Origin of the sequence: Accumulibacter sp. (assembly GCF_029255125.1) — a bacterium.
In the GTDB taxonomy this organism is placed as follows: Bacteria; Pseudomonadota; Gammaproteobacteria; order Burkholderiales; family Rhodocyclaceae; genus Accumulibacter.
In genome coordinates this window covers 57672-139734 of record NZ_JAPUVR010000076.1, presented here as the reverse complement: position 1 = coordinate 139734, position 82063 = coordinate 57672, and the positions used below count along the sequence as shown (strand labels likewise).

Annotated in this window: 65 protein-coding genes and 1 pseudogene (1 of these 66 running past the window's edge); 43 read left to right on the top strand and 23 right to left on the bottom strand. The window is 63.2% G+C overall.

Annotated features, from left to right (window positions below):
• The 5 genes from Q1L59_RS04295 to Q1L59_RS04275 all read left to right on the top strand — a co-directional run.
• The coding region (locus Q1L59_RS04295) for a hypothetical protein (RefSeq protein WP_300328498.1) at positions 1-2162 on the top strand (2162 nt) is incomplete at its 5' end.
• Entirely contained in the window at positions 2155-2445 is a 291-nt protein-coding gene (locus tag Q1L59_RS04290) for a J domain-containing protein (RefSeq protein ID WP_300328495.1), read from the top strand. The genes Q1L59_RS04295 and Q1L59_RS04290, both read left to right, overlap by 8 nt.
• Positions 2442-3155: a nucleotide exchange factor GrpE gene (gene grpE / locus Q1L59_RS04285; protein WP_300328492.1), complete on the top strand. Its 714-nt coding sequence runs from the start codon at positions 2442-2444 to the stop codon at positions 3153-3155. Before Q1L59_RS04290 ends, grpE begins: the two co-directional genes overlap by 4 nt.
• Positions 3155-4939 carry an Hsp70 family protein gene (locus Q1L59_RS04280; RefSeq protein ID WP_300328489.1) on the top strand — a complete coding sequence of 595 codons (1785 nt, stop codon included), beginning with the start codon at positions 3155-3157 and terminating at the stop codon, positions 4937-4939. Before grpE ends, Q1L59_RS04280 begins: the two co-directional genes overlap by 1 nt.
• Complete coding sequence (locus Q1L59_RS04275) at positions 4932-5237, top strand: hypothetical protein (RefSeq protein WP_300328486.1); 306 nt, start codon at positions 4932-4934, stop codon at positions 5235-5237. Before Q1L59_RS04280 ends, Q1L59_RS04275 begins: the two co-directional genes overlap by 8 nt.
• Here Q1L59_RS04275 and Q1L59_RS04270 read toward each other — a convergent pair.
• From Q1L59_RS04270 to Q1L59_RS04240, 7 genes are all read right to left on the bottom strand, one after another.
• Complete coding sequence (locus Q1L59_RS04270; protein WP_300328483.1) at positions 5190-5627, bottom strand: hypothetical protein; 438 nt, start codon at positions 5625-5627, stop codon at positions 5190-5192. The two genes, Q1L59_RS04275 and Q1L59_RS04270, sit on opposite strands and share 48 nt — an antisense overlap.
• Positions 5628-5638: 11 nt before the next feature.
• Positions 5639-6034: a CBS domain-containing protein gene (locus Q1L59_RS04265; RefSeq protein ID WP_300328480.1), complete on the bottom strand. Its 396-nt coding sequence runs from the start codon at positions 6032-6034 to the stop codon at positions 5639-5641.
• Positions 6035-6098: 64 nt separating this feature from the next.
• Positions 6099-6446: a transcriptional regulator gene (locus tag Q1L59_RS04260; RefSeq protein WP_300328478.1), complete on the bottom strand. Its 348-nt coding sequence runs from the start codon at positions 6444-6446 to the stop codon at positions 6099-6101.
• Positions 6443-7957: a DUF1538 domain-containing protein gene (locus Q1L59_RS04255; protein WP_300328475.1), complete on the bottom strand. Its 1515-nt coding sequence runs from the start codon at positions 7955-7957 to the stop codon at positions 6443-6445. The genes Q1L59_RS04260 and Q1L59_RS04255 overlap by 4 nt, the downstream gene beginning before the upstream one ends.
• A 242-nt stretch (positions 7958-8199) precedes the next feature.
• Positions 8200-8721, bottom strand: a complete 522-nt coding sequence (locus Q1L59_RS04250) for a YbaK/EbsC family protein (RefSeq protein WP_300328473.1) — start codon at positions 8719-8721, stop codon at positions 8200-8202.
• A gap of 39 nt (positions 8722-8760) precedes the next feature.
• On the bottom strand, positions 8761-9396 hold the full coding sequence (locus Q1L59_RS04245) for a response regulator (RefSeq protein WP_300328470.1): 636 nt from the start codon (positions 9394-9396) through the stop codon (positions 8761-8763).
• A complete protein-coding gene (locus Q1L59_RS04240; protein ID WP_300328467.1) occupies positions 9393-10853 on the bottom strand; it encodes an ATP-binding protein in 1461 nt (486 codons plus the stop codon). Before Q1L59_RS04240 ends, Q1L59_RS04245 begins: the two co-directional genes overlap by 4 nt.
• 267 nt (positions 10854-11120) lie before the next feature.
• Here Q1L59_RS04240 and Q1L59_RS04235 point away from each other — a divergent pair, with 267 nt between their 5' ends.
• The 6 genes and pseudogenes from Q1L59_RS04235 to Q1L59_RS04210 all read left to right on the top strand — a co-directional run.
• Positions 11121-12293, top strand: a complete 1173-nt coding sequence (locus Q1L59_RS04235; RefSeq protein WP_300328464.1) for a sodium ion-translocating decarboxylase subunit beta — start codon at positions 11121-11123, stop codon at positions 12291-12293.
• 90 nt (positions 12294-12383) lie between these two features.
• A complete protein-coding gene (locus Q1L59_RS04230) occupies positions 12384-12746 on the top strand; it encodes a hypothetical protein (protein WP_300328461.1) in 363 nt (120 codons plus the stop codon).
• 144 nt (positions 12747-12890) lie between these two features.
• Positions 12891-14234, top strand: a complete 1344-nt coding sequence (locus Q1L59_RS04225; protein ID WP_300328458.1) for a fused MFS/spermidine synthase — start codon at positions 12891-12893, stop codon at positions 14232-14234.
• Between the two features lie 81 nt (positions 14235-14315).
• Entirely contained in the window at positions 14316-16139 is a 1824-nt protein-coding gene (gene msbA, locus Q1L59_RS04220; protein ID WP_300328455.1) for a lipid A export permease/ATP-binding protein MsbA, read from the top strand.
• A 15-nt stretch (positions 16140-16154) separates the two neighbouring features.
• A complete protein-coding gene (locus Q1L59_RS04215) occupies positions 16155-19211 on the top strand; it encodes a bifunctional diguanylate cyclase/phosphodiesterase (protein WP_300328452.1) in 3057 nt (1018 codons plus the stop codon).
• 246 nt (positions 19212-19457) lie between these two features.
• Positions 19458-19820: pseudogene (locus Q1L59_RS04210) on the top strand (hypothetical protein); the annotation flags it as partial.
• A gap of 117 nt (positions 19821-19937) precedes the next feature.
• On the opposite strand, the gene Q1L59_RS04205 reads toward Q1L59_RS04210, so the two are convergent.
• Entirely contained in the window at positions 19938-20327 is a 390-nt protein-coding gene (locus Q1L59_RS04205) for a DUF2784 domain-containing protein (RefSeq protein ID WP_300328449.1), read from the bottom strand.
• Between the two features lie 352 nt (positions 20328-20679).
• On the opposite strand from Q1L59_RS04205, the gene Q1L59_RS04200 reads away from it, so the two are divergent.
• From Q1L59_RS04200 to Q1L59_RS04180, 5 genes are all read left to right on the top strand, one after another.
• Positions 20680-22101, top strand: coding sequence for a hypothetical protein (locus Q1L59_RS04200; RefSeq protein ID WP_300328446.1), 1422 nt, complete (start codon positions 20680-20682; stop codon positions 22099-22101).
• Positions 22098-23978, top strand: a complete 1881-nt coding sequence (locus Q1L59_RS04195; protein WP_300328443.1) for a hypothetical protein — start codon at positions 22098-22100, stop codon at positions 23976-23978. The genes Q1L59_RS04200 and Q1L59_RS04195 overlap by 4 nt, the downstream gene beginning before the upstream one ends.
• Before the next feature lie 441 nt (positions 23979-24419).
• On the top strand, positions 24420-24956 hold the full coding sequence (locus tag Q1L59_RS04190; RefSeq protein ID WP_300328440.1) for a hypothetical protein: 537 nt from the start codon (positions 24420-24422) through the stop codon (positions 24954-24956).
• A 47-nt stretch (positions 24957-25003) separates the two neighbouring features.
• Complete coding sequence (locus Q1L59_RS04185; protein WP_300328437.1) at positions 25004-25810, top strand: hypothetical protein; 807 nt, start codon at positions 25004-25006, stop codon at positions 25808-25810.
• Between the two features lie 284 nt (positions 25811-26094).
• Positions 26095-28362: a radical SAM protein gene (locus Q1L59_RS04180; protein WP_300328435.1), complete on the top strand. Its 2268-nt coding sequence runs from the start codon at positions 26095-26097 to the stop codon at positions 28360-28362.
• Between the two features lie 31 nt (positions 28363-28393).
• On the opposite strand, the gene Q1L59_RS04175 is transcribed toward Q1L59_RS04180, so the two are convergent.
• The 10 genes from Q1L59_RS04175 to Q1L59_RS04130 form a co-directional block, all read right to left on the bottom strand.
• Positions 28394-28756 (bottom strand): cytochrome b5-like heme/steroid binding domain-containing protein, encoded by a 363-nt coding sequence (locus Q1L59_RS04175; protein ID WP_366145623.1) that lies wholly within the window; start codon positions 28754-28756, stop codon positions 28394-28396.
• Entirely contained in the window at positions 28756-30012 is a 1257-nt protein-coding gene (locus Q1L59_RS04170; RefSeq protein ID WP_300328432.1) for a ferric reductase-like transmembrane domain-containing protein, read from the bottom strand. The genes Q1L59_RS04175 and Q1L59_RS04170 overlap by 1 nt, the downstream gene beginning before the upstream one ends.
• A gap of 24 nt (positions 30013-30036) precedes the next feature.
• Positions 30037-30330 carry a hypothetical protein gene (locus tag Q1L59_RS04165; RefSeq protein ID WP_300328430.1) on the bottom strand — a complete coding sequence of 98 codons (294 nt, stop codon included), beginning with the start codon at positions 30328-30330 and terminating at the stop codon, positions 30037-30039.
• Complete coding sequence (locus Q1L59_RS04160) at positions 30330-31223, bottom strand: hypothetical protein (RefSeq protein ID WP_300328427.1); 894 nt, start codon at positions 31221-31223, stop codon at positions 30330-30332. The genes Q1L59_RS04165 and Q1L59_RS04160 overlap by 1 nt, the downstream gene beginning before the upstream one ends.
• A 93-nt stretch (positions 31224-31316) precedes the next feature.
• Positions 31317-32225, bottom strand: coding sequence for an SPFH domain-containing protein (locus tag Q1L59_RS04155; protein ID WP_300328424.1), 909 nt, complete (start codon positions 32223-32225; stop codon positions 31317-31319).
• Entirely contained in the window at positions 32222-33205 is a 984-nt protein-coding gene (locus Q1L59_RS04150; protein ID WP_300328421.1) for an SPFH domain-containing protein, read from the bottom strand. Before Q1L59_RS04150 ends, Q1L59_RS04155 begins: the two co-directional genes overlap by 4 nt.
• Positions 33206-33372: 167 nt before the next feature.
• A complete protein-coding gene (locus tag Q1L59_RS04145) occupies positions 33373-34452 on the bottom strand; it encodes a 3-deoxy-7-phosphoheptulonate synthase (protein ID WP_300328419.1) in 1080 nt (359 codons plus the stop codon).
• A gap of 9 nt (positions 34453-34461) precedes the next feature.
• Positions 34462-37866, bottom strand: coding sequence for a transcription-repair coupling factor (mfd, locus tag Q1L59_RS04140; protein ID WP_300328416.1), 3405 nt, complete (start codon positions 37864-37866; stop codon positions 34462-34464).
• A gap of 134 nt (positions 37867-38000) precedes the next feature.
• Positions 38001-38783 carry an NAD-dependent deacylase gene (locus tag Q1L59_RS04135; RefSeq protein ID WP_300328413.1) on the bottom strand — a complete coding sequence of 261 codons (783 nt, stop codon included), beginning with the start codon at positions 38781-38783 and terminating at the stop codon, positions 38001-38003.
• 12 nt (positions 38784-38795) lie between these two features.
• Positions 38796-41090, bottom strand: coding sequence for a penicillin-binding protein 1A (locus Q1L59_RS04130; protein ID WP_300328410.1), 2295 nt, complete (start codon positions 41088-41090; stop codon positions 38796-38798).
• 158 nt (positions 41091-41248) lie between these two features.
• Here Q1L59_RS04130 and Q1L59_RS04125 point away from each other — a divergent pair, with 158 nt between their 5' ends.
• From Q1L59_RS04125 to Q1L59_RS04090, 8 genes are all read left to right on the top strand, one after another.
• On the top strand, positions 41249-42328 hold the full coding sequence (locus Q1L59_RS04125) for a pilus assembly protein PilM (RefSeq protein ID WP_300328407.1): 1080 nt from the start codon (positions 41249-41251) through the stop codon (positions 42326-42328).
• Entirely contained in the window at positions 42325-42894 is a 570-nt protein-coding gene (locus tag Q1L59_RS04120) for a PilN domain-containing protein (protein ID WP_300328404.1), read from the top strand. The genes Q1L59_RS04125 and Q1L59_RS04120 overlap by 4 nt, the downstream gene beginning before the upstream one ends.
• Positions 42891-43595 (top strand): type 4a pilus biogenesis protein PilO, encoded by a 705-nt coding sequence (locus tag Q1L59_RS04115; protein ID WP_300328401.1) that lies wholly within the window; start codon positions 42891-42893, stop codon positions 43593-43595. The genes Q1L59_RS04120 and Q1L59_RS04115 overlap by 4 nt, the downstream gene beginning before the upstream one ends.
• Positions 43592-44110, top strand: coding sequence for a pilus assembly protein PilP (locus Q1L59_RS04110; RefSeq protein WP_300328398.1), 519 nt, complete (start codon positions 43592-43594; stop codon positions 44108-44110). The genes Q1L59_RS04115 and Q1L59_RS04110 overlap by 4 nt, the downstream gene beginning before the upstream one ends.
• On the top strand, positions 44111-46168 hold the full coding sequence (gene pilQ, locus Q1L59_RS04105) for a type IV pilus secretin PilQ (RefSeq protein ID WP_300328396.1): 2058 nt from the start codon (positions 44111-44113) through the stop codon (positions 46166-46168).
• A gap of 108 nt (positions 46169-46276) precedes the next feature.
• On the top strand, positions 46277-46801 hold the full coding sequence (locus Q1L59_RS04100; RefSeq protein WP_324588601.1) for a shikimate kinase: 525 nt from the start codon (positions 46277-46279) through the stop codon (positions 46799-46801).
• 3 nt (positions 46802-46804) lie between these two features.
• Complete coding sequence (gene aroB, locus Q1L59_RS04095) at positions 46805-47893, top strand: 3-dehydroquinate synthase (RefSeq protein ID WP_300328393.1); 1089 nt, start codon at positions 46805-46807, stop codon at positions 47891-47893.
• Entirely contained in the window at positions 47886-49010 is a 1125-nt protein-coding gene (locus Q1L59_RS04090; protein WP_300328392.1) for a deoxyguanosinetriphosphate triphosphohydrolase, read from the top strand. The genes aroB and Q1L59_RS04090 overlap by 8 nt, the downstream gene beginning before the upstream one ends.
• Positions 49011-49071: 61 nt before the next feature.
• On the opposite strand, the gene Q1L59_RS04085 is transcribed toward Q1L59_RS04090, so the two are convergent.
• The 3 genes from Q1L59_RS04085 to Q1L59_RS04075 all read right to left on the bottom strand — a co-directional run bounded on the left by Q1L59_RS04085 (position 49072) and on the right by Q1L59_RS04075 (position 52688).
• A complete protein-coding gene (locus Q1L59_RS04085; RefSeq protein WP_300328389.1) occupies positions 49072-49533 on the bottom strand; it encodes a CBS domain-containing protein in 462 nt (153 codons plus the stop codon).
• Between the two features lie 140 nt (positions 49534-49673).
• A complete protein-coding gene (gene pntB, locus Q1L59_RS04080) occupies positions 49674-51089 on the bottom strand; it encodes a Re/Si-specific NAD(P)(+) transhydrogenase subunit beta (RefSeq protein WP_300328387.1) in 1416 nt (471 codons plus the stop codon).
• Positions 51090-51101: 12 nt separating this feature from the next.
• A complete protein-coding gene (locus tag Q1L59_RS04075) occupies positions 51102-52688 on the bottom strand; it encodes a Re/Si-specific NAD(P)(+) transhydrogenase subunit alpha (protein ID WP_300328383.1) in 1587 nt (528 codons plus the stop codon).
• Positions 52689-53314: 626 nt separating this feature from the next.
• Here Q1L59_RS04075 and Q1L59_RS04070 point away from each other — a divergent pair.
• The 4 genes from Q1L59_RS04070 (at position 53315) to glmS (ending at position 62870) form a co-directional block, all read left to right on the top strand.
• Positions 53315-57997: a glutamate synthase-related protein gene (locus Q1L59_RS04070; protein WP_300328380.1), complete on the top strand. Its 4683-nt coding sequence runs from the start codon at positions 53315-53317 to the stop codon at positions 57995-57997.
• Positions 57998-57999: 2 nt separating this feature from the next.
• Complete coding sequence (locus Q1L59_RS04065; RefSeq protein ID WP_300328377.1) at positions 58000-59442, top strand: glutamate synthase subunit beta; 1443 nt, start codon at positions 58000-58002, stop codon at positions 59440-59442.
• A gap of 232 nt (positions 59443-59674) precedes the next feature.
• Positions 59675-61033, top strand: coding sequence for a bifunctional UDP-N-acetylglucosamine diphosphorylase/glucosamine-1-phosphate N-acetyltransferase GlmU (gene glmU / locus Q1L59_RS04060; RefSeq protein ID WP_300328374.1), 1359 nt, complete (start codon positions 59675-59677; stop codon positions 61031-61033).
• Between the two features lie 7 nt (positions 61034-61040).
• Positions 61041-62870, top strand: coding sequence for a glutamine--fructose-6-phosphate transaminase (isomerizing) (gene glmS / locus Q1L59_RS04055; RefSeq protein ID WP_300328372.1), 1830 nt, complete (start codon positions 61041-61043; stop codon positions 62868-62870).
• A gap of 239 nt (positions 62871-63109) precedes the next feature.
• On the opposite strand, the gene Q1L59_RS04050 is transcribed toward glmS, so the two are convergent.
• Entirely contained in the window at positions 63110-64798 is a 1689-nt protein-coding gene (locus Q1L59_RS04050; protein ID WP_300328370.1) for a cation acetate symporter, read from the bottom strand.
• The gene (locus Q1L59_RS04045; protein WP_300328367.1) at positions 64795-65109 is read right to left on the bottom strand and encodes a DUF485 domain-containing protein; all 315 of its coding nucleotides are present in this window, start codon (positions 65107-65109) and stop codon (positions 64795-64797) included. The genes Q1L59_RS04050 and Q1L59_RS04045 overlap by 4 nt, the downstream gene beginning before the upstream one ends.
• Positions 65110-65404: 295 nt before the next feature.
• Here Q1L59_RS04045 and aroC point away from each other — a divergent pair, with 295 nt between their 5' ends.
• The 15 genes from aroC to Q1L59_RS03970 all read left to right on the top strand — a co-directional run.
• Positions 65405-66520: a chorismate synthase gene (gene aroC / locus Q1L59_RS04040; protein WP_300328364.1), complete on the top strand. Its 1116-nt coding sequence runs from the start codon at positions 65405-65407 to the stop codon at positions 66518-66520.
• A gap of 72 nt (positions 66521-66592) precedes the next feature.
• Positions 66593-66850, top strand: coding sequence for a DUF465 domain-containing protein (locus Q1L59_RS04035; protein ID WP_324588397.1), 258 nt, complete (start codon positions 66593-66595; stop codon positions 66848-66850).
• A gap of 46 nt (positions 66851-66896) precedes the next feature.
• Positions 66897-68087, top strand: coding sequence for an MFS transporter (locus tag Q1L59_RS04030; RefSeq protein ID WP_300328361.1), 1191 nt, complete (start codon positions 66897-66899; stop codon positions 68085-68087).
• Between the two features lie 22 nt (positions 68088-68109).
• Positions 68110-68949 (top strand): M48 family metallopeptidase, encoded by an 840-nt coding sequence (locus Q1L59_RS04025; RefSeq protein WP_300328358.1) that lies wholly within the window; start codon positions 68110-68112, stop codon positions 68947-68949.
• Positions 68950-69033: 84 nt separating this feature from the next.
• Positions 69034-70098, top strand: a complete 1065-nt coding sequence (leuB, locus tag Q1L59_RS04020; RefSeq protein WP_300328356.1) for a 3-isopropylmalate dehydrogenase — start codon at positions 69034-69036, stop codon at positions 70096-70098.
• 35 nt (positions 70099-70133) lie between these two features.
• The gene (asd, locus tag Q1L59_RS04015; RefSeq protein WP_300328353.1) at positions 70134-71264 is read left to right on the top strand and encodes an aspartate-semialdehyde dehydrogenase; all 1131 of its coding nucleotides are present in this window, start codon (positions 70134-70136) and stop codon (positions 71262-71264) included.
• Between the two features lie 139 nt (positions 71265-71403).
• The gene (locus tag Q1L59_RS04010) at positions 71404-74577 is read left to right on the top strand and encodes a FimV/HubP family polar landmark protein (protein WP_300328350.1); all 3174 of its coding nucleotides are present in this window, start codon (positions 71404-71406) and stop codon (positions 74575-74577) included.
• A gap of 71 nt (positions 74578-74648) precedes the next feature.
• Positions 74649-75335, top strand: a complete 687-nt coding sequence (locus Q1L59_RS04005; RefSeq protein WP_300328348.1) for a CbiQ family ECF transporter T component — start codon at positions 74649-74651, stop codon at positions 75333-75335.
• Positions 75336-75338: 3 nt separating this feature from the next.
• Positions 75339-76160 (top strand): tRNA pseudouridine(38-40) synthase TruA, encoded by an 822-nt coding sequence (gene truA, locus Q1L59_RS04000; protein ID WP_300328345.1) that lies wholly within the window; start codon positions 75339-75341, stop codon positions 76158-76160.
• A complete protein-coding gene (locus Q1L59_RS03995; protein ID WP_300328343.1) occupies positions 76157-76786 on the top strand; it encodes a phosphoribosylanthranilate isomerase in 630 nt (209 codons plus the stop codon). Before truA ends, Q1L59_RS03995 begins: the two co-directional genes overlap by 4 nt.
• 122 nt (positions 76787-76908) lie before the next feature.
• Entirely contained in the window at positions 76909-78114 is a 1206-nt protein-coding gene (gene trpB, locus Q1L59_RS03990; RefSeq protein ID WP_300328506.1) for a tryptophan synthase subunit beta, read from the top strand.
• Between the two features lie 2 nt (positions 78115-78116).
• Positions 78117-78941 (top strand): tryptophan synthase subunit alpha, encoded by an 825-nt coding sequence (gene trpA / locus Q1L59_RS03985; RefSeq protein WP_300328341.1) that lies wholly within the window; start codon positions 78117-78119, stop codon positions 78939-78941.
• Entirely contained in the window at positions 78938-79810 is an 873-nt protein-coding gene (gene accD / locus Q1L59_RS03980; RefSeq protein ID WP_300328338.1) for an acetyl-CoA carboxylase, carboxyltransferase subunit beta, read from the top strand. The genes trpA and accD overlap by 4 nt, the downstream gene beginning before the upstream one ends.
• A gap of 157 nt (positions 79811-79967) precedes the next feature.
• The gene (gene folC / locus Q1L59_RS03975) at positions 79968-81299 is read left to right on the top strand and encodes a bifunctional tetrahydrofolate synthase/dihydrofolate synthase (RefSeq protein WP_300328335.1); all 1332 of its coding nucleotides are present in this window, start codon (positions 79968-79970) and stop codon (positions 81297-81299) included.
• 54 nt (positions 81300-81353) lie between these two features.
• Positions 81354-82063, top strand: the 5' portion of a protein-coding gene (locus Q1L59_RS03970) for an SPOR domain-containing protein (protein WP_300328333.1). The gene runs 103 nt beyond the window's last position; the window shows 710 of its 813 coding nt (coding positions 1-710); it begins with the start codon at positions 81354-81356; its stop codon lies beyond the right edge, outside the window.

Sequence of the window (82063 nt, the reverse complement as noted above, 5' to 3'; positions counted from 1 at the left end):
AGGGCGACGAGGCGGCGGGCAGCACGGCGAGCGAGCGCGAGGCCCGCCTGGCCGCCTTCGCGCTCGTCGCCTCGCCGGGTGCACTGGCCACGCTGTCCGCCGATTCCCTGCTCTGCCGGCACCGCGCGGCGGCGCTCGCCGCGCTCGCCGCCTGCGGTCGGGGCGATCTGGCCGAGCTCGAGGTACACCTGCGGGCGATCCCTTACCGCTCGCCGTATCGCGACCTGCGCTTTGTCTTCAAGGCGCTGCTCCTGGTCCAGCGCGATCCCGCGCAGGCCGGCGAACTGCTCGCCCGCATCGCTCCCGACAGTCCGTTCGAGAAGCTGGCGGCGGTCGCACGCGCAGCGATTCTGCCGGGCAATCGCTGGTTGGTCGCCTTGCTCGACCTGGATGCCGAGGGCCGGCAATTGCTCTTCGCGCTCAAGGGTTGCCCGGAAAACCGGCGCGCGCTGATGCTCGAAGTTGCGCAGATCGTGCGTCGCGGAACTTTGCCGAAACCGGGCGAGATTCTCGATCTGCTGCTGCCGAAGTGGCGCGGCGTGCCGAGCGTCGCTTTCTTGTGCCGCCGGCTGCTGCCGCATGCCATGCAGCGCGTGCGCGCCTACGAGGCGGCCTACGGCCGACTGAGCGAGGCCGAGCTCGCCTCGACGCAGGCACTCGCCGACGCCATCGATGGATACCATGGCTCGGCCAGGAAGCACTGGCTGGCCGCGGTTACCGCCTTCACCAAGGAACAACAGCCGCTGCCGGCGGCGCTGATTCTGCGCCATCTGTCAAGCTGGCGGCTCAACGCGAGCGCCGAAGAACCCTTCGATGCGCAGCGTGCGGCCTGGTTGCAGCATAGTCTCGAACTCGATCCGGATGACCGCGCAACGCATGTGCGTCTGATCCGTCTGCTGCGCCAGAAGAAGGATCTCAAAGAAGCGCGCGCCGCGGTCGAGGCGGCCTTGGCGCGCTTTGTCAACGATTCCGAGATCCTGCTCGAAGCGGTGGAAACGGCGCTGGCCGGAAACGCCTTCAAGAAGGCGGTGTCGTTGGCGACCCGCCTGCTCGAACTCGACCCGATCAACTCGCAGGTGCGGGCGGCGATCGGGCAGGCGCACCTGGCGCACGCGCGCAAGCAGTTCAAGGCGAAGCGGCTTGAGGCGATGAGCAAGGAGATCGACCTCGCCGAAAAGTGGCTGCTTACTCCGGCCGAGCGTGGCCGCGCCAGGCTGCTGCGCGGATTGAGCGACAACACGCCGGAGGCAACGCTGCTCCTGCGTACGGCGGTCAGCGAACTGGGCGGCGAGTTGCCGGCGACGCTGCACTTGCTGCTGGAGAACGCGAGACTCGGTGGAGAGCCCGCCGCCGCCTTGCGACGAGCGGCAATCAGCACCGCGCGAACGCCGACAGCGCGCGAAGTGGTCGCTGCACTGCATGTCATCGGGACGACCAGCAAGGCCGACAACCGACATCTGGTGAGCGCCTTGCGCGTGCTGCAGGCGCCGCTCAAGCGTGCTGCCCAGGGCGAGTTCACCTCGGCAGAACTGGTCGCCGTTTGTGAGACCTGGTTGCGGCGCGGCGAGGACGTGCTGCTGCGCATTTACGCGGAAGCCGGTTTGCGCCAATGGCCGGGAATGCCGGCGCTCGTTTACCTGCGCGCGCGCGCTCTGTATGGCCGGAATGCGTACTTCCATCTGCCGGAAGCCGAGGAACGTGCGCTCGACCGCGCCAGTGAACGCGCGGAAAAGGACGGTGATCAGCGTACCGTGCAGAGGATTCGCGAACTCCTGGCGCCGCCAGTGTCGTACAACGACGCTTTCGACGACGACGAGTTCGACGACGACCCGGGCGAGAAGGGCGAGGGCGATGGTCGCGCCGGGGGGCTGCCGTCGATGCCCGAATTGAACCGCATGCTGAAGTCGATGCTCGAGATGGCCGACCCGGCGGACGTCATCAACTTGGCACGCGCCTTCGTTCCCGATGCCGATTTTCGCCGTCTGCAGCGCACGGCCGGGAGCAATGCGCAAAAGTTTGCCCGCTTGCTGATCGATTACCTGTCTCCCGGGGTGGACAATGCCAGCGGCCCGGCTCCGGCGCCACCTCCCACGCATGCGCCGAACGCGGGAAGCCGTCCGCCGGAGGTAGATGACCGCCAGGGACGTTTGTTTGATGATTGATCCTTACCGAGTTCTCGATGTCGATCCCGCCGCCACCGACGATGCGATTCGGGCGGCCTATCTGGCGGCAATTCGTGCCTCGCCGCCCGAGCGCGACCGTGAGCGCTTCGAGCAGGTGCGCAGCGCCTACGAAGCAATCGCCGACAGCCGCCGCCGGGTGGCACACCACCTGTTCGACGGTTCTCCGGCGACGATCGACGACCTCGTGCGTGCGGTCAGTGCCGATTTTGCACCTTCGGCACCGGGTGAACGGAATCTTTTGCGCGTCCTGGGAGCGAAATGAACGCCTGGTCAATAAAAGCTGACGAGGCGCAGCGCGAAGTCCTGGTCGAGGAGTTTCGGAATCGTCTTGCACAGGCGTTGGCGACAACCGAGGACGGTCAGGAGGCGGCGGCGGGCGATCAGTCGGCGGGTGCGTCGCGCGAAGTCGATCTGGCCACGCTGCTGGGCGAGATCGCCATGCTGCGCAACGAACTGCGCCTGCAATCCCGCCAGTTCAAGCAGACGCTCGAAGAGTTGCGTCGCTTCGGTGACGATTTGCGCACGAACAACGAGCGCCTGCAGCGTGACCTCGAACGGGCGCACGAACAGACCTCGCTCGTTGCACAGCAGACCGCGCGCCCGCTGCTGCTTGCCCTGCTCGACCTGCGCGACCGTCTGCAGGCGGGTGTCGACGCTGCCGGACGGATGCCTTCGTCGATCATGACGCGCCTCGTTCCCGGTCCGCAGCGGTTCGCCGCCAGCCTGGCCGAGGGCCAGCGGCTGAGCCTGCAGCGGCTCGACGAATTGCTTGCCGGGCAGCGCGTGCGCGCGATGCGCGTTGAGGGAGAAGCTTTCGATCCGCAACGGATGCGCGTTGTCGGCGTCGAGTCTGGCACGGCGGCGGCCGTCGCCGAAGGTACCGTGCTGCGCGAAGTGCGGCGCGGCTTTTATCACGACGACGGCCTGTTGCGTCTCGCCGAAGTCATCGTCAGCAAGAAGGCAAACCCGTAATGAGTGAGTGGATTGTTGGAATCGACCTGGGAACGACCAACTCGGAAGTGGCCGTTGTACGCGCCGGACAAGTCGAGGTCATCCCGGTTACGGCCGGGGTAAGGATCCTGCCGTCAGTCGTCGGCCTCGGCGATGATGGCAGTCTGCTGGTCGGCGAAGCGGCGCGCAATCAGTACGCGTTGCATCCCGAGCGCAGCGTGCGCTCGATCAAACGCCGGATGGGCGAATCGACGACCGTCCAGATGGGTAGCCAGGAATTCGCCCCGCAGGAGATTTCGGCGATGATTCTGCGTCGCCTGCGCGAAATCGCCGAAGCCCACCTTGGCGAAGCGGTCAGCAAGGCGGTGATCACCGTGCCGGCCTACTTTTCCGACGCGCAGCGCCAGGCAACGCGTGAGGCCGGCGAGATCGCCGGGCTGGATGTCGTGCGCATCCTCAATGAACCCACCGCGGCCGCGCTGGCCTATGAAAGCTCGCGGCGTGGCGCGCGTAAGGCCATCGTCTATGACCTGGGGGGTGGCACCTTCGACGTTTCGGTCGTCAACCTCGAAGGTGATGTCGTCGAGGTGCTCGCCAGCCACGGCAACAACCACCTGGGCGGCGACGATTTTGATCAGAAACTGGTCGAGCACGCCATCGAGCATCTTGCCCAGACGCAGCAGCTCGACGTACGCCAGCAGCCCCTCGTCCTGGCACGCCTGCAGCGCGCGGCGGAAGCAGCGAAAATTGCCTTGTCCGCGCAACCCTTCGCAACGCTCAGCGAAGAATATCTGTGCGAGAAGGACGGTCTGCCGGTGCATTTGTCGTTGGAAATCTCGCGTCGCGCTTATGAGGAGATGATCGCAGACTACATTGGCGAAACGATCGAGGCGGTGCACATCGCCTTGCGCGACGCTGGCCTGGCAGTTGCCGACATCAGCGAGGTTCTGCTCGTTGGCGGGGCAACGCGTACGCCGTTCGTCCAGCGGCGGCTGGAAGAGGAACTTCGCCTGCAGCCGCGCGCCGAGCTTGATCCGGATCTTTGCGTGGCGATGGGCGCCGCCATCCAGGCGGCGGTGATCAGTGGCGCCCAGGCGCCAAGCGTGCTCGTCGACGTGACGCCCTACACCTTTGGTACGAGCGCGCTCGGCGAGTACGAAGGCGAAATGTACCCGTACTGCTACGTGCCCTTGATCCGCAAGAACACGCCGATTCCGGTTTCGCGCAGTGAAGTCTTCCATACGGTCCACGACGGTCAGACGAAAGTCGAGGTCAACGTCTACCAGGGCGAAGACCCGGACGCCCTGAACAATATCTCGATCGGTCGATTTCTCGTCGAAGGCCTGCGCGACGCGCCGGCCGGCAATCCGGTGGTCACCACCTTCTCGCTCGACCTGAACGGCATCCTGCACGTCAGCGCGCGCGAGAAGGAAACCGGTTTGCAGCATTCGATCACCATCGACCGCGCGATCAGCCGTTTCACCAGCGACAAGCTGGACGCAGCGCGCGAGCGCATTGCCGCGATCTTTGCCGATCAGGAAGACGACGCGGCGCCGGCAGCTTCCACCGCATTGCCGGTCGAAGCGGCAAGCGGCGATGCGGATGAAACGGCGCGCCGACTGCGCGTTGAAGCGCGCGCGCTGATCGAAAAGGGCGAGCGCCTGCTCGCCACGGCGAGCAGCGAAGACGCCGATGATCTGGTGAATGGCATCGAGTCCGTCAAGGAAGCGATCACCGGCAGCAGCAGCGAGCTGAAAGCGGCAATCGATGTGTTTGCCGATCTGCTCTATTACCTCGATGCCTGAGGGACTAGAGCGCTGTCCAGCGTGCCGGGCGCATCTCGCCGGGAGCGCCGTCTGCCGGCGTTGCGGTTGCGATTTCTCGCTCGTGCGGCTGGCCGAGGAACAGGCCGAGCGGCGTTTGACGCAGGCGCTGTGCGCTTACGCCGGCGGCGACCTGGCCGGCGCACGTGCGCAAGTCGGCGCGTCCTTGGCCAGCCATCGTCTTCCGCTGGCGCAGGCGTTGGCCGTCGTCATCGACGCCGGGCGCCGCGGCTTACACGCTGACGATCACTGGGAGCGGCGCCATCTCCTTGTAGAGTAGCGCCAGCGGCGCTTTGCGCGAAGCGGTGATGATCCGCGTTCCCGGCGGATAGATCAGATGATAGGTCAGGAAGAGATGGAGCTCGTCGTCGCCGAGCAACAGCGTGCGCAGCGCGGCGTAGCCGGGGTGCGCGAGGACGCCGGCTTCGGAGAACTCGTGGCGGTTCAGCCTGACCGCGTGCGTGGCGAACTCCAGGTGCGGCTCGCTCGTGCCGAGCAGTTCGTGTTGCAGAATACGGCGGACTTCGGGTAGAACGACCAGGCCGACCGAGTCTTCACTGACCAGCCACTCGACCGCACGCCCTTCACCGCCAGGATCTGGCGTGTGATCACCGAAGGCCTGGCACCAGCGCGGAAAGTAAGCCGAATAGCGATGAACGTTCTTCTGCATGGGCGGCTTTTCTAGGTGTCGCGCAGCGCACGATCGATCAGATTACCGACCACGTCGGTATCCGACACGAAACCCTGCAGCTCGTTGTTGTCGATGACCAGCACGCCCTTGACCGCGTACTGGATCATCAGCCGTGCCAGGTAGCGGATTTCGAGGTGCTGCGAGACCTGCAGGGCGGGTTTCTGAGCGATGTCGTAAACGTTCAGCAGGTCGATATCGCCGTCTTCGGCAATGACCGATCGAGCGACATCGCGGTAGGCGATCAGGCCGTAGGCGTCACCCGCGTGACGCTTCTCGACGACCAGTGATCTGACACCGTGTTCCTTCATCACGGCCAGGGCTTCGCGCACGGTAGCGAGCGGGCTGATCGTGATCACGTCCTTCTTCATAATTCCGGCAACCAACATGGCAAGACTCCTTCTGCTCGATCATCGTGTCCTTGACCTGGCCGTGCGGACGCACCGGCGCCGACTACAAATCGTCCGCCACCTCGCGCTGGAAGGCCTGAATCTGCGCCAGGCCAATGCCGACCACGCTATCCAGTGGCAACGAAAAGGCGAGCCCGCCGCCGGGCAGGTCCATTTTCAGTTCGTTTTTGACGGTGCGCAGGATGCGCATGGCAAGCTGCTTTTCGACCACGCACAGGAGCAGTGATTCCTTACGTTCCAGGCCGAGGCCGAGGAAGGTCTTGCGATCGTTATGCCGCAGACCCTTGCCCTTCAGGATGGTAATCCCGGTGGCCCCGGCCCGCTTGACGATGTCGACCGCCCTGTTTTCGTCATCCTCGGGGACGATCAGGAGCACGGCAGAGAACTTCATCGGTTTTTCTCCTTCACTCGGGTTCGCGCGCGCGCCCACCAGGTGGCCAGCATGCCGTAGGACATGACGATCAGCATCGGCAGCAGCGAGGCGAAGGCGATCAGACCGAAACCGTCGATCATCGGGTCTCGGCCAGGGGTTTTTTCAGCCAGGCCGACGCCCAGCGCGGTGACCAGCGGAACGGTCACCGTCGAAGTGGTAACGCCGCCGCAGTCGTAGGCGATTGGCACGATGAAGCGCGGCGCTACCCGGGTCAGTGCGATGACCAGCAAATAGCCGGGAATCAGCCAGTAAGCGATATTCGTCCCGTCAACGATGCGCGCGCAACCGATGACGATGCCGATTCCGACGCCGATCGAAACCAGCGAACGCAGCCACAAACCACGCAACTGCCCGAGGCTGACTTCATCTGCCTTGATCGACAGTGCGATCAGCGCCGGCTCGGCCATCGTCGTCGCGAAACCGATCAGGAAACCATAGAGGTAGAGCACCCAGAGCGCTACGCCATCGCGCAGCAGGCCGCCGGTCATCTCGTCGCCGAGCGGGAAAAGCCCCACCTGCAGGCCTTCGTCGAACATGAACAGGCCGAGCGCGACGAGCGTCATGCCGACCGCCAGACCTTTCGGATCGGCCAGCGGCCGGCGCAGGATGATGAAGCTCGAGAAAAGGACGACGGCGATGATCGGCAGCAGATTGCGCACCATGATCAGAAAATCGACCAGCAGGGCGGCCGCGGCGTACTGGTGCTGGTCATCGCTCGGCAGCAGGACGACGGCCGTTCCGCTCGCCGCCGGCACGAAAAAGAAGATGCCGTAGATCTGGATGATGATCATCGGTGCGAGCGCGCCAAAGGCGATCAGCCCGAAGCCGTCGAGCAGCGGATTGCGTCCGCGGATCGTCGTTGCCAGGCCGACGCCGAGGGCGGTGAGCAGCGGCGCGGTGACCGTCGAGGCGACGACGCCGCCGGAGTCGAAAGCCAGCCCGACGAGTTGCGGCGGTGCGACGGCGGTCAGTCCGACGACGATCAGGTAGCCGGGGACCAGATAGCTGCCGATCGAGTGCCCGAGAACGATGCGCCAGACGCCGACGACGACCGCCAGGCCGACACCGAGCGCGGCGACCATGCGCAGCGTCAGCGCGCGCATGCTGCCGCCGGAAACGGCTTCGGCCTTGTAGGCGACCGCCATCAGCGCCGGTTCGGCGGCGACCGAAGCAAAGCTGATGCAGAAAGCAAAGAGCATCAGCCAGAAGAACGAGCCACGGCGTGCGAAGTCGAAGGCCATCGTTTCGCCGGCCGGAAAGATTGCCGCTTCGAGCCCCTTGACGAAGAGCGCCAGGCCGAGCAGCACGACAGCGAAGCCGCCGACCAGCGCCAGCGGGCTGTCCGGCATGCGCTGGATGAAGAAAACCTGGAAGATGACGACGACGACCAGCGTTGGTGCCAAGTCACGCGCGGCTTCGCGCAGCAATTCGCGAGCGATGCGCAGGACGGAATGCACCGGCCAGGTCATGCGCTAGTTCAGGAGGCGAAATGCCCGGCGGGCGCCGCAGCGTCGCCGGCGGGGGGCGGGAAAGCGGCGAGGCGTCATTCGCTGCAGAGAAACCTGATTGGTGAGAGACGATTCGCGCATGGGCTTGCATCTTGCGGCAAGTCGTTTAGCAACGCAAGTCGCAACGCGATGCGCTGTACCGTCGACGGCGGGAACGCATCAGCGCCGAAAGTGAACCGGCGGGTTGTGCAGCAGCCCGCTGCTCAGCCCTCGGCGATCGACGCGGCGGCGACCGGTGGGTGCGCTGCCACCTCGGCGGTGCGCCCGCCGGTCATCGCCAGCAGTTCCTGCGGCGTCAACTTGAAAACGGCGTGCGGGTGTCCGGCGGCGGCCCATACGGCGGCAAAACGGAACAGATCCTGATCGATCAGAATCGTCGTCTTCGTCAGGTGACCGATCGGGCAGACGCCGCCGATGGCGTAACCTGTGTGCGCCCGCACGAAAGCGGCGTCGGCCTTGCCGAGCGCGCCGACGAGCGCGGCCACCTTGTTTTCGTCGACGCGGTTGGCGCCGCTGGTGATCACCAGCACCGCCGAGTCGTCGTCGAGGCAGCGGAAGACGATCGACTTGGCGATTTCGGCAACGCTGCAGCCGAGTGCGGCCGCCGCCTCGGCGGAAGTTCTGCCGCTGGCCGGCAGAATGACCACCGGGTGCGCGTGCTGGCGGCTGCGCAGCAGGTCGGCAACCCGTTGGGCGCTGGCGGGAAGTTCTGAGGGTCGGTTCATGGGCGGATTCTCCTGTCTTGCTGGGCAAAGCCGGCGCTCTCAGGCGCGCCGCTCGGATGGAATGAACAGGCCGAACAATTGTGCGAGCGACGCGACACCCAGCTTTTCCCGGATGCGCGCCCGGTGGAATTCGACCGTCTTGACGCTGATGCACAACTGCGCCGAAATTTCGCGCGTCGGCAAACCGGCGAGAACGCGGTCGAGAACCTGGCGTTCGCGTCGCGACAAACTGGCCAGCCGGTCGGCCAAGTCGGTTGGCGCAGCAGCCTGTGCTCGGCTTGCCTGGCGTCGTTCGGCGTCGGCGCGCAAGGCGTGTGCGACGGCGAGAATCAGCCGTTCGTCGTCGTGCGGCTTTTCGATAAAGTCGAGCGCTCCCTTCTTCAGCGCGTGCACGGCGATCGATACGTCGCCGTGTCCGGTGAGAAAGACGATCGGCAGATGAATCCGCCGCTTGTGCAGTTCGTCCTGCAGCTCGAGTCCGCTTATTCCCGGCATGCGGATGTCGAGAACCAGGCAGCCGGGTCGCTCGGGGCGCAGTCGTTTGAGAAAGGCTGCGGCCGAACGGAAGATTTCGACGCGCATTCCAGCGGCACGCAGCACCATGCCGAGCGCATCGCAGACGGCCGCGTCGTCGTCCACGACGAAGACCGTCGGTTCGCGTTCGCGCGCGTTCATCTGGGCGTCTCCGGCGGCAGCGTGAAATGGAAAGTGCTGCCGCGGCCAGGGTTTGCCTCGTGCCAGATGCGCCCGCCGTGCGCCTCGATGACCGAGCGGCAGATCGACAGGCCGAGGCCAAGGCCGGTGCTGCGCGTCGTGAAGAATGGCGTGTAGAGCTTTTCACTCGCCGCCTCGGCCAGTCCAGCGCCTTGGTCGGCGACCGAAACGACGATGGCTCCGTCGCTGTTGCGCGCGGTCGACAGACGCAGGCGGCGACATTCCGGCGCCGTGTCGGCCATCGCGTCGATCGCGTTCTGCACCAGGTTGACGACGACCTGAAGGAGCAGTGTGCGGTCGGCGCGCGTCGTCGGCAAATCTTCCGACAAGGTCAGCGCGGTGGCGATCGCGTGGTCGTCGAGCCGCGCCTCGAGCAGCTCGAGCGCCTCGCAGACCAGCGCGTTGATATCGCACTCGGTTGGCGTCGGGTGCCGGCTACGGACGAAGTCGCGCACGCGGCCGATGATCCGACCGGCGCGCAGGCTCTGCGCGCGCGCGCGCTGCAGCGCCGCGACGAGTTCCCGGCGGTCGTGGCGCGGCGCCTGCAGCATGCGCAGACAGGCTCCGCTATAGTTGGCGATGGCGGTCAGCGGCTGATTCAGTTCGTGCGCCAAGGTCGAGGCGATCTCGCCCAGCGCCGCCAGACGGGCCGTCTGATGCAGCATTTCCTGATGCTGGCGGTGGACGAGTTGCGCCTGTTTTTGTTCGGAGATGTCGGTAATCACCTGCAGGCTGACGCGGCGCGCCGAGTTCCAGGGGATCGGGCCGCGCTGCACCAGGTACCAGCGCCCGTTCGTCGCATCGCGCACCTCGCGCGCGACGAAGCCGCCGCCGTGGGCCAAGCTCTCCGCCGCCGGCGTTTCGCCATGGTCGGGCGGCAGACCGAAGCGCCGGGCCAGTTCGTCGGCCTGCAGTGTGCGCGGGTCTACCGCGAGCAGGCGGGCCAGGCTGCGGTTGGCGTAAAGCAAGGCTCCGCTGGCCTGATCGGCGACATAGACGGCGGCGTGCAGCTCATCCAGAACGCGGAAGAAGCGCTGGTCGGCCCGGCTCAGCGCGACGCGGAGGCGGGCGAGCAGAAGAACGAAGGTCATGTACACGGTGATCATCACGATGCCTTCCCAGTAGAAGAAGATCTCGCCCGAGTACGGATGCGTCGAGCGAAAGCTGACCAGCCAGAAGAGCGACGAGACGCCGACGACGCTCATTCCGGCGGTCGTTCCGCCGGCCCAGGTGGCCAGCGCGATCGGCAGCAGGTAGAGAATCGCCATGCGCAACTCGTAGCCGGTGGCATAGTCGAGCGCGGCGACCGCGGTCGCCAGCAGCAGTGCGAGGCCGAGCGCGGCCGCCCGGCTGGCGGCGATGCGGCGCAGCCAGAAGACGATGCCTGCTGCCTGGCAGCGCTGCAGGGCGAGCTGCATCAGCGCGCTCCGCTCGCTGCGGCGCGAGCGCTGCCGCAGGTCGCGGGCACACAAGTCATGTCAGTTTCCATCGCGTCGTGAGTTCCGGATCAGTCCGTACCTTAGCATGGTCGTGTGCGCGCCAGCGCAAAACTAGGGCCAACCCTAGTTCTTTCCGACGCCGCCCGGCCTACACTGCCCGCGCTCGATCACGCGTCGATCGGGCCAACAGATCAACCGGGTGGATGCCGACGACGGGCTGTCGGCAAAGACCGCGAAAGGTGCAACGTGGCAGACCAGATACTGATTTTCCTGCAGGCGCTGCTCGATCAGACCGGAGCGGCGCACTTTTCCTTCGGCAACCTGGTCATGATCGTCATCGGCGCGCTGATGATCTATCTCGCCATCGCCAAGCACTACGAACCCTTGCTGCTCGTCGGCATCGGCTTTTCCTGCATCGTCGCCAACGTCCCGGGTCCGCCGGATGATGTGCCCGGCGGGCAGGCGATTTCGGCGCTGCTCTATGCGGTCAAGGACGGCGGGTTGTTCCACTATGCCTACATGGGCGTCGAGAAGCTGATCATTCCGCCGCTGATCTTCCTCGGCGTCGGCGCGATGACCGACTTCGGCCCGATGATCGCCAATCCGCGCCTGGTCATCCTCGGCGCGGGCGCGCACCTGGGCATCTTCGTTGCCCTGATTCTCGCCAAACTGCTCGGCTTCACGCTCTCCGAGGCGGGCGCCATCGGCATCATCGGTGGTGCCGACGGGCCGATGGCCATCTTCGTCGCGGTCAAGCTGGCGCCGCACCTGCTCGGACCGATTTCCGTCGCGGCGTATTCCTACATGGCACTGATGCCGATGATCCAGCCACCGGTGATGCGCCTGCTGACGACCAAGGCGGAGCGTCAGATCGCCATGGCGCAGGTCCGCAAGGTCAGCAAGCTGGAGAAGATCGCCTTTCCACTGGTCATGGCGATCATCGTCAATCTCTTCTTTCCCCCGGTTGCGCCGCTGATCACGATGCTGATGCTCGGCAACCTGCTGAAGGAAGTAGGCGTCACCGACCGCTTGTCGAAAACCGCCGCCGGCGGACTGATGAACGTGATCATCATCATCCTGACCGTCGCCATCGGTTCGACGATGGCCGCCGACAAGTTTCTCACCGTGCAGACGCTCGAAATCGTCGTCCTCGGTCTGCTTGCCTTTCTCTTCGGCACCGCGTCCGGCGTCGTCACCGCCAAGATCATGAACCTGTTCATGCGCACCAAGATCAATCCGCTGATCGGTTCGGCCGGAATTGCTTCGGTGCCGATCGCCGCGCGCGTTTCGCACATCGTCGCGCACCAGGAGAACCCGAACAATTTCCTCATCTACCACGCCATGGGACCGAACCTCGCCGGCGTTTTCGGTACTGCCATCTCGGGCGGCATCCTGCTCGCCCTGCTTGGCGTGACCTGAGGTGGCGACAACCCGTCTGGTCGTCGTGCGCGCAAGGCGCTCGGCGACTGCGTGCAACCCTCCCGCTTCCAGCCCGCCATGACCGCGATCGTGCCAGATACTCTCCAGGGAGCGCTGATTCTCAGCGTGATCGATTTTTTCCTCAGTTTCGTCATCATCAGCGGGATAGGGGTCGTCCTGGCGCTCTTTCCCTTGCTCAATCGCTGGCATCGGACCTTGCCGAGCGCTGCCGCGACGCCAAAGACTGCCGCGCGCGAAAAGGCAGGCGGAGCGGGCGCCGCAGCGCCGGCGCCGGGTGACGACGACATCGCGGCGATCGCGGCCGCCGTCCTCGTTGCCATGGACGGTGCGCCGCATCGCATCCTGCAGATCGACCCCAGTCAGCGCAGCGCCGGTTGGGTCAACGAAGGCCGTGTCGCGCACCACGCCTCGCACGCTCCGAAGAACGCCTGAGCCACGCCACCAGCCGGCGGCGGCTGGTGGCGCCTGCGGGCCGCCCGGCCCGGCGTGCGCCAGGCGGCGCAGCGACCAACTGCGGCAAACACCGGCGGCCGGCGTATAGTGCCGGCACTCCTCAGTCGCGCGCAAAGTCTGCCCATGCCACCCGCCCTGCTCTTTCTGATCGTCTTCATCGAGGGATTTTGTTCGCTTGGCGCCGAGGTCATCGCGCTGCGCCAGATCATTCCGCACCAAGGCAGTTCGATCGTCGTCACCGCACCGACGATCGGTTTCTTTCTGCTCGCGCTGGCCCTCGGCTACCACGCCGGGGCGCAGGTCGCGACCGATTACCTGAAAATCGTCGCGCGCAACTTTCTGCTTGCCGCCTGCCTGATCGGCGGCGGTCTGTCGGGTGTGGCGGTCGACCTGATCTTCACGCTGCTCCAGCCTGCGCTGCTCGCCTACCTGATCTTCGTCGCCGGCGTCGTCTGTCCGGCGGCCTGGCTGCTCGGCCAGACCGTGCCGATCCTGAGCAACCTGCTGCAGCATCAGCGCGTCGGCGAGGCGAGCGGGCGGGCGCTGTTCTATTCGACGCTCGGTTCGTTTCTCGGTTCGCTCGTCCTTTCTCTGGTCGTCATGCAGTGGCTGGGTGTTTCGGCGGCGGTTGCCCTGTGCGCGCTGTTGCTCCTCACCGGTTTCCTCGTCTTGCGCGGCGGCGCGCGCTCAGCGCTGGCCGCCGCGCTGGCCGGTGCACTGCTCACCGGCACCGCCAATCTCTGGCTGCGCCCGGAAATCGAGACCGCCTACGCCAGCTATCTGGTCAAACCGGTGGCCTACGCCGACGCCTTGAACGGTCGGGCATTCATCAACAACAGCTCGGTCGCTTCGCTGATCGACGACGCCGATCCGCCGCAGTACGCGCGTTACATCCGGCACATCCGCAGCATTCTGCTCGAAGAACTCGGCTTGCGCGAGCGGCAGATACTCGTCCTCGGCGCCGGCGGTTTCACGCTCTCGCACCGCGAACCGCTCAATCACTATACCTACGTCGATATCGATCCGGCGGTGCGCGCCATCGCCGAGAAGCATTTCCTGCGCGAGAAGGCGCGTGGCGACTTCATCGCGGACGACGCGCGTCGCTTCGTCGCGCGCAGCGAGCAGCGCTTCGCTGCCGTCGTGGTCGACGTCTATTCCTCGCACGTCGCGATTCCCGGCCATCTGGTGACGCGCGAGTTCTGGCTGGCGACGCGCCGGGTGATCGAACCGGATGGCCTGCTGATCGCCAATCTGATCCTCGACAGCGCGCTGGCAACGCCCTATGCGCGCAACCTGCTGGCGACCATCGAGCAGGCGTATGGACGCTGCGCGGTTGAGGTGCTGCAGAAGAAGCAGGCCTTGGCGAATGTCGTCGTCACCTGCCGTAACGGGCAACCAGCGGCGGCGGCGCAGGTCTTCATCGACGAGCTGAACACGGCTGATCTTGACCTCGCGCGCTCGCGCTGAGGGCGTTGCCCGTTCGTCGCGCGAGTGGCATGCTAGACTCGCCATTCCGTTTGCCGGACGTGCGCGCCGCCGATCCACACCATGCCCTCAGCCAGTCAGCTCCCGGTATCTTCGCTGCGCGTCTACTTGCGCCTGCTGGGTTATCTGCGCCCGCTGATCGGCTGGTTTGCGGTCAGTCTGCTCGGCTATCTGATCTTCGCCTCGTCGCAACCGATGATGGCGGGCATCCTGAAGTATTTCGTCGACGGGTTGAACGCGGGTCCAGGTGTGACTCGCCAAGTGCTTCCGGTGTTCGGCGAACTGGACCTGATCCATGCTGTTCCGCTCCTCCTGGTGCTGGCCATTACCTGGCAGGGGCTCGGCTCGTTTCTCGGCAACTACTACCTCGCGCGCGTTTCGCTGGGTCTGATCGACGATCTGCGACGCGCGCTGTTCGCCAGTCTGTTGCGCTTGCCGAACGCCTATTTCGACCAGAACAACTCGGGACACCTGATTTCGCGCATCACCTACGACGTGACGATGGTGACTGGAGCGGCGACCGAGGCGATCAAGGTGGTCATTCGCGAAGGTCTGACGGTGATCTTCCTTTTCGCCTATCTGCTCTGGATGAACTGGCAACTGACGCTGGTGATGCTGGCCATCCTGCCGATCATCGGCCTGATGGTGACCCGCGCAAGCCGCAAGTTCCGCCGGCAGAGCCGCAAGATACAGGTCGCCATGGGCGATCTGACGCACGTTGCCGCGGAGGCGATCCAGGGCTATCGCGTCGTGCGCAGCTTCGGCGGCGAGGACTACGAAACGGCGCGCTTTCACCGGGCGAGCGCCGAGAATACCGCCAAGCAGTTGCGCATGGTGCGCACGGCGGCGAGCTATACGCCGGCCTTGCAGTTCGTCACGTTCAGTGCGATGGCCGGTCTGCTCGTTCTCGTCCTGCTCTTGCGCGGCGACGCTTCAGTAGGTGGTCTGGTTGCGTACATCACCGCCGCGGGAATGCTGCCCAAGCCTATCCGCCAGCTTTCGGAAGTCAGCGCGACGATTCAGAAGGGCCTGGCGGGAGCCGAGAGCATCTTCGCGCAGATCGACGAGGTGCCCGAGCCCGACCACGGTCGCGTTGAACGTGCGCGGGTGAGCGGACGACTTGAGGTGCGCGGGCTCTCGTTTACCTATCCGGGCAGTGAGCGACGAGTGCTCAGCGAAGTCAGCTTCTCGGCCCAACCCGGGCAGATGATTGCTCTTGTCGGACGCTCGGGCAGCGGCAAATCGACGTTGGTCAGCCTGATTCCGCGCTTCTACCAGCACGACAGCGGCCAGATCATGATTGACGGAGTCGCGGTCGAGGACTATACCTTGCGCAATCTGCGCCGACACATCGCTCTGGTCACGCAACAGGTCGTCCTTTTCAACGACACGGTGGCGAGCAACATCGCCTACGGCGATCTCGCCAGCGCACCGCGTGCCGCAATCGAACAGGCAGCAGCCATGGCCAACGCGGCGCAGTTCATCGATCGCCTGCCGCAGCGTTACGACACGCCGGTGGGCGAGAACGGCGTGTTGCTCTCCGGCGGCCAGCGCCAGCGCCTGGCGATCGCGCGCGCCATCCTCAAGGATGCGCCGATCCTGATTCTCGACGAAGCGACCTCGGCGCTCGACAGCGAGTCGGAGCGCCATATTCAGAGCGCGCTCGACCAGGTGATGGCGGGCCGGACGACGCTGGTGATAGCGCATCGACTGTCGACGATCGAGAAAGCCGACCTGATTCTTGTCATGGACGAGGGGCGAATCGTCGAACGTGGCACGCATGCCGAACTGCTTGCCGTCGACGGCCATTACGCGCGGCTGCACGCGCGGCAGTTCAGTGAGGCTTCGCCGATTGCGCCAACTGCGCTGGCGGGCGAGCAGGCGTAGCCAGGGGGGATCACCATGCACGAACGGTCATCGCCGCATCCGCGGAAGAACGAACCGCCGTCGTTCTGGGCGCCGCCGCTGGAATTTCTCCGCTATGCCGCATGGTTGATTCTGCTTGCCGCCTTGGGTGGCCTGGCGGCGATTGTCCTGCTCATTCCGGAGCAGCCGCTGCGCGCTTGCGGGCCGGCAACGATGGCCACGGTCGCGCTGCTCGCCTTGCGCCTGTTCTCGGTCGGTCGCCTGCACGCAGCGTTGAGCGTGTTCGTTTGGGGAAGCTGGGTCACGATCACCGGTACCGGGCTGCTCTTCGGCGGTGCGCATGCGCCGCTCACTGCGAGCTACCCGCTGCTCATCCTGATGGGCGGCTGGCTGCTCGGCACGCGCGTGGCCGTCGTCCTGGCCGCGGCGACGATGAGCGCGATCGCCGGTTTCGCCTTGAGTGATGCACTGAAGCTGCTGCCCAGACCGCCGACGCCGGACGCGCTGCACAGCGTCGTACACCTGGCGAATGCCGCGGTCGCCTTGCTCCTGATCATTTTCCTCATCCGCACGTATCAGGGTCGACTTGAGGAGGTTCGCCGCCTGAGTCGCGATCTTGAACAGCGCAGCGTCGAGCTGCAGGTGCGCGAAGCAAGCCTGAATCGCGCGCAGGAGGTGGCACATGTGGGTAGTTGGGTGCTCGATCTGGCCAGCGGTCGCGTCGAATTGTCGGCCGAAGCCTGCCGGATCTACGGTTTCGGCAGCGGGACAGCGCGCGATCTGCACGAGTTCATGCAGCGCATCCATCCGGATGATCGCCGAGCCCTCGAGCACGCCAGCGCAGCCGCGCTGCGCGGCGAAGCGCTCGATATCGAAGTGCGCATCGTCATCGGCGACACGACGCGCTGGGTCGCGCAGCGTGCCGAAGTCGAGTTCGACGAGGCGGGGCGCCCCTTGCGCAGCGTCGGGACGACGCAGGACATCACCGCACGAAAAATGCTCGAAAGCAGCCTGCGCGAGCAGAAGGAGTTCTTTCGCCTGATTTCGGAAAGCATCGGCGAACATATCGCGGTGCTCGACCTGGAGGGGCGGCGGCTCTACAACAGCCCGTCGTACCGCCAGTTTTTTGGCGACGAGCGTCAATTGACCGGCAGCAACTCGTTCGCCGACGTGCATCCGGAAGACCGCGAGCGTGTACAGGCCGTATTTCGCCAGACGGTCGAAAACGGCGTTGGCCAGGCGATCGAGTATCGGCTCCTGCGCCACGACGGCAGCGTCAGCCATATCGCGTCGGCCGGCAAGGTCATCACCAACAAGGAGGGTCGACCGGCGCGCATCGTCATCGTCTCGCACGACGTGACGCAGCGCAAGCAGGCAGAACAATGGGAGCGCATTGCGGCGACGGCCTTCGAGTCGCAGCAGGGAATGTTCATCACTTCGGCCGACGGCGTCATTCTGCGCATCAACCAGGCGTTTACCGACATCACCGGGTACTCGGCCGAGGAGTGCCTCGGGCGCTCGCCGAGCCTGCTCCGCTCGGGGCGGCACGACGAAGCGTTCTACGCTGCCATGCGCGAGTCGCTGGCCCAGAGCGGCGCCTGGCAGGGCGAAATCTGGAACCGGCGTCGCAACGGCGAGATTTATCCCGAGTGGTTGACCATTTCGTCGGTGCGTGATGCCGAAGGACACGTGACGCACTACGTCTGCACGCTTGCCGACATCACGGCGCACAAGAAGGCGCAGGAAGAAATTCAGCAACTCGCCTTCTACGACGCGCTGACCGGCCTGCCCAACCGCCGCCTGCTGCACGAGCGGCTGCGCCTGGCGCTCTCGGCGAGCAAGCGCAATCGTCAGCAGGGCGCCCTGCTCTTCATCGATCTGGACAACTTCAAGACGCTCAACGATACGCTAGGGCACGACATGGGTGACCGCCTTTTGCAGGAAGTGGCGCGTCGCCTGCTCGCCTGTGTGCGCGAGCGCGACACGGTTGCCCGCCTCGGTGGTGACGAGTTCGTCGTCATGTTGGAAAACCTCGGCGAGCGCATCGATGACGCGGCGGCGCAGTGTCGCACGATCGGCGAGAAGATTCTCGCGGTGCTCAATCGTTCATACGATCTGGTGGGCTACGAATACCACAACACGCCAAGCATCGGCGTGGCGCTCTTCGGCGGAGCAAGAGTCAGCACCGACGACCTGATGAAACGCGCCGATCTCGCGATGTATGAAGCCAAAGCTGGTGGACGCAATACGCTGCGCTTCTTCGACCCGCAGATGCAGGCCGTGGTCACCGCCCGCGTGGCACTCGAGAAGGACCTGCGCGAGGCACTGGAGCGGCAAAGCTTCTTTCTCGCCTATCAACCACAGGTCGATGATCGCGGTCGGGTGATCGGGGCCGAGGCGCTCGTCCGCTGGCAACACGCAAAGCGCGGAATGATCTCGCCGAGCGAGTTCATCCCGCTCGCCGAGGAAACCGGGCTGATTCTGCCGCTCGGCCTATGGGTGCTCGAAACGGCGTGTGCGCAGGCGGCCGTCTGGGCCGCACTGCCCGGACGTGAGCAGTTCACCGTATCGGTCAACGTCAGCGCCCGGCAGTTTCGCCAACCGAACTTCGTCGACCAAGTGCTCGCCGTGCTCGCCGCCTCAGCCACTTCGCCGTGCAACCTGAAGCTCGAATTGACCGAGAGTCTTCTCCTCGACAACATGCAGGACGCCATCGGCAAGATGGCCGCGCTCAAGAAGCGCGGCGTTGGTTTCTCGCTGGACGATTTCGGCACCGGCTATTCATCGCTCTCCTACCTGAAACGCTTGCCTTTCGACCAGTTGAAGATCGACCAGTCGTTCGTGCGCGACCTGTTGACCGACGCCAACGACAAAGTGATCGCCGACACGATCATCGCGCTCGCACACAGTCTGGGCCTGGCGGTGATTGCCGAAGGTGTGGAGAGTGACGAGCAGCGCGATGCGCTCGCGGCGCGCGGCTGCAACGCGTATCAAGGCTACCTGTTCAGCCGGCCTTTGCAGGTTGCGGATTTCAACCGCTTCCTGCAGCAACACTCCGCCGATCCTCCTGGCCCGACTGTGCAGCCGGACTGACCGCGAGCGGCTCACCCGCCAATGCGCGGGGCCGATGACCAACTCGACGCTTTCTCCGTATTGACCCAGTGTTGCATTGAGTGTATTAGTGAAAACGGAGCGTCGAAGCGTCGATACTCCGCACATTCCGATCAAGAGAGGAGACACCGAGTGACGAAGAAGGACAAGAAAGACAAGAAGGCTTCGGCAAAAGTGAGGGAAGCGAAGGCGCAACCGGCCGCGGCCGTCGACCCGGGCGCGCTCCAGGCGCTGCAGGATCGCATTACAGCGCTCGAGGAGACCCTGGCCCAGCTCCAACTGAAGGAAGGCCCGCCCGGCCCACCCGGTGCACCTGGCCCGAGCGGAGCCAAGGGCGAACGCGGAGCGACTGGTGCCACAGGATCTGCCGGGCCGGCGGGACCAACGGGGCCGGCTGGTCCGCAGGGGCCGGCTGGCCCGGCCGGCCCGGCCGGCCCGGCCGGCCCGGCCGGCAAGAGCGGTGCCGCTGGTCCGACGGGCCCGCAAGGTCCGGTTGGACCGCCAGGCCCAACGGGCGCCAAAGGACCGGCGGGCCCGAAAGGTCCGCCGGGAGAACCGGCCAGCAAGACGCAGGCTGAGCCGGCCGCCTGACGACCTGCAAGTGTAGTTACCGGCGACGAGCGGAGCGCAGGCGAACCGCCTGCCCGCTCGGTTTGCCATGCTGAAGGCTGAAGACTCGTCGGCGCGGCGGTGAGGGCAGCGCCCGGTCTAGTCTGCTGGATTGCGACGATGTCGCTCGCTACAGCGGTTGAGGAGCAGCCACGCGTAAAGGCCCAGATTGACCACGATGACGACGCCGGCCAAGGCGAACTGGATGTCGTGCGTCAGCCCGACCGGGTAAATCACCGGCAGCAGATAGTGCTCGACGAAGCTTTCCGTGTAGCCTGCCTGCCCCGCGGCTTGCCGCAGGCGGTTCTCGATCGGTGTCAGCGGACAGGTCGAGCCACTCAGCTCGACGAAAGCACCCCAGCCCGCGGCCGGCAGATGAACGACCGCGAGCTTTGGCCAACGCTGGACCAAGAGGCCGCCAGCAACGGCAAAGCAGATGAACAACAGGTGAATGACCACCAGACAGTCGGCGAATACGCGTGCAAGCATTTCCCGTACCTCGGCCCTGTTCCTTTGACCTGTCGAAGCTTAACCCCGAATACCTCTCGTCTGGCTGTCAATGGCAGCCAAAAACCGCCGAAATCTGGCGCGGCCGAAAATTCGGGCACGAAAATTGCCGGCCCGGAGCCGGGTCAAGGGCGGGCGCCAGCCCGGCGCAGCAACCCCTTGACGGGGCGGAGGGACGGGTACGCTGGAGCATGGCTGTAAGCGCGGCAGTTCCGCGCTGGCAGCCATGCTGACCTGCGCTTTTCTGCGCCAGATTGCCGCGGTTTCTCACCGCCATTAACAAGAGCGCTTCCAACATCCCGGTCGTGGCGCAAAATTCCTGGATAAACCATGGATGAAGGCACCGTTGCGCGGTGCGACAAGGGCCGGCGCAGGGTTCGGCGCGAAGCCTGCGCAGATGCTCGCTTCTCAAGACGGGGTGATCGCTGGATGTGCCTTGCTGCCCGTCATCCAACTACGCGACCCCACAATGGCCATAGCCACACTCTCTTGCTCAAACTTGGAATTGATGTATACATACAACTTATACATCGACCAAGTGTCGCCGGAAAGGGCCAAACTGGTTGACTTTAGATGTATACATGCTACATTGAAGTCGCTCTCCAACGTACTCCGAGGAGGAATGAAGATGGCGGCGGGTGGAATCAGCAGGGTAATCCTTCCTTCGAAGGAGGTATTCCAAGGAAGCGCGGGGGACTTCTTCAAGCAGTTGAGCCAGTCGGTGCCCGCGGACGTGGACACGAGTGCCTGGGTCACCGCCAACGCCAGCCGGCGCTGGGTGCAGGACTTTCTGCTCCAGCGGGTCCGCCAGCGATTGGGGCGCTCGATGCAGCGGCTTGGCCACTTCCTTTGCCCGGAGTATGACTATGCTGCGGACATGCTGCGGCCAGATGTCGAGCTGCCTAAGGGAAAGGGACACACATCCTGGGCCTACCTGAGCTATCTCGCCGTTCTGCACAGCCATGACGCCTGGCACCAGCCATGGCACCACGACTTTTTCTCTGCCAACGCCGCGTGGCATGTGCTGAAGTCGACACTGGGAAACGATGTGGCACGTCTGGTCTGTGCGATGATTGCCTTCCAGAATTCGCTTCGCGCCACCCTGTGGAGTCATGGAAAGCCTTCTGAGGTGCTGACCTATCCACATTGTGGGGCGCCTTGTGATGACGAGGAGTCTTCCAAGTGCAAGCTCCAGGCCGACCTCAAGGCGGTCATCTTGGACGCCGTCGGTGGGCAGGTATCAAAACCCTTCTGGCGCTCCTGCGCGTATGCGGCGCTGGCGCTCGACGCCATTCATGGCTTAGCTTCGCCCGGTGCGGGCTCGTGCGATGCCATCGACGAATTTGCCGAACGGTCACCAGCAGCCCCTGGCCAGGTAGAAAAGCGTGTCCTCATTTCCATTGAGTACGGCAACTACCATTTTGGTGAAGCGCCGGAGCTATGCGATAGCATTATCGAGGGGATCAAACCGCAGCTTCTCGACCCCGACACGCTGGGTTTTTGTTCGATCAGCCTAGGCCGTCAGTGGTGCAATTCCGACGTAAAGAGGTTGTCCAAAGCGATTCTTGACCGACATTCTACAATGCCGGAAGACTCTGTCGAACGCGATTGGTACGGCGGTTCTTCGGATGGGCATCGTTTTTTCCACGTTAGTCTGGGCTCGTTTGATTCTTGGCTCGAGACCAGAATGCGCGATGTCAAGACCACTGGTCATGTTTCGCCGAGGTCCGTGCAGGCGGGAGGAGCGACGCGATGAGCATGATTGCTGATTTTGATCCGTGGCCCGACATTCGGAAAGCTATCGAGAGGTATAGAAACTGGGAGCCTCGGTCTTGGAAGTTCGGCGGCCACGATTTTCTGCCAGTTCCGTATGTGAATCGAGTGCTGCGGGAACTGCATCGCGAGCGACCAGAAGGCTTTTGCCTGATGCTCCTCAAGTGGTCGGCAGAGGTGCCCGACAGCATCGCGGTCAGAACTTTCGCGCTACCGCTGCCCTTGCACGCCCCAGAGGAAGACAGCCTGAAGAGTGCTCTGGACCTAGCGCGGGAATCAGATGCTTCTCCCGATGATGGCTGGTGGAATGAACGCTTGGTAGTCGCTCGTTGTGCGGCCGCAGCTTGGGTCAATCTTCGCATGCTGCTTGGACCAGGACGGCTTGAAATCGAGTTCCGCAACGCAAAGTCCGGCGAGCAAATCGATTCGCCGTGGAAACAATGGATCGAAGCGATCAAGTGGGTACAGCAGCAAGACAATCACGACACGCTACGTGCCTTCTTGCTTCAGGTTGGCTGCGCTCGGTATCTCGATCTGGCTGACCAAGGTTCGCACGACGCGATTCCACATCGGGCGGCTGAGAAGTCTCCGCGTGTCCTTGGTATCGATATTGGCGGCACGTCGATCAAATGGGGCTTGTTCGGACCATCGGTCTCGGGCGGCTACCCTTGGCCGCCAATCAGGCAGGGTGCGTTGCGCACTCAAAGAGAGTTCAAGTTCAAGGACGGACAGGATTTTTGTCAGTATGTGTTCAGTCAGATCAAACCGGTCCTCGACGAGGAAGGTCTAAATCCAAAGAGTCTGTGTGTCGGGATAACGTGGCCCGGTCCGGTGCGCGGCAAAGCTGGGCGTGAGTACGTCGCTGGCCCGAGTGGAATCATGGGCAACTTCGAAAGACTCAGCTCGACGATCACGGCCAATTCGCCGGACGCCATTCATGCTCTGAAAATCCGCGAGGGTTTCGTAGGTCTTTTTGGGGATTGTGTTCGACTGATCAATGACGGTGACGGCCACGTCATCTTCGCTCGATCGCTACTCAAGGCGTCCACGGTGTTGTCCGACAAACGCTTGATGGTCATGGTGGCCGGAACGGGAACGGCGCTTGGGCTTATCGAAGACGGCGCTATCGCTCCGTTTCTCAGCGAGGTCGGGAAGACGATCATCAATCTGGTTGAACCGTTTCTTGCCTGCCAGAAGGATAGAGGTGGCAACTTTCCCGCTGGGGTTGCCAATCAGCTCTTCTCGGAAAAAACCAATCCGCGCATCGCAAAGGATCTTGTCGGTTCGGCTGTGAGTAACAGGGAAGTGAGCTGGCTGTACAAACGTTGGAACCAAGAGGAGTGTCCATCAGAGGAGGCCCAGTGCGCGGAGGAACTCTTCGCCAGGCTACCTGAGCAGCTCGAATGGATTGGAAACGATCAGCAGCGCAAGACGATTCTTTGGCAAGCGCGCCGGGACTACCTTGACGAGAAATACCTGACGGTGAGCGATATCTCCGGTACCTGCACGCTGGGCTGCCTGTTGGAAAGAGCGTCATGGCTGGCAGCGGATCTTATTGCAATGTGTGCCGATGTCCTCAAGGCAAATGCCGTGTACTTGTCTGGCGGCCCCATCACCGCCATCGGCGCAGAACTGAGCCGGAGAGCGAAGGAGCACTTGAAGACGCTTTACGGCTTCGACACCGATGGTCCGGACGCGCCTCACGCGATCAATGGCTTGGAATTCCTAGCCGACAAGCCACAGGCAAGCATGGCGGCCATGGGCGCTGCCAAGGCGGCATGGGAGATCTTTGCTTCGCCCAGGTCTGAACTCGGGGGCGACACATCCGTCCGAGAGATTGACCCCGTGTTTCTGGCTTGAGCCCGCAAGGATTGCTTCATGAGCTGTTTCGCACACTTTGCACTTCTCGATATCCCGGCGGGAACACCGGCTCGCGCGCACTTTCCTGGGGCTGAGGCTGCGACGACCTCAAGCTACGGGTACGTGCGATCGTCTGCCCGTTCCGAGCGCATAGCCGCGGCTCGGAACGAAGAGCCGCGCGTTGAACTTCCCTGGCGCGATTATGGCTCCGGTGTTCGGTACGCCGCTGATCTGCTGGCGCGCGGGGAAGGTCGCCGGCATTCAATCTTCGTCGGTGCGCGGAATGTGTTGAACGAGTTCGGTTTCCGGCTGCGGTTTCACGGTTTGTGGTTTGGTCGAGCCGGCGATCCGCCGCTTGATCCCGGTTGGCCGGTTGCCGCGCTGGGGGAAGGTGGCGTCTCGTTCCACAGCTTGGGCCGTCTTCCTGAGGAACTGGACGCCTTGACTGGACTTCCGCTGGTCATCGACGGCAGACCGGTGCCGCGATCGTTTGTTGTTGCCAACTGCTCCGACCCCGCGCACGCCTACGAGGTGCATCCAAAGGGTCTGATTGGACCGTCGGCGCAGGCTTGGCACGACTTGGCCAACGCGTGGGAGGTTGGCAAGCAGGATGGTGTTGATGACGAAACCCTATACCGGCGGCTAGACGCAGTCGCCCAATGCCACGGTGCGAAGCCAAGCCGCAATCTCCTGCACTGTGTGTTGGGCGGACGTTCCGACGGCTCCGTCCTGTGTGCGGCAATCACCGGCGCGCTGACCGGCATCGCCAGCACTCTGGCGGCTTTGGGCGTCGAACAGGCGATTGTCCTTGATAACGGTGGCAGTGTTGGCTGGTACTACTGCCCGGAAGCAGGCGCTACGCCGGTTGTCGTCGTTGCTGGCCCCAATCATCGGCCTACAGGCACCGCATTCATTGAGTTCGACTTGGGCAGCTTTCCGCAGCCGGTAAGCCATCCGGTGCTGGCGGATCATCTCTAGGAGGGGGCACCATGCCTCGTGATCGGATGAGCTTGACGCGGCGAGACATGGAAGCGCTCGTCCAGTTGGTGGCGAGGAACCCATCGTCCAAGAGCGAAGCGGCAACGTTTCTCGGCGTGGACCGAGCCTCCGTCGACCGCTTGTTGCAGCGGATAGACGAGGTTGTCGGCGACACGGGCCTGAACTGGAAGGACGGGCACCGACTAGTCTTCCCCGCAGAGGTAAGGCGGTTGGCTGCAGCGATTCGGCGCAGCGAAGCCGATGTTGCTGCCGCCATACGCTTTCCTCGCGTTTCTGCCGGCAGTCTTTCAGCCATGCTGGTACGGCAGGTTTTTGCGCGACTGGATTGCGCACCTCGCGCACTGCTTCTGCGATCGGCACAAGTGATGGACGCGCTGCGCGACGGGGAGATTGACCTCGCCATCGTGCACCGAGGCTCTGTGACGGCGATCGATGAGGATGTCGAAATGGTTTCTCTCGCCCAGTGGAAGGCTGCCATCGCCGCGCCGAGGGCAGCAAGCGGGGGGATGCCCTCGACGCTGATCTGGGAGTCCGGGAGTTACGGAGAACAGCTTAACCGCAGCGTTGCTCTGGTCGACCCCGAAGTCATGACGCCGCAAGGACCGATCGCGACCTCCTATCTGTCAGCGCTCGAAATGGTTCGACGCGGGCTTCCCTACCGCTTGGTGCTGCCCGACATCTACCTCAGCAGATTCGACTGGGAATACCTGTCGGTTACTCGCCCCGCTCGAGACGTGGTCGATGAGATGGTGGCGCTTCATCGGAAGGTGGACCAGCGCAGGCTAGGTGCCGTACTCGCGGCCGATCTGTGGAAAGAGGTTGTGCAAGCATGAGCGCGTCACGGTCGTCGGCCAGCGAAGCGAACCCAGGCCGTCGAACAACCGGGCTTGTCGCGCCGGGTTTCCCTCCCCCCACGCGCTACCAGCTAAAGCACCTTGGGGCTTCCCTCGATAGTCTGATCGCACAGTGTTCATGGTCAGCGCGTTCACTTCGGGACTTGGCGCCCGAGATCGATCACGCGAGTTCACCATCACGTCTCGTGATCGTTGGTGACCCATCTGCTCAAGCGGTTTCCGACGGATGCCTCCAGCCACGACGCGCGGTTGACTCTGCCGGCTTGCCCGCACGCAGCGCCTCCGCAAGTCACTGCCAAGCGCTCCGGCGCTATTCCTTTCGCTGCAAAGGCATTGACTTTCTGGCCGCCTGCGATGGGAACGCGCTCTACCTGAGAGAACAGCTTTTTAGCGAGTTGGATACCGATGAACTGCGTCAGCTACTGGCCTTTGCCACGTATTACCACTCGCTGACGAACGAAGACCGTAGCGGCCCTGTTCCCGCGGCCACGCGTCGCTGGGTGCTCGATCGCCTGATCGAGCTGAACCAGCAGAGCCCAGGTTACGGACTGACGCCTCGTCAAGCCGCCGAACTCGCGTTCGCTGAGGACCTTCTGGACAAGCTCGAACTCCTGCCTGGCACGATCGGCCGTCAGATTCGCACTAATGCCGGCTACCTGATCGCAGAGCGTCGCGCCAGCGACTTGCGACGCAAGGATGGGCCGGATGACGGGCTTTTGCGAAACAGGCTGGGCGCTATCCTAGCCAAGGAGTCTCCGCTCACACCGATCGACATCGAGTTCGTAACTTTCGGCTCTCCATGGCACTACGCCTTGTGGAATAACCTCAGTGTCGAAACGCTGGCAGGTGATTTGCGTGGAGAGTATGGCGACGAAGTCGCGATCAGTGTGCGCCGGCTGGATCGCCTGGATTTGGTCGATACCGTATTCAATCGTGCGCGCCCCACTTTCCCTGCTATCGTTGGATTGTCGGTCGAGCTCGGTACGCTACCGCTGGTAGACCGTTACCTTGATTGGCATAGCCAGGATCCCAGGGCACGAGGATCGATTCTTGTTCTCGGTAATCAGCTGCCAACCTATTTCCCTGAGCGCTTTCTGAATGACTTGCGTGTACCAACTGCAATCGTCTGCCTGCACGAGGGCGAATTGGTTATGCGCGGCCTCGTCGAGCTGATTCGCGGGCGGACCCAGCTTCCTGACATCAACAATGTCGTCTACCGTTGCCGCGAGACGGGCGCGATCCGCCGCACGCCGCTGGTCAACCTGGACCTTGAGGCGCTGCCGCACCCACCCTCGGGCGACACCGTCAAGCCGGGGATGACGAACATGATCCAGACAAGCCGCGGCTGTGTGTTTAGCTGTACCTATTGCACCCGCTGGAGCAGCTTCAACGCCTCAACCAAGATTGAAGCCATTGGCGAAGTCACCACGCCTTCGCCCAGCACAAAGTGGCGGCATTTTTCTCTCGAACGAGTTTTTCGGAACGTCGAGATTTTCCTTTCTCGGGGAATCAGCGAAATCGAGTTCTGCGACGACGAGTTTTTTGGCGGGCGAAGCGCAGCCGCCTTGAACCGGATTCATGATTTTGCTCTCGGGATGGCCGCGATAGGCCAGAAGTGGCAAACGCGTCTCTCGTTCCGAATCTTTACAACGCCTCTGATCGTTTCCAGGGAGCCAAGAACGAGGAAGATCGCCGAAGAAAACGAGAGGATTCGACAAGCGCTGCAGCTTCTCCGGAATGCCGGCTTGACGCGCGTTTATATTGGGCTGGAAAGCGGCAGTCAAGCGCAGAAACTCCGGTACAACCGGAAAGAGACTCTCGGCGATACCTTGTGCGCACTGCAGGTGCTTCAGGATCTCGACTTGGACATCGACGTCGGCTTCATCATGTTCGATCCAAGTCTAAGCGTTGAAGAGCTTCTTGAGAATACCGCCTTTTTCAGGGCGAACGGTCTGGTGCGTTACAACACATGGCCTTTTCGACCGCTTGTCGTCAATGAAGGTACTGCGATCAAGCGTAAGCTGGAAAGCCAGGGCCTTCTGACCGGGGAGCAGGAACCAAACTTCATGGCGTTTGGCTACCGCTTTGCTGATCCGGCGGTCGCCCAGATAGCCGAAGCCGTTCACAGGATCTCGCGATCCAGCGCACCGGTCTTCTATGCCTTGAAGACGATCTCCAAGAGCCATTGGCACGGAGGAGATGAAGCAATCGACTTCGCGGTGCACACGGTTCAGGCCAATGCCGAGATCTATCTCGACATGATGGAGAGCCTGGGCGAGGCAGCCGCGATGGGTTGTCTCGGCGAGCGGCTGGCGCTCGTCAGCAGTCAAACAGAGCGCGAAGTACGCGGGCTTGTCAGTCAGGTGGCGCGAATGATCGATCGAGGTGTCTTTCGCCACAGAGGTGCGGATGAGGCCACTCTTCGAGGTCATATCGACGCGTATTGGCGTGAAGCCTCCGGTCAGGATGGAGGGCTACCGGGTCGACAACAGCCCAGTCGCGAGTTTGGGCGCTCCAGCACGCCGGATTGACGTGGCGCGCGGCTTACCTTCGCCGCAGCGCTCACTGCGCAGCCAGGCTGCCGAGTCGGTATTTCGCCAGCAACTCGTCGGCTTGCGCCGAATGTGGACGGCCTTTGCTCTTCGTTGCGTAGGCTTCGCTCGCATCGCGGCCGCACCAGGGGAGAACGAACTCGGGACGAGACGGATGTTCGGGAAGATAGGGGCTGACATCGTAGACGCTGCCGCGGATCGCCATCCAGCAGTCGTCGGGCACCGCGTGCCGGGACAGCTCGGCCGGTAACACCGGCCGTTCGTGGACGGCGATAGCGGGCGCGTCGGCCTCCGGCAGCCAGAACTTGGCGCCCCAGAGGGCGGCTATGAGCAGCCAGAAGACCAGGGTTCCGCTCAGGTACAAACGGCGCATCAGCGGAATCCGAAGTTTTCGAAGTGAATATGGCGCGGCCTTATGCCATGCCGGCGCAGCGTTTTCACTGCCGCTGCCAGCATGCCTGGCGGCCCGCAGAGATAACACTCCGGCGCACCCGCCAATGCGCCCGCTTCGGCCAGCAGGAGGTCGAGGTTCGGTGGCTCGTCGCCAGTGGCCAGGGTGTAGAGGGCAAGCTTACGGTCGGCGGCGGCGACTGACTGCAATTCACTGAGGAAAGCGGCATCAGCTTCGCTGCGATAAAGATAGAGCAGGGTCGTCGGGTGAACGAGCCGGGCGCTACGCAGCAACGCCAGGAACGGTGTGATGCCGATACCGCCGGCGAGCCAAAGCTGGCGCGCTGCCGGCCGGTTGGCGAGGAAGGAACCGAACGGACCGTGGACACGCGCCGGCACACCGGACACGAGCGCCTGCATTCGACGCGTGCAATCGCCGAGGGCCTTGACACTGATGCGTAGCTGGCCGTCGGCATCGACGGCGCTGACGGTAAACGGATGAAACTCACCACAAGCGCGGAAACCCGCGCCGGAAAAGAAGGCCACTAGAACAAACTGGCCGGCGTTCGCGGCGACCGGGCGGGCGAGCGGCGCCAGGGTGATTTCGAGCACATCGTCGCTAGCGTGGAGCGTGGCTGCGACGACATAGGGCCGCGCGAAGCGGGCCGAATCCTCGCCGATCAACCGCCAGCCAAGGAGCAAGGCGCACAGTACAAGCAGTGGCAGGACGGGCTCGTCGATTCCGAGCAGCAGGACGTGCAGCAGGCTGCACAGCACGCCGATGCCGAGAAGAAAGTGCAGCCAGCGCCAGGTCCGGTAGGCCAGGCGCGTCGAAAAGGTCGCCGCCAGACCCAGCATCAGCAGCAGCAGCGCCAGCCAGCCGAGCCAGATCGGCCCGAGTAGCGTGCTGGGGAAAAGCACTTGCCAGGCACGCCTGGGCGAATCCATCAACGCATCCGCAGCCAGCGCTAGAGGATGCGCCAACAGCAGCAGGTAGGCCGCCATGCCGACCCGATGATGCCAGCGGTACATTCGTTCCAGGCCGCCCAGCCAGTGCGCCAGCCAGGTCTCGCGCAGCATCAGGAGCAGGCTGGCGAGAAGCAGCCCGCAACCCGCCCAACCAAGAACGATAGCCAGGCTGCGCGCTGCCGGGAGTCCATCGGGAAACGCCCAATAGACCGGAACAGCCGTGCATGCCAGTACGAGCAGCGGAATCGACAGGCGGCGGATCAGGCGCATGAGCGGGAACGGAAAACGGCTCGGTCAGCGCGAAGCCTTGTCCGCTTGCAGGTGGTCGCAGAAGTCGCGCCTGCCGCGCGGCAGTTCGCGGCCGCTCTGGCGGGCGCGCTCTTCCATCTGTTCGTGATGCGCCAAGCGGTAGCTCTGGCATTCTTCGTAGGTGCGAAAACTGCGGATGCGCGCCTGATGTTCGATGCGTTCCTCAGGCGTCATCAGTTGCCATCCGCGCGTGTTCGCCTCGCTCGCTCGCCACGGCCCGCCGGCCTGTACGGCGGCCGAAAAGGCCAGTGCACTCAAGCTAATGAGAATGTTGTTCATCATCGTTCGCTGTACTCTCCGCCGCGAATGAAGCGCGCGATGCCAGTGGCAATCTCCTTGTCCTGACCGCTGAAGCCGTGCGCGCTGTTACCCGTACACCCGGCAAGGCCAACTTGCCCGGCATCGCCGGAACCGCCGGCAACCTCGACGATCTGCCAGCGCACGCTGCGCGTACGCGCAGCGACCTGCGCCATCAGCCCCGGCGGCGAGCGGACACATCGGTCGTCGACATGACCGACGAGCAGCAAGGGTTGGTCTATGCTCTCCAGCGGCAGGTCGAAGACCGTCTGCGCCGCCCACGCCTTCTTGGCTGGCGTCTGGCCGGACATCAGGAGCGAGGTGAGGACGACGCCATCCGGCGCCGCAAGTCCGCGCAGGCGAGCCGCGGCATTGGCCGCCGAGAGCGAACCTCGGCTGGTCCCGACGATCCATACCTTGCCTCCGCTCCGCTGGCGCAGGCTGGCAATCACCTTACCCAGATCGTCGGCATGCTCGGCGCTGGTCCGGAAGCTGCCGAGCCCATCCTCGCCCTGGAAGTCCGACGGCGCGTCGAGCAAGGCGGTAGCGAAACCCTCGGCGGCAAAGGCGGCGAGCGAGCGAACGAGTGAATTCGCCGTCAGCTTATGCGGACAGCCCGAATCGTCGAGCGCGAGATGCCCGGAGCCGCCGGGCAGCAGCAGCAAGCTGATCGTCGCCCCCGGCGAGTCGCCGCGCTCCGCCGACGCGAAAGCGTAGCGCGTCGTGCTGCCGCCATGGGTAGCGACCTCAAACACCTCGGCGCAGCGCTCGGCCGATGTCGCACCCGGCGCCGGCGCGGCCCCCAGCGCTGCGGCGAGGAACAACCCGCCAGCGATCAACGCTCGGGCGGGTTGGGCAACGAACGCAACTGGCATGGCGGGAGAACAGCCTGGACAGGCTCGCACTTGTCGGCCACCGTGTCGCCGCGCACGGTCGCGTCAACGAAGTCTGCCGGGTGCGGCATGGCCCTACGGCTGCGTTCCATGGCGAGCGGCGACCAAGGGCTTGAGCAGTTCATCATGCGGCGGGAGCAGCGTCAGATGGCCCTTGCTGGCAAGCAGTTGCTGAACTTCCAGGATCTCGAAGAGTGCATCGGCAACTTCGCGGTCGGCGGCGATCGCCTGGATCGCCTCGCCGACGATCTGCGGCCGGATCGCGCCCGCTTTGGCGAACTCGATCGCCGCCAGGCGCTCGGCCGTACTGGTGATGATGTTCACCTGGTTGGCGCCATCCTGCTTGATCGCCGAGGTCACCTGGCGCAAGCGGTTGACGACTTTCTCCTGGATGTGCCGGGTCATTCCCGCATCGCGGAAATGTACCTTGCGGATATAGACCGAACCGAGTTTGTAGCCCCATTCGTGCGAACGCGGCGAAACTTCCTCGCGCACCGCCTTGCTCATTCCGTGCCGGTTGATCAGCATCTGCTCGAGCGGCATGTTGCTCAAGGAACGGACGACCGCATTGCTCACGTTTGCCGCCAGCGAGCCGCGCGGATCGGCGTTGCGGAAGAGGTAGGCGACCGGCTGACTGATGTACATCTCGTACCAGATGCCAACGCCCATCGGCGCCCCCTCTTCCGAGTTGACCGGATTGCTGCGCAGGTATTGCTGGTCGAGCCGCATGTCGAGGACCTCGCGCCGGCCCAGCCACATCACCAGGAAGGCGGCTGGACCAATGTTGATCGGCAGGAAGTGCAATCCCGGCTCGCTCAGAATCCCGACGACGCGCCCGAAGAGAACGAAGACCTGACACGTTCCCTCCTGGACGATGGTGTACAAGCCGAGACGCTGGAGCAGCAACAGGGTCAGCGGGACGGCTGCCCACAAGACAATGAAGGTCGCTGCGGCAGCGGTCGAGAAACCGATCCAGGCGCTCATTCCTTTACCTCGCGCACCACACTCCGCGCATGCGCAAAGAGCGGCACGCGGACATTGCGCAAGTACGCGCGCAGCGTATCCGGACCGCTCTCGCGCAGGACGCCGAGTTCTCTGGCCAGGGCAACCAGCGGTTCGACCTCGGCTTGCGCATTGAGCGTCTGGATTTCAACCGCTCGCTTCGACTGGACGATCTTCTGATCGGCCAGCGCCTGCGCCAGGCTGATGTCGGAAGAGACCTGGTTATAAGCCGTATTGATTGCCGCCAGCGCGGTTTCCACCTCTCCCGGCGGGTCGATCCCGGTAATCAGCGAGGCATCGAGGATGATCCCGTAGCGCGCAGCCGACGAGGCACATTCACGTTCCATGTGTTCGTTCAGGTCGCGCAGATTCTTGCGCAGATCGTTGATCGAGACGCCGGTGACAGCGCTCATTTCGCCGCCGCGAGCGGCGTCAGCGCCAATCGGTGCGGCAAAACCGGCGATGCGCTCGCGCAGCACCGAGACAAAGTAGCCCATGACGTGCGAAATCGGATGCTTGACGCCAAAAAGGTAGGCGTAAAGATTACTCTCGGCAACGCGATAGCGAATCTGGCCCGTCAGGCCGGTGTCGAGCTGGTCCTTGGTCACCGCCTCGAGTACTGTCCCGTGCGCGTTGGCCGTCGGATCTTCCGGGTCATGCGCCATGTTCATCGTCTGCGTGGCGATCGAGACCTTGTAGATCCTTTCCCAGGGCCATTTGAAGTAAGGCCCGCCGGGCGGAATGACGCGCACTTGCGGATAGTTGTAGCGCGGTTTGTCGTCATCGCTCAGGCTTTCGCCGAGTGCCGACTGCGCGGTCATTGCCTCACCCACGCGCTGTACGCGACCGAAGACGGTCTTCACGGCACGTTCGTTCTGGTCCACCGTGTACAAACAGCTAAGCCCGTAGCGCACCGCCAACCAGGCGAGCAGGCCGACCAGCATACCGAGCATGACATCCATCCGTATCCTCCTGCCCCAGCGTTCAGCGGTGCTTGCCGACCATCGCACCGACGGCGATTATGCGCCATTTGCCAGGCGCTGCGGGCGCGCTCGCTGGTGCACCGCAAGCCGAGCGCAAGGCGCCAGCCGCCTCGTCCGCTTGCGGCAGCGGCCAGAAGCGACCGGCGCTACGCCCGGTCGAGGCGGGCGGGCAGCACCTCGCGCAACAAACCGGCCGCGTCGCGAATCATCCGTTCGGTGGTGGCCCAATCGACGCACGAGTCGGTGACCGAACAGCCGTAGATCAACTGCGACAGATCCTCGGGAATCGGCTGGTTGCCGGCCACGATGTTCGATTCGATCATCATGCCGACGATCGAGCGGTTGCCGAGACGAACCTGATTGACCACATCGGCGAGCACCAGAGGCTGCAGTTCGTATTTCTTGTAGCTGTTGGCGTGCGAGCAGTCGATCACGATATTGCTCGACAAGCCTGCCTTACGCAAGGCGATTTCGGCCATCTGGACGCTCACGGTGTCGTAGTTCGGCCGATCGCCGCCGCCACGCAGAACCAGGTGGCCATAGCGGTTGCCGCGCGTACGGACGATTGCCGTCCTGCCCTGCCCGTTGATGCCGAGGAAGCTGTGCGGGCGCGCCGCGGAAAGGATGGCGTTCACGGCGATTCCAATGTCGCCATTGGTGCCGTTCTTGAACCCTACCGGGGTCGACAGGCCGGACGAAATCTCGCGATGCGTCTGCGACTCGCTGGTGCGCGCGCCGATCGCTGTCCACGAAATGAGGTCGCCCAGATATTGCGGCGAGATCGGATCGAGCGCTTCGGTGCCTGCCGGCAGTCCGAGTTCGGCCAGCTGGAGAAGAAAGCTGCGTGCCTTGCGCATTCCTTCGTCGACGCGGAACGAGTCGTCCATGTCGGGATCGTTGATGTAACCTTTCCAGCCGGTCGTCGTGCGCGGCTTCTCGAAATAGACGCGCATGACGAGGTAGAGCGTGTCCTCGACCTCGTGCGCCAGTTCGAGCAGACGATGGGCGTAGTCCAGCCCGGCAATCGGATCGTGGATCGAGCAAGGTCCGACGATGACGAACAGGCGATGATCCTGCCGATCGAGAATTTGGCTCAACACTGTCCGGCCGCGCCGGACAGCGCCGGCGGCGCTCGGCGTCAGCGGCAGATGCTCGAGAATCTCTTCCGGAGAAGGCATCGGGTCGAAGGCGGTAACGTTGATATTGTCGAGGTCTAGGGTCGTCATGGGGCAGATTCAGTTGGCTAGGCGTTTAACGAGGTCCCGCACGGCCACGACGCGCTCGGCGAGCGTCGTGCTTTGCCGCTTGAGGATCAGTTTGTCCGGACCGGCAAGCCGGCAGTTGCGGTCCTTCTGAACAAGATTGATGATCCGTACCGGCTCGATCGGCGTTTCGGGCGAAAACTGAAGTACGACTTGCCCGGCCGTGACGTCCAGCTTGCTTATCCCCAACGGTTTGCAGAGGAGACGCAGACGGTGGCCGTCGAGCAGTGCGCGCGCTGGCTCCGGCAATTCGCCGAAACGGTCGACGAGTTCCTCGTGCAGCGCAGTCAGCTCGTCGGCGCTGCTGCAATCGGCCAGCCGCTTGTACAGCGTCAGACGTTCATTGACGTCGGAGGCGTAATCGGCCGGCAGCAGCGCCGGCATATGCAGGTTGATCTCCGAGGTAAGCGCCAGCGGTGCTGCCGGATCGACTTCCTTGCCCTGCTTCAGAGCGGCGACGGCGCGCGTCAGCATCTCGCTGAACATGGTGAAGCCGACTTCCTGCATTTCGCCCGACTGGTTATCGCCGAGAACCTCGCCGGCGCCGCGGATTTCAAGGTCGTGCATCGCCAGATAGAAGCCGGCGCCGAGCTGATCCATCATCTGGATGGCTTCCAGCCGCTGGCGAGCCTGCTTGTTGAGCGCGCCTTCGTCGTGGGTCAACAGATAGGCATACGCCTGATGGTGTGAACGCCCGACGCGTCCGCGCAACTGATGAAGCTGGGCGAGGCCGAATTTCTCGGCCCGGTTGATGATCATCGTGTTGGCGTGCGGGTTGTCGATGCCGGTTTCGATGATCGTCGTGCACAGGAGAACGTTGGCGCGCTGCTGCGTGAAGTCGCGCATGACGCGTTCGAGCTCGCGTTCGCTCATCTGGCCATGTCCGACGACGATGCGCGCTTCCGGCAGAACCCTGCGCAAGTGCTCGTGCATACGCTCGATGCTGGCGACCTCGTTGTGCAGAAAATAGACCTGGCCGCCGCGCTTGAACTCGCGCAACAGCGCTTCCCGAATGATGCCCTCCGAGTAGCGGGTGACGAAGGTCTTGATCGACAGCCGCTTCTGTGGCGCTGTCGCAATGACCGAGAAGTCACGCAGGCCCTCGAGCGACATCGCCAAAGTGCGCGGAATTGGCGTCGCCGTCAGCGTCAGGACGTCGACCTCGGCGCGCAAGGCCTTCAGCGCCTCTTTCTGGCGAACGCCGAAGCGGTGCTCCTCGTCGATGATGACCAAGCCCAGCCGGCTGAAGCGGATGTCCTTCTGCAGCAGCCGATGCGTCCCGATGATGATGTCGAGCTTGCCGGCAGCCAGCCGGTCGACCACTTGCGCCACCTCACGCGGCGTGCGAAAACGCGACAGTTCGGCGATGTTGACCGGCCAGTCGGCAAAGCGGTCCTGAAAGGTCTGGAAATGCTGTTCGCAGAGCAGCGTCGTCGGACAGAGAACGGCCACTTGGCGGCCGCCGGCAACTGCACAAAAGGCGGCGCGCAGCGCCACCTCGGTCTTGCCGAAACCGACATCGCCGCAGACCAGACGATCCATCGGTCGGCCGGACTTCATATCGTCGAGCACGGCAGCAATGGCCGCCGCCTGGTCCTGCGTTTCCTCGAAACCGAAGCCGTCGGCGAAGGCATCGTAGTCGAGCGCCTTGTACTGGCAGGCATGCCCCTGGCGCGCAGCGCGCAGCGCGTACAGTGCGAGCAGTTCCGCGGCCGTGTCGCGCGCCTGCTGGGCGGCCCGGCGCTTAGCCTTTTCCCAGTGTGGCGAACCGAGCGTGTGCAGCGGTGCGGCGTCGGGATCGGCGCCCGAATAGCGCGAGATGACGTGCAGTTGCGCCACCGGGACGTAGAGCTTGGCGTTGTCGGCGTAGTGCAGTTCGAGGAACTCCATCGCGCCCTCGCCCAGGTCGAGGTGCACGAGGCCCTGATAGCGCGCGACACCGTGCTGCTCATGCACGACCGGTGCGCCCACCTTGAGCTCGGTCAGGTCACGCAGCCAGTTGTCGACCGAGGCGCGGCGCTGGCTGCTCTGGCGTCCGCGGCGCGACGGGCTGTCGGCATAAAGCTCGGTTTCCGTGACCAAGGCGAGCTGGCCAATCTGAAAACCATCCTGGAGCGGCCCAACGGCCAGCGCAAGGCGGGTATCGGCGGCGAGAAAGCTGGCCAGGTCCGGGCACGCGGCGAGCGGCATGGCGAACTCGGCGCACAGGCTGGCGAGCGTTTCGCGTCGTCCCGCGGTCTCCGCGAGCAGCAGGACCCGTCCCGCGTAGCCTTCGACGAAGGTCTTCAGTCGACCCAGCGGATCGTCGGCGCGCCGGTCGATGGCGAGTGATGGCAGGCGCCCGCTCGGGCCCCCGTCGCCGCGTTCCAGACTGATCCTGGCGTAGGGTTTGGCGGCGACGAAGAAGGGCTCCTCGGCGAGGAACAGTTCTTCCGGCGCCAGCAGCGGGCGGCTGCGGTCGCCCGCGAGTAGACGATGGCGGCCCTGCGCCTCATGCCAGAAAGCGCGGATGGCAGCCGGAACATCCGCGTGCAGGCAGACCAGGCTGCGTTTCGGCAGATAGTCGAAGAGTGTCGCCGTGTCGTCGAAAAATAGCGGCAACCAGTACTCGAGACCAGCGACCGGAATGCCGCTGGATACGTCCTTGTAGATTCCGGCACGTAGTGGATCGCCCTCGAAAGCCGTTCGGAAGTTGCGGCGAAAGCGCGTTCGTCCGGCTTCGTCGAGCGGAAACTCGCGCGCCGGCAAGAGGCGAACCTCGGCGACCGGATACAGCGTGCGCTGGCTGTCGGCGTCGAAAGTCTTGATCGTCTCGATCTGCTCGTCGAATAGATCAAGGCGGTAGGGCAAAGGCGATCCCATCGGAAACAGGTCGACCAGACCTCCGCGAATCGCGTATTCGCCCGGTGCGACGACCTGCGTCACATGCGCGTAGCCGGCCACGGTCATCTGCGCTCGGAAGCGTTCCGCGTCCAGCCGGTCGCCCTGCTTGAGGAAAAAGGTATACGCCGCCAGATAGGCGGGCGGCGGCAAACGGCAGACGGCGGTGCTGACCGGCACCAACAGGACATCGCAATCGCCCTGGGTAACCGCATAAAGCGTAGCCAGCCGCTCTGAAATCAGGTCGTGGTGCGGCGAAAAAGCGTCGTAGGGCAGGGTTTCCCAGTCGGGCAGCAAGCGCACGCGCAAGTCCGCCGCAAACCACGCGATCTCGTGCAGCAAGCGCTGCGCGTCGCCGGCACTCGCGGTCAGCACGGCAAGCAGGCGCGGTTCGCCGCTGCTTTTCGCCTGATTCGCCAGTTCGGCAATCAGCAGCGCATCAGCCGAGCCGACGAAAGGGGGTAGTTGTCGCCTTTCGCCAGGCTCGGGCAGCGACATTCGGGGAAGCGATAGCGACAAAAAGGACGACTCGCTGGTCTGGCTTGGCGGGGATGTGGCCGCCGCAGACGGGCGCGGCGGGCACGGCGAAAGGCGCGCATTATAGCCTAGCCGGCATTCGCCGCCGGGCGTGCTCAGGCGTCCGTTGCGTCCACCGCGTCTGGCGCCAACGTCTGGCAGAGAGCGGCGAAGAATTGCGAGGCGCCCGCTCGAATCGAGTAGTCGGCAACCTCCGAGAGCGGCGTTCGGTGCGGATTGATTTCGACCACCGTGGCGCCCGAAGCTTTCGCCCAGACCGGCAAGTGGGCCGCCGGTTGGACGGTGAACGATGTGCCGACGCAGAAGAAGACGTCTGCCCTCGCGCTGCGCCGCCCGGCGGCGGTGAACACCTCCGGGTCGAGCGCCTCGCCAAAGAGCACCAGGTCAGGCCGCGCTGGCGCACCACATTGCGGACAGCGAAAGGGTTCGCGCAGATCCTCTCCCCACTCCTCGGCGAAACCGCAGCGCGCGTGGCAGCGCAATCGGTGAATCGTTCCATGCACCTCGAGCACATCGGCATTTCCGGCGCGTGAGTGGTAACCGTCGATGTTCTGCGTAACCACCGTCAGCCGCTTGTCGGCGACTATCCTTTCCAGTCGGGCGATTGCTCGGTGCCCAGGATTGGGCTGGCGGTCGTCGACCAGGTTCTTCAACTCGCGCAGCCAGTTCCAGACCACGCGCGGATTACGCATGAAACCGTCGATGCTGGCAACCTCGTCCGGATCGACATTGTTCCACAAGCCGGTTGCGCCATCGCGGAAGGTCGGAATGCCGCTATCGGCCGACAGGCCGGCGCCGGAAAAGACGACGATTTCCGCCGCCCTGCGCACGAGGGAAGCGATTTCGTCGTGCACTGCCATGGCCAGTCTTTCCTTCATTCTGGCGTGCTCCTAGTCCTCGGGTTTGGCCGCTTCGTCAGTGGCGGGCTCCGGTTCGAGCTCATCGGGCGCATTCTCCTCGTAGAACAACTCCTCGGCCGGACCCTTCTTGCGGCCGGGCGAAGCCCGCGCGACGACGCCTTCCGGTGGTGACATGAAGGACTCGGGAACGTCCTTCAGAACGTTTGCCATATAGCCGATCCAGGTTGGCAAGGCGGCGGTGCCGCCGGTTTCGCCGCTGCCCAGATTGCGCGGCTGATCGAAGCCGATCCATGAGCAGCCAACGACGGTTTGCTGATAGCCGCAGAACCAGGCGTCGACGTGCTCGTTGGTCGTGCCCGTCTTGCCGGCCAGGTCCTTGCGCTTGAGCGTCGCCGAGGCGCGCGCGGCAGTGCCATAGATGGTTACGTCGCGCAGCATGCTGTCCATCAGGTAGGCATTGCGCGCGTCGATGGCGCGCAGGCTGTCGTCGCCAGCGGTGATCGGCTCGGCTCGCGCCAGCACCTGTTTCTTGTCGTCCTGGATTTCGCTCACGATGTAGGGCCGAATGCGGTAGCCGCCGTTGGCGAAAACGGCGTAGGCAGTAACCATCTGCCAGGGCGTCACCGAACCGGCGCCCAGCGCCATCGTCAGGTAGGGCGGATGCTTGTCGGCGTCGAAGCCGAAACGCGTCACGTAGTCCTGCACGAAGCGCACGCCGCTCGCCTGCAGCAGGCGTATCGAGACCATGTTCTTCGACTTGGCGAGCGCGGTGCGCATGCGCATCGGTCCCTCGTATCGCCCGTCGTAGTTCTTCGGCTCCCACGACTGGCTGCCGGTCACCGACGCCGGGAAGCTGATCGGTTCGTCATTGATTACCGAGGCCGGCGTGAAGCCCTTCTCCAGCGCCCCGGAATAGATGAAAGGCTTGAAGCTCGAACCGGGTTGCCGCCACGCCTGCGTCGCATGGTTGAACTGCGAGCGGTTGAAGTCGAAGCCGCCAACCAGCGCGCGTACGGCTCCGTCGCGCGGATCGGCGGCGAGGAAAGCCGCTTCAGCCTCGGGCATCTGGACGATCCGCCAATTGTTCTTTTCGTCGGTTTGCACGCGGATCACTGCGCCACGCCGTAGACGCTTGGTCGGCGGCGCTTTGTCGTCGAGCATGCGGGCGGCGAAGCGCAGTCCGTCGCCGTTGATCGTCACCACCTCGCCGCCGCGGCGGTAGGCGCGGACCTTGCGCGCATCGATGTGCAGGATGATCGCCGGATGCAGGTCTTCAGCATCCTGAAAATCCTGTAGCAGTTCGTCGAGCGCCTCGTCCTGTTCCGACTTGATCTCGCTCAGGTCAACGTAGGCTTCCGCACCGCGGTAACCGTGCCGTCGGTCATACTCGAGGACGCCGCGTCGCAGGCTGTTATAGGCCGCTTCCTGGTCCTTCTTCAGGATCGTCGTGTAGACTCGCAAACCGCGGGTATAGACGTCATCCGGAAAACGTTCGGCGGCGATCTGCCGCGCCATCTCGGTAACGTACTCGGCGTGCACCACGCTCTCGTTGACTTCGCGCTTGATCACCAGCGCCTGCGCCAAGGCAGCTTCCTGTTGCGCGGCGCTGATGAACCCCAGTTCGTTCATGCGACGCAGGACGTACTGCTGCCGCAGACGTGCGCGCGTCGGGTTGATCACCGGGTTATAGGCCGATGGCGCTTTCGGCAAACCGGCGAGCATGGCGGCCTCGGCGATCGTCAGATCGGCGAGAGGTTTGCCGAAGTAGGTCTGCGCGGCGGTAGCGAAACCGTAGGCGCGTTGGCCAAGAAAGATCTGATTGACATAGAGCTCGAGAATCTGGTCCTTGCTCAGGTTATGTTCGATCTTGAAAGAGAGCAGCGCTTCGTACAGTTTGCGCGTGTAGGTCTTCTCGGACGATAGAAAGAAGTTTTTGGCTACTTGTTGTGTGATCGTCGAAGCGCCCTGGCGTTTGCCGCCACCGATCAGGTTGGCGTGCAGCGCGCGCAGGACGCCGAGCGTGTCGATCCCGCGGTGCTGGTAGAAACGTTCATCCTCGGCGGCCAGGATGGCCTGCTTCATGATCTCGGGAACCTCCTGGATGCTCACGAAGGCTCTGCGCTCCTCGCCGAATTCGCCGATAAGATAACCATCGGCCGTATAGATGCGCATCGGCATCTTCGGGTGGTAGTCGGTCAGGATGTCGAGCGACGGCAGGTTCGGGTAGGCCAGGCTGAGGACGACCACCGCCAGGGCAAGCACGATACCGGCCAGACCAAGAACGAAGACAATCGGGTAAAGAAACCAGCGCAGCAAAGTAGGCAAGACGGTGTCCGGCAGCGAAAGCAGATCTGCAATATTATATAGCGCTGCAGCAGAAATGACTTTACACTCTCTGAGCTTGTTGCTAGCATCTAAAGTGGAATATTTATTGTGGCGCTAACTGCAAATTATTGAAGGGTTTTTTGGCAAGAGGTAGCAATTTGCAGATTGATTTTTCGATCTTCAACCCCAAGGCTCGCTCGCTGATCGGTCTCGATATCAGCTCATCATCGGTCAAGATGGTCGAGTTGGGTAGCGACGGCAAAGGGGGATATCGTGTTGAACGCTACGCGATCGAAGTGCTGCCCAGGGATGTCGTTTCCGACGGCAACGTGGTGAACCTCGAAGCGGCAGCCGAATCCGTTCGGCGGACATGGAAAAAGCTTGCCACCGCGACGCGGCAAGTGGCCATCGCCCTTCCGGCCTCGCACGTGATCACCAAGAAGATCATTGTTGCCGGTGGACAAAGGGAAGAGGAACTGGAAGTCGTCGTCGAGTCCGAGGCAAACCAGTACATCCCCTTCCCCCTCGATGAGGTCAATCTGGATTTCCAGGTGATCGGCCCGGCTCCGTCTTCACCGGACGAGATCGAAGTTCTGATCGCTGCTTCCCGCAAGGAGAAAGTCGAGGACCGCGTGGCCGTGGCGGAGTCAGCCGGGCTCAAGCCGGTGATCCTCGATGTCGAGTCGTACGCGGTGCTTTCCGCCTTCGAACTGATCGAGAAACGCTTGCCCGATGAAGGCAAGGGGAACATCATCGCGCTCGTCGATGTCGGTGCGAACGTGATGAACCTGACGGTGTTGCGCAACGGGCAGCAAATCTACGCGCGCGAGCAGGCGTTCGGCGGAAATCAGTTGACCCAGGACGTTGCGCGTTCGCTCGGCGTCAGTTTTGAGGAAGCAGAGGCCGAGAAGCGTCGCAACAACTTGCCCGAACGGTGCGAAACCGAACTGGTGCAGCCGTTTCGCGAGGCGATGGCGCTGGAAATTTCGCGCGCCCTGCAGTTCTTTTTCACCTCGACGCAGTTCAGCCGGATCAATCATATCGTCCTGGCTGGTGGCTGCGCGGTCATCCCGCGGGTCGACGAAGTCGTTGCCTCGCGCACGCAGATCGATACGATCATCGCCAATCCCTTCGTCGATATGGTGCTCGCCGAACGCGTCCGGAGCAAGAGCCTGCTGGCTGACGCATCGTCATTGATGGTTGCCTGCGGCTTGGCGTTGCGGAGATTCGACACATGATCCGCATCAACCTGCTTCCGCACCGCGAAGAAAAGCGCCGGGCCAGACGCCAGCAGTTCTGGGCCTTTTTCGGTCTGGTCACGATCATTTCGGGACTGGCCGTTTTCCTGGTCTATCTGCTGATTGCCCGCGAAATCGCCGCGCAGGAAGCCAGAAATGAGTTCCTCAAGAAGGAAATCGCCGTCCTCGACAAGCAGATCGACCAGATCAAGCGACTGAAGGAACAAAGCGACGCGCTGATGGAGCGCAAGAAGATCATCGAATCGCTGCAGCGCGACCGGGCCGAAGCGGTTCGTCTGCTCAGCGAGCTGGCCAAGCAGATGCCGGAAGGTGTTTATATCCGCTCGCTCAAACAGGACGGCCAGAGGATCAGCCTGGGTGGCCTGGCGCAGTCGAGCGCACGCGTCTCGACGCTGATGCGCAACATCGAGGCATCGCCGTGGCTGGAAAAGCCGCAGTTGATCGAGATCAAGGCGGTGACGGTCGACAAGCGTCGGGTGAACGAGTTCAGCATGAATGCGTCGATCAAGCGAGCTCCGGTGGCTGGCAAGGGAGAGCAAAAATGAAGGTGCCCACACTGAAGGCGCCGACACTCAAGGCGCCCACGCTGCCGACAATTGATTACCAGTTGATTCTGCGCGATTTCCAGAATCTTAATCCGCGGGATGTCGGCGCGTGGCCCTTGGCGCCGCGCATTGCCGTCCTCGCCGGTTTGCTCCTGGTAATCGTGCTTGGTGGCTGGTGGTTCGTCTGGCTGGACCAGATGGCGGCGCTGGAAACCAGCCAACAAGCCGAGCTGAAACTGCGTGACGAGTTCGTCAACAAGAAGAAGCAGGCAGTCAACCTTGACCTCCATGTCCAACAGTTGAATGACATCGATCGCTCGTTCGGGGCCCTGCTCAAACAGCTGCCCAACAAGTCGGAGGTCGAGGCGCTGCTGGTCGAGATCAACCAGGCCGGCATGGGGCGCGGTCTGCAGTTCGAGCTCTTCAAGCCTGGCGTCGAGCAGGTCAAGGACTTCTATGCCGAGCTGCCGATCAGCGTTCGGCTGACCGGCACCTACCACGACTTCGGCGCCTTCGCTGGCGATATTGGCAAGCTGTCGAGAATCGTCACCTTGAACAACATCTCGATTGTTGCTGGCCAGCAGAGCAAGGACGGCACCTTGTCGCTCGATGCTGTAACGAAGACTTTCCGCTACCTCGACGAGGAGGAATTGGCTGCCAAGAGGAAAGCGGCGCAAGCCGCCAAGGGAGCGAAGAAATGAGGCGGCTGCCGATCGTTTTCTGCGCAATCTTGCTGGCTGCCTGTTCGACGAGCGATCACGAGGACTTGCAGGAGTGGATGAAGACCGCCGCCCTCGATGCCAAAGGCAAGATTCCGCCGCTTCCAGTGGTCGAGCCCTACGAACCGGTTCCTTATGATGCAAGCAACCTGATCGATCCGTTCCGGCCGGGCAAAATGGCACCCGAGGAGAGAAAGAGCGGCGGTGGCGGTTTCCGGCCCGATCTGGATCGCCCGAAAGAACCGCTGGAGGCTTATCCGCTCGAGACTTTGCGCTACGTTGGCGTGATGACCCGGAACAAGACTTCGCATGCGCTCATCCAGGTTGACGGCTCCTTGTACCAGGTCCGGATCGGCAACTACATGGGACAGAACTTCGGCGTCATCGTCGGCGTATCCGAATCCGAAGTGACCCTGCGCGAGCTGGTTCAGGATTCGGCCGGCGATTGGGTGGAGAGAACGAGCAGCTTGCTGCTGCAGGAAAAGGGAGCGAAGTGAATGAAACAGATCAGGCAATACCTGCTCGGTCTTGTTGGTTTAGTAGTGCTGCTGGCGCTCGGCTTGGTGAACGCACAGGAAAGCGGTACGAATACCATCGAGGCGATGAGCGTCGCTCAACAGGGTTCCTTGGTCAACGTCAGGATCACGTTCAAGGAGCCCCTCAAGTCCCTGCCGCCGGCATTCAGCGTGACGACGCCGCCGCGTATCGCCTTCGATTTCGCCAACACGACGAATGGCCTCGGCAAGGCGAGCGAGACGTATAACGAGGGCGACTTGCGTAGCGCCAATATCGTCCAGGTGGAAGACCGTACGCGCGTCGTGCTCAATCTGATGAAAACGATGAATTATGAAGCAAGCATCGACGGACGCAGCCTGCTTCTCACGCTTGCGCCGCGCGCTACGGCGGAAAGTGCCGGGCCGGTCGAGCATTTCGCCAAGGGCCGTCAGTCGGAGGTTCCAAATGCCATCCGCGACATCAGCTTCCGGCGCGGCAAGGACGGCGAGGGACGGATCACCGTCGACCTGACTGACGCTAACGCTGGAATCGACATTCGCCAGCAGGGAGCCAGCCTGATCGTCGATTTCGTCAAGGTGTCGCTTCCTGAACACTTGCGCAAGCGGCTTGACGTCACCGACTTCGCGACTCCCGTGCTGACCGTGAACACGGTCAGCAAAGGATCCGGCGCACGCATGACGATCACTCCGCGCGGACTGTGGGAGCACAACGCCTACCAGACTGACAGCCAGTTCGTCATCGAAGTCAAGCCGATCATCGAGAATCCGAACAAGCTGGTACAGGGAACGCGCGGCGGCTATCAGGGCGAGAAGCTGTCGCTCAACTTCCAGAACGTCGATGTCCGCCGCCTGCTCCAGGTGATCGGCGAGTTTACCGGCATGAACATGGTCGTCAGTGACTCGGTTGGCGGATCGATAACGCTGATTCTGAAAGATGTTCCTTGGGACCAGGCGCTTGACATCATCATGCAGCAGAAGGGCCTGGACATGCGCAAGAATGGCAACGTGATTCTGATCGCGCCGCGTGAGGAACTCGCTACGAAGGAGAAGCTGGAGTTTGAAGCGAAAGCGCAAATCAGCGACCTCGAGCCGCTGCTCACCGAAAGTTTCCAGATGAACTACATTCGGGCGGAAGCGGTGCAGAAGCTTCTGGTCGATCCGAAACAGACGCTGCTTTCGAAGCGGGGCAGCGCGCTGCTCGATGACCGCTCCAACATGATGTTCGTCAAGGACACGCCAAGCCGGCTGGACGACGTGCGCGCGATGATTGCCAAGGTCGACGTGCCCGCCCGGCAGGTGATGATCGAAGCGCGGATTGTTGAAGCGGGTGACAGTTTCGCCAAGAACCTGGGCATCCGCTTGTCGTGGAATCAGGCCAATCGACTGGACACGGCGCGCATCGGAAACGCCAGAGATTTGAGCGGCAGCCTGAATAGCGCCGCCTCGGTCAATCTGCCCGCCACACCGCGTGCGGGAAGTGCCGGCCTGCTCTCCTTCACGCTGTATAACCAGCGCTTCACGCAATTCCTGTCGGCCGAGATATCGGCGCTGGAAGCCGATGGGCGCGGCAAAGTCGTATCAAGTCCGCGCGTGATGACGGCGAATCAGGTTGAAGCGCTGATCGAACAGGGCTTCGAGCTTCCTTACCAGGTGGCGACCGCTTCCGGCGCAACATCGATCGCCTTCCGCAAGGCGAATCTGTCGCTCAAAGTCAAGCCTCAGATCACGCCCGATGGAAAGATTGCGATGGCACTCGACATCAACAAGGATACCCCGAGTGCGAGCTTCACGACTGGCGCGGGAATTGCCATCGATACGCGACACGTAAAGACAGAGGTTCTGGTCGACAACGGCGGAACGGTAGTCATCGGCGGTATCTACACGCAGACGACCCGCAACAACACGCAGCGGATTCCATTTTTTGGCGATCTGCCGTATATTGGCTGGCTATTCAAGAACCGCGAAGTCATTGACGACAAGACGGAACTGCTGGTTTTCGTCACCCCGCGGATCATTTCCGAGAATCTGTCGGTGCGTTGAGCACTCCCGGTGTACTCAGCAGGAAGCCGGCGAACAGCCGGCTTTTTGTTGTCTCCTGACCCGCTGCCGAAGCCAGACGCGTAAGCCTTGGGGTGCGCCGCAGCAAACGTGAACACGATCGACGAGCAATACAACATCTACCTGGTTGGACTGATGGGAGCCGGGAAGACGACTTTAGGGCGGGCGCTGGCGAAGCGCTTGGACTACCAGTTCGTGGACTCGGACCACGAAATCGAGGCGCGAACCGGGGTCCGCCTGACGACGATCTTCGAAATCGAAGGCGAGGAAGGCTTTCGTAAGCGCGAAGCGCAGGTCATCGCCGAGTTGGCGACCTACAAGCGGCGCGTCGTGGCCACTGGCGGTGGTGCGGTCCTGCGGCAGGAAAATCGCGACCATCTGCGCAGCAGCGGTTTCGTGATCTACCTGGACGTGCCGCTATCGACGCTCTGGGAGCGAACGCGGCGCGACCGAAGCCGGCCGCTGCTGCAGGTCGCCGACCCGCTGCTCAGATTGCAGCAGTTGCACCTGGAGCGTGACCAGCTCTATCGCGAGGTCGCTAATGTGGTAATCAGCGGGAGTCGAATCACACTGCAGTCGATCTGCAGTGTGCTCAGGAAGGAAATGTGTAAGTAGATCGTGGAAACCTTGACTGTTGCCTTGGGAGAACGCTCCTACCCGATCCATGTCGGCCGCGGGTTGCTGAGGAATGCCGACCTGATCACCCCACACCTGCGGCAGGCGAAGGCTGCGATTGTAACGAATTCGACCGTCGCCGACTTCTATCTGCAAAGTGTAGCCGAACCGCTGCGGGGCGCAGGAGTAGAGGTCATCGAGATCATTCTGCCCGATGGTGAAGAGTTCAAGGACTGGCCAACCCTCAACCTGATCTTCGACGCACTGTTGCAACGCCGCTGCGAGCGCTCGACGACGCTGATTGCACTTGGCGGCGGGGTTGTCGGCGACATCACGGGCTTTGCCGCAGCCTGCTACCAGCGCGGCGTTCCCTTCCTCCAGGTGCCAACCAGCCTGCTGGCGCAGGTTGATTCGTCAGTCGGCGGCAAGACCGCGATCAATCACCCGCTGGGCAAGAACATGTTGGGCGCCTTCCATCAACCGGTGATGGTGCTCGCCGACACCGATACGCTCGCCACGCTCCCCGATCGCCAATTATCGGCCGGTCTGGCGGAGGTGATCAAATACGGCCTGATTCGCGACCTGCCCTTTCTCGAATGGATCGAGCGCAACGTCGAGCGGCTGCTCGCCCGTGATGCGTCGGCGCTGGCCGAAGCCATCTGCCGCTCTTGTGCGAACAAGGCCGAGGTGGTTGCGGCTGATGAGCGGGAGAGCGGCGAGCGCGCCTTGCTCAACCTCGGACACACCTTTGGTCACGCCATCGAAACTGGTGTTGGCTACGGCCAGTGGCTGCACGGGGAAGCTGTCGCTGCCGGTATCATGATGGCCGTCGAGCTGTCGGCACTGCTCGGCTGGCTGGCCAGCGAAGATGTCGAGCGCGTTGAACGACTCCTGCTGCGCGCCGAGTTGCCCGTGCATGGCGCTCCGCTGACGGTCGACCGCTACCTGGAGCTGATGCAGCATGACAAGAAGGTCGAGGACGGGCAGCTTCGGCTCGTCCTCGTGCCAAAGCTCGGGACAGCTCGCTTGGTGAGCGGCATTCGCCGGGCCATGATCGAACAGGCGATCCGTCGGCGCTGCACGAATGCCTGAACTCGCCTCGTACGCGGTCGCTTCGACCAATTCGCGCGGTCGCCTGCACCCGGACAGCGAACCGATCTACCGTGGCGAATTTCAGCGCGACCGGGACCGCATCGTTCATTCGACCGCTTTCCGTCGTCTGGAGTACAAGACGCAGGTTTTCGTCAACCACGAAGGGGACCTGTTCCGTACGCGCCTGACCCACAGTCTCGAGGTGGCGCAGATCGCCCGGGCGATCGCTCGTGCGCTGCGGGTCAATGAAGACCTGGCGGAAGCGGTCTCGTTGGCGCATGACCTGGGGCATACCCCGTTTGGTCACGCCGGACAGGAAGCGCTGAATGAATGCATGCGCGAGTACGGAGGCTTCGAGCATAACCTGCAGAGCCTGCGCACGGTGGACCTGCTCGAGGAGCGTTACGCGACCTTTCCCGGGCTCAATCTGTGCTTTGAGACGCGCGAGGGAATCATCAAGCACTGCTCGCCGGAAAACGCCCGCCAGCTCGGTGATCTTGGCGAGCGCTTCCTGAACCGGCGGCAGCCATCGCTGGAAGCCCAGATCTGCAACCTGGCAGATGAGGTTGCCTACAACAGCCACGACATCGATGACGGGTTACGCGCCGGGTTGATCAGCCTTGAACAGTTGGAAGAGGTCGCCCTCTTTGCTCGGCATGTTGGCCAAGTCCGGGAACGGTACCCCGGACTGACCGGGCGTCGGCTAATCCACGAGACGAGCAGGCGCGTGATCAATACGCTGGTCTGCGATCTGATCGAAACGACCAGCGCCAATATCGCTTGCCACGCGCCGCGCGAACTCGCCGATGTGCGCCTTGCCGCGCCGTTGGTTGCTTTTTCCGACGAGTTGTCGGCGCAGCAGCAGGCGATGAAGCGCTTCCTGCGTACTCACCTTTACCACCATTACCACGTGTTACGCACAGCTAACAAGGCGGCTCGCATCGTCACCGATCTCTTTTCGGCGTTCCTCAGCGATCAACGCTTGTTGCCGCCACAGTATCAGACCGCGGCCGATGACGCCCCGCGCCGGGTCGCCGACTACATCGCCGGAATGACCGATCGCTACGCGATCAAGGAGCACCGCCGCCTGTTCGCGGTCGACGCGGTCGAGCGCTAAGCTTGCCGCACCGGCGTCACGGGTTCACAAGAGCCTAGCCCGCGCCCGCCAGTGGGCTGGCTTATGGGGCAGGCCAGTCCTTGATGTAGGCTTTGAGCAGCTTGTTTTCCATGTTGCGCTCCTCGAGCACGGCCTTGGCGACATCGTGGAACGAGACGATTCCGACGACCGCGTCGTCCTCCATTACCGGCACATAGCGCGTGTGCGAGTCCACCATCATACGGCGCAACTCGTCGACGTCCATGTCGGGAGTTGCCGTTGGTGGATCGCGGTCCATCGCCTCGAGAACCAGGATCTCGGCGATCGGTGGCGTCGGCCCAACCCGCCGCTCGGTTTGCCTCTTGGCCAGGATCACCAATACCTCACGGAAGGTCAGCATGCCGGCGAGTTTTCCGTCGTCCATGACAATGGCCGAACCGATATCGTTGTCCGCCATCATGATCACCGCTTCTGACAGCGGCGTTTCTGGACGCACCGTGAACAGCCTGGCATCTTTGACTTGCAGAACTTCTTTGACCTCCATGTCACCCCCTAGAAATTGGTTTGCTCGCCAGCGACTTGTCTGCGCTCGGCGAGCAAGATTCTATCAGATAGATGTCGCCGGCCGGCCGACATGGCGCCGCGGAGGTGCGCCCGTCAGCGGCCGCCAGCGATTCCCGCCTGTCAGGCCTTCAGCGCGACCAGAACCTCGTCCAGCATCTTCTTCGCATCACCAAACAGCATGCGGTTGTTCTCCTTGTAGAACAATGGGTTGTCTACGCCGGCGTAGCCCGAGGCCATGCTTCTCTTCATGACGATCGAGGTCTTGGCTTTCCACACTTCGAGCACTGGCATGCCAGCGATCGGGCTCGTCGGATCGTCTTGCGCGCCAGGGTTGACGATGTCGTTGGCGCCGATGACCATCGCGACGTCGGTCTGCGGGAAATCGTCGTTCAGTTCGTCCATTTCCTGCACGATATCGTAAGGCACCTTGGCTTCCGCGAGCAGGACGTTCATGTGACCTGGCATCCGACCGGCGACTGGATGGATGCCGAACCGCACATTGACGCCTTTCTCGCGCAGCAGGCGGGTAATCTCGTACACCGTGTGCTGCGCCTGCGCGACCGCCATACCGTAACCCGGAACGATGATGACATTCTTCGCCTCACGCAGCAGTTCAGCTGTGTCCGGGGCGCTGATCGCAACCACTTCGCCGGCCGGTTGCGCTGCTCCGGCGGCCGCTGGCGTTCCGCCGCCGGTACCGAAGCCTCCGGCGATGACGCTGATGAAGTGGCGGTTCATCGCCGCGCACATGATGTACGAAAGGATTGCGCCGCTTGAGCCGACGAGTGCGCCGGTGACGATCAGCAGGTCGTTCGACAACATGAAGCCGGTTGCCGCCGCCGCCCAGCCGGAGTAGCTGTTGAGCATCGAGACGACCACCGGCATGTCGGCGCCGCCGATCGCCATCACCATGTGAATACCGAAGAGCAGTGCGATCACGGTCATCACGATGAGCGGCGTCATCCCCTCGCCGACCGAGCCAGCACGCAGGAATTCACGTCCAAAGTAAATGACCACCAGCAGTCCAGCCAGGTTGATCCAGTGCCGGGCGGGCAGGAGGAGCGGGTTGCCGGAGATCTTGCCGGACAGCTTGCCGAACGCGATCACCGACCCGGAGAAGGTGACCGCGCCGATCAGGATACCGACGTAGATCTCGACCTCGTGAATCGCCTTCTCGGCGCCACTCATGTGTGCCGAGGCCACCGGGTCGATGTAATTGGCAAAGCCGACGAGCATTGCCGCCAAACCGACCATGCTGTGCATCAGGGCGACCAGTTCGGGCATCTGGGTCATCTGCACGGTACGCGCCGCGTACAGACCGATCGAGGCGCCGACCACCATGGCACCGATCAACCAGGCGTACCCGGCGCTGCCGACGTGTGGTCCAAGGACCGTTGCCAGCACCGCAATCGTCATGCCGATGACGCCATAGAGATTGCCGCGGCGGGCGGTCTCCTGATTGCTCAGGCCGCCCAGGCAGAGAATGAAGAGAATCGTTGCTCCAAGGTAGGAGACGGTTGCCAGGCTTTCAGACATCTTGCACTCCCCCTACTTGCGGAACATGGCCAGCATGCGCTGGGTGACGGCGAAACCACCGAACATGTTGATCGTTGCGAGAACGATGCCACCGATCGCCAGCCAGCGAATCCAGTCGTCGGGCCGGCTGAGGCCGGGGTCCACGGGTGGCGCAATCTGAACCAGGGCGCCAATCGCGATGATGCTGCTAATCGCGTTGGTGACGCTCATCAGCGGCGTGTGCAGCGCCGGCGTGACGTTCCAGACCACCATGTAGCCAACGAAACAGGCGAGTACAAAGACCGTGAAGTGACCGAGGAAGGCGGCCGGTGCGCTCGCCCCGATGAACCAGAAGACGACGGCGGCGACGGCGAAGATGATCGCCAATGCCGTGCCCGACATCGGCGATCCGCCCTTGCCGTGCCCGTGCGACTTCGCGGCAACCGGTGGTTTGGCGGCCGCCGGGGCAGCCGGCGGCGCCGCTGAAAGCTTCGGTGCCGGTGGCGGCCAAGTGATCGTCCCGTCCTTGATGACGGTCGTTCCGCGGATCACTTCGTCGTCCATGTTGACGTTGATCGTGCCGTCCTTGTTCTTGCACAGTTCCTCGGTCAGGCGTAGCAGGTTGGTCGCGTAGAGCGTGCTCGACTGCTTGGCCAGACGGCTCGGCAGGTCGGCATAACCGATGATCGTCACGCCGTGCTTGACGGTTACCGTTCCCGGCTCGGTCAGTTCGCAGTTGCCGCCCTGCTCGGCGGCCATATCGACGATGACGCTGCCCGGTTTCATCGACTGAACCATTTCGCTGGTAATCAGGCGCGGCGCCGGCTTACCTGGAATCAGGGCGGTCGTGATGATGATGTCGACTTCCTTTGCCTGCTTGGCGAAAACCTCGCGCTGCGCCTTCTGGAAGCCATCGCTCATGACTTTCGCGTAGCCGCCAACGCCTGAGCCTTCCTCCTGGTAATCGACCGTAACGAACTCGCCGCCCATCGACTTGACCTGATCGCCCACCTCCGGGCGGGTGTCGTTGGCACGCACGATGGCGCCCAGCCCCGAGGCCGCGCCAATTGCTGCCAAGCCGGCAACCCCGGCGCCGATGACGAAGACCTTGGCGGGCGGAACCTTGCCCGCGGCGGTGATCTGACCGGTAAAGAAGCGACCGAAGTGATGCGCGGCCTCAATGACTGCCCGGTAGCCAGCAATATTGGCCATCGAACTGAGCGCATCGAGCTTCTGCGCCCGAGAAATGCGCGGTACGCTGTCCATCGCCAGCACAGTGACCTGGCGAGCCGCCAGCTGCTGCAACAGTTCGGGGTTTTGCGCCGGCCAGATGAAGCTGACCAGCGTGCTTCCTGGGCGCAGCAGCTTGACTTCCTCGGCGCTTGGCCCGCGCACCTTGAAGATGATGTCCGATGACGACCACAGCTCGGCGGCGTTGTCCACCACTTCTGCTCCGGCGGCGCGAAACACGTCGTCGGCAACGTTCGCGGCGTCCCCCGCTCCCGTTTCGACGCGTACTGCGAAGCCCAGCTTGATCAGTTTCTCGACGACTTCGGGAACGGTCGCAACGCGCTTTTCCCCAGGCGCAATCTCTCTTGGAACTCCAATTGTCAGCGGCATTTGGTCCTCCATCATTGATTTCTTGTCTCTACTCTTCTGAAACTGCTCTGCCAAACAGCGGCCACCCTCGGTACACCTCGATCACGTGCAGACTACAGGCAGAGACGACGCACAGAACGCGAGGCGTAGACTACATTTTGCTGATTCCGGTACGTGCGCAGGGCGGTCCCCTCGTCCGAGCTGCTGCGCTCTCGGTCCCCTACGCTTCTTGCTTGATACGCTTCCCGCTGCGCGCCGGAGCCGTTCAGCCCCGGACAGACCGGCACAGGCTGGAGGCGCACTTTAGCACGGCAAAGGCACTTAGCAGAAGGAGAGCATGCTCGCCCGGGCAGCGACCAGGCGACGAGTACCGAGTAAAAGGGCGGCATATATTTTGCTTGCAGTGTTGGTCAGGCAGCAGGATTCGGGTAATCTTGGTTTCCGGACGCGAATTCGCCCCTTCTCGGAGCACTGGACCTGAATAGACGCACTTTTTTGGTGCGGTGCACCATCTTGAACGCCGTGCCTATTCCGAGTATAGTCGCCAGTCCCGCGAACAGGCTTGGGGGGCAGGCTCGCGGGCGTCGCGCGCGCCTTGCCCGAAAGCGCTTGCCGGGCAAACGTCTTTGTCTTGTGAGGATTTGAGTGTGATCGATTCAGCCATACCCGAGCGGCAGGGGCTTTACGACCCGGCCAACGAACACGACGCCTGCGGTGTCGGTTTTGTAGCGCAAATCCGAGGCAAGAAGAGTCGCTCGATCATCGAGCAGGGACTGCTCATCCTGAAGAACCTGGATCATCGCGGCGCGGTTGGCGCCGACCCCTTGATGGGCGACGGCGCAGGAATTCTCATCCAGATTCCGGACGAACTTTATCGCGCGGAAATGCTTGCCAAAGGGGTCCATCTGCCGCCGGCCGGCGATTACGGCGTGGGCATGGTTTTCCTGCCAAAGGAGTCGGCTTCGCGCCTTGCCTGCCAGGAAGAAATCGAGCGTGCGGTACGCTCCGAAGGCCAGGTGGTTCTCGGTTGGCGCGACGTACCGGTCGACCATGGCCTGCCGATGTCGCCCACCGTGCGTGCGCGCGAACCGGTGATTCGGCAGATCTTCGTCGGGCGCGGCGCCGACGTCATGGTTACCGACGCGCTCGAGCGCAAACTGTATGTCATTCGGCGGCGTGCCGCGAATGCCATCCTGGCGCTGGGCCTGAAGCACGGCAAGGACTTCTATCAACCGTCGATGTCGGCAAGAACCGTCGTCTACAAGGGTCTGCTCCTGGCTGACCAGGTGGGCGCGTACTACACCGACCTGCAGCAGGCGCAGTGCGTTTCTGCGATCGCGCTGGTACACCAGCGCTTTTCGACCAACACCTTCCCGACCTGGCGCCTGGCGCATCCCTACAGGATGATCGCCCACAATGGCGAAATCAACACCCTGCGCGGCAACTACAATTGGATGCGCGCGCGCGAAAAAGGAACCTCTTCGCCCTTGCTCGGACGCGATCTCGAAAAGATCTGGCCGTTGATCTATCCGGGACAGTCGGACTCGGCATGTTTCGACAATGCCCTCGAACTGCTCGTCATGGGCGGCTACTCGCTGGCGCACGCGATGATGATGCTGATTCCGGAAGCCTGGGAGTCGCACACCTTGATGGACGAGGGGCGCAGCGCCTTCTACAAGTACCACGCCGCGATGATCGAGCCTTGGGATGGGCCGGCGGCCGTCGCTTTCACCGATGGGCGGCAGATCGGTGCGACGCTCGACCGTAACGGTCTGCGCCCGGCGCGCTATCTGATCACCGACGATGATCTGGTGGTCATGGCGTCGGAAGCCGGTGTCCTGCCGATTCCCGAGGAGCGAATCGTCAAGAAGTGGCGCTTGCAGCCGGGCAAGATGTTTCTGATCGATCTCGACCAGGGTCGCATCATCGAAGACGCCGAATTGAAGGACACGCTGGCGCGCAGCAAGCCCTATCGGGATTGGCTGAGTCGCATCAACATCAAGCTTGACGACCTGCCGGCGCCGAGAACCGCGCCGATGCGTGCCGACCCCAGCTTGCTGCTCGATCGGCAACAGGCCTTCGGCTATAGCCAGGAGGATCTCAAGTTCATTCTCGATCCGATGGCCACCTCGGGTGAGGAGGCGACCGGCTCGATGGGCAACGATTCGCCTCTCGCCATCCTTTCGCAGCGGAACAAACCGCTGTTCAACTATTTCCGCCAGCTTTTCGCGCAGGTAACCAATCCGCCGATCGATCCGATCCGCGAGCAGATCGTCATGTCGCTCGTCTCGTTCATCGGCCCGAAACCGAACCTGCTCGGAATCAACGATATCAACCCGCCGTATCGTCTGGAGGTCGCGCAGCCCGTCCTCGATTTCGACCAGATGGCCAAGCTTCGCCGCATCGCGAGCTACACGGGAAACAAGTTCCACTCGGCCGAACTCGACATCTGCTACCCGATCGCCTGGGGCAACGAAGGCGTCGAGGCGCGCCTGGCCTCGCTCTGCCACGAGGCCGAGGACCACGTTCTGCTCCGAGGTTCGAGCATTCTGATCATTTCCGATCGTCGGATCGACCGCGAACATGTGGCCATCCCCGTCTTGCTGGCGACCTCGGCAGTCCACCAGCACCTGGTGATGAAGGGCTTGCGTACGCGCGTCGGTCTCGTCGTCGAAACCGGCGCCGCACGTGAGACGCATCACTTCGCGGTCCTCGCCGGCTACGGTGCAGAAGCCGTGCATCCTTACCTGGTGCTCGAAACGATCCAGCAAATGGTTGGCGGCGGCGCCGAGAAGGGCGACAAGGCGATCAAACATTTCATCAAAGGGGTCGGCAAAGGGCTGCTCAAGGTCATGTCCAAGATGGGCATTTCGACCTACATGTCGTACACCGGAGCGCAGATCTTCGAAGCCGTCGGTTTGCAACAGCGCGTCGTCGACAAGTACTTCACCGGAACCTCGACGCAGGTCGAAGGAATTGGCGTCTTCGAGATCATGGAAGAGGCCATTCGTCTGCACAAGCAGGCTTTCAGCGACGACCCGGTGCTCGCCGGCATGCTCGACGCCGGCGGCGAATATGCTTACCGCGTGCGCGGCGAGGAGCACATGTGGACGCCCGAGGCGATTGCCAAACTGCAGCATGCGACACGCAGCGGCCAGTTCGCAACGTATAAGGAGTACGCCCAGATCATCAACGATCAGACGGCGCGTCACATGACCCTGCGCGGCCTGTTCGAGATCAAGCCGGCCGGCCCGCCGGTGCCGCTCGAAGAAGTCGAGCCGGCCAAGGAAATCGTCAAGCGCTTCACCACTGGCGCGATGTCGCTCGGCTCGATCTCGACCGAGGCGCACTCGACGCTGGCGATCGCAATGAATCGCCTGGGCGGCAAATCGAACACCGGCGAAGGCGGCGAAGACCCGGCGCGCTTCAAGGTGCTGCAGGGTGGCGAACTGCTCTCGGATGTGGTCGGCAAGTCGCGCATCGAGCGCGACTACCAACTGCAACCCGGAGACAGTTTGCGCTCGGCGATCAAGCAGGTGGCGTCCGGGCGCTTCGGCGTAACCGCCGAGTACCTGATCAACGCTGACCAGATCCAGATCAAGATGGCGCAGGGCGCGAAGCCCGGCGAGGGCGGCCAGTTGCCGGGCCACAAGGTGTCCGAGTACATCGGCTTCCTGCGCCACTCGGTGCCCGGTGTCGGGCTGATTTCGCCACCGCCGCACCACGACATCTACTCGATCGAAGACCTGGCGCAGCTCATTCATGACCTGAAGAACGTCAACCCGGGCGCGTCGATCAGCGTCAAGCTGGTCTCTGAAGTCGGCGTTGGCACGGTGGCCGCCGGCGTGACGAAAGCCAAGGCCGATCATCTGGTGATCGCCGGCCACGATGGGGGAACCGGGGCCAGTCCGCTGTCCTCGATCAAGCATGCCGGGTCGCCATGGGAACTGGGTCTGGCCGAAACGCAGCAGACGCTGGTGCTCAACCGGCTACGTGGGCGCGTTCGCGTGCAGGTCGATGGCCAGATCAAGACGGGCCGCGACGTTCTGGTCGGCGCCCTGCTCGGCGCTGACGAGTTCGGCTTCGCCACCGCCCCGCTGGTCGTCGAAGGTTGCATCATGATGCGCAAGTGCCACCTGAACACGTGTCCGGTCGGTGTGGCGACGCAGGATCCTGTTCTGCGTCGGCGCTTTTCCGGCCAGCCCGAGCATGTCGTGAATTACTTCTTCTTCGTTGCCGAGGAACTGCGCGAAGCGATGGCGCAGATCGGGATCAGGCGCTTCGACGACCTGGTCGGCCGTTTCGATCTGCTGGAAATGAAGAAGGGAATCGCGCATTGGAAAGCGCGCGGCCTGGATTACAGCCGAATCTTCCGGCGTCCGCCAAACGCCGCCGATGTCCCGGTTTTTCACTGCGAAGAGCAGGAGCACGGCCTGGCCGGTGCGCTTGATCGGCAACTGATCGCGGCTGCCCAGGTCGCGCTCGAACAAGGCGAGAAGGTCAGCCTGGAACTGCCGCTGCGCAACGTCAACCGCACCGTTGGCGCAATGCTTTCCGGCCAGGTGGCAAAGCGCTACGGGCACGCCGGACTGCCCGATGGAACCATCGAGGTTCGTTTCAAGGGTACGGCTGGGCAGGCTTTCGGCGCCTTTCTCGCGCACGGAATCAGCTTCGACCTGATTGGCGAGGCAAATGACTACGTTGGCAAAGGCCTGTCTGGCGGGCAGATCATCGTCCGCCCGAACCATGGTTTTCGTGGCGAGACACCGAGCAACATCATCATCGGCAACACCGTTCTTTACGGCGCAATCGAGGGTGAGGCCTTCTTCGCAGGGGTCGCCGGCGAGCGCTTTGCCGTGCGCAACTCGGGTGCGACGGCGGTTGTCGAGGGCGTCGGCGATCACGGCTGCGAGTACATGACGGGCGGCACGGTTGTCGTCATCGGGCAGACTGGTCGCAACTTTGCGGCCGGGATGTCGGGCGGCGTGGCCTATGTCCTCGACGAGGAGGGAAGCTTCGCCTCGCGCTGCAACATGGCACAGGTCTCGCTCGAACCGATTGCCGAAGAATTCGCGGCGCGTAAGGACAGCGACGCTGGTGAAGATCTCGAGGGGCTCGGCCGGGTCGATCTGCGCCATCTTGGCCTGAGCGACGAGGCGCTGCTCAAGGGATTGATTGAACGGCACTACGGCCTTACCGGCAGTCGCCAGGCCAGGCGTTTGCTGTCCGAGTGGGAGCGCTACCGCGCGCGCTTCGTCAAGGTCATGCCGCACGAGTACAGACGCGTGCTCAAGGAAATGGCAGCGAAAAAGCAACTGGAGGCAGCATAGTCATGGGAAAGCCCACCGGATTCATCGAGTACCAACGTTTGGCGGAAGCTGCCGAGCCGAGTCAATCGCGACTGAAGCACTACCGGGAGTTCGTGCACGTACTGAACGATGAACAGGCGCGCATGCAGGGTGCGCGTTGCATGGACTGCGGAATCCCCTTCTGTAGTAACTCCTGCCCGGTCAACAACATCATTCCAGACTGGAACGATCTGGTTTATCGCGGCAATTGGGAGCAGGCACTGGCGGTTCTGCACTCGACCAACAACTTTCCCGACTTCACCGGCCGCATTTGTCCAGCACCGTGTGAAGCAGCCTGCACGCTGAACATCAACACCGACGCTGTTGGCATCAAGTCGATCGAGCACGCGATTATCGACAAGGGCTGGGAAAAAGGCTGGATCCGCCCGCAGTTGGCAAAGTCGAAAACTGGCAAGAAGGTGGCAATCGTCGGCTCCGGACCGGCTGGCTTGGCGGCAGCCCAGCAACTGGCGCGCGTCGGCCATACGGTGGTGGTCTTCGAAAAGAACGATCGCATTGGCGGCCTGCTGCGCTACGGGATTCCCGATTTCAAGCTCGAGAAGTCGCTGATCGACCTGCGCATACGGCAGATGGAGGCGGAAGGCGTCGCGTTCCGTGTCAACCAGACAGTGGGTGGGAGTGGACCCGGTGCGCTGCCGGTCGCCACGCTGCTCGCCGAATTCGATGCGCTGGTCCTCGCTGGCGGCGCCGAGGCACCACGCGACCTGCCCGTACCCGGGCGCGACCTCGCCGGAGTGCATTTCGCGATGGACTTCCTGCCGCAACAGAACAAGGTGAATGCCGGCGACCGCCTCAGTGGACAGATCCGGGCGACCGGCAAGCGGGTCGTGGTCATCGGCGGTGGCGATACCGGTTCGGATTGTGTCGGCACGAGCAACCGCCAGGGAGCCGCTTCGGTCGTCCAGTTCGAGCTGATGCCGCAGCCCCCGGAGCAGGAAGACAAGAGCCTGACCTGGCCGTATTGGCCGTTGAAGCTGCGCACCTCGTCTTCGCACGAAGAGGGCTGCGTGCGCGACTTCGCGGTTGCGACGCGGGAATTCATCGGCAAGGAAGGCAAGCTCACCGGTGTGCGTGTCGTGCGCGTCGATTGGCGTGACGGCAGAATGAGCGAGGTCGCCGGCAGCCAGTTCGAGCTCGCGGCTGACCTGGTGTTACTCGCCATGGGCTTTGTCTCGCCGGTCCACCACGGCTTGCTCGAACAAATCGGAGTCGAGCTCGATACGCGCGGCAACGTCAAGGCGACAAGCGAGGGAGTCGGTTGTTACGCGACGAACATCGCCAAGGTTTTTACTGCCGGCGACATGCGACGTGGACAATCCTTGGTGGTTTGGGCGATTCGGGAAGGCCGGCAATGCGCACGTGAAGTCGATGCTTTCCTGATGGGCAGTTCGACCTTGCCACGGTGAGCACGCCGGCGATGCACCAGGTGCACACTTGATACAATGGCGATCGTGATATTGTTCCTGATGTCGGCACGGCGTTGTGGAACAATTCCTGCATGCGAACGGATGTCCTGTCTACCGCGGTGCTGCGGACCCGCTCCGGCGGAACCCGCGCTGCCACCAGCCCGGCCGGGAGTCGCGCTCCACGCGTGCGGGTAGACGTCGAAATAACTTCCTGAGCAACTACGACCAGCCCATGAATATCGTCATCCTCGCTGCCGGCCAGGGCAAGCGCATGCATTCGAATCTGCCCAAGGTGCTGCATCCGCTGGCCGGCAAGCCTTTGGTCCAGCACGTCATCGAAACGGCACGCCGGCTGGCGCCGGAGACGCTATGTCTCGTCTATGGACACGGGGGCGATGTCGTGCGCGCGGCGCTGGATGCGCCTGACTTGACCTGGGTCCTGCAGGACCCACAGCTCGGTACTGGACACGCAGTGATGCAAGCAGCACCGCATCTGGCACCGGGTGGAACAACACTGATTCTCTACGGCGACGTACCGCTGACTCAGGTCGACACGCTGCAGCGACTCGTACACGCAGCACGCAACGCCCTGGCCATTTTGGCCGTCGAACTGCCTGACCCTACCGGCTATGGGCGCATCGTCCGCGACGCCGCGGGCGCCGTTCAGCGAATCGTCGAAGACAAGGATGCCAGCGTCGTGGAGCGCGCGATTCACGAGGTAAACACGGGAATCATCGCGCTCCCGACCGAACGCCTGGTTGGCTGGCTCGCCCGGCTGTCGAACGACAATGCGCAGCGGGAATACTATCTCACCGACATCGTCGGTATGGCATTAGCGGCAGCGTTGCCGATCACCACCACGCAGCCACAAGGCGAGTGGGAAGTCATTGGGGTCAACAGCAAGGTGCAGCTCGCCCAACTCGAGCGCATCGCTCAGCGCCGGAATGCCGAGAGCCTGATGGAACGTGGTGTTCGCCTGGCCGACCCGGCGCGCATCGATGTGCGCGGGGAACTGATCTGTGGGCGCGACGTTTTCATCGATGTCAACTGCGTCTTCGAAGGCCGAGTGGTCCTTGACGAAGCCGTCGAGGTGGGCCCGGCCTGCGTTCTCAAGAATGCACAGGTCGGCGCCGGTGCGCGGGTGGCCGCTTTCAGTCACATCGAGGATGCGCTCATCGGACCGGACGCCGTGGTCGGTCCGTATGCCCGGCTGCGGCCGGGAACCGAGCTGGCTGTCGGCGCGCATGTCGGCAATTTCGTCGAACTGAAGAATACGAAACTCGGCGCACAATCGAAGGCCAATCACCTGGCTTACGTCGGCGACGCGGTCGTCGGCAGCCGGGTCAACATTGGCGCCGGAACGATCACCTGTAATTATGACGGCGCCAACAAGTTCAAGACGCTGATCGAGGACGACGCTTTCATTGGTTCCGATACGCAACTGGTCGCTCCCGTAACCGTTGGCCGCGGCGCGACCCTCGGTGCGGGTACGACCCTGACCAAGGACGCTCCGCCGGATACGCTAACGCTCTCGCGTGTTCGGCAGGTTTCCCTCCCGGGCTGGCAACGGCCCAAAAAAGCTAAAAAGTGACCTGACCATGTGTGGTATCGTCGCCGCGGTTGCCGACCGCAATGTTGTCCCCATCCTTCTCGAAGGCCTGCGCAAGCTGGAGTATCGCGGCTACGATTCGGCTGGCCTGGCCCTGATCAACGAAGGTGGTCTGCATCGTTTGCGCTCGGTTGGACGCGTTGCCGAGCTGACTGCCCAGGTTGAAGCGTCGCAGGCTGCCGGTAACACCGGCATTGCCCACACACGCTGGGCGACGCATGGCGTTCCCTGCGAGCGCAACGCTCACCCGCATGTTTCGCATGGGCTGGCCGTCGTCCACAATGGCATCATCGAAAACCACGAGCCCTTGCGAGCGTATCTGAAGGGCGAAGGCTACACCTTTGACTCTGATACCGATACCGAGGTCGTCGCGCATCTGGTGTCGCACGAACTCAAGACCGCGCCCGACTTGCTGACTGCCGTTCGTCAGGCGGTCGCCCAACTCCAGGGAGCGTATGCCATCGCAGTTCTGCGCGAAAGTGATCCCGAGCGTGTCGTCGTGGCGCGCGAGGGTGCGCCGCTCTTGCTTGGTCTGACCGACGACGCGTGCTACGCAGCGTCTGACGCTTCGGCGCTGGTGCAGGTCACGCGGCGCATGGTGTACCTGGAAAACGGCGACTGTGCCGAGTTGTTGCGTAGTCACTACACGATCGCACGAGTCGATGGCACGCCGGTTGACCGGCCGGAAACCGAATCGCACCTGTCGGCCGACGCGATCGAGCTGGGGCATTACCGGCATTTCATGCAGAAGGAGATCTTCGAGCAGCCGGTGGCCCTGGCGAATACACTCGAAATGCTTGGCGCCGCGCGCAGCATTCAAGCGGGGCTATTCGGTGCCGAGAGCGAAGCCCTGCTCAAGGATGTCGGACAGGTGCTGATCATCGCCTGTGGCACGAGCTATCACGCCGGTCTGGTCGCACGCTACTGGCTTGAAGCGATTGCCGGAATACCGTGTGCGGTGGAAGTGGCGAGTGAGTACCGCTATCGCGAATCGGTTCCCGACCCGCGCACCCTGGTCGTGACCATTTCGCAGTCCGGCGAAACCGCCGACACGCTGGCTGCCCTGCAGCATGCCAAAGCGCTCGGCATGTCGCGCACGCTGTGCATCTGCAATGTTCCCGAGTCCTCGCTGGTGCGGGAAAACGCCCTGCGCTTCATCACCCGTGCCGGCCCGGAGATCGGCGTGGCCTCGACCAAAGCTTTTACCACGCAGCTTGCCGCGCTCTACCTGCTGACGCTGGTGCTGGCCAAGCTACGCTCGCGTCTTGGGCCGGAAGCCGAAGCCGCCGAGTTGCACGCCGTTCGCCACCTGCCAATGGCGGTCGCCAGCGCGCTCGAACTTGAGCCGGAGATTCGCGTTTGGTCGGAACGCTTTTCGATGAAGCAACACGCGCTCTTCCTTGGCCGTGGCCGGCATTATCCGATTGCGCTCGAGGGCGCGCTGAAGCTGAAGGAGATCTCCTACATTCACGCCGAGGCGTATCCAGCCGGCGAACTGAAGCATGGACCACTCGCCCTGGTCGATCGTGAGATGCCGGTGATCGCCGTCGCACCAAACGATGTCTTGCTCGAAAAGCTGAAGTCGAACCTGCAGGAAGTCCGCGCGCGTGGTGGCGAACTGTATGTCTTTGCCGATGCCGACAGCGAGATGAAGGAATCCGACGGCGTGCATGTCCTGCATCTGCCCGAGCACTACGGCGCCCTGTCGCCGCTGCTGCACGTGGTGCCACTGCAGTTGCTGGCCTATCACGTTGCGCTGGTGCGCGGGACTGACGTTGACAAACCGCGTAACCTGGCCAAGTCGGTGACCGTCGAGTAGCGCCAAGCGGGTTCTGCTGATCCGCGCGGCGAGGACCGCCCGCCGACAAGCCTTCCCTTCAATAGACGGACTGCACAAAGAAACGGCTCGGGGGTTATACCCCGAGCCGTTGTGTTGTCCAGCGTGCCGATAGCGGCTACGTATCCCCGGTGTGAGTCACTTGGGCCAGTCGACGCTCATCGGGTGGGATGCCGCAACCATTGCGCACGCCGTCCAACAGCAAGATCTCTCCGCTTCGCTCAGTGACCCGAGGCAGAAGCCGCACCGACGCCGGTTTCCGAGCGAACCCGCTGAGCTGGATAAAGCGACCGTTCGAGCTGCGCCTGCTTGCTGTTATCCATCTTCGAGACGATGTAGATGACCACGAAGGCAGCGGTCATCGAGAAGATTGCGGGTGACGAATACGGGAACCACGCACTTCCTTTCGGATTCTTCAGGACCGCTTCCCACACCGACGCCGAGAGAATGGTCAGAACGACCGAGCTGACCAGCCCGACGATGCCGCCGGCGACCGCGCCCTTGGTCGTGCAGTCTTTCCACAAGACCGACATGAACAGAATCGGGAAGTTCGCCGAACACGCGATGACGAAGGCCAGCATCACCATGTAGGCGACGTTTTCCTTCTCGAAAGCGATGCCGAGGAAGACCGCGACGATGCCTAGGCAGATGGTGGTGATCCGCGACACGCGCAGTTCCGAAGCGGAATCGGCGTTGCCGTGCTTGAGCACCGTTGCATAGAGGTCGTGCGAGACGGCTGAGGCACCCGAGAGCGTCAGGCCGGCAACGACGGCGAGAATCGTCGCGAAGGCGACGGCCGAGATGAAGCCGAGGAACAAGTTGCCACCGACGGCGTTCGACAGGTGTACAGCGGCCATGTTGCCGCCGCCCTTCAGACCCTTGGCGAGATCGCCATCAACGTAGTACAGCTCGGGCGATTGGGTGAGCATGACGATGGCGCCGAAGCCGATGATGAAGGTAAGAATGTAGAAGTAGCCGATCCAGGTCGTCGCCCAGCCAACCGACTTGCGCGCCTCTTTGGCGCTCGGCACGGTGAAGAAGCGCATCAGGATGTGTGGCAGGCCGGCGGTACCGAACATCAGCGCCATTCCCACGGAAATGGCCGATACGGGGTCCTTGATCAGCACGCCAGGCGACATGATGGCATCGTGTTTGGAATGGATCTCGACCGCCTTGGCAAACAGCGCCTCGGGGTTGAAGCCGAACTTCCAGAGCACGGCGAGGGCCATGAACGTCGCACCGGTGAGCAGCATGATTGCTTTGATGATCTGCACCCAGGTCGTCGCGGTCATACCACCGAAGAGCACGTAGCACATCATCAGCACGCCGACGATGATCACCGCCACCGTATACTCCAGACCAAAGAGGACTTTGATCAACTGACCGGCGCCGACCATCTGGGCAATCATGTAGAACGCGACGACGACCAGCGAACCGGTCGCTGCGAAGGTGCGCATCGGGGTTTGCGCAAAGCGGTACGCGGCGACGTCGGCAAAGGTGAACTTTCCGAGGTTGCGCAGGCGTTCGGCCATCAGGAAGGTGATCACCGGCCAGCCGACCAGCCAGCCGATCGAGAAGATCAGGCCGTCAAAGCCGTTGGCGAAAACCAGGCCGGAAATTCCAAGGAACGATGCGGCCGACATGTAGTCGCCGGCAATCGCCAAGCCGTTCTGGAAACCGGTGATTCCGCCACCGGCCGTGTAGAAGTCGGCTGCCGTCTTGGTGCGCGCCGCCGCCCACTTGGTGATGCCGAGCGTAATCGCAACGAAGACGACGAACATGGCAATCGCCACCCAGTTGGTGGCTTGCTTGGTGGTGTTGCCGAGGTCGGCGCCAGCCGCCAGGACGCCACCCGTGGCGAGCAGACCAGCCGTAGCGAAGAGGATTTTGCGGGTCGATTGGCTGATCATTTCTTGTTCGCCTCCTTGAGAATTTGGGCATTGAGATCGTCGAATTCCGTGTTGGCGCGCCGAATGTAGATGTTGGTCAGGATGATGGTGAACACGATGACCCCAACCCCGAGCGGAATCCCGATGGAAGTCACCATTCCGGGTGCGAGCTTGGTGGCCAGCCATTCCTTGTTGAAAGCAATCAGCAGAATATAGCCGTAGTAGGCGAAGATCATCAGGATGGACATGATGATGCCGTATGAATTGCGCTTCTGCACGAACTGGTGAAACTTCGGATTGGACTCAATCCGCGCAACGATGTCGTCGTTCACTTTGTTTTTCCTCCTCCAAAAGGGACTGTTGTCGAGTCACTTGCCATGACTGGCGCCCGATCATAATCAGCAATACTTACTTCGGGCTTACGGCAAAGCACGAAGCGGAGAACCAGCAAGGTCTTGCTGGCGAGGGCTAGGCGGACGCTGAACGCTGGCGCCGCGCGTCTACGGATCGTTCCCCCGAGGCCGACCCGGCTGGCGATGACGGGTGGCGAGCGTCTGCTCGCCACCCCTGTGGTAGACTGCCCGCCGGCATGCGCAACCCGGCAGTTACAACTTCGATGAGGCAGTTATGTCCGGCAACACGATCGGCACCCTGTTTTGCGTGACATCGTTTGGTGAGTCGCACGGACCGGCGATCGGCTGCGTTGTGGACGGGTGTCCGCCTGGTCTGCCGATCAGTGCGGCGGACATCCAGGCCGATCTCGACCGGCGTCGGCCTGGAACTTCGCGCCATGTGACGCAGCGGCGCGAGCCGGATCAGGTCGAGATCCTTTCCGGTGTATTCGCCGGCAAGACAACGGGAACGCCGATCGCCCTGCTGATTCGCAACCAGGACCAACGCAGCAAGGATTATGCCGAGATCGCGACGACTTTCCGGCCCGGTCATGCGGACTACGTTTACCTGCAGAAGTACGGCCTGCGCGATCCCCGTGGCGGCGGACGTTCTTCGGCGCGCGAAACCGCCGTACGCGTGGCCGCCGGAGCGATTGCCCGCAAGTGGTTGGCCGTGCGCCATGGGGTGGAGATCTGCGGTTGGCTGAGTCGCCTGGGGCCGATCGAAATCCCGTTCGTCGCACGCGAAGAGATTGCCAGCAATCCCTTCTTCGCGCCGAACGCCGAGATCGTCCCGCAACTTGCAGACTATATGGATCAGTTGCGCAAGGCGGGTGATTCGGTCGGAGCACTGGTCACGGTGAGCGCCAGCGGCGTCCCACCTGGTTGGGGACAACCTGTTTATGATCGGCTCGATGCACAGATCGCCTACGCGATGATGAGCATCAATGCAGTAAAGGGAGTCGAGATCGGCGCCGGTTTCGCCAGCGTGCAGCAAAAAGGCAGCGAGCACGGCGACGAGATGACACCGCAGGGTTTTCTGTCCAATCATGCGGGCGGCGTGCTCGGCGGCATATCGAGCGGACAGGAGATCCTCGTCAAGCTGGCGGTCAAGCCAACCTCGAGCATTCGCTTGCCACGTCGGTCGATAGACATCGACGGACAGCCGACGATCGTCGAAACGCACGGTCGACACGATCCCTGCGTCGGCCTGCGCGCGACCCCGGTTGCCGAGGCGATGCTGGCGCTCGTCCTGATCGATCTCGCCCTGCGCCATCGCGCCCAGTGTGGTGACGTCCGCTGCCTTACCCCACAGCTTGCCGGACGCGTTCCGGCCACCCCGGGCAAGTGACGACCGGCGGCTGTAGCCAGTATAATCGCGCCGTCTGGTCGCGCATCGGGCCGGCCGGAGTCTCCTGAGGCTATGATCATGCAAGTTGAGCACCACGACCTTCATCTTGACTTCCCCGAGTATGTTGACTCGATCCACGCGCTCAAGGCATCAAGCGAGAAATTCGGCAACTTGTACGACGAATACCATCAGGTGACCAGGGAAGTCGAACGGCTCGAGGAGGATGATGTCCCGGTGGACGATTTCGCGTTCGAGAATCTGAAGAAGCAGCGCGTCCGGCTCAAGGACCAGATGTACCGCATGCTCGTTGCCCACAAGAGCGGCGACTGAGCCGGCGCGTGTCGGCACGCGGGCAGGCGTCCGCTAGAAGCGCCTGATGCAACCTTTGCCCTATTGGCGGCTGTCGGGCTACTACTTTTTTCACTTTGCCTGCATCGGTGCTTTCTCACCGTATTTCGGGCTGTACCTGGAGTCGCTTGCCTTTTCCGCCTGGGACATCGGCCTGTTGATGTCGCAGCTCCCGTTGATGCGCCTGCTTGCACCGTACCTGTGGGGGGCGCTGGCCGATCGACTGGTACACCGACTACCGGCCGTGCGCCTGGCCGCAGCGCTCGGTCTGATAAGCTTCTCGGCGTTTTTCCTCGCGCGCTCCTTCGCCGCCATGCTGATGGCGATGGCGCTGTTTGCTTTCTTCTGGAGCGCCGCTCTCCCCTTGGTGGAGACCGTGACCTTTGCCCATCTGCGCGACAATCCGGGGCGCTACAGCCGGATCCGTGTGTGGGGATCGATCGGCTTCATTGTTGCGGTCATGGCAACCGGAGCGTTGCTCGATGGAAGCGGTCTGCCGCGCCTGCTCTGGGTGATCTTTGCGCTACTCAGCAGCACCCTGCTGTGCGCGGTCCTGGTACCCGAGCCGGTCGAGCTTGCTGCCGGTGCAGCTCAGGCGCAGGCCATCGTAGACATTCTCCGCCAGCCGCGCGTGCGCGCCCTGTTTGCTGCCTGCTTTGCCATGTCGGCGGCACACGGCGCGCTTTACGTTTTCTACTCCATACACCTCGCCAGCCATCAGTACAGCACACTGTCGGTTGGCAGTCTGTGGTCGCTCGGCGTACTCGCCGAGATTGCTGTTTTCTTCTTCATGATCGACTTGCTACGCCGCTATGGCTTGCGTACCATTCTTCTCGTCTGCTTCGCCGCAGCCGCCATCCGCTTCCTGGTCATCGGCTGGTGCGTCGACCACTGGCCTTTGATTCTCCTCGCCCAACTGTTGCACGGGCTGACCTTTGGTGCCTACCACGCAGCCGCCATTGCCGCGGTGAATCGCTGGTTTCCAGGAAACTGCCAGGCGCGCGGGCAGGCTTTGTACTCGAGCGTTTCTTTTGGCGCCGGTGGCCTGCTCGGCGGGCTGCTCAGCGGGTGGTCGTGGGAACGCCTCGGCGCGGGGCCGACCTATACACTCAGCGCGAGTTTCGCCCTGGTCGGTCTGCTTTTCGTCGCACGCTGGATCCCGCCCAGCGATCTGGTCGAGGTCGACGCCGGGCACACTCGGCGCGTCGCCAGAAGTTGACACTGATTGGGAGGAAAAAGCCATGAAGATTGGTCTCTTGCGCGCCTGCTGCCTGGCCGCGCTGCTCGTCGGCCTGACTGCCGGCTGTGCGACGACCCGAACGACGTCCGCCGGAACAGTCGGTGTCCAACGCGGACAAACCATGCTCGTCTCATCGGGCGAGATCAATCGCTCGGCCGCCAAAGCCTACCAGGAGGCCATGCGCGAGGCGCATGCCAAGAATCGCCTCAATCGCAACCCCCAACAGTTCGAGCGCGTGCGCCAGGTTGCCCAGCGGCTGATTCCGATGACCGCGGCTTTCCGCGGCGACGCGACAGCCTGGCCCTGGGAGGTCAATGTGATCACTTCTTCCGAGTTGAACGCGTGGTGCATGCCGGGCGGCAAAATGGCCGTCTACACCGGCCTGCTCGAACAACTGCAGCTGACCGACGATGAACTTGCCGGCGTGATGGGACACGAGATCGCGCACGCCTTGCGCGAGCATGGGCGTGAGAAGGCGAGCCGGGCGGCTGGCGTAGGTGCGGCGGCCAGCATTGGCGGAGCCTTGATCGGGGCTTACTTCGGCATCGACTCCGGGCTCGGCCAAAGCGTCATCGGGACCTTGGGCGATCTGGCGTATATGCGACCGAACTCGCGCGAGATGGAACAGGAAGCGGATCGCATCGGTGTCGAACTCGCCGCACGCGCCGGCTACGATCCATTTGCCGCGATTGCCCTATGGGAAAAGATGGGCCGCACCGTCCGCGGCCAGCCGCCGCAGTGGTTGTCTACGCATCCGTCGCACGAGTCGCGCATCGCCGACCTGCGGGTTTATGCCGAGCGCGTATATCCCCTGTATGCCGGTGCGCGGCGTGCGCGTTAGGCGCGAGCGAGGCTGGCGAGGCGCCGGCGGCATCTGACGAGACGCCAGTGCTGTGACATAATCGCGTGATTTGAGGAAATGCGAATGAAAATCTGTATTCTTCCTGGCGACGGCATTGGGCCGGAAATCATGGCCGAAGCGGTGCGAGTGCTGCGCACGCTTGACCTGGGTTTCGAAATGGAAGAGGGCCTGCTCGGCGGTTGCGCGGTCGATGCGACCGGCGATCCTTACCCGCTGGCCACGCAACAGCTTGCGCAAGACGCCGATGCGGTCCTGCTCGGCGCGGTTGGCGGTCCGCAATGGGACCGATTGGCGCGCGAGCTGCGCCCGGAAAGAGGGTTGTTGGGGATCCGCAAGCATCTCGGCCTGTTCGCCAACCTGCGCCCGGCAATTCTCTATCCCGAGTTGGCGAATGCCTCGACGCTGAAAAGCGAAGTCGTCGCCGGACTGGATATCCTGATCGTGCGTGAGCTGACCGGCGACATCTATTTCGGCCAACCGCGTGGCATCGAGGTGCGCGAACTGGCTGGCCGGCAAGAGAGGGTCGGCTTCAACACGATGCACTACAGCGAGAGCGAAATTCGCCGCATCGTCCGCGTCGCCTTCGAGGCGGCGCGCCAACGTCGGAGAAAGTTGTGTTCGGTCGATAAGATGAACGTGCTCGAAACCACCCAGTTGTGGCGCGACGTTGCCGAAGAAACGGCGAATGAATACCCCGATGTCGAGCTGAGTCACATGCTGGTCGACAACGCCGCGATGCAACTGGTCAGAAACCCGAAGCAATTCGATGTTATCGTCACTGGCAACATGTTCGGTGACATCCTGTCGGACGAGGCTTCGATGCTCACCGGCTCGATCGGCATGCTGCCTTCCGCGTCGCTCGACGCCAATCGGAAGGGGCTCTACGAACCCTGCCACGGCTCGGCGCCCGATATTGCTGGCCAGGGCGTGGCGAATCCACTGGCGACGATTCTCTCGGCTGCGATGATGCTGCGTTATACGTTTGCGCTGGAGTCGTCGGCCCAGCGCGTCGAGCAGGCCGTGAAAACCGTTCTGGCGCAAGGTTACCGCACGGCGGATATCCATGAGCCAGGCATGCGCAAGGTGGGCACGCGGGAGATGGGCGATGCGGTTCTCGCCGCCCTGTGAATCGGACAAGAATGGAATGGCAGAGGAGCAAGTCGGTGAATAGAGTGGGTCTGGTGGGCTGGCGTGGCATGGTGGGATCGGTGCTCGTGCAGCGCATGCTTGAAGAGGGTGATTTTCAACATATCGAGCCGCGGTATTTCTCGACCTCGGCGGTGGGCGAAGCTGCCCCGGTGATCGCCGGCAAGGACGCGGGCAAGCTGCATGATGCGCTGTCGCTGGCCGACCTCGCGCCGATGGACATCATCGTGACCTGTCAGGGCGGCGACTACACTCGCGAGATCTTTCCCCGTTTGCGCGCCGCCGGATGGCAGGGCCACTGGATCGATGCGGCGTCCACACTGCGCATGCAGGACGACGCGGTGATCATCCTTGACCCGGTCAATCGCCACGTGATCGACGCCGCGTTGGCCAACGGCGGGCGCAACTGGATCGGCGGAAACTGCACGGTCTCCTTGATGCTGATGGGCCTGAGCGGCCTGTTTCGCCACGACCTCGTCGAATGGGTCAGTGCGATGACTTACCAGGCGGCGTCCGGTGCCGGGGCGCAAAACATGCGCGAGTTGCTGCTCCAGATGGGCGCCTTGCACGCCGCGGTCGAAGCCGAGCTGGCGCAACCCGCTTCGGCAATTCTCGAGATCGACCGCAAGGTGGCCGAAACGATGCGCTCGCCGGCTTTTCCGACGAAGAATTTCCGTCACGTGCCGCTCGCCGGCAGCCTTATTCCATGGGTCGACGTGCCGGTCGACGGTGGCCAGTCGAAAGAGGAATGGAAAGGCGGTGCCGAGTGCAACAAGATCCTCGGGCGCCCTGCTTTTCGCACCGCTGGCAGCATACCCGTGGACGGCCTGTGTGTCCGCATTGGGGCGATGCGTTGCCATGCGCAAGGATTGACCATCAAGTTACGCCGCGACGTTCCGTTGGACGAGGTTGAGGAGATCGTTGCGCAAGGCAATGCCTGGGTGAAAGTTGTCGCCAACGAACGCGAGCTTAGTGAGCGCGAACTGACGCCAGCAGCCGTTACCGGAACACTCAGCATACCGGTGGGCCGGCTGCACAAGTTGGCCATGGGACCAGAGTATTTGGCGGCGTTCACAGTCGGTGACCAGCTCTTGTGGGGGGCGGCCGAACCGCTCCGTCGCATGCTTCGGATACTGATTGATAACTAGTTGAAAAAATGTAATAAGTATTTTTCGAGCAAGGATGCTCAGAAATTCACCGGTGGCAGGTCGGCAGAAAGTATGGCTTGCACGGCTAACTTCATGATGTTATTTTAAGAATCCCGATTTCGACGCTCAGGGTGGCGGCGTGGCCAAGAACAAACATTACACACCAAGGGCTTTCAGACTAAGGACTTCGGCCTGGGTAGTCGCTTCGTCTCTGGCTCTCGCCGCTTTTCCGCAACTGAGCGGCGCTGCCGGCCTGGGCAAGGTGACAGTCCTGTCCGCCCTGGGTCAGCCTCTGCGAGCCGAAGTTGAGGTCTTCGCCACGCGCGAGGAACTTGCCGGAATGAAAGCGCAGCTTGCTGCGGCGGACGCTTTCAAGCAGGCAGGCGTTGACTACGCTCCGGCTCTGCATGGCATCACCTTTTCGTTGATCAGGCGCGCCAATGGGCAACCAGCCATCCGGCTGAGTTCGGAGCGGCCGATCAACGAACCGTTCATGGATCTGCTGCTTGAATTGAACTGGTCGAGTGGCCGCCTGATCCGCGAGTACACCTTCCTGCTTGATCCGCCGGAGTACGCGGCGAGAAATGCCGCTACGGCGGTCAGCAAACCGGTGGCTTTGCCGCCACCGTTCGCCGACGCACCGCTGCGCGCAGAGCGACCACCTGTGCGTATGGCGAGTCCGCGACCACGGCCGAGCGAGCCGCCGGTTCCGGCCTCGGACGGTGCGACGGCGCGCGAGGTGCGCCGCGGTGAAACGCTCGGCCAGATTGCCAACGAATTGCGCCCGGACGGAGTGTCGCTCGACCAGATGCTGGCGGGCCTGTATCGCGCCAACCCCGACGCCTTTGACCGCGGCAACATGAACCGCCTGCAAGCGGGGAGAGTCCTCGCGGTTCCCGACAAGGCTGCGCTGCAAGCAATTCCGCGTGAAGAGGCCAGGCGGACGGTCATCGCGCAATCGGCCGATTGGGCCGGCTACCGGCGCAGACTGGCGACGGCCGCCAGCGAAGCGCCAATCGCAGCCGAGGGCGCGCGGCCGCAGGCGAGCGGGAAAGTCACGACCCGGGTGGAGGATAGGGCAACCAGCGGCCAGGAGCCCAAGGATCAATTGCGCGTGTCGCGGACCGAGGCGGCCAGCAGACTGCCGGCAGCGGCCGGCAAGCGCCCCGACGAGGATCTGATCGCCAAAGAGAAGGCGTTGCGCGAGGCCAACGAACGCTTGGCGAGCCTCGAGCGCAGCGTGGCCGAATTGCAGCGCTTGCTTGAACTGAAGAGCAAGACGCTGGCCGAACTGGAAAGGCAGTCTACCGGCAAGACGGCACCCGCCGCCGAGGCCGGCAAGCCGGCCAGCGCTGCCGCACCCGCAAGCACGGCCGTTGCGCCGCCAGTCGCCACCCCAGCGGCCCCGCCGGCAGCGCCGAGTAGCCGCAGCGAGCCCGCACCGTCGCCCTCGCCATCTGAAGCAACCGCGAGACCGCCGGACAAGCCGGCCGAGGTGAAGCCGGAGACTCCGCCAAGAACTGAAGCGGGCAGCGCGCCGCCGGTCAGCGAAGCGAAACCCGAGGCCGTCCGGCCGGTCGAGCAAGCCAGACCGGTCGAAGCACCAAAGCCGGTCGAAGCGCCCAAGCCAGCCGAAACGCCCAAACCGAAAGCCGTAGTTCCACCGCCGGAAGAACCCGGCTTTCTGGAAGAACTGGTCACCAGCACGCCATTTCTCGCCGGTAGTGGCGGCGTGCTTGCCCTGCTGGCCGCCTATTGGGTGCTCAAGCGGCGGCGCGATGCGGAGAACAGTCGACCATTCGAAGCGAGCAGCACGTTGACCCCGGCGGGAGACAGCCTGATGGTCAACTCGGTCTTCCATAGCACCGGTGGGCAGAGCGTCGATACCTCGCATTCGATGGCGCAAACCGACTTCAGCCAGGCAGGCCCGGGGAGCATTGACACCGATGAAGTCGACCCGGTAGCCGAAGCCGATGTCTACATGGCTTACGGTCGCGACGCACAGGCGGAAGAAATCCTGCTCGAGGCGAAACAGAAGGACCCCGGACGCCACGCCATCCACCTGAAGCTGCTCGAGATCTATCTCGCGCGGAAGGACAGCAAGCCTTTCGATCTGTTGGTCAGCGAGCTATACAAAGCGACGGGTGGAGTCGGGCCGGACTGGGAAAAGGCCGCCGCGATGGGCCTGCAGGTCGATCCGGACAACCCCCTGTTCGCTGGTGCGGTGGCCGATGCCGTGGCGCCAGTGCGGGATTCGGAGACGACGCTGATCGTCCGTCCCGACGCCTTGAAGAGCACGGTCGCCAAGCCGGGACAACTTGCCCAGATGGCGCAGGCCGCGGTCGGCACGGACGCACCTACGCACGTGATGCCACCCCGGCCGGCCGAGGTGGAAACCCGTCTGCAAACCGCTGACCTGGCAGATCTCGACTTCGACTTTGGTACTAGTGATACGACTGGAGCAAGCCCGTCGAGGCCGGCTGGCGGCGACACGCCCGTCGCCGAAAAGACGATCGCCTATCGACCCACCGAACAGCGCGAGGCGCTCGATTTCGATCTGACCGCCTCGTTGCCGAACGCCGCTCTGCTTGCCAACGACGATTTTGATGACGACAGCCGGGCTGTCCCGGTGACCGACGAGATTTATCCGCCCGAGATCACCATGCTGGTGGCCCCGCGGCCTCCGGCCGGAAGCGCCTCAGACGACACAGACCTCGGCTTTCAGTTTGATCTGGCGAGCGAGTCGCCCGAGCTTGCCGTACCGCTCGCGAGCCGCGGAGCCGAGACGGCGATCGGGAAGACATCGCCGCCGCCGCCACTGGCACCGGCACGCGAGATTGAAGAGGTCGTCGACATCGGGTCGGCGGATGACGGGGCGCTCGATTTCGACGTGAAGCTGACCGATTCGACCGTTCTTGGGCACGCCATGCAGGCGCCGTCGGCGGTCGACATGTCATCAATTAGTCTGGAACTGACAGAGGTTGACGTTTTTGGACCGAGTAGCCGACCCGAGAGCGGCGCTCCGACGACAGCGTTCGACATGGAGCAGGAAGACACACTGGTCAACCCAGGGTTTTCTGGAACACAGGAAGATACCCTGGTGAACTCGGATTTCTCGTCCGCGATGGACATGGTTTCCGACCTCGAAATAAGCTCCAACGAAGAGGTGTCCACCAAGATTGAACTCGCCAAGGCATACGAGGAGATGGGCGACCTCGAAGGCGCTCGCGAGCTGTTGCAGGAGGTCCTCAGAGATGGCGATGCGACGCAGCGGACGGCAGCCCAAGCGCTCCTTGCCGGATTGCGCGAGTAGGGTTTGCGGTGCCCTGGATAACGCCGGTCGCGTCAGCTCGCCTGACGCGATCGGCTCTGGCTGATGTTGGCGTGCGGGACGCAGTAGCATCGGAGTCTGGCAAGGGGCAGACGAGCAGCCGCCGACGAGCGAACGGCAAGTGGCCGGTCCTGCATCCAACGACGTTGCTGTTCATCTGGTTCTCGTTCGTTCTTGCCGGGCAGTCGCTTGCCGGCTGGCATATTCTGCTGACCCTTCTGTTATTGGCCGTTTTCGGCGAGAGCGTTCGGCAAGATTGGAAACGCTTGGCGTGGAGCACGCGCTGGCTGATCGTTTCCCTGTTTGTCGTTTTCGCCTGGGGAGAAGCTGGCGAGCCCGCCTGGCAAGGCGCACTGGCGCCTACCCGAGAAGGGCTGGCGACGGCAATGACGCATGTCGCTCGTCTGCTGCTGGTGCTGATGGCAGTTGCCGTTCTGCGTCGCTGGATGCCTTTGCCCGACTTGCTAAGGGGTCTGCACCGCTTGCTGCAGCCGTTTCGCCGCTGCCGTGTCGATAGCGATCGTTTCCTCGTGCGCCTGCTCCTCGTGCTGCGCCAGGTTGATCAGCTGCCCGCAAATTTGCGTGATTGGCGGAGCCTGCTTGCGCAGCAAGAACGTGTCGGGGGACATGCCGGGGGCGAGGTGATCGAACTGGCAGACTCGCCGCTGTCCTGCCTTGACTATCTGGCCATCCTGCTGGCATGTGGTTTGCTGGCGGCTCTTTGCCTGCAGCGGATTTAGCGCGTGCGGATCGCTCTCGCGCTCGAGTACGATGGTAGCCGTTTCTGCGGATGGCAGCAGCAGCCGACCGGGAATAGTGTACAAGATGCCCTGCAGGGAGCGCTCAGACAGTTTTCCGGGGCCGAGCTAAAGGTTTTTTGCGCCGGTCGGACCGACGCCGGAGTGCACGCGCTGGGCCAGGTCGTTCATTTCGATACCACGCTAGACCGCTCGCTGTACGCCTGGGTGCGCGGGAGCAATACCTTTCTACCGACGAGCGTTGCCGTTCGCTGGGCGCATGCCGTTGAAGCGGATTTTCATGCGCGCGCTTCGGCGCTTGCCCGACACTACCGCTATCTCCTGCTCAATCGTGCGCATCGGCCTGGCGTCTGGCACGGCCGGCTAGGCTGGTATCACCACCCTCTGGACGTGCACGCGATGCAGGCGGCCGCCGGTTTGCTCCTTGGCGAACACGACTTCTCAGCTTTTCGCGCCGCCGAGTGCCAGGCCGTGTCGCCGGTGAAGTTCATGTACCAGGCGCGCGTCGAGAGAAACGGCGATCTGCTCGTCTTCGATTTCATTGCCTCGGCTTTTCTCCACCATATGGTGCGCAATCTGGTCGGCAGTCTGGTGCATGTCGGCCAGGGCAAGCAAGCACCCGACTGGATCAGCAGCCTGCTGGCCAGCCGCGACCGCCGCTTGGCTGCGCCAACCTTTACGGCCGATGGGCTTTATCTCGTGGCCGTCCACTATCCGGCGCGTTGGGGCCTGCCGGTGGCCGACGATATTCCGCTGCTGCCTCTTGCGGTGAACGCGCGCGCCATCACCGATCCGTTTGAAAGATGAAGACGCGAATCAAGATCTGTGGTCTGACGCGTGCCAGTGATCTGCAGGAGGCCGTCGACGCGGGCGTCGATGCATTGGGCCTGGTCTTTTACCCGCCTAGCCCGCGTTACGTCGATCTGGCGACGGCGGCGTCCCTGGCCAGTCGCGTGCCGCCGCTGGTGACGATCGTTGGACTATTCGTCAATGCCGACCCGCCTCAGGTGCGCGCGACGCTCGCCGCAGTCCCTATCCATTTGCTGCAAATGCACGGCGACGAGGATGAAGCGTATTGCCGACAGTTCGATCGCCCCTACGTCAAGGCGGCGCGCGTGCGGGCGGGCATGGATTTGCTACAATACGCGGCGGGCTTTCCCTCGGCGCAGGCGCTTCTTCTCGATGCCTTCATGGAGGGTTACGGCGGCGGCGGCAAGGTCTTCGACTGGTCTCTGGTGCCGCCGACGCTGGGCAAGCCGCTGATTCTCTCCGGGGGACTGGATGCCGGCAATGTCGGCGACGCCGTGCGCCGCCTCAAGCCGGCGGCCGTCGACGTTTCCTCTGGCGTCGAGGCCGACAAGGGAATCAAGGATGCGAAGAAGATCCGCGCTTTCGTCAAGGCCGTGCGGGCAGCCGACCAACGCGGCGAGTAGGCGGCCTGCGCTACCCGTCGGAACGGCCGGGCCGGCGCTCGGGCAGTCCATCGCCGCTCAGTGTTCAGTCGACGGCGGGCCGCACGGGCGTTAGCTCGTGGCCCCCGGCAAGGAGTTTGTGGATAGTGGTTTCCGAGTACGATCTACCTGATGCAAAAGGCCATTTCGGCCACTACGGAGGTGTCTTCGTGGCCGAAACCCTGATTCCGGCGCTCGAAGATCTGCGCGAGGCCTATGCGGCCGCCATGCACGATGCGCAGTTCATGGCCGAGTTTGAAAGCGACCTGAGGCACTACGTCGGCCGGCCCAGCCCGCTGTATCACGCTCGGCGTTGGTCGGACGCGCTCGCTGGCGGGCAGATTTTCCTGAAGCGCGAAGACCTGAACCACACCGGCGCACACAAGATAAACAACTGCATCGGGCAGGCGCTGCTGGCCCGCCGCATGCGCAAGCGGCGCGTCATTGCCGAGACCGGTGCCGGCCAGCACGGTGTTGCGACGGCGACAGTCGCCGCGCGCTACGGCATGCAGTGCGTCGTTTACATGGGGTCGGAGGACATGCGGCGGCAAGCCGCCAACGTATACCGCATGAAGTTGCTGGGCGCCGATGTGGTTCCGGTGAACAGCGGTTCACAGACGCTCAAGGATGCCTTGAATGAGGCGATGCGCGACTGGGTGACGAACGTTTCCGATACGTTCTACATCATTGGCACGGTTGCCGGCCCGCACCCCTATCCGATGATGGTGCGCGACTTTCAATCGGTGATCGGGCGCGAATCGATCGCCCAGATGCAGGAGCAATGCGGCCGCCAGCCGAGCGCAGTGATTGCCTGCGTCGGCGGCGGATCGAACGCGATGGGCATCTTCCACCCGTACATCCCGGTGGCCGGCGTTCGCCTGATCGGCGTCGAGGCGGCCGGTGACGGCATGTCCACTGGGCGCCACGCGGCTTCGCTGACGGCCGGCCGGCCCGGAGTGCTGCATGGCAACCGCACCTACCTCCTGCAGGACGAAAATGGCCAGATCATCGCGACCCACTCGATCTCGGCCGGGCTCGACTATCCGGGCGTTGGCCCCGAACACGCGTGGCTGAAAGATAGCGGCCGGGCAGAGTACGTCACGATCAGCGACGCCGAGGCGCTGCAGGCCTTTCACGATCTCTGCCACATGGAGGGAATCATCCCTGCGCTCGAATCGAGTCACGCGCTGGCTTACGCGGCCCGGCTCGCGCCGACGCTGGCCAAGGACGACATTCTTCTAGTCAACCTGTCCGGGCGTGGTGACAAGGACATGCATACCGTGGCCGAGAAATCGGCGATTACCTTCTGACCATGGCGCGAATTGAAACTGCATTTGCCCGCCTGCGCGAGCAGGGGCGCAAGGCACTGATCCCCTTCATCACCGCCGGCGATCCTGCACCAGCGTTGACGGTTCCCTTGCTGCATACGCTGGTGAGCGCTGGCGCCGACCTCATTGAAGTGGGCGTTCCCTTTTCCGACCCGATGGCCGATGGGCCGACGATTCAGCGCGCCTCGGAGCGCGCGCTGGCGAACGGCGTCAGCCTGCGCCAGGTGCTGGCGATGGTGCGCGCCTTCCGGGCGGATGACCAGACGACCCCGCTCGTCCTGATGGGCTATGCCAACCCGATCGAAGCGATGGGGGCCGAGGCCTTTGCCGAAGCAGCCGCATCGGCCGGTGTGGATGGCGTTCTGGTCGTTGACTACCCGCCTGAAGAAAGCGCCGATTTTGCCGCGATCCTCGGCCGTCATGCACTGGCGCCGATTTTCCTGCTGGCACCCACCTCGAATCCTGCGCGCATCGCTGAGGTTGGCAAACTGGCTCGCGGCTACATCTATTATGTTTCGCTGAAGGGGGTAACCGGCTCCAGCGCGCTCGACATCGCTGCCGTCGCCGCGCGCGTTCCGGATATCCGCGCGCGCACTGGCGTCCCCATCGGCGTCGGTTTTGGCATCCGCGACGCCGCGACCGCCGCAGCGGTCGCGGCGGTGGCCGACGCAGTGGTCGTCGGCAGTCGGATCATCGAAGAAATCGAGCGCTCGGCACCGGAGCAGGCCTGCCAGCGCGTTGCTGCATTGGTCGCCGACCTCCGCCGCGGAATCGACGGCGTGGCGTCCGACTCACGAGGAAGACCATGAGCTGGTTGAACAAGCTGTTGCCGCCCAAGATCAAACGCAACGAGCCCGGCGTCGAGCGGCGATCGGCCCTGCCAGAGGGACTCTGGAGCAAGTGCCCAGGCTGTGACGCTGTGCTCTACGCGAGCGATCTGGCCAAGAACTGTAATGTCTGCCCGAAATGCGGTTACCACAACCGGCTTGATGCGCGCGCACGGATCGACCTGCTCCTCGACGCCGAGGGCCGTTCGGAGATCGGCTCTGAAGTGTTGCCGGTCGATTCGCTGCTGTTCAAGGACAGCCGCCCCTATCCCGAGCGCCTGCGTGACGCCAGCGCGGCGACCGGCGAAAGCGATGCGCTGGTCGTCGTGCGCGGTTCGATCCGGACCTTCCCCGTCGTGCTTGCCGCTTTCGAGTTCGATTTCATGGGCGGCTCGATGGGGTCAGTGCTGGGCGAACGTTTCGTGCGCGGCGTACAGGCGGCGATCGACCAACGGCTGGCGTTCATCTGCGTCAGCGCTTCCGGTGGTGCGCGCATGCAGGAAGGCCTGTTTTCGCTGATGCAGATGGCGAAAACGACGGCTACCCTGACGCGTCTTGGGCAGGCCCGCTTGCCTTTCATTTCGATCCTTACCGATCCGACGATGGGCGGTGTTTCGGCATCCTTCGCTTTCATCGGCGACATCGTGATTGCCGAGCCGGGCGCGCTGATCGGTTTTGCCGGCCCGCGAGTGATCGAACAGACCGTACGTGAAACGCTGCCCGAGGGCTTCCAGCGCTCCGAATTCCTGCTCGACAAAGGCGCCATCGACCTCATCGTCGACCGTCGAGAAATGCGCGAACGTCTCGCCGGCCTGCTCGCGATGTTGCAGAAGAGGCCGGCTACAGCGTGAGCAGCGAACCGCCGTACGGCGGTGCAGCGCGCTGGGCTTGGCGTGCTGTTGCCCAGCGCAGCGAAGCCGTTCGTCGCTCGCGCGATGAAGCTCAGCCATCGACAGCGCCGCGCGGCAGCCGACCTTGCGCGTGCGTTGGATTGCGCGGGCCTGACGCGTGACCGCTGCCAGCAGCGCTGCGGGCGGAGAGGCGGCCACTCCTGCCGCCGATTCTCCTCTGGCACTCTGGCTGGCCCACCTCGAGGCCTTGCACCCCAAGGGTCAGAGCGGGATCGAACTCGGCCTGGAACGCGTCGTTCGGGTCAAACAGATTCTCGGGCAAGACGTGTCGTGCCCACTGATCACCGTCGGCGGAACGAACGGCAAAGGGTCCACCTGCGCCTATCTGGAAGCCATCTACAGCTTCGCTGGCTACCGCGTCGGCTGCTACACGTCGCCCCACCTGATCGATTTCAACGAGCGCACACGCATCGATCGCCAGGCGGTGGACGACGCCACCCTGGCCCGCGCATTTGCCTGTGTCGAAAGCGCCCGCCAGGCCGCCGGCGCAACTTTGCTGACCTACTTCGAATTCGCGACGCTGGCCGCCGTCGAAGTATTCCGCGCCTGCCAGGCAGAAGTGGTCATCCTCGAAGTCGGGCTCGGCGGCCGACTCGATGCGGTGAATGCCTACGATGCGGACTGTGCGATCGTTACCAGTATCGCGCTGGATCATACCGAATGGCTGGGTAATACCCGCGCGGCAATCGGCGTCGAGAAAGCCGGCATCTTTCGACCTGGTCGACCGGCGCTGTGCGCCGACCCCGAGCCACCGGCGTCGCTGGTCGAGCATGCGCTGGCGATCGGGGCCGATCTGCACCTGCTCGGGCGTGACTTCGGCTACTTCGGCGACCGCACCCAGTGGACCTTCTGGGGTCGCGACGGACTACGTCGCGGTGGCCTGGCGAACCCGGCGCTGCGTGGCCGCTGCCAGCTGCGCAATGCCAGCGTCGCGCTCGCCGCCGGCGAATTGTTGCGCGCCCGCCTGCCCTTGTCGATGCAGGCTGTCCGGCGCGGTTTGATCGAGCTGCAGCTTCCTGGTCGCTTTCAGGTTCTGCCGGGAAGGCCGACGATCGTTCTGGATGTGGCGCACAATCCGCAAGCGGTGGGCGAACTGGCAAGCAATCTTGCCGACCTGGGCTATTGCGCGCGAACCTTCGCGGTGGTCGGCATGTTGGCCGACAAGGATATTGCCGCTTCGCTGGCGCCCCTGGCGGGCAAGGTAGACCAGTGGATGCTGACCGACCTGGCTGGCCCGCGAGCGGCGACGGCAGCGCATCTGGCTAGCTTCGTCGGTGCCGGGCTGGGCGGCGCTTACCGGTGCTTTGCTTCGCCCGGCGCAGCGTTCGACTGCGCCGCCAAGATGGCCAAGGAAGATGATAGAATCGTCGTCTTCGGATCTTTCCAAACGGTCGCAGCCGTCATGCAGGCATTGAACCTTGGTCGCTGACTACAGCGACGCCAGTACGCGACGCCGGTACGCCAGTGCATATCCACGCTATCGATGACTGAAACCAGTGACCCCCAACTGCAACTGAAAAAGCGGGCACGTCGCCGTCTGGTTGGAGCGGTTGCTTTCGCGGGACTGGCCGCCGTCGTATTGCCGATGGTCATGGACGAGGAACCGAAGCCGCTGGTACAGAACGTTCAGATTCGCATACCGGGACAGGATCAACTGCCGTTCAAACCAGGCGCAGCGGCGCCGGGCTCGCCGGCCAAGGCAACCGGCGTTGAGCAGCCTGCCGTTTCGGCGGTGCCCGGCGACGCGGTCGATGCGGCCGGCGTCAAAGCTGGTGCCGTGAGCTCGCCAAGCGGCCGGCGGGGCGATGCCGAGAACAGCGCGCCAACCCCGAAAGCAGCCGACAAGACTCCAGAAACCAGGAAGGCGACTTCGCCGGTGCTTCCGTCGGCGACCAAGCAGACCGTCCGCCCGGCGCAAAAACCGGCCGACAAGACCACCGCGCAGAAAGCAGCCAAGCCTGCCGCCAAACCGGCGGCTGACGACAAGCGTTCAAGCCAGGAACAGCAGCGTGCGAAGGCGATCCTGAGCGGAAAGACGGGCGAGGCGAAGGCGAGCAAACCGCGCACGCAGCACTTCATACAGCTTGGCGCCTTCACCGAAGCCGAAAAGGCCAAGCAGTTGCAGGGGAAGGTCGGCGGCGCTGGTGTCGACACCTACACCGAGTCGTACAATGCGCCGGATGGATCGCGGAC

Coding starts and splice junctions, on each gene's coding strand:
- Q1L59_RS04290 (WP_300328495.1), top strand. CDS start 2,155: ATGATTGATCCTTACCGAGTTCTCGATGTCGATCCCGCCGCCACCGAC.
- grpE (WP_300328492.1), top strand. CDS start 2,442: ATGAACGCCTGGTCAATAAAAGCTGACGAGGCGCAGCGCGAAGTCCTG.
- Q1L59_RS04280 (WP_300328489.1), top strand. CDS start 3,155: ATGAGTGAGTGGATTGTTGGAATCGACCTGGGAACGACCAACTCGGAA.
- Q1L59_RS04275 (WP_300328486.1), top strand. CDS start 4,932: ATGCCTGAGGGACTAGAGCGCTGTCCAGCGTGCCGGGCGCATCTCGCC.
- Q1L59_RS04270 (WP_300328483.1), bottom strand. CDS start 5,627: ATGCAGAAGAACGTTCATCGCTATTCGGCTTACTTTCCGCGCTGGTGC.
- Q1L59_RS04265 (WP_300328480.1), bottom strand. CDS start 6,034: ATGTTGGTTGCCGGAATTATGAAGAAGGACGTGATCACGATCAGCCCG.
- Q1L59_RS04260 (WP_300328478.1), bottom strand. CDS start 6,446: ATGAAGTTCTCTGCCGTGCTCCTGATCGTCCCCGAGGATGACGAAAAC.
- Q1L59_RS04255 (WP_300328475.1), bottom strand. CDS start 7,957: ATGACCTGGCCGGTGCATTCCGTCCTGCGCATCGCTCGCGAATTGCTG.
- Q1L59_RS04250 (WP_300328473.1), bottom strand. CDS start 8,721: ATGAACCGACCCTCAGAACTTCCCGCCAGCGCCCAACGGGTTGCCGAC.
- Q1L59_RS04245 (WP_300328470.1), bottom strand. CDS start 9,396: ATGAACGCGCGCGAACGCGAACCGACGGTCTTCGTCGTGGACGACGAC.
- Q1L59_RS04240 (WP_300328467.1), bottom strand. CDS start 10,853: ATGCAGCTCGCCCTGCAGCGCTGCCAGGCAGCAGGCATCGTCTTCTGG.
- Q1L59_RS04225 (WP_300328458.1), top strand. CDS start 12,891: ATGCCACCCGCCCTGCTCTTTCTGATCGTCTTCATCGAGGGATTTTGT.
- msbA (WP_300328455.1), top strand. CDS start 14,316: ATGCCCTCAGCCAGTCAGCTCCCGGTATCTTCGCTGCGCGTCTACTTG.
- Q1L59_RS04215 (WP_300328452.1), top strand. CDS start 16,155: ATGCACGAACGGTCATCGCCGCATCCGCGGAAGAACGAACCGCCGTCG.
- Q1L59_RS04205 (WP_300328449.1), bottom strand. CDS start 20,327: ATGCTTGCACGCGTATTCGCCGACTGTCTGGTGGTCATTCACCTGTTG.
- Q1L59_RS04200 (WP_300328446.1), top strand. CDS start 20,680: ATGAAGGCACCGTTGCGCGGTGCGACAAGGGCCGGCGCAGGGTTCGGC.
- Q1L59_RS04195 (WP_300328443.1), top strand. CDS start 22,098: ATGAGCATGATTGCTGATTTTGATCCGTGGCCCGACATTCGGAAAGCT.
- Q1L59_RS04185 (WP_300328437.1), top strand. CDS start 25,004: ATGGAAGCGCTCGTCCAGTTGGTGGCGAGGAACCCATCGTCCAAGAGC.
- Q1L59_RS04175 (WP_366145623.1), bottom strand. CDS start 28,756: ATGCGCCGTTTGTACCTGAGCGGAACCCTGGTCTTCTGGCTGCTCATA.
- Q1L59_RS04170 (WP_300328432.1), bottom strand. CDS start 30,012: ATGCGCCTGATCCGCCGCCTGTCGATTCCGCTGCTCGTACTGGCATGC.
- Q1L59_RS04165 (WP_300328430.1), bottom strand. CDS start 30,330: ATGAACAACATTCTCATTAGCTTGAGTGCACTGGCCTTTTCGGCCGCC.
- Q1L59_RS04160 (WP_300328427.1), bottom strand. CDS start 31,223: ATGCCAGTTGCGTTCGTTGCCCAACCCGCCCGAGCGTTGATCGCTGGC.
- Q1L59_RS04155 (WP_300328424.1), bottom strand. CDS start 32,225: ATGAGCGCCTGGATCGGTTTCTCGACCGCTGCCGCAGCGACCTTCATT.
- Q1L59_RS04150 (WP_300328421.1), bottom strand. CDS start 33,205: ATGGATGTCATGCTCGGTATGCTGGTCGGCCTGCTCGCCTGGTTGGCG.
- Q1L59_RS04145 (WP_300328419.1), bottom strand. CDS start 34,452: ATGACGACCCTAGACCTCGACAATATCAACGTTACCGCCTTCGACCCG.
- mfd (WP_300328416.1), bottom strand. CDS start 37,866: ATGTCGCTGCCCGAGCCTGGCGAAAGGCGACAACTACCCCCTTTCGTC.
- Q1L59_RS04135 (WP_300328413.1), bottom strand. CDS start 38,783: ATGAAGGAAAGACTGGCCATGGCAGTGCACGACGAAATCGCTTCCCTC.
- Q1L59_RS04120 (WP_300328404.1), top strand. CDS start 42,325: ATGATCCGCATCAACCTGCTTCCGCACCGCGAAGAAAAGCGCCGGGCC.
- Q1L59_RS04115 (WP_300328401.1), top strand. CDS start 42,891: ATGAAGGTGCCCACACTGAAGGCGCCGACACTCAAGGCGCCCACGCTG.
- Q1L59_RS04110 (WP_300328398.1), top strand. CDS start 43,592: ATGAGGCGGCTGCCGATCGTTTTCTGCGCAATCTTGCTGGCTGCCTGT.
- pilQ (WP_300328396.1), top strand. CDS start 44,111: ATGAAACAGATCAGGCAATACCTGCTCGGTCTTGTTGGTTTAGTAGTG.
- Q1L59_RS04090 (WP_300328392.1), top strand. CDS start 47,886: ATGCCTGAACTCGCCTCGTACGCGGTCGCTTCGACCAATTCGCGCGGT.
- Q1L59_RS04085 (WP_300328389.1), bottom strand. CDS start 49,533: ATGGAGGTCAAAGAAGTTCTGCAAGTCAAAGATGCCAGGCTGTTCACG.
- pntB (WP_300328387.1), bottom strand. CDS start 51,089: ATGTCTGAAAGCCTGGCAACCGTCTCCTACCTTGGAGCAACGATTCTC.
- Q1L59_RS04075 (WP_300328383.1), bottom strand. CDS start 52,688: ATGCCGCTGACAATTGGAGTTCCAAGAGAGATTGCGCCTGGGGAAAAG.
- Q1L59_RS04065 (WP_300328377.1), top strand. CDS start 58,000: ATGGGAAAGCCCACCGGATTCATCGAGTACCAACGTTTGGCGGAAGCT.
- glmU (WP_300328374.1), top strand. CDS start 59,675: ATGAATATCGTCATCCTCGCTGCCGGCCAGGGCAAGCGCATGCATTCG.
- glmS (WP_300328372.1), top strand. CDS start 61,041: ATGTGTGGTATCGTCGCCGCGGTTGCCGACCGCAATGTTGTCCCCATC.
- Q1L59_RS04050 (WP_300328370.1), bottom strand. CDS start 64,798: ATGATCAGCCAATCGACCCGCAAAATCCTCTTCGCTACGGCTGGTCTG.
- aroC (WP_300328364.1), top strand. CDS start 65,405: ATGTCCGGCAACACGATCGGCACCCTGTTTTGCGTGACATCGTTTGGT.
- Q1L59_RS04035 (WP_324588397.1), top strand. CDS start 66,593: ATGATCATGCAAGTTGAGCACCACGACCTTCATCTTGACTTCCCCGAG.
- Q1L59_RS04030 (WP_300328361.1), top strand. CDS start 66,897: ATGCAACCTTTGCCCTATTGGCGGCTGTCGGGCTACTACTTTTTTCAC.
- Q1L59_RS04025 (WP_300328358.1), top strand. CDS start 68,110: ATGAAGATTGGTCTCTTGCGCGCCTGCTGCCTGGCCGCGCTGCTCGTC.
- leuB (WP_300328356.1), top strand. CDS start 69,034: ATGAAAATCTGTATTCTTCCTGGCGACGGCATTGGGCCGGAAATCATG.
- Q1L59_RS03995 (WP_300328343.1), top strand. CDS start 76,157: ATGAAGACGCGAATCAAGATCTGTGGTCTGACGCGTGCCAGTGATCTG.
- trpA (WP_300328341.1), top strand. CDS start 78,117: ATGGCGCGAATTGAAACTGCATTTGCCCGCCTGCGCGAGCAGGGGCGC.
- accD (WP_300328338.1), top strand. CDS start 78,938: ATGAGCTGGTTGAACAAGCTGTTGCCGCCCAAGATCAAACGCAACGAG.